Source organism: Streptomyces endocoffeicus, from assembly GCF_016741935.1.
Lineage (GTDB): Bacteria > Actinomycetota > Actinomycetes > Streptomycetales > Streptomycetaceae > Streptomyces > Streptomyces endocoffeicus.
Window position 1 is genome coordinate 1 of the sequence record NZ_JAERRG010000007.1, and the last position, 112,498, is coordinate 112,498.

Sequence of the window (112,498 nt, forward strand, 5' to 3'; positions counted from 1 at the left end):
CCCGCCCGCCGGGCCGGGGGTGCGGCTGGACGCGGGCGTGGAGTCCGGCAGCGTCATCGGCCCCGCCTGGGACTCGCTGCTGGCCAAGCTGATCATCACCGGCGCCACCCGCACCCAGGCCCTGGAGCGCGCGGCCCGCGCCCTGGCCGAGTTCCAGGTCGAGGGCATGGCCACCGCGATCCCCTTCCACCAGGCGGTCGTGACGGACCCGGCCTTCACCAGCGAACCGTTCACCATCCACACCCGCTGGATCGAAACCGAGTTCAACAACACCATCACCCCCTTCACCCCAGCCGGAGCGGACGAGGCGGAAGAGCCCACCGGCCGCGAGACGGTCGTCGTCGAGGTCGGCGGCAAGCGGCTTGAGGTCTCGCTGCCCGCCTCCCTGGGCGTGGCCACCGCCCCCGTGGGCGGCTCGAAGAAGCCGAAGCGCAAGGCGGTCAAGAAGTCCGGCTCCGCCGCCTCCGGCGACGCCCTGGCCTCCCCGATGCAGGGCACCATCGTCAAGGTCGCCGTCAACGAGGGCGACACGGTGGCCGAGGGCGATCTCATCGTGGTCCTGGAGGCCATGAAGATGGAGCAGCCCCTCAACGCCCACCGCGCGGGCACGGTCAAGGGCCTGGCCGCCGAGGTCGGCGCGTCCCTCACCTCGGGCGCGGTCATCTGCGAGATCAAGGACTGACGCGGAGATCGAGGACTGACGGGAAGATCGAGAACTGACGGGGAGGTCGAGGGCTGACCGCCCCACCACATGCCCCATGACGGCGGGCCCCGACCGGAATGTCCGGCCGGGGCCCGCCGTCGTCGCGTACGGCCCGCTCAGCGGCCGTGCACCACGTCCTGCGGGAAGGTCAGCTGACCGTTCATCCACCGCAGGGCCGTGGGAAGTTCCCGGCGCCAGGTGCGGAAGTTGTGGCTGCCCCGGTCCAGGATGATCGACTGCGCGCTCATCGGCGGCCGGACCGCGGCCAGGAACTCGCGGGTGGCGCCGTAGTCGGACTCGCCCCGGCGGCTGGAGGCCACCAGCACCGACACCTGCGGCTGGGGCAGATGACGCAGCCGCCACAGCACATCGTGCTCCCGCTTCCTGCGCTCGCCCGCCGGGCCCCGGCCGAAGAGGTCGCCGGTGGTGGGGTCGTTGACCACGCGGTAGTCGGGCGACAGGGCGGCGGCCGCGCTGTAGACGCTGGGATGACGCAGGGTCAGCTGAAGGGCGCAGGTGCCACCAGACGAATAGCCCAGCACACCCCAGGCACTCGGATCATGGCCGATCCGGTAGTGCGCCCGCAGCGCCTCCGGCAGGTCCCGGGCGAAGTAGGTCTCGGCCTGGGGGCCGCCGGGGACGTCCACGCACTCGGTGTCGCGGGGCGGGGCGATGGTGGGCCGCACCATCACGATGACGGCCGGCTGCAGCGCCCCGGTGCGGATCAGCCCGCCCGCGGTCTGGGGCAGCCGCAGATGCTGGGCCAGCAGGAAGGATCCGCCGGGGTAGCCGCTGATCGCCACGATCACGGGGAAGCGCTGCCGGGCGTACTGGCGCTGGAAGTACTGCGGCGGCAGATAGACATACGCCGGGGTGGCCACCTGGCTGCGGCGGCCCAGGACCCGCACCGACTCGACCTTGCCCGCCTTGGCGGGCGGCCCGCTCGGCAGTCCGTGCACCGTGTTCAGCCCCTGCGGCGGGGCGGGCCGCACCAGACCGCCCGACTCCCCGACCGGCCCCGCGGCGCCGCCCTGCACATGGGACAGGGCCGCCGGTGCCGCATCGTCCTCGCCCAGCAGTTCGCCCCAGGACCCGTAGAACTGGAAGGTGCTGTTCACCGCGAGGGCCAGGGCGGCCACGATCGCGCACTGGGTCACGACGAGGGCGGCCAGCCGGCCCGCCCACGCCCGTACGCCCCGGCCCGCGAAGCGCGGCCACAGCCAGAGCGTCAGCCCCACGCACGCCATGGCGAGGGCGATCATCACATACTCGAGTGATCGACTGGTCAGTCCCATTGTTCTTCCACTCCGGCGCACCGCAACGCACGGTGCCGTCGCCCTGTTTGATGCCGCCTCCGTCGCCCGCGTTGCCTGGCCAGGGCGTGCCTCCGGTCACGAAATGGCATGCTTGACTCACGGGCAGGCACGGCAGGGAGGACCGCGATGGCGATCGAGACAGCCACGGCGCAGACGCCACCGCGCCCCATGCGCGCCGACGCGCGCCGCAACTACGAGCGGCTGCTGGCCGAGGCGCGCATGGCCTTCACCCAGCACGGTACCGACGCTTCGCTGGAGGACATCGCACGCCGCGCGGGCGTCGGCATCGGCACGCTCTATCGCCACTTCCCGAACCGCACCGCGCTGATGGGCGCGGTCTTCCAGGGCGAGATGTGCGCCCTGCTGGAGCGGTCGCGGGAGCTGGCCCAGGCGCCGCGGCCATGTCAGGCGCTGATCGACTGGCTGCGCGCCATCGTGGACCACGCGAGCACCTACCGCGGGCTCTCCCAGGCCCTGATGGCGTGCTCGAGCGACGAGACCTCGGAGCTGTCCCGCGGCTGCGGTCTGCCGCTGCGCGAGGCGGGCAGCGAACTGCTCGCCCGCGCCCAGCAGAGCGGTGCCGTACGGTCCGATGTGGTCATCGCCGATCTGATGCAGCTCACGAACGCGATCGCACTGGCCGTGGAGCAGTCGCCGGACGACCCGGAGTTGGCCGACCGGCTGCTGGCGCTGGCCTTCACGGGCCTCAAGGCCCGCTGACACCGGGGTCGCAACGCCCGCTGACACCGGGCGCTCAAGGCCCGCTGACACCGGGGGCTCGAGGTCCGCCGACCCCCGGTTCCCACGGCCCGCTGACACCGGGGTCGCAAGGCCAGCCGACCGCAAGATCCCACGGCCCGCTGACACCCGCGACGGCCAGTCGCTAGCGGCGGCGCGGCGCCAGGTCCGCCACCCGCCCCGGCTGCTGCTCCGCCAGCGGCACCGCGGTGCGCAGCTGGGCGGAGCCGGGCCCGCCCGGGGGGTGGGGGTGGTTGCGGCGCGGCCCCGGCAGCGGCAGGCCCTCCTCTCCGCCGCCACGGCCCTGCGACGGACCCAGCCGCCCCGACTGCCGTCCCGCCGAACCGCCGCCCTCGCCGCCCCCGGCCGGGCCGGACCCCGCGCCCGGCCCGGCCACGGCGATCTGAACCCCCTGGTCCGCGAGGGCCTGGAGCTCGGTCAGGGCACGGTCGTCATGGGCGGGCGGCTCATCGGTCACCAGCCGGGTGATCACATCGGTGGGCACCGTCTGGAACATGGTGTCGGAGCCCAGCTTCGTATGGTCGGCGAGCACGACCACCTCCGCCGCCGCCTGGACCAGCGCCCGGTCGACGCTGGCCGAGAGCATGTTGGAGGTGGACAGACCGCGCTCGGCGGTCAGCCCGCTGCCGGACAGGAAGGCGCGCGAGACCCGCAGCCCCTGGAGGGACTGCTCGGCGCCGCTGCCGACCAGGGCGTAGTTGGAGCCGCGCAGGGTGCCGCCGGTCATCACGACCTCGACCCGGTTGGCATGCGCCAACGCCTGCGCGACCAGCAGGGAATTGGTGACCACGGTCAGCCCGGGAACCCGCGCGAGCCGGCGGGCCAGCTCCTGCGTGGTGGTCCCGGCGCCGACGACGACGGCCTCGCCCTCCTCGACGAAACCGGCCGCGAGATCGGCGATGGCCGTCTTCTCCGCGGTCGCTAGATGGGATTTCTGCGGGAAGCCGGACTCCCTGGTGAATCCGCCCGGCAGCACCGCACCGCCGTGCCGGCGGTCGAGCAGTCCTTCTGCCTCCAGCGCCCGCACATCACGCCGGACGGTCACTTCGGAGGTCTGGACGACGCGGGCGAGCTCCCGGAGCGACACCGCTCCGTTCGCACGCACCATTTCAAGGATCAATTGGCGACGTTCTGCAGCGAACACGAAACTGACAGTAACGCCAACGACCGTCTGTTTTCAGCAGCTTGCACCAATTAGCAGAAGTTGTACATCTGTGAGGGCACGAAGTGCTATAAGGACCGGGTCTATGACTCTTCCTGAGTCTTCCGGGTGTGCAACTGCCGGGCCACCTCGGCGATCGAACCGGACAGCGACGGGTAGACCGTGAAGGCGTTGGCGATCTGCTCCACCGTCAGATTATTGTCCACGGCCAGCGAAATGGGGTGGATCAGCTCGCTCGCCCGCGGCGCGACCACCACACCGCCGACCACGATGCCGGTGCCCGGACGGCAGAAGATCTTCACGAAGCCGTCCCGGATGCCCTGCATCTTCGCCCGCGGATTGCGCAGCAGCGGCAGCTTCACCACCCGGGCGTCGATCTTCCCGCCGTCCACGTCCGCCTGCGAGTAGCCGACCGTGGCGATCTCGGGGTCGGTGAAGACGTTCGCCGAGACCGTCTTCAGGTTCAGCGGCGCCACCGCGTCCCCGAGGAAGTGGTACATCGCGATCCGGCCCTGCATCGCCGCCACCGACGCCAGCGCCAGCACACCGGTGCAGTCACCGGCCGCGTAGATCCCCGGCGCGCTGGTCCGGGACACCTTGTCGGTCAGGATGTGCCCCGACTCCGCCAGCTTGATCCCGGCCTCCTCCAGGCCGATGTCCGCCGTGTTCGGGATCGAGCCGACCGCCATCAGACAGTGGGTTCCGGAGATGACCCGCCCGTCCGAGAGCGTGACCTCCACCCGGTCCCCCACCCGCTTGGCGGCCTGCGCCCGGGACCGGGACATCACGTTCATCCCCCGGCGCCGGAAGACGTCCTCCAGCACCGCCGCCGCGTCCGGGTCCTCGCCCGGCAGCACCCGGTCCCGGCTGGAGACCAGCGTGACCTTCGACCCCAGCGCCTGGTAGGCACCCGCGAACTCCGCGCCCGTGACACCGGAACCGACCACGATCAGCTCCTGGGGGAGCTCGTCCAGGTCGTACACCTGCGTCCAGTTCAGGATCCGCTCGCCGTCCGGCTTCGCGTCCGGGATCTCCCTCGGGTGGGCGCCCGTCGCCAGCAGCACCGCGTCCGCCACCAGCGTCTGCTCACTGCCGTCCGCGGCCCGTACGATCACCCGCCGCGAGCCGTCCAGCGACTGCTGCGGCTCCACCCGCGCGCGGCCGCGCAGGACCCGGCCGCCGGCCCGGGTGACCGAGGCCGTGATGTCGTGCGACTGGGCGAGCGCGAGCCGCTTCACCCGGCGGTTGACCTTGCCCAGATCCACGCCGACCACCCGGGCCGCCTGCTCCAGCGGCGGGGTGTCGTCGGCGACGATGATCCCCAGCTCCTCGTAGGAGGAGTCGAAGGTCGTCATCACCTCTGCGGTGGCGATCAACGTCTTCGACGGCACACAGTCGGTGAGCACCGACGCCCCGCCCAGACCGTCGCAATCGACGACGGTCACCTCCGCGCCGAGCTGCGCGGCGACCAGCGCCGCCTCATAGCCGCCGGGTCCGCCACCAATGATCACGATCCGAGTCACATGCTCCATTGTCCCGCACCGGTTCGAATGCCTTCAGCCCGGGGGGTTTCGCGGGGGCGACCACCGTACGAAACCTCTCCCCGAACCTCCCGCCAAACCTCCCACCCCGAGGGCCGTTCCACCCCACTCCCGTACCCTCAGACCCATGTCGCTCTACGCCGCGTACGCCGGCAACCTCGACGCGCGGCTGATGTCCCGCCGCGCACCACACTCCCCGCTGCGCGGAACGGGCTGGCTGAACGGCTGGCGCCTCACCTTCGGCGGCGAGCAGATGGGCTGGGAAGGCGCCCTCCCCACGATCGTGGAGGCCCCGCGCTCCCAGGTCTTCGTCGCCCTCTACGACATCGCCCCCATGGACGAGGACTCCATGGACCGCTGGGAGGGCGTCGGCCTCGACATCTACCGCCGGATGCGGATCCGCGTCCACACCCTGGACGGCGACGAGGCCGCCTGGCTCTACGTCCTCAACGGCTACGAGGGCGGACTGCCCTCGGCTCGCTACCTGGGTGAGATCGCCGACGCGGCGGAGTCGGCGGGGGCGCCGCACGACTATGTGATGGAGCTGCGCAAGCGTCCCTGCTGAGTCCGGTGGGTCCGGTTGACCTGGTTTCCTGGTTTCCCGGTTGGCCCGGTTGGCCCGGACGCAACGCAACGCATGGGTCCGGCCGTGCGCCCGGCGGCAATGCAACGATCCGAACACCTCGGCGGACTCCGTCTACGCGCGTAGGCAGTTACCGGCTACCCTCGTGCGCGTGAACGCATCAGTTTCTTGGGACAATCAGGGCGACCCGCACGCCGCCGCCGACGCCGCCGCCACCCGCCTGCGCGAGCTGACCGGCGCGGATACCCACGACGTCGCGCTGGTGCTGGGCTCCGGCTGGGTCCCCGCCACCGACGCCCTCGGGGCGCCCGAGCACGAGTTCCCCGTCACCGAGCTGCCCGGCTTCCCGCCACCCGCCGTCGCGGGCCACGCGGGCCGGATCCGGTCGTACCGGATCAACGACAAGCGGGCGCTGGTCTTCCTCGGCCGTACGCACTACTACGAGGGGCGTGGTGTCGCCGCCGTCGCACACGGCGTACGCACCGCCGTCGCCGCGGGCTGCAAGACCATCATCCTCACCAACGGCTGCGGCGGCCTCCGCGAGGGCATGCGCCCCGGCCAGCCGGTACTGATCAGCGACCACATCAACCTCACGGCCACCTCACCGATCGTGGGCGCCAACTTCGTCGACCTCACCGACCTGTACTCGCCGCGGCTGCGCGCCCTGTGCCAGCAGGTCGACCCGACCCTGGAGGAGGGCGTCTACGCCCAGTTCCCCGGGCCGCACTACGAGACTCCGGCGGAGATCAACATGGCCCGCACGATAGGGGCCGACCTGGTGGGCATGTCCACGACCCTGGAGGCCATCGCGGCGCGCGAGGCGGGCGCGGAGGTTCTCGGGATCTCCCTGGTGACGAACCTCGCGGCCGGTATGACGGGCGAGCCCCTCAACCACGAGGAGGTCCTCCAGGCGGGCCGCGACTCCGCCTCCCGCATGGGCAGCCTGCTGTCCCAGGTCCTCGACCGCCTCTGACCCCCGGGAGCGGCGTCACGGCGCCCGGCGCGGGTACTCACCCCTTGGCTAACTGAACAGCGATGCGCGAGGTACGCGGGGCGGGCGCGGGTCCCGGGGTGCGGGGCCCCGGGCGGACCGGGGTGCGCGGGGCGGGCCGGGGTTGCCCAGGGTGCGCGGCCGGTTTCGTTGTGGGTACGGGGCGGGGCCCCGGCACCCACCACGGACCCGCCGTGCACCCCAGCGACCACCACCGCGCCCCGCAACCCATACGACCACCCCCCAGGAGGCCCCCATGGCCACGGAGCCCGATCTCATCGCACAGGCTCGCGCATGGCTTGCCGAGGATCCCGATCCAGAGACGCGGGACGAGCTCGGGAAACTGCTCCAGGACGATGCCGTCGACGCGATCGCCGAGCGGTTCTCCGGCACGTTGCAGTTCGGTACCGCCGGTCTCCGGGGTGAGCTCGGGGCCGGGCCCATGCGGATGAACCGCGCCGTCGTCATCCGCGCCGCCGCCGGGCTCGCCGCGTATCTGCGCACGCATCAGGCCCAGGACGGCCAGGACGACCAGGGCGGCCAGGGCGGCCAGGGCGGCCAGGACGATCGGCACGGTCAAGGGCTCGTCGTCGTCGGGTACGACGCCCGCTACAAGAGCGCCGAGTTCGCCCGCGACACCGCCGCCGTCATGACCGGCGCCGGTTTCCGCGCCGCCGTCCTGCCCCGCCCCCTCCCCACGCCCGTGCTCGCGTTCGCCATCCGCCACCTCGGCGCGATCGCCGGAGTCGAGGTCACCGCGAGCCACAACCCGCCCCGCGACAACGGCTACAAGGTCTACCTCGGCGACGGCTCCCAGATCGTGCCGCCCGCCGACGCCGAGATCGCCGCCGAGATCGAGGCGATCCGCAGCCTGGACGATGTGCCCCGGCCCGAGGCCGGCTGGGAGACGCTGAACGACGACGTCCTGGAGGCGTACCTCGCGCGGACCGACGCCGTTCTCACCCAGGGTTCGCCCCGGAACGCCCGTGTCGTCTACACCCCGCTGCACGGCGTCGGCCGCGAGACCCTCACCGCCGCGTTCGCCCGTGCCGGGTTCCCCGAGCCCGCGGTCGTGCCCGAGCAGGCCGAGCCCGACCCGGCGTTCCCGACCGTCGCGTTCCCCAACCCGGAGGAGCCGGGGGCGATGGACCTGGCCTTCGCCACGGCCCGCAGGGTCGCGCCGGACATCATCATCGCCAACGACCCGGACGCCGACCGCTGCGCCGTCGCCATCCCCGCGATCACGAATCCCACGGCCCCCACGGACGCCGCGAGCTGGCGGATGCTGCGCGGGGACGAGGTCGGCGCGCTCCTCGCCACCCACCTCGTCCACAAGCGCGCCCGTGGTGCCTTCGCGACCACGATCGTCTCCTCGTCGCTCCTGTCCCGGATCGCGGACGACGCGGGGCTGCCGTACGCCGAGACGCTGACCGGCTTCAAGTGGCTGGCCCGGGTGGACGGGCTGCGCTACGCGTACGAGGAGGCGCTCGGCTACTGCGTGGATCCGGACGGCGTACGCGACAAGGACGGCATCACGGCCGCGCTGCTCGTGGCCGAGCTGACGTCGGAGCTCAAGGAGCAGGGCCGCACCCTCGCCGATCTGCTGGACGACATCGCGGTGGCCCATGGCCTGCACGCCACCGACCAGCTGTCCGTCCGGGTCACCGACCTCTCCGTGATCGGCACCGCGATGAAGCGGCTGCGCGGACAGCCGCCCACCGAGCTCGCGGGGCTCGCCGTGACCTCGGCGGAGGACCTGACGCGGGGCACGGACACCCTGCCCCCGACGGACGGCCTGCGCTATCAGCTCGCCGGGAAGGGCAACGTCCGCGGCGCCCGTGTGGTCGTCCGGCCCAGCGGCACCGAGCCGAAGCTGAAGTGCTACCTGGAGGTGGTCGTCGACGTCCCCGCCGCCCACGCCCTCGCTCCGGCCCGCGCCACGGCGGACACCGTGCTGGCCGCGCTCAAGACGGACCTTTCGGTGGCGGCGGGAATCCAGCCCCCGGAATCCGCGACCGCGGACACGGGCGCGGACACGGACACGGGCGTATCGGCTGCCGAGCCCGTCGCCGTCGCCCACAGCGATCAGTGACCCACGGGCCCGGCGGGCCCCGGGGTCAGCCGATCGCCAGCATGACGCCCAACAGCACCGCGCCCGCCAGCGTCGGCGCGATCATCTCGAAGGCCCAGCGCACCTCCGGCGCCCCCTGGGCGCCCTCGCGCTGGGCGTTGAGTTCGGCCATCTCGCGCAGGTCGCCGATCGCCGCGTCGGAGGAGGCCCGGCGGTCCTCGTCGGACTTGCCGGCCGCGACATGGGCGGACGTCGTGCCGAAGGGGTCCTCGGAGGCCGCCCTGGCCTGTTGCCGGGCGGCCCGCTTGCGCTGGCGCAACGAGACCGGGATCGCCCACAGCTGGTACGTGGCCCCGCCCGCGAGCACCTCGCTGGTGTATCCGGCGCGCAGCCCGTCGACCGAGGCCCAGGGCAGCGTGATCGTACGGAACGGGTTGCGGACGAGCAGCCGGTCCTGCCCCGCGTAGACGGCCGGGCGCACCGTGAAGGCGATCACCACCGGCACCGCGAACAGCAGCCCGGCCAGCGCCAGCCACGGCGTCCGTCCCTCGCCCCGGATCATGGCGTCGATGCCCAGCCAGCCGCTGAGCCCGAGCAGCAGCACCCCGCCCGCGATACCGCTCGGGGAGCGGTAGATCCGGTCCGAGAAGGTCTCGGTCTCGGCATCGGAGGAATCGGGCGATGCGGAGCTGGAGGCAGCGGGGGTGGAGTCGTCGTCCGGGCTCGTCATGCGCCCGATTGTGCACCACACTCACGGGGCGGGGGGCGCCCAGGGGACGCCCGGGATCGCCCGCCCCCGGCCCCCGATCGATTCCGGGCCCGGGGGTGACATCCGACTACGCGCGTAGATATGCTCATCTGGTGACCATGCCCACCACAGTTCCCGCATACGGCAAAGAGGCCGCGGAGCGACTCGCGTCGATGGCGGACGTGACCGCCGACGACGGCGCACTGCGCCGCTTCCTGCACGGCCTGCCGGGCGTCGACGCGGTCGGCCTGCAGGCCCGTGCCGCGACCCTCGGCACCCGCTCGATCAAGACCACGGCGAAGGCGTACGCCATCGACCTGGCGATCTCGATGATCGACCTGACGACCCTCGAGGGTGCCGACACCCCGGGCAAGGTCCGGGCGCTCTGCGCCAAGGGGATCAACCCCGACCCCACCGACCGCACCGCCCCGAAGGTCGCGGCGATCTGCGTCTACGGCGACATGGTGGCCACCGCCAAGGAGGCCCTGACCGGCAGCGGCATCCAGGTGGCCGCCGTCGCCACCGCCTTCCCCTCCGGCCGGGCCTCGCTGCCGGTCAAGCTGGCCGACACCCGGGACGCGGTCGCCGCCGGGGCCGACGAGATCGACATGGTGATCGACCGCGGCGCCTTCCTCTCCGGCCGCTACCTCGACGTCTTCGAGGAGATCCGGCAGGTGAAGGAGGCCTGCGTCCGCGAGGACGGCAGCGGCACGGCGGCCCACCTCAAGGTCATCTTCGAGACCGGTGAGCTCCAGACGTACGACAACGTCCGCCGGGCCTCCTGGCTGGCGATGCTCGCGGGCGCGGACTTCATCAAGACCTCCACCGGCAAGGTGGCCGTCAACGCGACCCCGCCCGTCACCCTCGTCCTGCTGGAGGCGGTCCGCGACTTCCGCGCCGCCACGGGCGTACAGGTGGGCGTGAAGCCCGCGGGCGGCATCCGCACCACCAAGGACGCGATCAAGTACCTGGTGATGGTCAACGAGACGCTGGGCGACGAGTGGCTCTCCCCGGAGTGGTTCCGCTTCGGCGCCTCCAGCCTGCTCAACGATCTGCTCATGCAGCGCCAGAAGCTGAGCACCGGCCGGTACTCCGGTCCCGACTACGTGACGGTGGACTGATACCCCATGCCAGTTTTCGAGTACGCGCCCGCACCCGAGTCCCGCGCGGTCGTCGACATCGCCCCGTCCTACGGCCTGTTCATCGACGGGGAGTTCGCCGAGGCGGGCGACGGCAAGGTCTTCAAGACCCTCTCCCCCTCCTCCGAGGAGGCCCTCTCCGAGGTCGCCCAGGCAGGCGTCGAGGACGTGGACCGCGCCGTCAAGGCCGCCCGTAAGGCGTTCGAGACCTGGTCCGCGCTCCCCGGCTCCGAGCGCGCCAAGTACCTCTTCCGCATCGCGCGGATCATCCAGGAGCGCTCCCGCGAACTGGCCGTCCTGGAGTCGCTGGACAACGGCAAGCCGATCCGCGAATCGCGCGACGCCGATCTGCCCCTGGTCGCGGCCCACTTCTTCTACTACGCGGGCTGGGCCGACAAGCTGGCCCACGCAGGCTACGGTCCGGACCCCCGGCCCCTGGGCGTCGCCGGTCAGATCATCCCCTGGAACTTCCCCCTCCTGATGCTGGCCTGGAAGATCGCCCCGGCGCTCGCCTGCGGCAACACGGTGGTGTTGAAGCCCGCCGAGACCACGCCCCTGAGCGCCCTGTTCTTCGCGGACATCTGCCGCCAGGCGGGCCTGCCCAAGGGCGTGGTGAACATCGTCACCGGCGACGGCTCGACCGGCGCCGAGCTGGTCGCCCACCCAGGCATCGACAAGGTCGCCTTCACCGGCTCCACCGAGGTCGGCAAGGCCATCGCCCGTACGGTCGCCGGTACGAGGAAGAAGGTCACCCTCGAACTCGGGGGCAAGGCCGCGAACATCGTCTTCGACGACGCCCCCATCGACCAGGCGATCGAGGGCATCATCGGCGGCATCTTCTTCAACCAGGGCCATGTCTGCTGCGCGGGCTCCCGCCTCCTGGTCCAGGAGTCCGTCCAGGACGAGCTGCTCGACGCGCTCAAGCGCCGGATGAACACCCTGCGCGTCGGCGACCCGCTGGACAAGAACACCGACATCGGCGCCATCAACTCCGCCGAGCAGCTGGCCCGGATCCGCGCCCTGGCCGACGCGGGCGAGGCCGAGGGCGCCGAGCGCTGGGCCCCTCAGTGCGAACTGCCCAGCTCCGGCTACTGGTTCGCGCCCACCCTCTTCACCGGCGTCACCCAGGCCCACCGGATCGCCCGCGAGGAGATCTTCGGCCCGGTGCTCTCGGTGCTCACCTTCCGCACCCCCGAAGAGGCCGTGGCCAAGGCCAACAACACGCCGTACGGGCTGTCGGCGGGCATCTGGACGGAGAAGGGCTCGCGCATCCTGTGGATGGCGAACAAGCTCCGGGCGGGCGTGGTGTGGTCCAACACCTTCAACAAGTTCGACCCGGCCTCCCCGTTCGGCGGCTACAAGGAGTCCGGATATGGCCGCGAGGGCGGCCTGCACGGCCTGGAGGCATACCTCGATGTCTGACCGCAACGACCGACTCTCCGTGCTCAAGACCTACAAGCTGTTCGTCGGGGGCAAGTTCCCCCGGTCCGAGAGCGGGCGGGTGTACGAGGTGACCACAGCGACATCAGCCGCTGGCGCGGCGGGAAAGGGCACGTGGCTGGCCAACGCCCCGCTGGCCTCCCGCAAGGACGCCCGGGACGCGGTCGTCGCCGCGCGCAAGGCGTTCGGCGGCTGGTCGGGGGCCACCGCCTACAACCGGGGCCAGATCCTCTACCGCGTCGCCGAGATGCTGGAGGGCCGCCGCGACCAGTTCGCGCGGGAGGTCGGCGACGCGGAGGGGCTTGGCAAGTCCAAGGCCGCCGCCGTCGTGGACGCCGCGATCGACCGCTGGGTCTGGTACGCGGGCTGGTCCGACAAGACGGCCCAGATCGCCGGGTCCGCCAACCCCGTGGCCGGGCCGTACTTCAACCTCTCCGCCCCCGAGCCGACCGGCGTCGTCGCGCTCCTCGCGCCCCAGGACTCGTCGTTCCTGGGCCTGGTGTCGGTGATCGCCCCGGCGATCGTCACGGGCAACACGACGGTGGTCGCCGCCGCCGAGGGCGCCCCACTCCCCGCCCTCTCCCTGGCCGAGGTCCTGGCCACCTCCGACCTCCCCGGCGGCGTGGTCAACGTCCTGTCCGGCCGCACGGCGGAGATCGCCGCGCCCCTCGCCGCGCACCAGGACGTCAACGCGATCGACCTCGCGGGCGCGGACGCGGAGCTCGCGACCGAGCTGGAGAAGGCCGCGGCGGACAACCTCAAGCGCGTCCTGCGTCCACAGCCTGTGGATTGGGCCGCGGACCCCGGCACGGCCCGGCTGTTGGCCTTCCTGGAGACGAAGACCGTCTGGCACCCGATGGGCGTCTAGCCCGACGCGCCCCCGCACCGTCCGCACCCCGGACTTCGCGGGGGCTTTTTCGTCGCACATATTGTCAACAATTTCATCGACAGTTAGGTTGCGAGGAACCGCACGCCACGAAGGAACAGCCAATGATCATCGACTGCCATGGCCACTACACCACCGCGCCCCCGGCGCTGGAGGCATGGCGCACCCAGCAGATCAACGGACTCACCGACCCCGCCCGCGCCCCCTCCCGCACCGACCTCCGCATCGGCGACGACGAGCTGCGCCGGAGCATCGAGCCGAATCAGCTCCGGCTGATGGACGAGCGCGGCATCGACCTGACGGTCTTCTCGCCCCGGGCGTCCTTCATGGCCCACCACATCGGCGATCTCCACACCTCCGCCGAGTGGGCGGCGCTCTGCAACGAGCTCTGCTTCCGCGTCGGCGAGCTCTACCCGGAGCGCTTCGCCCCCGCCGCGATGCTCCCGCAGTCGCCGGGTGTCGATCCGGCCACCTGCGTGCCCGAACTCGTCCGCTGTGTGGAGGAGTACGGGGCCGTGGCGGTCAACCTCAACCCCGACCCCTCGGGCGGCCACTGGACGGCCCCGCCGCTGACCGACCGCTCGTGGTACCCGATCTACGAGAAGCTGGTGGAGTACGACGTTCCGGCGATGGTGCACGTGAGCACCAGCGTGAACCCCGCCTTCCACACCACCGGGGCGCACTACCTCAACGCCGATACGACGGTGTTCATGCAGCTCGTGCAGGGCGATCTGTTCGCCGACTTCCCCACCCTGCGGCTGATCATCCCGCATGGCGGCGGCGCCGTTCCGTATCACTGGGGCCGGTTCCGCGGACTGGCGATGGCCCTGGGCAAGCCGCCCCTGGAGGAGCATGTCCTGGGCAATGTCTTCTTCGACACCTGCGTCTACCACCAGCCCGGTATCGACCTGCTCTTCGACGTCATCCCGGCCCGGAACATCCTCTTCGCCTCGGAGATGATCGGCGCCGTCCGCGACATCGACCCCCGGACGGGCCGGCACTTCGACGACACCCGCCGCTACGCCGAGGCCGCCGGGCTCCCCGTGGACGAGTTGGCCGGCATCTTCGAACGCAATGCCCGCACCGTCTACCCCCGTCTGGACGCCCTGCTGACGAAGCAGAGCCGCTGAGATGACGCGCACGTCCGTCGATCCGCCCGGGTTCCCCCATGACCGCGGGGCCGCCCACCCGTCCAGAGGAGCCCTCATGAGCACGCTCTCCCCCAAGACCCCGGGCTGGCTGGACTGGCACCCCGATCCGTCCCGGCCCGTCTTCGCCCTGCCGCCGGGCACCGTCGACACCCACTGCCATGTCTTCGGCCCGCAGACCACGTTCCCCTTCGCGCCCGAGCGGAAGTACACGCCCTGCGACGGCGGCAAGGACGACCTCTTCGCCCTCCGCGACCACCTCGGGGTCGCCCGTAACGTGATCGTCCAGGCGACCTGTCACGGCGCGGACAACAGCGCCATGGTCGACGCCGTCCAGGCGTCCGGCGGCCGGGCGCGTGGTATCGCGACCGTACGCCCGGATGTCACCGACGCCGAGCTGCGCCGGCTGGACGCGGCGGGGGTGCGCGGGGTGCGGTTCACCTTCCTGAGGCGGCTCGCCGACGCCGCGCCCCAGGACGCGCTGGCCGCCGTCGCCCGGCGGATCGCCCCGCTCGGCTGGCATGTCGTCCTCTACTTCGAAAGCGCCGACCTGCCCGAGCTGGAACGTTTCTTCAGCTCCCTGCCCACCCCGCTCGTCGTGGACCACATGGGACGGCCGGACGTGACCGAACCGGCGGACGGGCCGGGCTTCACCCGCTTCCTGCGGTTCGCCGAACGCAATGACGTGTGGGTCAAGGTCACCTGCCCCGAACGCCTCAGCGTCACCGGGCCCCCGGCCCTGAACGCCGAGCCACACCCGTACCCGGATGTGGTGCCCTTCGCCCGCCGCGCGATCGAGGAGTTCCCCGACCGGGTGCTGTGGGGCACGGACTGGCCGCATCCCAACCTCACCGCCCATATGCCCGACGACGGGCTGCTGGCCGACTACGTGCCCCAGGTGGCGGTCACCGCCGAGCAGCGGCGGAAGCTGCTGGTCGACAACCCCATGCGGCTCTACTGGCCCGGCGAAGGCGCCTGACCTCGTTTCCCCGCGATACCGCCGAACCCCCCGCTCCGTCCCCCTCCCCGCCTCTTCGACAAGGGCCGCCCATGCAGCACTCCAACGCGGTGAACCGGCTGGACAGACTCCCCATCTCCCGGTTTCACAAGATCACCTTGCTGGCCGTCTCGTTCGCCTACTTCTTCGAGTTCGCGGACATCAACACCTTCGCCACCACCGCTCCCCAGCTCATCGACCTCTGGGGCATCACGGTCGACCAGATCGCCTACGTGACCTCGGTGTCGTTCATCGGCATGTTCATCGGCTCCGTGGCCGCGAGCACCCTCGCCGACCGCTGGGGCCGAAAGAAGGCGCTGATCCAGACCACCCTGTGTTTCGGGGTCTTCTCACTCGCCTCGGCCTTCTCCTGGGACGTCGTGTCGCTGGGCGTCTTCCGGGTGCTGACCTCGGCGGGGCTGTCCGCGATGACCGTCGTGGCGGTGATCTACGTCAACGAGATGTATCCGTCCGCCGTACGCGGCAAGTACCAGGCGTACGCCATCGTCATCGGCATCTGCGGCACCCCGGCCACCAACCTCATCGCCAGCGCCGTCGTACCGCTCAGCGACTGGTCCTGGCGGCTGGTCTATCTGTGGGGCTCGCTCGGCCTCCTCTTCGTCTTCTTCACCCGGCACCTCAAGGAGTCCCCCCGCTGGCACGAGAGCAGGGGCGAGTACGACGCGGCCGAGGCGGTCCTCGGCGAGATCGAGGCCCGGGTCGCCGCCGAGCAGGGCCCGCTCCCCGAGCCCGCGCCGCCGATCGACGAGACCCGCCCCGCCAAGGCCTCGCCCCGCCTCCTCCTGAAGAAGCGGTACCTCGGGCCGACCGCGCTGCTCACCGTCCTGTGGGTGACCCAGACCATCGGCTTCTTCGGCTACTCGAGCTGGGCGCCCACCCTGCTGGCCAAGGAGGGCTTCAGCGTCGAGAAGTCGGTCTTCTACGTGGCGCTCACCACCGTGGGCGCGCCGCTCGGCTCGTTCCTGGCCTCCCTGGTCACCGACCGGTTCGAACGCAAATGGTGTCTGGTGGCCTTCGGCGCGGTGATCGCGCTGTGCGGTCTGCTGTACGGGCTGACCTTCAACCCGGCCCTGATCGTGGTCTTCGGCTTCCTGGTGAACCTCTTCGAGCGCGGCTACACGGCCCTGGGGTACGCCTACTCCCCCGAGCTGTTCGACACCCGCGGCCGCTCGCTGGGAACGGGCGTCTCCTACGGGCTCGGGCGGCTCTCGAACGCCGCGGGGCCGCTGATCATCGCGGCCCTCTACCACGGCACCGGCTACCAGAGCGTCTTCTTCTTCATCGCGGGCACCTGGCTCCTGGGCGCCCTCGTCCTGGCGGTCTTCGGCCCCCGGACCCGCCCGGCCCGTACGGCGGCGGCGGAACGGCCACGCGCGGTCGTATGACGGCGGGACCGGGGTCACCTGGGCGGTCAAGTCGGCGGTCACGCGGGGGTCACGTGCGCGAAAGGATGCGTCACACTGGTGTTCCGTGACCAGCCAACCGCCTTCCGCCCGTGTCGTCCTGCTCTCCGGCCCCTCGGGTTCGGGCAAGTCCTCCCTCGCGACCCGCACCGGGCTGCCCGTGCTCAACCTCGACGACTTCTACAAGGAGGGCGGCGACCCGACGCTCCCCCAACTCCCCGACGGCGGGGGCGCCGACTGGGACTCGCCGCTGTCCTGGGACGCGGACGCGGCGGTCGCGGCCATCGAGGAGCTGTGCCGTACGTCCGGTACGACCGTGCCGCTGTACGACATCGCCACCAGCGCCCGCGTCGGCGAGGAGGCGCTGGACATCGGGCGGTCGCCGCTGTTCATCGCCGAGGGGATCTTCGCCGCCGACATCGTCGGGCGGTGTGCCGATCTCGGCGTGCTCGCGGACGCGATCTGTCTGCGCGGCCGCCCGTCCACCACGTTCCGGCGCAGGCTGCTGCGCGATCTGCGGGAGGGCCGTAAGCCCGCGCTCTACCTGCTGCGGCGCGGCTGGCGGCTGATGCGCGCGGAGCGCGGGATCGTGGCCCGGCAGACGGCACTGGGCGCGTACGCGTGCGGCAAGGACGTGGCGCTGGGCCGGATAGCGGCGGCGGGAGAGCGGATCCCCGCCTCCGGCCAGAAGGCGTCCGTATAGCCACGTAGCCAAACGCGGCCACGCAGGCACGCAGCGGCGCAGCCGCGCAGGCAAAAAGGTGCGAGGCCGGACATCCCCCCTCGGCTGTCCGGCCTCGCACCTGTTTCCCCCGTGCTCCCCCGATTTCTCCCTCCCATTTCCCCCGTATCCCCCGATTTTCCCCCGCCTTCGATCGTCCCCGCCGCCGTCAGGCGACCAGTTCGCCGAAGGACTCCTCCTCGTCACGGCCGAAGCTGAGGGCCTCGTCCTCGCGCAGCCGGCGCAGCGAGCGCCAGATGCTGCTCTTGACCGTTCCGACGCTGATCTTCAGGATGTCCGCGATTTCCGGATCCGTCCGGCCCTCGTAGTAGCGCAGCACCAGCATCGTGCGCTGCAGCTCGGGGAGCCGGGCCAGGGCCTGCCACAGCACGGTGCGCAGCTCGGTGCCGCGCATCGCGTCGTGGTCGCCGACCGTCTCCGGCAGCTCCTCCGTCGGGTACTCGTTGAGCTTGCGCCGACGCCAGGCGCTGATGTGCAGATTGGTCATGGTGCGGCGCAGATAGCCGCCGACCGCCGCCTTGTCACTGATCCGGTCCCAGGCCCGGTAGGTCGAGAACAGCGCGCTCTGCAGCAGGTCCTCGGCCTCGAAGCGGTCACCGGTCAGGTGGTAGGCGGTTGCGTACAGGGAGGCGCGGCGCTCCTGGACATAGGCGGTGAACTCCGCCTCCGACGTGGTGCGCCGCTCCCCCTCTGCCTCCCCGTACGAGCCACCCCCGTGGCCCCCCGGTCCCCCGTTTTCCCCCCCGAGGCCGTTACCGGCCTCCTCGTCCCCCGTGATCGCGTCAATGGCCACCATGTAAGGAGGCCGCTGACGCCCGGCGCCGCGAGCGCACCCCCGCCCGCTCACGGCACCGGACTTCTCATTGCCCCGTCCGGCGTCGTGGAGGCGCGTGCGAACTGCGCTGATGGTGGAGAAGTGCAGTGTGCTCATTTCGCGCCCCCCGTCGATGGAGCCTGGTCGGTCTGGCTTCTGGCTGCCCCGGCCGGTGGTGTTCCGCCCGGTGCACAGATGACTTTGCCGGGCCAGTTTCATGGGGGTGTCTGTCGACTGTCACAGGCTCGTCACAGGCGATCGGACCGATAAACCCCTGACGGTCGAACTACAGGCCCCTTGTAGGCCAGAATGACCAACGTGCCTTTCCTGTTGCTGATCGAGGACGACGACGCCATCCGCACGGCCCTCGAACTCTCGCTGTCTCGCCAGGGCCACCGTGTGGCGACCGCGGCGACGGGCGAGGACGGCCTGAAACTGCTGCGTGAGCAGCGGCCGGATCTGATCGTGCTCGATGTGATGCTGCCCGGGATCGACGGCTTCGAGGTCTGCCGCCGGATCCGCCGTACCGACCAGTTGCCGATCATCCTGCTGACCGCGCGCAGCGATGACATCGACGTCGTGGTCGGCCTGGAGTCCGGTGCCGACGACTACGTGGTCAAACCCGTCCAGGGCCGGGTGCTGGACGCCCGGATCCGCGCGGTGCTGCGGCGCGGCGAGCGGGAGGCCAATGACTCCGCGGCCTTCGGCAGTCTGCTGATCGACCGCGCGGCCATGACGGTCACCAAGAACGGCGAGGATCTCCAGCTCACCCCCACTGAGCTGCGGCTTCTGCTGGAGCTCAGCCGCCGTCCGGGGCAGGCGCTGTCCCGGCAGCAGCTGTTGCGGCTGGTGTGGGAGCACGACTACCTCGGCGACTCGCGGCTGGTCGACGCATGCGTACAGCGGCTGCGCGCGAAGGTGGAGGACGTGCCGTCGTCGCCGACGCTGATCCGTACGGTGCGCGGGGTCGGATACCGGCTGGACGCGCCACAGTGAGCGACGCACGTGCGGCCGCCGGGCCGCGGACGACCGCGAAACCCGCACCTTCGCCGCACGGGCGGAGAAGCGAACGGATCAGCGCAGTGAGTAATACGGTGTGCCGCACGCACGGGGGCGGAGAAGTACGGAATTGAGCGCAGTGAGCGACGAGCCCGGTCGGGCCCGGGGCTGGGCCGCGGGGCTCTTGCGGTGGTTCAGCCTCCGGCTGCGGCTGATGCTGGTCTTCGGCCTGGTGGCGCTGACCGCCGCCGTGTCCGCGTCCGCCATCGCGTACTGGCTGAACCGGGACGCGGTGCTGACCCGTACCCAGGACTCGGCGCTGGACGAGTTCCGCAAGGCCCTGAAGGACGACACCGACCCGCTGCCCTCCCTCCCCACCTGTTCCGAATTGCGGGAGGCGGCGGGCCGTATGGCGGACAACACCCAGAAGTACGAGGTGCTGCTGATCACCCGGACGAAGGACGCCGGAAGCTGCCCGGCGGCCTCGGACAAGGATCTGTTCACCCTCGATGTGGTGCCCTCCTCGCTGCGGCGCGCGGTGGACGAGAAGCGCCCGGTGGGCAAGGGGAACACCTCCCCGTACCACCTCTACTGGCAGCGGATCACGCTGGGCGGCACCCCGTACCTGGTCGGCGGGGCCAAGGTGAACGGCGGCGGGCCGACCGGCTACATGCTCAAGTCCCTCGACACCGAGCGTCAGGATCTGAACTCCCTGGCCTGGTCGCTGGGGATCGCCACCGGGCTCGCGCTGATCGGCGCCGCGCTGCTGGCGCAGGCCGCCGCGGCCACGGTGCTGCGGCCGGTGCAGCGGCTCGGGGAGGCGGCGCACCGGCTGGGCGAGGGGCATCTCGACACCCGGCTGCAGGTCTCCGGCTCCGATGAGCTGGCCAATCTCTCCCACACCTTCAACCGGGCCGCGGAGCGGCTGCAGAAGCGGGTGGCGGAGCTGTCCGCGCGGGAGGCGTCCAGCCGGCGCTTCGTCGCGGACATGTCACATGAGCTGCGGACCCCGCTCACCGCGATCACGGCCGTCACGGAGGTGCTGGAGGAGGAGGCCGACTCGCTCGACCCGATGATCGCTCCGGCGGTGCAGCTGGTGGTGAGCGAGACCCGGCGGCTGAACGACCTGGTGGAGAACCTGATGGAGGTGACCCGCTTCGACGCGGGCACGGCCCGGCTGGTGCTCGACGATGTCGATGTCGCCGACCAGGTGACGGCGTGCATCGACGCCCGCGCCTGGCTGGACGCGGTGGAGCTGGACGCGGCGCGCGGGATCGTGGCCCCGCTGGATCCCCGGCGGCTGGATGTGATCCTGGCGAATCTGATCGGGAACGCGCTCAAGCACGGCGGCTCGCCGGTGCGGGTCTCGGTGCGCACCGACGGCGATGAGCTGCTGATCAAGGTCCGGGACCACGGTCCGGGCATCCCCGAGGATGTGCTGCCGCATGTCTTCGACCGCTTCTACAAGGCGAGCGCGTCCCGCCCCCGCTCGGAGGGCAGCGGGCTCGGGCTGTCGATCGCGATGGAGAACGCGCATATCCACGGCGGCGACATCAGCGCCGCGAACTCGCCGGAGGGCGGCGCCGTCTTTACACTGCGGCTGCCGATGGACGCCTCCCGGATCGCCTCCGACGAGGCCGAGGACGAGCGCGACGGCTCCCCCGGGACCGAGCGCGACGACGGCGGCGCCAAGGACAAGGGCAAGGGCACAGGCAAGGGCCGGGACGAGGAGGGCAGGCCATGAGCGCGCGCTGGACCCGGTCGGCCGCCCTTCTGCTGACCGGCGCGGTCGCACTGCTGGCGGCCGGGTGCGGGATACGGGGCACCTCGGTGCCGGTGGACGCCGGGGCCGCGCCCTCGCGGGCGTCCTGCCGGGCGCCGGAGTCGGAGCGGGCCGCCGACGGGATGGGCCGGGTCTCCGTACGGATCTATCTGCTGTGCTCCTCGCGGATCCTGTCGGTGAGCCGGACCACCCGGCAGGGCGACGAGAAGACGGCCCGGGAGCCGGTGCGGGTCGCCCGCGCGCTGCTGGAGCAGCTGCGGCTGCCGCCGACGGCGGCCGAGGTGTCGGCCGGGTTCTCCACGGCGGTCGAGGACTGGGTGGAGATCTCCGGTCCGGCCAAGGGCGACCCGGACAGCGCGCTGCGGCTGAACCGGCCGCCGGAGGAGATCCAGTCCCTGGCGCTCGCCCAGATCGTCTGCACCTTCGCGGACACCACGGTGGCCGGCGACGACGGCAAGGTGGTGCTCGGCGGCCCGGACAGCCAGCGGGATCCGCTCAAGGCGTACCAGTGCACCGAGGAGATGCGCCGCAATCCGATGATCGCGGTCACCTCCGGGGTACTGGTGTCCTGATTCGTTACCTGTCGGTACCGCCCCGTCCCAGGTCGGCGACTTGTCGGTAACAAGGTGCTGACCAGCGGGGCGGGGGCGGAACCGCGACCCCCGCGTACGGCGTCCTGTTTTTTGTGCAGGGTGCTTTCGGCCGCAGGGCCGCCTTCCGCTACCGCGTCGCGGGCTTCGCGCTCCTCGTGGCCCATCTCTCGTTCGTCTGCTGGCTGACCCTGCGACCGGTGAACGTCCCCTGGGTGTCCGCGGCGACCCTCGAACCACTGGCCACCATCCGCGCCGATCTGGCACTCAGCCCCTGGTCGGCCGCCCGTTCCATCGGGGGCGGGCTGCTGCTGCTCGCGCCGCTCGGGGTGCTGCTACCGCTGGCCGGAGGCCGGGTGGAGGCGTATCCGCTGGCCTCGCTGATCCGTACGGCCTTCACGGGGGCGATGGTGGCCATGGGGTTCGCGCTGCTGCGCAGCGAGGTGACCGGGCAGATCATGAACGTGGACACGGTGCTGCTGAACACCGTCGGCGTCGCCCTCGCGCATGTGCTGGTGGTCCCCGCCGTACGGGCGGGGCTCCGCCGCCGGGCCGACCGGGGCCGGGTGGCCCCCCTCCCCCGGAACGACGGCGCCCAGGCCCCGACCCCGACGATTCCCAGGGTCGGGATCGCACCGTGGAGCGACGTCTCCTCCAGCTCGCGGACATAGCGTCGAGGACATCGGGAACCAGCTCTTCCCGAGCCCACCCGACGACGAGGAGTGCCCATCATGGCCGCACCGCTGGTCCGCCCCCGCCACGACAAGAAGATCGCCGGTGTCTGCGCCGGTCTCGCCCGGCGCTTCGGGACCACCCCGACGACGATGCGGGTGCTCTTCGTGGTCTCGTGTCTGCTGCCGGGGCCGCAGTGCCTGCTCTATCTCGCGCTGTGGTTCCTGCTTCCGGCGGAGGACGCCTACCGCGAGGCGTGGTGACCTTCTCGCGCCGACGCCGCGGCGTAACCGCGTACCCACCCATACGGAAATGGCCGGGCCGCACACCCCCTTCGGGATGTGCGACCCGGCCGTGTGCCCAGGCGGGGTCAGCCGAGCTTGACGAGGCCGAGGCTGCCCAGCGGGAGCTGGCTCAGCATGCCCTGGGCGGGCTTGGCCTGGGGGACGGCGGGCTTCGCCGCGGGCTGGCCGGCGGAGGGCTGCCCCGGGGCGGCGACACTGCCCGCGGAGCCACCGGGGACCGGCGCCGCGGACGCGGCGCTGCCTCCGGCGACGACGGCGGCGGCACCGAGGGCAATGACACCGAGAGTCTTGAGGGTTCCCTGCTTCATCAGAAATCTGTCCTTGAGACGGGGGGCTTGACCGATACGGAAACGTAGCCATGGATTTCGGCTGCCCGCAAACACCGAAAACGGCCTCCGTTACTCCGCCCAGGTCGTGTGCCGGATGCGCCCGGTCAGCTGCTCTTGGGGGCGGAATCCCTGGTCACAGCCGACGCGGAGGCCACATCGCGGAACAGCCATTCGGACTTCAACTCGGCGTATCCGGGCTTGATCACGTCACTGATCATCGCCAGACGTTCGTCAAAAGGAATGAAGGCCGATTTCATTGCATTGACCGTGAACCATTGCATGTCGTCGAGCGTGTAATGGAACGTTGATACAAGATGCTGGAATTCCCCGCTCATGCTCGTCCCGCTCATCAGACGATTATCCGTATTCACGGTGGCGCGGAAATGCAGCCGGCGGAGCAGCCCGATGGGGTGCTCGGCGTAGGAACTTGCGGCACCGGTCTGGAGGTTGGAGCTCGGGCACAGCTCCAGCGGGATGCGCTTGTCGCGGACGTACGAGGCGAGGCGGCCGAGGGTGAGGGAGCCGTCGTCCCCGACCTCGATGTCGTCGATGATGCGGACGCCGTGGCCCAGCCGGTCGGCGCCGCACCACTGGAGCGCCTGCCAGATGGAGGGCAGTCCGAACGCCTCACCCGCGTGGATCGTGAAGTGGTTGTTCTCCCGCTTCAGATACTCGAAGGCGTCCAGGTGGCGGGTGGGCGGGAAACCGGCCTCGGCGCCCGCGATGTCGAAGCCGACCACGCCCAGGTCGCGGTAGCGGTTGGCGAGTTCGGCGATCTCCAGGGCGCGGGCCGCGTGGCGCATCGCGGTCAGCAGCGCGCCGACGCGGATGCGGTGGCCGTTCTCCCAGGCCCGTCGCTCCCCCTCGCGGAAGCCCTCGTTGACCGCCTCGACGACCTGCTCCAGGGCCAGCCCGCCCTCCAGGTGCTGCTCGGGGGCGTAGCGGATCTCGGCGTAGACGACACCGTCCTCGGCGAGGTCCTCGGCGCATTCGGCGGCGACCCTGACGAGCGCGTCGCGGGTCTGCATCACACCGACGGTGTGGGAGAAGGTCTCCAGATAGCGCTCCAGCGACCCGGAGTCCGCCGCCTCGCGGAACCAGATGCCCAGCTTGTCGGGCTCGGTCTCCGGGAGCGCGTCGTACCCGGCCTCCCGCGCGAGGTCGACGATGGTGCCCGGGCGCAGCCCACCGTCGAGGTGGTCGTGCAGCAGCACCTTGGGGGCACGGCGGATCTGTTCGGGGGTGGGCTCATGGGTGTGCTCGCTCGTCATCTGGGCAGCGTAGCCCCTACGCGCGTAGAACGTGAGGGATAGATACGCAACAGTGACCCGCACGGGTAGTGGAGTACACCAATCCTTCTGCGATCGTTTCTGCCATGGCTCAGCAAGCGTTGCCCGAGCGGGGCGCACGGCTGGGGCGGCCGATGGGCGCGGCCGCCGCGCGAAGGACCGTACATGGTGTGGTGCTGCTGCTCCCCGAGGGGGAGCCCAGCGGGACCAGACGGCCGTCCAGACTCTCGGTGGCCGCCACGCTGCCGCTGGCCCGGCGGCTGGTCCGGGCGGGCCGGGAGGAGGGGCTGGCCGCCCATGTCGTCCACTACCGGTGCCGGGGCTGGAACGGGGCGGCCGCCGATGCCGCGTCCGATGCCACCTGGGCCGTGGAGGAGGTGGTGCGGCGCTACGGCGACGTACCGGTCTGCCTCGTGGGCCACGGCATGGGCGGGCGCGCCGCCCTCCGCGCCGCCGGGCACGAAGCCGTCACCTCGGTGGTGGCGCTGGCGCCCTGGCTTCCGGCGCCGGACGAGGTGCTCGAACCCGAGCCGGTGAAGCAGTTGGTGGGACGGCAGGTGCTGATCGCCCACGGCACGAACGACGAGCGCTCCGACCCCGAGCTGTCCTACCGGCTGGCGGAGCGGGCGAAGAAGGCCAACCGCGATGTGTGCCGCTTCGAGGTGCACACCGACGGGCACGGGCTGCATCAGCACCGCTCCGAGGTGCAGGCGCTGGCCGCGGACTTCCTCCTGGGCACCCTCTTCCACTCCGGCTTCTCCCGCCCGGTCGCCGACGCGCTGGCGGCTCCGCCGCCGCTCGGGCTGCGGATGCCGCTGGCGGCGGGCTTCGGGGCGAATCTGGGGCGCTGAGCGCTTGGTTGTGCGCGTCGGGGTTTTCGTTCGCTGCCGGGTGCGGCGCCGTCTCGCGCCTTCGGCGCCTTTGAGCAGCGGGGCAGGGTGTGGGGGGCGCCATGGGCGAAGGGGCCGTCCCGCCGGACAGTGGCGGGGCGGCCCCTTCGGGTTTCAGGGAGTCGGGCCGGGGCTAGGCCGGGACACCGCACAGGTCGCGCCGCGCTGCCTCCGCGCGGCGCTCGGCCACCGCCTTCCGCGTCGCGTACACCGTGATCGCCGCCGCGCCGCCGACCGCCACCAGGCCCATGGCGACCGTGCCGCCCCACCCGGCCGCGTGGAAGGCGAGCGCGCCCAGCGCACCGCCCAGGCTGCTGCCGATGTAGTACGACGCCTGGTAGAGCGCCGCGGCCTGGGCGCGTCCGGTCTTGGCCGTACGGCTCACCGCCGAGGACGCCGCCGCGTGGCCCGCGAAGAAGCCCGCGGTGATCAGCACCAGACCGGCCAGCACCGCCGGGATCGAGTTCAGCAGGGACAGCAGCAGCCCGGCGGCCGTCGTGGACACCGCCACGTACAGCGCGCCGCGCCGCCCGAGCCGGCCGACCAGCTTGCCGGTGGCGGCCGAGGAGACCGTGCCGACCAGGTAGATCAGGAAGATCGAGCCGATCAGGCTCTGCGAGAGCCCGAAGGGCTCGGCCACCAGGCGGTAGCCGATGACCGTGTAGACCCCGCCGAAGACCGTCATGAACAGCGCGCCGATCGCGTACAGCCGGCACAGCAGCGGATCGGAGAGATGCCCGGCGAGGGTGCGGGCCAGCGCCCGCGGGCTCACCGAGGCCGGGGTGAAGTGCCGGGCCTTGGGCAGCAGCATCCGGAAGGACGCCGCGCACAGCAGCGCCATCACGCCGACCGCGGCGAGCGCGGCCCGCCAGCCCCAGGCGTCCGCCACCCAGCCGGTGACGATCCGGCCGCTCATCCCGCCGACGCTGTTACCGGCCACGAACAGCCCGATCGTGCCGATCAGCGCCTTCGGGTGGACTTCCTCCGAGAGGTACGCCATCGCGGAGGCCGGGATCCCGGCCAGCGCCGCGCCCTGGACCGCGCGCAGCCCGATCAGCCAGCCCAGGTCCGGTGCGAAGGGCACCAGCAGGGCGAGGACGACCGCGACCGTGAGCGAGACGGTCATCATGGCGCGCCGGCCGAACCGCTCGGACAGCGCGCTCAGCGGCACCACCGCGAGCGCCAGGCCGAAGGTGGCCGCGGAGACGCTCCAGCTGGCCTGGTCCGCCTGGACCCGCAGATCGTCGGAGATCGCGGGCAGCAGCGCCTGGGTCGAGTAGAGCAGGGCGAAGGTGGCGAGTCCCGCGGTGAAGAGGGCGAGCCGCATCCGGAGGTAGCCGGGGTGGCCCGGGCTCATCCGCTCGGACTCGGGGGAATTCGGGTTCTGGTTCGAGGACGGCGAAGCGGAGGCGTCCACGCGGTGGTTCCCGGTGGACGCCCTCGTATCAGCAGGAGGCATGGTTCGACCGTACGTAACCACGGTTGATGCGTCCAATGCACGGAATGGCGATAATCAATCCACTGCCGCATGAGTAAAGGTCAGGGCCGCCCGTGTCACGCATCAGTTACGAAAACGACATTCCGGTGACAGCAGATGTCGAGGCGGAGTCCTGGGCCGCCGCGCTCACCCCGCGCCTCGCCCAGTTCGCCGCCGTCGCCCGCCATGAGCATGTGACCCGCGCCGCACAGGAGCTGGGGGTGCCGCAGTCCACGCTCAGCCGGGCGATGGTCCGGCTGGAGGAGGATCTGGGCGTGTCGCTCTTCGCCCGCCGGGGCCGTACGGTGGCGCTCACCCCGGCCGGACGGACCTTCCTGCGCTCGGTCGAACGGGCCCTCGCCGAGGTCGACCGCGCCGCCGAGTCCGTACGGGCCGACGCCGACCCCGCGGCGGGCCTGGTCTCGTTCGGCTTCCTGCACACGCTGGGGACCGAGACCGTGCCCGGTCTGATCCGGACCTTCCGGGTGGATCATCCGCGGGTGCGCTTCCAGCTGGTCCAGAACTACGGCGAGGCGATGATCGAGCGGATGCGCGCGGGCGGCCTCGACCTCTGTCTGACCTCCCCGGTGCCGGACGCCCCCGACCTGGTCGCCCGCCGCCTGGACGAACAGCGGCTGCGGCTGGTGGTCCCCGACGACCACCGGCTGGCCGGGCGCCGCCGGGTGCGGCTCGCCGAGGCCGCCTCGGAGCTGTTCGTCACCCTGGAACCGGGCTACGGACTGCGGCGCATCACGGACGCGCTGTGCACCGAGGCGGGCTTCACCCCGAGGATCGCCTTCGAGGGCGAGGAGGCGGAGACCCTCCGCGGCCTGGTCGCCGCCGGCCTCGGCGTGGCCCTCCTCCCACCCCCGGCGGTCCCCCGCCCCGGCGTGGCCGAACTGACCGTCACCGCCCCGCGCGCCGTCCGCGAGATCGGCGTGGCCTGGCTGGACGGCCACCCCGACACGCCCCCGGTGGCGGCCTTCAAGAGGTTCCTCCTGAGCCGCCGGGGCCAGCTGCTGACATAAGCGAGTCGCCGGTCAGGCGATGCGGTCCAGAACGATCGGGGTGGCGGCGTACTCCGTGTTCGCGGGGGCGTAGGCGATCGCGTCGGCCAGGGCTTCCAGGGCGTAGGGGAAGGCCGACGGAGTGTCGGTGTGGAGGGTGAGGAGGGGCTGGCCGGCGGTGATGTGGTCGCCCGGTTTGGCGTGGAGTTCTATGCCCGCGCCCGCCTGTACCGGGTCCTCCTTGCGGGCGCGGCCCGCGCCCAGGCGCCAGGCGGCGAGGCCCACCGCGTAGGCGTCGAGGCGGGTGAGGACGCCGGTCGACTCGGCGCGGAGGACGTGGTGTTCGCGGGCCACCGGGAGCGGGGCGTCCGGGTCGCCGCCCTGGGCGGCGATCATGCGGCGCCAGTGGTCCATCGCGGTGCCGTCGGCCAGGGCCTTGGTGGGGTCGGCGTCCTTCAGGCCCGCCGCGTCCAGCATCTCGCGGGCCAGGGCCAGGGTGAGCTCGACGACGTCGGCCGGGCCGCCGCCCGCCAGGACCTCCACGGACTCGCGGACCTCGAGGGCGTTGCCCGCCGTCAGGCCGAGCGGGGTGGACATGTCGGTGAGCAGGGCGGTCGTACGGACGCCGTGGTCGTTGCCGAGGCCGACCATCGTGGCGGCCAGCTCGCGCGCGGAGCCGATGTCCTTCATGAAGGCGCCGGAGCCCACCTTGACGTCCAGGACCAGGGAGCCGGTGCCCTCGGCGATCTTCTTGGACATGATCGAGGAGGCGATGAGCGGGATCGACTCGACCGTGCCGGTGACATCGCGCAGCGCGTACAGCTTCTTGTCGGCGCGGGCCAGCCCCTCGCCCGCCGCGCAGATCACCGAGCCGACGTCGCGGAGGACGGCCAGCATGTCGCCGTTGGTCAGCTGGGCGCGCCAGCCGGGGATGGACTCCAGCTTGTCCAGGGTGCCGCCGGTGTGGCCCAGGCCCCGGCCGGAGAGCTGCGGTACGGCGGCTCCGCAGGCGGCCACGAGGGGGGCGAGCGGCAGGGTGATCTTGTCGCCGACGCCGCCGGTGGAGTGCTTGTCGGAGGTCGGGCGCGGCAGGGAGGAGAAGTCCATCCGCTCACCGGACGCGATCATCGCGGCGGTCCAGCGGGCGATCTCGGCCCGGTCCATGCCGTTGAGGAAGATCGCCATCGCGAGCGCGGACATCTGCTCGTCCGCCACCTCGCCGCGCGTGTAGGCGTCGATGATCCAGTCGATCTGGGCGTCGGTGAGGCGGGTGCCGTCGCGCTTGGCGCGGATGACGGAGATGGCGTCCATGGGGGCTGTACGGGGCCTTTCGTGTTCAGGGGGCCGACCGGGCGGGCCGAGGCGGCGCGGGCCGGGACGGCGCGGGGCGAGGCGGCGCGGGGCGTCAGCCGCGGGCCGCGGCGCGGCGCAGATCGGCGGGGCCGAAGGCGTCCGGCAGGAGTTCGGCGAGCGGGCGGATGCCCGTGGCGGTGTCCATCTGGAGCTCCGGGCCGCCGTGCTCCCACAGCAGCTGACGGCAGCGGCCGCAGGGCATCAGCACGGTGCCCTCGAGGTCGCAGCAGGTGAAGGCGGTGAGACGGCCGCCGCCCGAGGCGACGAGGGAGGAGATCAGACCGCATTCGGCGCACAGCGCGACGCCGTACGCGGCGTTCTCCACATTGCAGCCGCTGACCGTGCGGCCGTCGTCGACGAGCGCGGCGGCGCCCACCGGGAAGCCGGAGTAGGGGGCGTAGGCCCGGGACATGGCGTCCCGGGCCTGTACCCGCAGCGACTCCCAGTCGGGGGCCGCGGCGGCGGAAGTGGTCATGTGCCCTGTCCCTTCCGGTAGGGCCTGTTGTTCGCCTTGGGCATCCGCAGCCGCTGTGAGGCGAGCCCCATGACCAGCAGGGTCACGATGTACGGCGTGGCGCTGACCAGGTCGTTGGGGACCGTGTCGGTCAGGGCGTACCACAGCAGCAGCGCGACGGCCGCGGCGCCGGACACCGCGCCCGCGACATAACTCTTGCGGACAATCCGCCAGGCCGCCAGCGCGGCGAGGCCGAGCGCGACCAGGAGCAGCAGGGCGTGCACAGTCGCCCCGCCGTTGCGCAGCTGGAGGGCGTCGGAGTAGCCGAAGAGACCGGCGCCCATCGCGAGCCCGCCCGGCCGCCAGTTGCCGAAGAGCATGGCGGCGAGGCCGATGTAGCCGCGGCCGCCGGTCTGGCCCTCGTTGTAGATGTGCGAGCGGACGAGGGCGAGGAAGACGCCGCCGAGCCCGGCGAGGCCGCCGGAGATCACCACCGCCGCGTACTTGTAGAGGTAGACGTTGACGCCGAGGGACTCGGCCGCCGTCGGGTTCTCACCGCAGGACCGCAGCCGCAGTCCGAACGAGGTACGCCACAGGGCGAAGAAGCTGCCCACGACCAGCAGGACGGAGACGACGGTCAGCGCCGAGATGTCGGTGACCAGGCCGCCGAGGATGCCCGCGACGTCCGAGACCAGGAACCAGTGGTGGTTCTCCAGGTCGGCGAGCCAGTCGGACAGTCCGGGGACGGTGAACGACTGGATGGGGTCGACCTGCGGGGAGTTCTTCGGGGAGCCTCCGATGTCGGCCAGCGGCTCGAACCAGCGCTTGGCCAGATAGGTGGTGGCGCCGAGGGCGAGGATGTTCATGGCCACACCGGAGATGATGTGGTCCACCCCGAAGGTGACGGTGGCCACCGCGTGGACCAGCCCGCCGAGCGCACCGCCGAGGACGCCCGCGAGCACCCCCACCCAGGGGTTGGACTGGTAGCCGGCCCAGGCGCCGAAGAAGGTGCCGAGGATCATCATGCCCTCGAGGCCGATGTTGACCACACCGGCCCGCTCGGACCACAGCCCGCCGAGGCCCGCGAGGCCGATCGGCACGGCCATGGAGAGCGCGGCGCCGATCTGCCCGGCGGAGGTGACGCGGTCGAAGTCCGCCTGCTGGGCGGCGTCGACGAGCGCCCGCAGCACCGACAGCGCGACCAGCGCCCCGGCGACGATCAGCAGCACCTTGCCGAGGGACATCCGGGAGGCGGGCCCGTTCCCCTTGCCCGGCGTGCTCGTGCTCTTGGTGGTGGTCACCGTGGCACTCATGCCGGTACCTCCTGCTTGTCCGTACCCTTGTCGGCCCTGGCCTGGGCGGCGAGCTCCGCGCCCACCCTCTGCTGCTGGCGCTTGAGCCCGTAGCGGCGCACCAGTTCGTACGCGATGACGACGCACAGGACGATCACGCCCTGCATCACACCGACGATCTCCTTGTCGTAGCCCTCGAACTCCAGGCGGTTGGCGCCGCGCTCGAGGAAGCCCCACAGCACGGCGGCCAGGCCGATGCCGACCGGGTTGTTGCGGCCGAGCAGCGCGATGGCGATACCGGTGAAGCCGATGCCGGTGGGGAAGTCGGAGGTGAACTGGTGGGTGTCGTTGAGCAGGGTCGGCATGCCGATCAGACCGGCCATCGCGCCCGAGAGCAGCATGCTGGTGAGCACCATGCGCTTGACGTTGACGCCGCTGGCCTGGGCGGCGGACTCGGAGCGGCCCACCGCGCGCAGATCGAAGCCGAACCGGGTGCGGCCGAGCAGGAACCAGAAGCCGACGCCCGCGAGCGCCGCGACGACGATGAAGCCCCAGATGGGGTCGAGGTCGCCGCCCGCCGGGAAGGTGAAGAAGTGGCTGGAGGACGGCAGCGGGTCGGTGGCCACGATGTTGGTCTGCTTGTCGAGGTCGGCCAGCCGCCCGTCCACCAGCAGATAGCTGATGACGATGGACGAGAGGGAGTTCAGCATGATGGTGCTGATCACCTCGCTGACGCCCCGGTAGACCTTCAGCAGACCGGCGATGGACGCCCACATCGCGCCGACGCCCATGCCGACCAGCAGGATCAGCGGGATCTGCACCAGCCCGGGGAGCTTCAGCGCCCCGCCGACGACGGCGGCGAAGAAGGCGGCGAGCCGGTACTGGCCGTCGACGCCGATGTTGAAGAGGTTCATCCGGAAGCCGATGGCCACCGCGAGCCCGGCCAGGTAGTACGTGGTCGCCTTGTTGAGGATGTAGACCTGGCTGTCGGCCTTCACGCCGTAGTCGAACATGATGCCGAAGGCGTTGAACGGCTCCTTGCCGGTCGCCAGCAGCACCAGCGCGGTCACCACGAACGCGGCGGCGAGCGCCAGCACCGGGGCCGCGACCGCGAGCAGCACCCGCTCCTTGTCCAGCTTCTTCATCGGTCCTCTCCCCCGGTCGCGGTTGCGGCCCCGGCCTCGGGGGCGGCCTCGGTCCCGTCGTCCGCCGGGCCCTCCAGATGGCCGGAGGCGGCGCCGGTCATGGCCGAGCCCAGCTCCTCCGGGGTGATCGTGGCGGGGTCGGCGTCGGCGACCAGCCGGCCGCGGTACATCACCCGCAGGGTGTCGGACAGGCCGATCAGCTCGTCCAGGTCGGCCGAGATCAGCAGCACGGCCAGGCCGTCCCGGCGCGCGGCGCGGATCTGGTCCCAGATCTGCGCCTGGGCGCCCACGTCCACACCCCGGGTGGGGTGCGCGGCGATCAGCAGCTTGGGGTGGTGGCTCATCTCCCGGCCGACGATCAGCTTCTGCTGGTTGCCGCCGGACAGCGAGGCCGCGGTGACCTCGATCCCCGGCGTACGCACGTCGTACTCGGCGACGATCCGCTCGGTGTCGCGCCGGGCGGCGGCCGGGTTCAGCAGTCCGGCCTTGCTGTTGGGCTCCTCGGTGACATGGCCGAGGATGCGGTTCTCCCACAGCGGCGCTTCCAGCAGCAGTCCGTGCCGGTGGCGGTCCTCGGGGATGTAGCCGATGCCGTCCTCGCGCCGCTTGCGGGTGGGCGCGTGGGAGATGTCGGCGCCGTCGAGGGTGATGGTGCCGGCGTCGGGGTCGCGCATGCCCATGATGGCCTCGACCAGTTCGGCCTGGCCGTTGCCCTCCACCCCGGCGATGCCGAGGACTTCGCCCTTGCGGATGGTGAAGTCGATGTCGTCCAGCACGGCCCGCTCGACCCCGTCCACATCGGTGGCGGTCAGCCGCAGCGCGTCCACGACGAGCATGTCGGTGTCGGTGACGGTGGATTCGCGGGTCTCGGGCGAGGGCAGCTCGCTGCCGACCATCAGCTCGGCCAGCTGCCGGGGGCTGGTCTCGGACGGCACGACGGAGGCGACCGTGGTGCCGCGCCGGATGACGGTGATGTCATCGGCCACGGACAGCACCTCGCCCAGCTTGTGCGAGATGAACAGCACCGTCAGGCCCTCGGACTTGAGCTCGCGGAGGTTGTCGAAGAGCGCGTCGACCTCCTGCGGGACGAGCACGGCGGTCGGCTCGTCGAGGATCAGCGTCCGGGCCCCCCGGTAGAGGACCTTGAGGATCTCCACGCGCTGACGGTCCGCCACGCCCAGGTCCTCGACGAGGACATCGGGGCGGACGCCAAGACCGTAGGCGTCGGAGATCTCCTTGATCCGGGCGCGCGCCTTACCGGCGATGCCGTGCAGCTTCTCGGCGCCGAGGACCACGTTCTCCAGCACGGTGAAGTTGTCGGCGAGCATGAAGTGCTGGTGCACCATGCCCACACCGCGGGATATGGCGTCCGCCGGGGAGTGCAGTTCCACCGTCTCGCCGTCGATCGCGATGGTGCCCTCGTCCGGGCGCTGCATCCCGTAGAGGATCTTCATCAGGGTCGACTTGCCCGCGCCGTTCTCGCCCACGAGGGCGTGCACGGTGCCGCGGCGCACGGTGATGTCGATGTCGTGGTTGGCGACGACTCCGGGGAACCGCTTGGTGATTCCGTGGAGTTCTACGGCGACGTCGGTGACGGCACCGGCGGGAGCGCCCTTGGGTGGGCTGGCGGCTTTGATGGCGCACTCCTGAGGGGCGGAGGGGGTGGGGCTGGCCGGGGGCCGGACCGGCCGGAGTACGCCACGGACCCGGGCGGACCCGGGGCGGATGCCCGGAGGGGCCGTGCGGGTCCGTGGCGCGAGGGGTCAGTCCTTGTAGGTGTCCTGGACCTTGATCTGACCGTCGATGATCTTCTTCTTGGCCGCCTCGATCTTCGGCTTGATGTCGTTGATGAAGCCGCCGGAGTAGGAGAGGGAGACGCCGCCGCGCTTGAGGTCGTAGGTCTGGACGCCGCTCTCGGGCTTCTTGTCCTTCACGACGCTCTTGATGAAGTCGTAGACCGAACCGTCCACGGTCTTGACCATGGAGGTCAGGATCGCGTTCTTGTACTGGGCCAGGCCCTTGTCGTAGTACTGGTCGCCGTCGACGCCGATCGACCAGGTGCCCTTCTTGCCCGCGGTCGCCTCGATGGCGCCCGCGCCGGAGCCGCCGGCCGCGGAGAAGATCACGTCGACCTTGTTGGAGAGCATGCCCTCGGCGATGTCCTTGCCGCGGTCCGGCATGCCGAAGCCCTTGGGCGAACCGACCTGCACCCACTGGACGTCCAGGGACGCCTTGGGGTTGGTGTCCTTCAGGCCCTGCTGGAAGCCGCCCGCGAACTTCTTGATCAGCGCGCTGTCGGTGCCGCCGATGAAACCGACCTTGTTGGACTTGGTCTTCAGCCCCGCCGCGACGCCGGCGAGGTAGGAGCCCTCGTGCTCGGCGGAGACCAGGCTGGCCACGTTCTTGGAGTCGACGACCGAGTCGACGATGGCGAAGTCGGTGTCCTTGTACTTCTTGGCGGCCTTGGTGAGCGAGGGGGTCCACGCGTAGCCGACGCCCACGACGGGGTTGTAGCCCGCCTCGGCGAGGCTCGCCAGCTTGTCGTAGCGGTCGGCGTCCGTGTCGCCGTCCTTCGCCGTCAGCTCCTTGCCCTTGACGTCGAAGTCCTTCAGGGCCTTGTCATAGCCCTTGGCGGCGGAGTCGTTGAAGGAGTGGTCGCCGCGGCCGCCCACGTCGTAGGCCAGACCGATACCGGCGTCCTTGCTTCCCTCTTCGGAACTGCTGCCACACGCGGTGACGGAGAATGCGAGAGCCGCGGTGGCAATGCCCGCGACCGCTATCGTGGATACCCGGCGCACGAGGGTCCCCTCTGATGATCTCGAAGCGCCCCTTGCGGCGCTGGCTCCGGCGCATCGTAACGCGCGTAGATGCCAGATAAAGGCCCCTTAGGAAGCCGTTATCGGATCGTCGCGAACCTCTCGTGTCCGCGAGGTCTACGCAACGTTTCGGGCGGGCGAAACGGCTGCGATTGCGCCCGGTACGTCCCAGTATGAGATCCACCGGACGTGCGGGCTCCGCCCGTGCGCCACGGCCGTGGCGCACGGGCGGAGCCGGGGTGGGCTTCGGCTGTCAGTCGAGGGGTGCGTCAGGCGAGCGGAGCCAGAGCCGCTGTCCGCCGGGGGACACGGTCAGCCCGAAGTCGCCGGAGTCCGGGCTGCCGTCGTTCACGTACGCCTTGTGCACGGCGGTGGCCTCGTCCCACAACTGACGTGGGCCGTACTGCCACACCTCCCCCTGGGTGACAGTGGCCGCCGACCCGTTCCGATCGTGGAGCCACATCTGATAGCTGCCGTCGGGCGTTCCGTCGGCCATGACCACGCCGGGCAGTTTCGCGCCCGCGTAGAGGGCGAAGCCGAGGTGGGCCATGGTCTCGGCGGGAAGCCCGCCGGTGCTGCCGCGCCGCCCGGTTCCGCTGTCCACCGGGGCGTCCGAGCGCGGGCGCTCCGAGCGCATCGGCATGAACCGGGCACCGCCGACGAACCGGCCGGAGGCCACCCCGTCGCCGCCGACGTCGAGCCGTACCAGCGTCCCGGACCAGAAGTCTCCTGCCAGCGGGGCGAGGATGCGCCCGCCCGGCTTGGTCTGCCGTACCCATGCGCAGGGAACGCGGCGCACCGAACAGGTCGCGATGATCCGGTCGTACGGCGCCCCGGACTCCCACCCCCGTGCGCCGTCGCCCCACACGACGTCGGGGCTGTATCCGGCGTCCTTGATGACCTTCGCGGCCTTCTCCGCCAGCACCGGATCGACCTCGACGGTGGTGACGTTCTGGCTCCCCAGGCGCGCGGCGAGCAGCGCGGCGTTCCAGCCGCTGCCGGTGCCGATCTCCAGCACGCGCTGCCCGTCGGCGACCTCCAGCGCGGTGAGCATGCGCGCCACCATCGTGGGCATGGAGTTGGACGAGGTCGCGATACCTGGGCCGGCACTCTGCCCGTCGTCCAGCTGCGTCACGATCGGCACATCCCGGTAGACAAGGTCCCACCAAGCCGCGCCCGTCGTCACGGGAACGCATGTGGACCGCTGCTCCCAGATGTCACCGGGGATGAAGCGGTGGCGCGGGACAGCGGCGAAGGCCGAGCGCCAGGCGTGCGGGAGTTCGCCGGACGCGGCCAGGGCGCCCAGGAGTGCCGTATGGCGTTGTCGCCAATTCTCGGTCACGTTCCCTCACTTCTGCCTCGGTGGCGGGGTGCCGTCCGGCGGAGGCGGCGGCGGGGGCGTCCACGGCTTGATCGGGGCGGGATCGCCCTTGTGCTTACTCTCGACAGTCACCGTTCTACCTCCTGAGTACGGGCGCCTGGGCGCCTGCGCGAAGGCCCACCCGGCTGGCGCATGCGGGCGGCGCGAAAGGCGAGCAGTCGGGACCGGGCGGCGGTCGAGTGCCGACGGTGCGTCATGCGAGCTCCTCCGCCCGCGCCTGCCGCGCAGCTTCCTCGTAGGCACGGAGCAGCCGCTCCCCGGTCTCGCACTCGGCGCCGGGCGTCCGGCAGGCCAGGCAACCCGCGGCGTGCTCGATGGCCGCGCGCCACGCCTCGTCGGCGAACGGGTCCTCGGTCTGCTCGGCGGCCGTCATCGGGTCCTTCCCCGCTCAAGGGCGCGGCGCCTGGCGGCGGCCTGGGCGACGGCGTCGCGCGGGTAGTCCCGAGCGTGGGTGGGGCAGGCGTAGGCGGTCGTGCCGACCACACTGCCGCTGTGCTCGATGGCCACCGGGACCGGTTCGTCGGTGGGTAGCTGACATCGGTAGCACAGCTGTCGACCGTCCGGCGTCGGGCCGAGGATGTCGTCGAGGGCCTGGCGCAGGGCGCGGACCAGGTGATTGATGTCGGTCAGATACCGGTCCGGGCCGAGCGGGATCCGCCAGTACGTCCGGTGCTCGGCCCCCCAGGACGCGGGCGGTACGCCGAGGAGGGTGCCCTCGTCGGCGAGTTCGGTGAGGACGCGGACCTGGCGCATGCGCCAGCTGCGGGCGGTGGCGGTGTCGATGCCGATGAGCCAGTAGGTCTTGCCGTAGGTGTCGTCCTGGATGACGGCGCCGGATTGGTCACCGAGCAGCTCGAGGACGCGGTCGGCGACCGGGGTGGGTGCGGAGACGGCGTCCCACCATTTGCCCACCGGTAACGCCTCAACATCCTCGGTGTTCGGCGGTGTCCACGGCAGGATTCTGGTCGTCATGCTCGGCTCCATGCATGGTCTGTGTGCTGACCGTCACATCGTGCCGACGAGGCAAGGCCCCGATTTCCCTAAGGTAGGGACACCGGGGCCTTGACTTAGCGTGCCGAACTAGCTACACACCGCTCCACTGGGCGAACTCGCGCAGCGGCTCCGCCGCTCTCTGCCGCGCCCGCAGCAGGGTCCCCACGGTCTGGTGCACGTCGGGGTGGTACCGGGTCAACTGCGGCGCTTTCTCGCGGGCCTGCTCCAGCGAGGCGAGCGCATCGTCATGGCGCGCTGTCCACGCTTCCGCACTGGCCCGCCGGATCAGGAACCCGGCCACCCTGGTGGGCTGGTACGAGTCGGGCAGCCGCACATCTCCAGCGACGCGGACGGCGGTCTCGTAATCGTCCTGGAACATCGCGACGTCCAGCCGCCCCAGATTGACGTTCAGCTCCCCGAACGCCAGGGCGTACCGAGACCCGGGCGGCTCCTCCGCTGCGTCCGCCGCTGCTCCGGCTTCGGCCAGCGCCTCGGCCTGACCAAGCCAATCCCCGGCGGCAGCGTGGTCCTTCTGCACCGCGCTGAGCGCCGAGGCGCGCAGGAGCAAGGTGCCCCGCACGGCCATGGTTGCCGGGTCGCCGTCATCGTCCAGATCGCGCAGCGCACGCTTCATCAGGGCCACACCGCGGTCAGGCCGTGACGTCTCGGCGTGGGTGATGACGGCCCGCTCATACCGCTCAACAGCGACCTGGCGCGGGTCACCGGACTGGGGCGCCGCTACAGCCATGCGGGCCAAAGCGAGCCGGGCCAAGTCCATGTAGCCGAGCCGGTACGCGACGATCGCCGTAGTCCGCGCGATCTCAGCCTGGAGGTTGTGCGCTCGCTCCCGGTCCCTGCCTGGCACGGTGTACGTCTGTACGGCGAGAGCCGTATCGGTGATGAGTTCTGGCAGCGCCTCCGCCACCGGCCCGAACTTCCCCTGTGCGCGCTTCTTCGCAACGACCTTCGTGTCTTCCGCGATGTCGTCCAACGGCCGTAGCGGGAGATCGTCCTCGGGGGGAATGTCCCACGCGTCCAGGGCACTGCTGATCGGTGCGAGCAGCCGATCGAGCTGGTCCTTCTGGAGCATGTGGATGTACGGCTGCCCGTGCAGTACGGACAGGGTGACCCCGAGTGTGCGGGCGACCGCCGCCAGGACAGACGGGCTGGCGGGCTGCTCTCCGGTCTCAACTCGGGAGAGCTGGCTGGTGGAGACGTGGGCGCGTCGGCCCAGCTCAGCGAGGGAGAAGTCTCGGATGAGGCGGAATTCGCGGATGCGGGCGCCGATGTGCTTGTCGCTGGTCTCGGGCATACTGACTCCCAATTGCGTGCTGACACTCGCAATGTACCCCTGGTCGGCTCCAGTGGTACGGCCGATCGGCCCCCATTTCGGTGGGGGCCGTCGCGCTTCCTTGACGCGACGAATGCCCCCTCGCCCGGAGTCAGTGCAGGGCCTCGATGGCCTTCAGGATCAACGCCCGCGCCTCGGCCCCGTACACGGCCATGCCGCGCAATTGCTCGAACGCCTTCACGTACATAGCGATCTCCGACGGCTGGGTGACGTTCACCTCGGCGGAGAGCAACTCGACGGACACCAGCGTGTCGTCGTGCACGTCGAATGTCTCCTGCGGCCATAGAACCCGCTGGCACGTCGCGGCCGGAATGACGCCGAACGACACCTGCGGCAGGGCCCCGGCCGTCAGCAGGTAGCCCAACTGGGCAACCATGGCGTCCGCGTTGCCGAGCTGGTAGTGCAGCACGGCCTCTTCGATGAGGAATACGTACCGGTGCCCCGGCTCGTGGATGACCTGCGACCGCTCCAAGCGGGCGGCCGCAGCCTCCGCCCCGTCGTCGGGGACCTCGAGGAACCGGGCGTTCATCGACAGCAGCGCTCTCGCGTAGCCGTCCGTCTGCAACAGGCCGGGGACCAGGACTGGCGAATAGACGCGCAGCAGTTCCGTGGACCGGTACAGCTGGGTGTAGCTGTCCTGGAGCTTGGCCAGACCGGTGCGCACGCGGCACCGCCACTCACGGTACTCGGTGGACGGTTGGGGCATGTCCTCTCCCTGTGTCGTCGTACGCCGATGTGCACCAACCTCGCCCGGCGGGGCCAGCTTTCGAGTGGGCGAGGGGGCTCTTGTCGTACCTGAGGTCAGTGCAGTGCCTCGATGGCCTTCAGGATCAATGCCCGCGCCTCGGCCCCATATACGGCCATGCCGCGCAGTTGCTCGAAAGCCTTCACGTACAGGGCGACCTCGGAGGGTTGGTTGATCCGCACCCTGGCGGACACCATCTCAACGGACACGAGTTTGTCGTCATACACGTGGAAGGTCTCGCGTGGCCACTGGGAACGCAGGCGTGCGGCTGCCGGGATGATGCCCAGGGACACCGTGGGGATCGCACCGGCAGTGAGAAGGTAGCCGAGCTGCGCTGCCATCGCGTCGATGTCGGCGATCTGGCAGCGCAGGACGGACTCTTCGATGAGTAGGGCAAAGCGGCGGCCGGGGTCGTGGATGACTCGCGAGCGGTCGACCCGTGCACGCGCGGCTTCGGTGCTGTCGTCAGCAGGGAGTTCGCGGAAACGGGCTGTCGCACTGAGAACGCTGGTCGCGTAGCCCTCGGTCTGCAGGAGGCCGGGGACGAGCGTGGACGAGTACACGCGGAAATGGTTCGTGGTGCGGAAGAGCTTGCCGGTGTTCTCCTGGAGCTTTGTCAGGCCCCTGCGGATCTGGTGGCGCCACTCCCTGTACATCGACTCGGCGTTCACCGATTGCACGATGATGTCCTGCGCCTGAGACTGTGCTCCGATGGCAGCGCACCACTGGCGAATGTCGTTGGCCGTGGGGCCGGTGATCGCATTCTCGATACGGGACGTCTTGGAGTGGTGCCAGCCGCACCGGCTTGCCAACTCGGTGATCGTCAGTCCTGCCTCTTTGCGGAGGTCGCGCAGCCGTCCGGCGACGGCCTCGCGAGCGGCCTGGGCAGAGGAGGATGGGGAGACGGGCATGAGCTGGCTTACCGGTGCTTTCTACTACTACTGGTGTATCTCGTACTGCTCGTGCGGGACGGCCCTGGCCCATACCTCGTCGAACGCGGCGGCGCACAGTTTGGCGGCGGCGGGATCGTCTGAGAGATCCTGACCCGCCGACCCGCCGTCGCCAGTGAAGTGATTCCACCGAATGATGCGGCTGTCGAAGAGCCAGAAGTCATTGCCGGGCAGGGCGATGTCGGACGCCCGGCGGCGTGGGAGCCAGCGCACCTGTTCGCCTGCCGCGATGTTGGTGAAGGTGCCGGAGTGCTCGAAGCGGATGTATTCGCTGACCGGCTCAGACACGATCCGCGCGCGGCGAACGACGACGCCGCGGGCAACGGTGTCCTGGATCAGGTCCAGCCACGGCCGCCACCAAGATGCCCGGTCTGCCAGGTCATGGCGGAAACCCTGGCGCCATGCCTCGAACTGCTGCCGTTCACTGTCGACCGAGTAGACGTCGCGCATCTCCAGGTGCACGGCAGAGCGCGTGCAGCCTGCCATCAGTTCAGTGAACTTCGGGGCGCTCGACGGCATCGCAAGCCTCCCTGATCATGTGCACCATCCTGGCCGGGATCCGGATCACAGCCTCGCGCGCCGGGATCCCCTTCGCGTGACCGGGGACATCGAACCCCGCACATTCGGCTTGGAGTTCTGGGCTCGGCTTCCATCCCTGTAAGACGAGTTCGTGCTTCTCCTGGTCAACCCAAACCGTTGGGCTCTCGTCGTCGCCGGTGTTCGGGTCGATCCCGATGAACAGTAGCGCCATGGCTGCCTCCCTCGACGTGGCGTGCAGATTTCTGCAATAGCGTCACTTCCACGAAGCGCGGGGTCAAGAGTGCGAACCCGCCAACGTGCCTCTACAGAGGGGTGTGCTGCACAGATCTGCACACTGCTGGTATCGACGGTGTCCACACTTCTAGCGTCGGCATGTACGACGAAACCCGGGCGAGGCGGCGGAGCCTCCCGGGGCGCGGCCAACGCCACGAGGAGCGCCAGCATGGCCACTTCCACCACCCGTCCGCCGACCAGCGAAGAGCGGCACCAACGCCCCCTCGACATCCAGACGATGCGCGCCAGCACGCGCCGTGTGCTCGCCGAGGACGCCGAACTTCCCTCCATGGAGGAGATGGAGACGCTCACCTTCCGGCTGCGCGGGCACATCATCGCCGCCGTCCCCGCAGTCGAGCAGATGACCCACAGCCTCTCCGAGGACGACACCCGGCGCGCCTGCGCACGCGCCTGCGCACGCGCCTGCATCGGCGAGGCCCGCATGCGGATGCGCCTTGAACCCGGCGCCACGCTGTCCGCCCGGATCGCGCACGCCCAGCGGCTCGCCCGCTCCATCAACGCCCTGTGTGACCACTACGAGAACCTCGGCGGGAGCTGACCGTGCCATCCCGCATCGGGTGGCAGTGGCGCGACGAGGGCAGCAGCTACGCCTACGGGCAGAGGCTCCGCGAGGAGTGGCGCGCGGCCCTCGAACACGCAGCGGGCTGCCTGGCCTGCCGGACGCCCGGTGCCCTCTGCTCGGAGGGCGGGCGGCTGTTGCGCGCCTACGAGCGGGCCATGCGACAGGCCCGGTCAGGGGGTGCCGGATGAGGCACCGCCGATCGTCCCTCGCGGTGCGGGCCGGGCTGCTCGCCTTCCGCGTCGCCCGGATGGGCCTGCTGGTCTGTGTGGTCCCCGCGCTGCTGGTGCTCGCGGTCTACCTCTGCTTCGCGAGCACCCAGACCCCATAGACCGGGTGGGTCGCTGGTGTTTCCGGGCCCCGTACCGGCACGCATCCCACCGGCGGCCCGCCCCCAAGACCCCTGCCGGTCGGCACGCGCCGACCCGACAACCGACAAGGCAGGGACGAAGGGACTCCGGTACCGGCCTGCACCGCCGGGCCCGGAGTCCCGTCCAGCAAGGCTCGCCCCGCCTCCCGCTTGCAGGCCAGTGGCCGGGTCGAGCACCGCGCAAACGCGCGGGGACGCCCCTGCGCGAGTGAACTCAGGAGGCCCCATGCGATTACAGCGCGCCGTCATCCGCCACGACCCGGAGGACGGCGACACCATGCCGGACACGGACGCCCCGACCCCAGGCGGCCAGACGCCCGGCGACTCCGACGACGGACGCCAGTACGCGAGGTAGCCCGCGTCCGACGGCACAGGCAAACAGCGGCCCACCCGGAAGGCGGGCCGCTCCCACCACGCAGGAGGTCCCCCGGATGACCGCACCACTCCCGCCCATGCCGAGCCACTGGCACTGCTACCGCTGGACCGGAGAGCGCCGCACGTACGACGACGAGTCCGCCCGGCGGCCACCGCACCTCGTCGTAGAGGACATCCCGCCCCAGGAGTGGCAGCGGATCGCGGCGGCCAGCCCCGCCTTCATGGCAAGCGACGTGCCCCCGCTGGAGGTACCGCACTGGCTGCTCCGCCCGGCCAGAATGATCAAGGCCACATTCGAGGCGCCGGACAAGGCCGCTGCCTGGTACAGACACCAGATCAGCGAGTTGAGCCCGTCCTTCCTCACCGACCACGACAAGGCCCCCTCCCGGCAGGCCGAGTGGTTCGCGATGGTGGACGACCGGCTCAGCTGGGGCGGGGATGTCGTCGGCGGCTGGTATCTCCGAGGCACCGGGTTCGCCTCGATCCAGGTCGTCGCATGCAGCACGAACCGCATCCGCCCCACGATCCCCTGCCCGATGGGCCGCAAAGCCGGTTCGGCGGCAGGCGGAGGCTCGGCGTTCCCGGCGAGGCCGGCGGTGCCGACAGCCGGGTGACGGACGCCCCCGCCGGGCTTACGCGTTCCGGTCCAGCAGCACGGCGGCCGTGAACAGCTCCACGCCCACCGCGATCGCGCCCTCGTCCACATCGAAGTCGCCCGCGTGGAGGTCGCGGCGGGTGGTGTCGCCGACCTTGCGGACGCCGAGGCGGGCCATCGCGCCGGGCACCCGCTCCAGGTACCAGGAGAAGTCCTCGCCGCCCAGGGACTGCTCGGTGCCCTCGACCGCGTCCGCGCCCCGGCGGGCGATCATGGCGTCGCGCAGCAGCTCGGCGGAGCTCGCCTCGTTGACCACCGGCGGGACCCCGCGGATGTAGTTGATCTCCGACTTGGCGCGGTGCAGGGTGGCGATCTCGTCCACCGCGGCATGGACCAGGTCGGGCGCCTCCCGCCAGGCGGGCAGGTCCAGGCAGCGGACCGTGGCGGACAGCTCGGCGTGCTGCGGGATCACGTTGCAGGCGTGGCCCGACTCCACCCGGCCCCAGGTGACGGCCAGGCCCGAGCGGGCATCCACCCGGCGGGCCAGCAGCGCGGGCACCTCGGTGATCACCTTGGCGACGGCGGTCACCAGGTCGGTGGTCAGATGGGGGCGCGCGGTGTGGCCGCCCGGCCCGTCCAGCGAGACCTCCAGCCGGTCGCAGGCCGAGGTGATCGGGCCGACCCGCAGCCCGATCCGGCCGACCTCGACCTTCGGGTCGCAGTGCAGCGCCAGGATCCGGCCGACGCCGTCCAGCACGCCCGCCTCGATCGCGTCGGCCGCGCCGCCGGGCAGCACCTCCTCGGCGGGCTGGAACAGCAGCCGCACCGGGCGCGCCAGCCGTCCCTCGCGGGCCAGCCCGGCGAGGACCAGACCGGCGCCGAGCACCACGGTGGTGTGCACATCGTGGCCGCAGGCGTGGGCACGGTCGGCGACGGTCGAGCGGTAGTCGACCGTCTTGGTGTCCGGGATGGGCAGTCCGTCGATGTCCGCGCGCAGCGCCAGCAGGGGCGCTACGCCATCGCGCGGGCCGATGTCACAGATGAGACCGGTGCCGGAGGGCAGCACCCGCGGCTCGAGTCCCGCCTGCTCCAGCCGCGCCTTGATCGCGGCGGTGGTGCGGAACTCGCAGTTGCCGAGCTCGGGGTGCATGTGCAAGTCGCGCCGGAAGGCGATGAGTTCGGCACGCAGCTCGTCGGGGAGCGTGCCGGGCAGCGCGGACGCGTCGGCGGGTGTGACATCGGTCGCATCGAGGGACATCAATTGCTTCACCTGAAGAAGCGTAGAACGCCAGGTGGGTCCACCGAATGTCGATCAACAAATTTTCAATCTGTTCGGGTACGCAAAAGTACCCGCCCCACTGCATGATCTTCCTAGTCAGGGGGTATAACAGCGAATTTCCCGGTCGGCCGCGGGTGAGATGTGCCACACGGCCGTACGGGCGACGAGCTCAGAACGTGAGACGCCTACAGGACGCCGCGACCGGCTCGGAACGCCGGGCGGCCGGTCTCAGGACGCCGCGACCGGTGCCGCGGGCGGTCCCGGGTTCGCCGGCGGGGCCGCCTCCCGTTGCGGGGCGGCATCCCGCTTCGGAGCCGCGTCACGCTGCGGGACCGAGTCCCTGGGCGGGGCCGCGTCCCTCGGCGGGGGCGACCCCGCCTGCGGCCCCGAGCCCAGTCGGCGCACATCGCGCGCCGTCCCGGTGACCCCGGACAGGAAGCCCTGGGCGCGCGGGGAGGCGTCCCTGGTCAGCCAGGCGGGGTCCACATCGCAGACCGCGACCTGGACGCCGGTGCCCACGAGCGCGAGCGGCAGGGTGTGCACCACGGTCGACGGGAAGCTCACGATCGTGTGGCCGATGGGGCCGCGGCGGGCTATCAGCTCGAGCGGCAGATCGGGCCGTACGATCTCCAGACCCACCTCGGCCGAGACCCGGTGCAGCTTCTCGGCGCTCTCCCGGCGGTGGGCGAAATAGCGGGTGGCGCCATGGGCGCGGGCCAGCGAGCCGACCGCTTCCAGATAGCGCTCCAGGTCCACCACGCCCGTCTCGACCAGGGACGTACCCACCAGGTCGGTGCCCCCGGTGAGCCGGGGCGGGCCGAACCTGGCGCGGGTCCAGGCGAAGTCGTTGGCGGTGATGGTGACCCCGGCGGGCGGCTCCACCGGCATCGAGCTGAAGACCTCGACCCGGCGCTTGGCGCCCGGGGTGAGCCGGCGGCGCGCGGTGGCGGAGACCGGCGCGAACACCATGTCGCGCGGCCCCTTGCTGCCGCGCCGGTGCCAGCGCACCAGGGGCTCCCCCTTGGCCAGCTGGGAGATGAACTCCATGGTGGCCGTGCCGTCGTCCACCACGACCAGGTCCTTGGCCCGGGTGAGGGTCAGCAGCAGCTGGACATAGCGGGAGAACGGATCGCCTATCACGATCCGCCCGGCCCGGCGCAGCGGTCCGCGCAGCCCGCCGATGGTCTTGATCGGCGCGCCGGCCCCGCCGCGCGCGTCCTCCCAGCGCACGGCGAAGCCCTCGTCCCGCGCCAGCTCGGCCATCCGGCGCAGCTGGCCGCGGGTCATCGGATCGTGCGGGGAGAGCACCACCACGGTGAGGTCCTGGGGCGCCGTGGCCTCGGGGCCCCCGGCGCGCTGGGCGTCGGCCCGCTGGGCGTCGGCGCGCTGGACGTCGGCGCGCTGGACGTCGGCGCGCTGGGCGTCGGCGCGCCGGGCGTCGGCGTACGCCCACTCCAGCACGTTCAGCAGCTGAACCGGGCTCTCGACAAAAGCAAGCGTGGCCGGAGAGGCAGCGGCCGGAGAGGCAGAGGGGGCAGCGGAGACCATCGCACCGTCCAAAGGCAGGGCCCGGAAGCGGCGGGCAGCCCCCGATGAGTCAGGGGTGCCCGCCGCTTCCGGGCAAGGGCCGGGCTCACCGGCCGGTGGATTCACGGCAGAGTGCCTCAGACCGCGGCGGGCTCGCGGTCGGCGGACTCGGACTCGGCGACGACGCCCGCGACACGGCGGAGCTTCTTCATCGGGCCGAGCTCGCTCTCGTAGACCTTCTTGACGCCGTCACCGAGGGACTCCTGGATGATGCGGATGTCCCGCACCAGCCGGGTCAGGCCCTGCGGCTCGACCGAGGCGGCCTGGTCCGAGCCCCACATGGCGCGGTCGAGGGTGATGTGACGCTCGACGAACGCGGCACCGAGCGCCACGGCGGCCAGGGTGGTCTGCAGACCGGTCTCGTGGCCGGAGTAGCCGATCGGCACGTTGGGGTACTCGGCCTGCAGCGTGTTGATCACGCGCAGGTTGAGCTCCTCGGCCTTGGCCGGGTACGTGGAGGTGGCGTGGCACAGCAGGATGTTGTCGCTGCCCAGCACCTCCACCGCGTGGCGGATCTGCTTGGGGGTGGACATGCCCGTCGACAGGATGATCGTGCGGCCGGTCGCCCGCAGGGCACGCAGCAGCTCGTCGTCGGTCAGCGAGGCGGAGGCCACCTTGTGCGCCGGGACGTCGAACTTCTCCAGGAAGGCGACGGCCTCGGTGTCCCACGGGGAGGCGAACCAGTCGATGCCGCGCTTGGCACAGTGCTCGGAGATGGCGCGGTACTCGTCCTCGCCGAACTCCACGCGGTGGCGGTAGTCGATGTAGGTCATCCGGCCCCAGGGGGTGTCACGCTCGATGTCCCACTGGTCGCGGGGGGTGCAGATCTCCGGGGTTCGCTTCTGGAACTTGACCGCGTCACAGCCGGCCTCGGCGGCGGCGTCGATCAGCTTGAACGCGTTCTCCAGGTCGCCGTTGTGGTTGATGCCGATCTCACCGGTGACATAGACCGGGTGGCCGGGTCCGGCGGTCTTGGCGCCGAGGGTGCGGAGGCGAGAGTTGGAGCTCACTTAAGACAGTTCCTTTCCGAGAATCCACGAGGCGATCTCGCGGATCGCGCCGTCACCTCCGGGGGTGGAGGTGACCGCACGTGCAGCGCCGCGCACGACGTCGTGCGCACCTGCGACCGCCACGGGCCAGCCGACGAGGCCGAAGCACGGGAGGTCGTTGACGTCGTTGCCGACGTAGAGCACGCGCTCCGGCGCGATGCCCTGCTCCTCGCACCACTGCTTCAGTGCGAGATCTTTTCGGTCGATGCCGTGGAGCACGGGGACCTGGAGCTTGCGGGCCCGTGCGGCGACGACCGGGTTCTTTTCCGTGGACAGGATCAGCAGCGCCAGCTCAGCACGGCGCAGGGCGGCGATCCCGAGCCCGTCGCCGCGGTGCACGGCCACGAGTTCGCGTCCATCGGAGTCGACGAGCACCCTGTCGTCGGTCTGGGTGCCGTCGAAGTCGAGTACCACCGCGTCGATGTCGTCGCGGGTGGGGAGCGCGCCCGGCCGCTCGGCGTCGAACAGCGGGGCGAGCGCGCGGGCGCGGGCCAGATCGTGCGGATCGTCGATCTCCAGCACCCGGGCGGGGTCGGTGCGCACCAGGTCGGTGCGGCCGAAGAAGCGGTGCCCGGCCTTGCGGAAGCCGCGCGCGTCCATCGCGTAGGCGGCGCCGGTCTCCAGGAAGTCCTGGGGGCGGTCCTGGCGGCGCGGGCGGTACGACTTGTCGTGGTTGACCCCGTCGCCGCCGTCCTCTTCCGGGTTCTCGCCCTCGCGCCAGACGAAGCCGTGGAAGGGGGCGACGGTCAGGGCGGTGTCGGCGCCCTTCTCGGCGACCGCCGCGGCCACCCCGTCGATGTCCTCACTGATGATGAAGGGGCTGGTGCACTGCACCAGGAGCACCACGTCCACGGTGGTGCCGTGCGACGCCTCGTAGGCGTCCATCGCGTGGATCACCGCCGCCTCGCTGGTGGCGGTGTCCCCCGCGATGTCGGTGGGCCGCTGGATGACCACCGCGCCGGCACCGCGCGCCGCGGCCGCTATGCCGGTGTCGTCGGTGGAGACGACCACGTCCGTCACCAGGCGGCTCGCCCGGCACTCCATGACCGCGCGGGCGACCAGCGGCACGCCGCCGACGGCGGCGAGGTTCTTCGCGGGGACGCCCTTCGACCCGCCACGGGCGGGGATCACGGCGAGCACACACGGGCTCGAGGCGGTCATGGCGGCTCCTTCAGGGGTTGCGGAGGTGATCGAGGCCGTCCCGGCCTCCTCTTGGTTCGCGCCCACGTCTTGGTTCGCGCCCACGTCGCCGCTCACAGCTCCCCCATCCGCCGGATGACGGGAGCCACGCGCTGGACGCCATGGCGATAGGCGCCGCGGGCCGCTTCCCGCATCGTGTTGCGCACCACCCGCCGCAACGCGGAGACCTGCGCCTCGTCCTCGGCGGAGGCCCCGGGGCGGGGTGAGCCGTCCGGCTCGAAGCCGTACCGGGCGAGCCGGCCGGGCAGATAGCCGGGTGCGGTGACGGGGGTGTAGAAGGGGGCGAGCGGCGGCAGGGCCGGTGCGGCGGCCAGCTCGGCCACCCGCTCCCGCGCGACGTCGAACCAGGTCTCGTACGGCCCGTCGGCGGCCACACCCTGGCGGCTGAGCCACTCGGCGTCCGGCTCGGGCAGGTGCCCGGCGTCCAGCTGGTCCCAGGAGGCCAGACAGCCGGAGCCGAGGAAGTGGTGGTTGCCGAGCGTCTCGCGCACCCCGAGGTCGGTGAGCACGGCGGTCGGTATCGAGCGGTGCAGCGACTCCAGGGCGGCCGTGGAGCTGACCGTGACCAGCAGGTCGGCGGTGTCCAGGACCTCGCCCATGTTTCCGTAGGCGAGCCGGAAGTTGGCGGGCAGATCGTCGCCGAACTTCGCGATCAGCTTCTGGTACGGAAGCTCCTCGATATGCGTGGTGTGCTCGCCCGGCTTGGAGCGCAGCTTGACCACGACCTCGCGGTCCGGGTGGCGGCGCGCGTGCTCCACCGCGCGGCGCAGCAGATAGGTGCGGTCGGCGCGGTTGTCCGGGACGGACGGCTGGACGGCGAAGACGACCGTGCCGCCGGGGTACTTCCGGCCCAGCCGCGCCTTCTCGTCGTAGCGGTCGCCGCCGAGGAAGGGCAGCGCGCACTCCACGACGCTCTCCGCGTCGGCGCCGACGCCCTGGTAGACGTCGCGGAAGCGCTCGGCGTCATGCCGGGAGTTGGCCAGCACCACATCGGCGCCGTGGCGCAGCAGCAGCCCGTCGGCGAGCTTCTCGTAGACGACACCGACATAGCCGGTGACGACCACGGGGCGGCGGTCGGCGCCCTCCCAGGCGTGGCGCAGTCCGTGCAGCATGGCCTGGACGGCGCCGCCGACCAGCGAGAGGACGATCACGTCGTAGCGCTCACGGTCCACCGCCCGTACGAATTCCACGCCCGTGACCTCGCGCATCGCGTCGGCGCGCACCCCGACCTCGGTCAGCTGCCGGGCGGTCGGCGTGGCGCGGCCGCGCAGCAGGAAGCCGTCGAGGCGACGTTCCGAGGCAGAACCCGACCCATCCGGTACGAGGCGATGCGCGGTGAGCGCGCCCCATTTCCACCGGGTGTCGGAGTCGGCGAGCACGGCGACTCGCACAGGGGATTTGGTACGTGAGGACACGTCGCAGACGCTAGGAAGCGTTGTCGATTCACGGCCCAACGCAAGAGCAACAAAGGGTTAACAGAACGTCGACGATTGGAGAATCGGCTGGCTGGAGCGGCGGGTTAACCGTTCCGACGTCCTTCGTTCACCTTTACGTACACCCTAGGTCAAGACGAATGCCGACCGGACACCTAGCCTCACCCGCGTGGTTAAGCTCTCCGTCATCGTGCCGTTCTACAACGTGCAGACCTATGCCCCCGACACGCTCAGAAGTCTGCGCGCGAACGCGCGCGAGGACTTCGAATTCATTCTCGTCGACGACTGTGCCACCGACGGGACCCCGGAGATCCTGGAGCGTGCAGAACGCGACCTTCCGGGGGCCGTCTACGTACGGCATGAGAAGAACGGTGGGCTGGCCACCGCGCGGAACACCGGCCTGGACAACGCCAGGGGGGAGTACCTCGCCTTCCTCGACGGCGACGACTGGCTGGCCCCCGGCTACTACGCCGAACTGCTCGCGGCGATCGAGGACTTGGGGTGCGACTTCGTCCGCACCGACCATGTCCAGTGCACCGCCCGCGCGCGCTCCATCACCCGGGTGCCGCACGGTCGCCGCGATGAGGTGATGAACCCGCGGGACGTGATCCTCCCGGCCGACCGCTCCACCTCCGTGGACTACCCCTACGCCTGGGCGGGCATGTACCACCGCCGCCTGGTCGACGAGGGGCTGCTGCACTTCACCCACGGGCTGCGCACCGCCGAGGACCGGCCCTGGATCTGGCGGCTGCACCGCGAGGCCCGCAGCTTCGCCGTCCTCGGGCTGGCCGGGGTGTTCTACCGGCGCGGGGTCTCCTCCTCGCTCACCCAGATCGGCGATGTGCGGCAGCTGGACTTCATTCGCGCATTCGACCAGGTGATCGAGGAAACCGCACGGGACCGCGACGCCGACGCCCTGCTGCCGAAGGCCGTCCGCACCTATTGCGCGATCATTTCCCACCACCTCGGCAACATCGAGAGATTCGAACCACAAGTGGCACGCAAACTCCGTTCCATGTCGGCGGCGGCGATGAAACGCATGCCCCAGGACGTATTGAAGGACGCACTGGATTCCATGGACTACGAGCGCGCCGCACGACTGCGGCGAGTCAAGCGCCGGTCCGCGGGGGCGGAGGTGGCGGCCTGATGTCCGCCTACAAGCCCCTGGCGGAGCGCAAGCGCACCCAGATCTTCCTCGTCTCGACCCTCTACGGGGCGGCGACCCTCGCGGCGGCGATCGACGCGGGCAGCGTCGGCCCGGCCGACCGCCGGCTGCTGCTGATCAGCAACAACGCCGCGACGCCGGAGACCACCCCGCCGGTGGACGAGATGCCCGGTTTCGAGCGGCTGCGCGGCCGCTTCGACCGGGTGCTGTCCTGGAACGAGACGATCTCGCCGTTCCACCCCGGCGGCTGGGCCCCGCGCGTCGACGACGCCCCGCTGTGGGAGCGCCATCTGCGGCTGCTGTGGAACCTCGGCGACGACAAGGTCGAGCTGATCCTGGAGTCCATCCAGGTCAACCCGGCGATGGCGGTCGCCAACGTGTTCCAGGGCGCGCCTATCGACGTCTACGCGGACGGGCTGATGAGCTACGGCCCGACCCGCAACAAGCTGGACCCGCTGATCGGCACCCGCATCCGCCGGCTGCTCCACCTCGACCTGGTACCCGGACTGCGGCCGCTGCTGCTGACCGAGTTCGGCGTCGAGCCGGAGATCCTGCCGACCGAGGTGTTCACCAAGGTGCTCAGCGAGGTGGCCGAGGCCGCCCCGCGCGGCGTCGCCTCCGCCAGCGAGCGGATCGCGGTCGGCAACGGCCCGGCGCTGCTGCTCGGCCAGTACCTGTCCGCGCTGGACATCCTCTCCCCGCAGGAAGAGGAAGAGCTGCATCTGCGGATGCTGCGCGGCGCCGTGGCGCTGGGCCACCGCACCGTCGTCTTCAAGCCGCACCCCACCGCCCCGGCCCGCTGGTCGCGGATGCTGGAGAAGAAGGCCGCCGAACTGGGCGCGGAGCTGACCGTCATGGACACCCCGGTCCTCGCCGAGGTGCTCTACCAGCGGATGAGCCCGGCCCTGGTCATCGGCTGCTTCTCCACCGCGCTGCTCACCGCCGACGTCTTCTACGGGCTGCCGGTGGCCCGGATCGGCACCGACACGCTGCTGGAGCGGCTCACCCCGTACCAGAACAGCAACCGCGTGCCGGTGACGATCGTGGACGCGCTGCTGCCCGACCTCGAGAACCACAAGGCGGTGGCCGCCGCCCAGCCGGTGGACGAACGGGCGGGCAAGCGGCTCACCGGGCTCGTCGCCGCGGTCGGCTTCTGCATGCAGGCCAAGATCTACCCGGATCTGCGGCCCGCGGCCGAGCGCTATCTGGCCGCCCACCTGGACAACAACACATGGCGCTACTTCAAGAAGCGCCGGCTGACCGCGCTCGCCCTGCCCGGGGCGGTGCCCTCGCAGCTGGCGTTCATCCCGCGCAATGAGACGGTGCGCAAGGTGGCGCGCCGGGCCCGGGCCCTGAAGCGGGCCGCCCTCAAGCGGACGGTCACCGGATGAGCGCGCCGCCGACCCCCGACGCCGGGCCGATATCCGACTCGGACGCCGGGCCGATATCCGACGGGGACACCGGGCCGATATCCGGCGCGGACACCGGGCCGATATCCCCCGCGGACACCGGGCCGATATCCCCCGCGGCGGCGACGGCTCCCACGCCGACGCCGACGCGCGCCCCCGACATCGCCCTGGAGCGATCCGCCGAGCGCACCGCCAAGGCGGCGGCGCGCGGCGGAGGACGTCCTCGACGCGGCGGTCCGGTGCGGCTGCGGGCGCTGGACGGACTGCGCCTGCTCGCCGCGCTCATGGTGGCCGCGTACCACTACGGCGGCCGCGACGGCGAGATAACCCAGGCGTGGGGCTCCTCGCCCCGCGCCCAGTTCCCCACCCTCTCCAGCTACTTCGCCTACGGCTGTCTGGGCGTTCAGATCTTCTTCGTCATCAGCGGCTTCGTCATCTGCATGAGCGGATGGGGACGGCCGCTGCGCTCGTTCTTCGCCTCGCGCGTCTCCCGCCTGTACCCCGCCTACTGGGTCGCGATCATCCTGGTGACCGGCGTCTTCGCACTGCCCTGGGTCGCCTACAAGGCGGTGTCGCCCAGCGACGCGCTGGTCAACCTCACCATGCTGCAGCAGCCGCTCGGGGTGGACCGGGTGCTCGGCGTGTGCTGGACGCTGTGGGCGGAGCTGCGCTTCTACGCCCTCTTCGCGCTGTTCGTGGTGCTCCCGGGCGCGACCCGGCACCGCGTGGTGCTCTTCTGCGCCGTCTGGACGCTGGGCTCGGCGTTCGCCGAGGCGTCGGACCTGCCGCTGCTGAAGGTGGTCCTGATGCCGGAGTACTCCTCGTACTTCATCGGCGGCATGGGCATCTATCTGCTCCACCGCTTCGGCCATGACGCCCTGGCCTGGGGCATCATCGGGATCAGCTTCCTGATCGGCCAGCACTACGCGATCCGCGAGCTGTGGCACCCGGCCAACATCGACGCCTTCTCCTACCGGTCGGCCACCGGCATCATCGCCGTGGTCGCCTTCGGCTATGTGGCGGTCACGCTGATCGCGCTGGGCAAGCTGAACTGGGCCAACTGGCGCTGGCTGACCGTGGCGGGCGCCCTGACCTACCCGTTCTACCTGGTCCATGAGCATCTGGGCTGGGTGGTCGTCTGGGTGCTCCACCAGAAGCTGGGCGTCCCCTCCTACGGGACGTTCGCCCTGACCGTGCTGGTGATGCTGGGCCTCGCCTGGTTGCTCTACCGGTTCATCGAGCAGCGGTTCACCCCGATGATCAAGCGCTCGCTGAGCACGGCCCGGTTGTAGGGGATCGACGCGCTGCGCTGTCAGGGGCTCCCCTCGCCTTTTCGCGTCTTTCGCGGCGAGGGGAGCCCTACGCGTTCCGCTGGGACAGCACCTCATGGATCACATGGCGGGCGTTGGCCGCCATCGCCGGATTCGTCTCGCGGTAGTACGGCAGCTGGATGAGCGCCATGCTCAGGGCCCAGCCCCGGCCCCGCGCCCAGGTGGCGTCGTCCACGCCGAGCGCGGCGCGGAAGTCCCCCCGCACCGACGCCGGGAGCAGATTCCAGGCCGGGATCAGATCGCAGGCGGGATCGCCCACCCCGGCGGTCCCGAAGTCGATGACCGCGCTCAGCCGCCCGTCCGCGACCAGCAGATTGCCCGGCATCAGATCCGAGTGCACCCACACCGGCGGCCCGTCCCACCCGGGCGCCGCCAGCGCCTCCTCCCACGCCGCGGTGGCCGCGACGGTGTCGACCGTGCCCGCAGTGCCCGCAGTGCCCGCAGTGCCCGCTGGTCCGCGCAACAGGCCGATCGCGGTACGGGTCTCCTCGTCCACCTCCCACAGCGGTCCGCCCCGGTACGCGGGCGGGCCGTCCGCGGGCTCGATCGCGCGCAGCGCGACGATGAACTCCACGAGGTCGGCGGCGAGTGCCCCGGGCCAGGCGACCCGCCCCTCCCGCGGGTTCTCCCCGTCCAGCCAGCGGTGCACCGTCCATGGCCAGGGAAAGCCGTCGCCCGGCGCGCCCTTGCCGAGCACCGCGGGGATGGCGACCGGCAGCGCGGGGGCAAGCCGGGGCAGCCAGTGGTGCTCCCGCTCCACGTCCCCGGCGCCGCCCGCGATCCTCGGCAGCCGAACGGCGAGGTCGTCGCCGAGCCGGAACAGGGCGTTGACGGTGCCCGATGAGGCGAACCGTTCGATGGGCAGCTCCGCCCATCGGGGGAACTGCGCGGCGAGCAGCCGCCGTACGAGGGCCGCGTCGATGGGCCGTTCGTCGGCATGCATCGTGCTCGCGCTCATCGGTGCCCTCCTGCGTGAGTCGTGTCGGACACCACTACGCGTCAGGGGAGGGCTTGGCGGCAACCGAATTTGCGCCCGGCGGGCGTTAGGAGGTGTCCGGGGCGTCCGGGGCGTCCGGGGCGTCCGGGGCGTCCGGGGCGTCCGGGGCGTCCGGCAGATCGTGACGCCTGCGGCGGGCTGTTCCCCAACCCCGCCCCTTCCCGAAACCGGGGCTCCGCCCCAGACCCCGGCGTCCTGACCGGTGGGCTGATCGCGGCCGACGGCCGGCTCGTCGACCCCGAGGCCGGGGGCGGAGCGACCCTGGAGCGCCCCGGGGCTCCGCCCCAGCCCCCGGCCGGGCAACCAGGATGTGCGCGACCATCCGCCACGCCCGCGTACCAACCGCGACCAGCCCGCCGGTGCAGGTACTCACGGCGCGACGGTCGACTCGTCAACCCCCCGGACGCTCGGTAGCGGGGCGAACCCCGGAGCGACAGCCGACTCGTCAACCCCCGGGGTCGGGGAGCCATCCAGCCCCTCCGGCGTTTGAGGAGCGGGGGCGGGGGCGGAGCCCCGGTTTCGGGAAGGGGCGGGGAGGGGAAAGAATCCGCCGGACACCCCCTCGCCCCGTCCCGGCTCAGAGCCAGCAGGGGGCGTCGGCGCCCAGGCGACCGGGGGGACGGGCCCAGTCCAGCGGGCCGTCCGGGGTGGCGATCGGCGAGCGAGCGTGGTGCAGCGTTCCCAGTTCGGAGGCGGTTTCGGCCAGCCAGGGCGCCGGATCATGCGCGGGGCCGTCCACCGGGGCGGCCGGAGCGATGCCGTGGGTCAGCCAGGACGCGGTGCCCGCGAGGGAGAGCCGCAGATGGCGTCCGCCGCCGGTCTCCTGGCGCTCGGTCAGCGCCCGTAGTACGGCTGCCGCCAGCAGATAGCCGGTGCCGTGGTCGAGCGCCTGGGCGGGCAACGCACCGGGGCGATCGTCGGTGTCCGCCTCGATCGCGGCGATGCCGGTGGCCGCCTGGACCAGGCTGTCGAAACCGCGCCGCTCGGCCCAGGGCCCGGACCAGCCCCATGCGCACAACTGGGCCACGACCAGCCCGGGGTGGCGCTCCAGCAGGGCGTCCGGGGCGAGCCCGAAGCGGTCGAGCGCACCGGGGCGGTAGCCGGTGACCAGCACATCGGCGTCGGCGAGCAGCGCCTCGAAGGTCCGGCGGCCCTCGGGCGCGGCGAGGTCGAGTGCGGCGGAGCGCTTGCCGAAGCCAGTGTCGGCGTGGGCGTCCGGGTCCTCGGGCAGCCGGGGGGAGTCGATACGCAGCACGTCGGCGCCGACCAGGGCCAGGGTGCGGGTGGCCACCGGCCCGGCGATGACCCGGGTCAGATCGAGCACGCGCACGCCGCTCGCGGGCAGCACGCCACTCGCGTGCACCCCGCCGTACGCGGACACCCCGCCGCTCGCGGACAGCCTTTCGCTCGCGGACAACCCTTCGCTCGCGAGCCCAGCACTCACGGGCAACGCCCCGCCCGCGGACAACCCTTCGCCCGCGGGCCCCGCACTCACGGGCAACGCCCCGCTCGCGGACAACCCGCCGTTCACACGCTGGGGCGCTTCCCGGAGGCGGCGCGGGGCGGCCTCCCCGACCTGCCGGGACTCGATCAACGGCAGTGCGCCCAACGGGATCTCGCTCTCGCCGGGCTCCGCCACGGCCACGGCCAAACCGCCCGCCGCGTAGACGGTCTCCTGGATCGCGCGGGCGGGGCGGGCCGCGAGCGCCTCCCCCAGCTCGTCCGGCCCGGTGTCGCCGGGCAGGCCGAGGGCGGTGAGCAGCCGGGCGCGGTGGTGCGGGTAGTTGGCGTGCGTACGGACCCACCCGTCGGCGGCGCGCCAGAAGCCGGACAGCGGGGCGAAGTTGGTGGGCTTCCGGCCGTCGATCCGCAGGTGCCGTTCGCTGACGAACGCGGTGGCGACGGCACCCTCGTCGACCCGTACCGCCGGAACGGCCCCGCCGGAGCGCCGCGCGCCCAGTTCGGCGGCGGCCAGCGAGCACACGCCGACGGTGGCGCGGGCCAGCTCGGCCACGGGCAGCCGGGCGGGCAGTCCGCCGTTCACCGGGCGGTACGTCACCTGCTCCAGCAGCGCGGGGTCGCCGCCGAGGGCGGCCCAGGCGTGGGCGGTGGCCGCGTCCCGCGTGTCCCGTGGTGGTGTGTCGCTCCTCGTCATGCGCTCATTGTGCGCCGGGGCGCCTGAGCGCTCTGCGGCGAGGCCCGCCGAGTGCCCACCGAGGGCCCGCCGAGTGCCCCGCCCCCTCCTCCTGGTCGGGGACGGAGAGGGCGGGCCGTGCGAGGTGGGTGGCGAGCCGGTTCGGCGCCCGCCCTATGCGGGGCTCGCCCTATGCGGGGCCCGCGCTATGCAGGGCTTGCCCTATGCGGCGCCCGCCTGCCGGTAGAGGCCGAGGGCCTCGTTGCCCAGCGTCGGGTGGTATTCGTTCGTGCCCGCGCTGACGCTGATGTTGCCGATCAGATAGCCCGCGCCGCCGGAGAAGTCGGCGAGGAAGCCGCCGCCGCTCGACCCTCCGGTCTGGACGCAGTCGATGCCCCACATCGTGGAGCCCGGGCGGCCCGCGTCGGCGAACTCATTGCCCTCGCAGTGGTTCAGCCGCTCGCCGTTGCCCTCGGCGGCGGAGCCTCCGTAGCCGAAGGAGTGGACGTGGCGGCCGGTCTGCGAGTTGAAGGCGATGCCCTGGGCGCCCACGGTGTCGGCCAGGGTGCGGCCGTTCAGCGTGTTCATCACGGCGTAGGCGTAGTCCCAGTTGGCGTTCCCCCGGGTGGAGACGTACTGGCCGTCCCAGAAGAGGCGGCGGGCGGCGAAGGTACCGTAGGGGCGGTTGCCATTGTTGTAGCCGGGGATGAAGACCCAGTTGCGGTAGCCGGTGCCGGTGGCCGCGTCCACGGTGCAGTGGCCGGCGGTGAGCACGACGGACTTGTTGTCGCTGTTGGCGACGGTAGCGGAGCAGGCGAAGGTGCCGCCGGAGGCGTTCTGGAAGAAGACCTTGCCCGCCGTGGTGCTGATCAGGCCGCCGCCGGTCCAGGCGGTGGGGGACGTGGCCCGGGGCGCGGGCGCGGAGACGGGGGCGGTGGGGCCCGGGAGCGGGGGCACGGTCACCCGCTCCCCCGTGGTGGGCGCCGGGTCCGCGAGCGTTGCGCTGCGGGCGGCGGGCAGGGCGGTGACGTCCTGGGCGGTGCGCAGCCGTTCCGCCGTCCAGAAGCGGACGGCGGCGCGCTGCTCCTCGGTGGAGACGGAGGTTCCCTGGGCAGGGTGGGACGGGGCGGGGGTGGCGGCGTGGGCGGCGGTTCCGGCGGTCCAGCTGAGGGTGGCGAGGGTGAGGGCGCTGAATAAGGTGGCGACACGTCTCATGCGGTCGGCTCCAAGTCCGTTGGAGGTGCCCGAGAGCGCCGGACAACGTTGTCTGACGCTTTGTCGCCGGTAGGGTGCCACGACTGGTCCAGACCTGCCATGAGGCCGGACGTCACAATTAGGGATCCCCCTAGCGCATGTGCGACGCGCCTTACGGGGTGCCCGGCGGGCCTTTCCCCTCCCCGCCCCTTCCCGCAACCGGGGGCCGAAGCCCCAGCTTCGGACGCGTCCTAACGCGGGGCCGCCGGGGCCAGGGTCGCCTCGATGCCCGCCACGATGGCGCGCAACCCCTCCTCGAAGCGCGCCTCGTAGTCCTGGAACAGGTCCGAACTCACCGCCGCCGCCAGCGGATACCCCTCGGCGGCCATGCGCTCCTCGCGCTCCTCGACGTCGTAACCCGGGGCTCGCTCCCCCGGCCGGGGCTCGACCGACTGCTCCTCGATCACGAAGCCGAGCGTGAAGCTGTACGCGATGAACGAGGCGCGGGCGGCGGCGCTCGGGGTGAAGCCCGCCGTGACGAAGGTGCGCAGGTGGTCCTCCTGCGGCCCGGCGTGGTCGGTGCCGGTGAACCGGCTGCCGCTGAAGACCTTCGCGCCGTCGCGGTAGCCGAGCAGCGCCCGGCGCAGGGCGCGGTGGACGTGGACGAGCCGCTCCTGCCAGGTGACATCGCCGAGGTCGCCGTACGCCTCGAACATGCGCCGGTACATGGCGGTGCTCATCGCGTCGAGCAGCGCCTGCTTGTTCTTGAAGTGCCAGTACAGGGCGGGGGCCTGGACGTTCAGCTCCTTGGCGATGCGGCGCAGGGTCAGCCCGTCGAGACCCACGTCGTTCAGCAACCGCAGGGCGGTGTCCACCACGAGGGTCTGGTCGAGTCGCGTCGTCGCCATCCGGTCATTCTCCCCGCTCATGAGGGGTTCCTTGACAACTTAACACCGTTAAGGGCACGCTCTCGAGCATGGAACTTAACAACGTTAAGGACGTACTGAAGGACGTACTGAAGGACGTACTGAAGGACGTACTGAAGGACGTACTGATCGTCGGAGCCGGTCCGTCCGGCCTCACCCTTGCCATCGACCTGGCCCGGCGCGGGGTGCGGGCCCGGGTCGTCGAGCGCGGCGAGGCGCTGTTCCCGGGCTCACGCGGCAAGGGGCTCCAGCCCCGCACCCAGGAGGTCTTCGACGACCTCGGGGTCAGCGACGCCGTACGGAAGGCCGGCGGCCCGTACCCGCCGATGCTGGGATGGCGGGACGGGCAGCCGCTCGGGACGTTCCAGATGATCGAGCGCACCGATCCGGCGCCGGACCGGCCGTACCACGAGATCTGGATGCTGCCGCAGTGGCGGACGGTGGAGATCCTTTACGCGCGCCTCCGGGAGCTGGGCGGCGGCGTCGAGTTCGGCACCGAGCTCACCGGCTTGGAGCAGGACGCGGAAGGCGTCACCGCACACCTCTCGTACGCCGACGGCTCGGCGGGGACCGCACGCGCCGCGTACCTCGTGGCGGCCGACGGCGGCCGCAGCACCGTCCGGAAGCGGCTCGGCATCGGCATGACGGGCGAGACGGTCGACCCGGCCCCAACGCTGATCGCGGACGCGGTGATCGACGGCGACGCGGTGATCGACGGCGCGGAGCGCGGCCTGGGCCGCGACCACTGGCACGTATGGCAGCACGCGAAGGGCGGTGCCATCGCGCTGTGCCCGCTCCCCGGGACCGACCTGTTCCAGGTCGCCGCGCAGTACGACGCCCCGGACGCGGTCCCCGACACCTCCCCCGAGGCCGTCCGCCAACTGATCGCCGACCGCACCCACCTCGCCGCCTCCGATGTGCGCGAGGTGCGGTGGGCCTCGACGTTCACCCCACGCGCGGCGATGGCCGACCGCTTCCGCGCGGACCGGGTCTTCCTGATCGGCGACGCCGCCCACATCCACTCCCCGGCGGGCGGCCAGGGCCTCAACACGAGCGTCCAGGACGCGTACAACCTGGGCTGGAAGCTCGGGCAGGTGCTGCGGCACGGCGCGGACCCGGCCCTGCTCGACAGCTACGAGGCCGAACGCCTGCCGATCGCGGCGGGGGTCCTCGGCATCAGCACCCGCATCCACCGAGCGCACCGCTCGGGCGACACGGAGGGACGGCGCCGCACGAGCGAGGTCCACCAGCTGGGCCTGTCCTACCGGGAGGGCCCGCTGGCGGTGGACGAACGGGACGAGCACCACCGAAACCAGTTGGGTGCCGGTGACCGCGCCCCGGACGCGCCGTGCGCCCTGCCCGACGGAACGCCCGTCCGGCTCTTCGACGTCCTGCGCGGCCCGCACTTCACCCTGCTGATCCTCGGCGACGCGGCACCGCCCGCGCCGGACGCCGACTTCGGGGGCCTGGCTCCGACGCTGGGGGCGGCCGGATGCGTGCGCACGATCAGGGCGGGCGGCCCGGCCCCCGACCTCCTGGACCCGGACGACCACCTCACCACCGCCTACGGCCCCGCCCCGGCCCTCTTCCTCATCCGTCCGGACGGCTACGTCTGCTGGGCAGCGGACGGCGCCCGGGTACGCCCCCTGCTCACGCGCTGAGCGAGCCCAGGGTTGGTCCCGCTGGCGGATCTTTCCCCTCCCCGCCCCTTCCCATAACCAGGGGCTCCGCCCCTGGACCCCTGGGCCGACGAGCCGACCGTCGCTCGCGATCAGCTCACCGGCCGGGGCGCTGACCGCGTCACCTGCGACGCGGCCGGGGTCTGGGGCGGAGCCCCAGTTGAGGGAAGGGGCGGGTAGGGGAACAGGTCGCCGTAGGCGGCACGGCACGACGGGCACCGCCCGGCCTACGCGAAGTCCAGCAGGACCTTGCAGGACTGGCTGCGGTCGGCGGCCAAGGCGAACGCCTCCGCCGCCTCCTCCACCGGCCGGACCCCACTGATCAGCGCGTCGAACGACGGCTCAGCCGCCAGCAGCCGCAGCGCGTCGTCGAACTCGGCGTGGAAGCGCAACGCGCCCCGCAGCTCGATCTCCCGGGCGACCAGTACGTTCCCGGCGAACGGGCTCTGCCCGGGGGGCAGCATGCCGAGTTGGACGACGACCCCGCCGCGCCGCACCCTCCGCAGGCAGGTGTCGAGTCCGGCGGCCACGCCGGATGCCTCGATGGCGACGTCCATCTCGTCCGAGGGCCAGTTGGGGTCGTCCGGGTCGTCGGCCCGTACGCACGCGGTCGCTCCGGCCGCCGCCGCGAACTCCAGGGCGCGCGGGAGCAGATCGGTCGCCGTGATGGTCGCCGCGCCCGCCGCGCGGGCTGCCGCGATGGTGAGGCAGCCGATCGGACCGGCGCCGGTGACCAGCACATGACGGCCCTTTACGGCGCCCGCCCGCCGCACCGCGTGCAGCGCGACGGACAGCGGTTCGGCGAGCGCGGCCCGGCGCGGGTCCAGTCCGTCGGGCAGGGCGCGCAGTTGCGCCGCCGGGACGGTGACGCGGGAGGCGAAGCCGCCCTGGACGTGGGGGAAGCGCGCGGCGCTGCCGAGGTAGCGGGTGTCGCGGCAGACGTTGGCGCGGCCGTCGGCGCACTCGGGGCACACCTCGCACGGCGTGGCCGGGTGCACGGCGACCGGGGTGCCGACCGCGGGCCCGGTCGCGCCCTCGCCGTACGCCACCACCGTGCCCACGACCTCGTGCCCCAGCACCATCGGCTCCTGGAGCCGGAAGTCGCCCACCCCACCGTGCCGGTGGTAGTGGAGATCCGATCCGCAGATCCCCCCGTAGCGGATCGCCACGAGCGCCTGCCGCGGCGCCGGTTCCGGCTCCGGGAGTTCCTCGACCCGCAAATCACCCTGCCCGTGGATCACACAGCCCAGTACCATCCGCCCAGCCTCCTCAAGCTCACCTGGTGTCCCGTCGTTCACAACACGCTCGTCATGCCGCCGTCTACGTACAGCACCTGTCCGCTCACGAAGTCCGCCGCCGGGGACGCGAGATACAGCAGCGCCCCGATCAGGTCCTCGGTGCGGCCCCAGCGCCCGGCCGGGGTCCGCCCGCGTACCCAGGCGCTGAATTCCTCGTCCTCGACCAGCGGCCGGGTCAGCTCGGTCTCGATGTAGCCGGGGCCGAGCCCGTTGACCTGGATTCCGTACCGTCCCCAGTCCGCGCACATGCCCTTGGTGAGCATCTTCAGCGCGCCCTTGGTCGCCGAGTAGGGCGCGATGCCGGGGCGGACCACCTCGCTCTGGAGGGAGCAGATGTTGACGATCTTGCCGTGGCCGCGTGCGGTCATCCGCCGGGCGGCCTCCCGGCCCACCAGGAAGGCGCTGGTGAGGTTGGTGTCCAGGATCTGCCGCCAGGCTTCGTCGGTGAACTCCAGCAGCGGCGCCCGGTTCTGCATTCCGGCGTTGTTGACCAGGATGTCGATCGGGCCCACCCGCTCCTCGACATCGGCGATGCCGGCGGCGACGGCCGGGCCGTCGGTGACGTCGAACGCGGCGGTGTGCACCTCCGCGCGCCCCGCACTCCTCTCAGCCCCTGCAGCCCCTGCAGCCCCCGCGCCCCCCACGACCTCGGGCCCGACGCCGCCGGGCCCAACGCCACCGAGTTCGGCGGCGGCGAGTTCGGCGGCGGCCTTCTCCAGGGCCTGCGGATCGCGCCCGTTGAGCACCACCGTGCAGCCGGCCTCCACGAGCCCCCTCGCGAGGGCGTGGCCGATGCCCCGGCTGGAGCCGGTGATCAGCGCGGTGCGGCCCGCGATGTCGAAGAGCGGATGTGTCGTCATGGCGTGGGTACCTCTCCGGTTCTCAAGTCACTCCCGTTCTCAAGTCACTCCGGTTCTCAAGTCACCAGTTCCTAGATCACCAGTGACAGCAGCAGGACGAAGACGAGCCCGACGACGGAGATGATCGTCTCCATCACCGACCAGGTCCGCACGGTCTGCCCGACGCTCATCCCGAAGTACTCCTTGACCAGCCAGAATCCCGCGTCGTTGACATGGCTGAAGAAGAGCGACCCGGCGCCGATGGACAGCACCAGCAGCGCCACATGCGTGCTGGACATATCGGCGGCGAGCGGTGTCATGAGCCCGGCGGCCGAGATCGTGGCCACCGTCGCCGAGCCGGTGGCGAGCCGGATGGCGACCGCGATCAGCCAGGCGAGGAGCAGCGCGGAGACGTTCCAGTCCTCCGAGATATCCATGATCATCTTGCCGACGCCGATGTCGATGAGGGTCTGCTTGAAGCCGCCGCCCGCGGCGACGATCAGCAGCATCCCGGCGATCGGGGCCAGCGAGTGCTCAACGGTGGAGGAGATCCGGTCCCGGGTGAAGCCCGCGGGGCGGCCCAGCGTGAACATGCCCACGAGCACCGCCGCCAGCAGCGCGATCAGGGGGGTGCCGATGACGTCGGCGACCCGCTGGACGCCGTCCTCCGGGTCGTCCACGACGATGTCGACCAGCGCCTTGATCAGCATCAGCACGACCGGCAGCAGCACGGTGAACACGGTGACGCCGAACCCGGGGCGCCGCTCCAGCTCCTCCGACGGGCGCGTGGGCATCAGCCGGTCCGGCGGGGTGACGTCGACCCAGCGGGCGGCGACGCGCGAGAAGACCGGGCCCGCGATGATCGCGGTGGGGACGGCGATGAGGACGCCGAGCGCCAGGGTGATCCCCAGGTCGGCGTGGACCGCGTCGATCGCGGCGAGCGGGCCGGGGTGCGGCGGCACCAGACCGTGCATCACGGACAGACCGGCGAGCGCCGGGATGCCGATCCGCATCAGGGAGAAGTTGCCGCGCTTGGCGACCAGCAGCACCACCGGGATCATCAGCACCATGCCGACCTCGAAGAAGAGCGGCAGCCCGATGATCCCCGCGATCAGCACCATGGCCCAGGGCATCGTCTTGTTGTTCGCCCTGGCGAGGATCGTGTCGACGATCTGGTCGGCGCCGCCGGAGTCGGCGAGCAGCTTGCCCAGGATCGCGCCGAGGGCGATCAGCACGCCGACGCCCGCGACGGTCGATCCGAGACCGGCCGAGAAGCTGGTGATGACCTTGTCGAGCGGGGCTCCCGCGACGGCGCCGAGCGCCAGGGAGCCGATCGTCAGCGACAGAAACGCGTGCAGCTTGGTCTGGGTGATGAGCAGGACGAGAACGGCTATGCCGACGAGGACGGCTATGCCGAGCTGTGCGTGACCGGCCGACGTGATCGGGTCGACGGTGTCCGCTGCCAGCATCTCGGCGCTGAGTCTGGTCACGGCGGGTTTCCTAACGTGCGTTACTGGTGTTCGAGCCGCCGCAGTTCGGCGGCGGCCCACTCGGTGATGACCTCGGGTTCGGGGGAGATGTCCACGGCGACGCCGTACTCGTCCGGCTGGAGCGGTTCGAGCGTGGCGAGCTGCGAGTCGAGCAGGTCCCCGGAGAAGAAGTGGCCCTTGCGCTCCTTCATCCGCTCGGCGATCCGCTCGCGGTCGCCGGTCAGATGGAGGAAGACGATGCCGGGGGCGGCGGACCGCAGCCGGTCGCGGTACATCCGCTTGAGCGCGGAGCAGCTCACCACTCCCCCGCCCTCGGCGTGGTCGTGGGCCCAGGCGCCGATGGCGTCCAGCCAGGGGCGTCGGTCGTCGTCGTCCAGCGGGGTCCCGGCCGACATCTTGGCGATGTTGGCCGGCGGGTGGAAGTCGTCGGCCTCGGCGTACGGGACGCCGAGCTCCTCCGCCAGCAGAGGGCCGATCGTGGTCTTGCCCGTTCCGGACACTCCCATGACCACGACAACCTGGGGGGCGTGCATGTGTGTGAAACCTCGCTGTCTTCTTCGACCTCGGCGCCGCCGGACACTCAACCCCACAGATACGACGTATTCAAGAGTCCGTGACTTAAAAGTCATACTTATTTGTGGGACGGGTGGCCGCGTAGGCTGAGCGCATGGACGAACAGGGGCCCGAGGGCCGTGGCCAGAGGCCCAGGGACCAGGGGTCCAGGGGCCAGGGACCCAGGGGACAGGGGCTGCACGACCGCGTCCTGGAATCCCTGGGCCCCGCGATCACCGCGGGCGACTACCCGCCCGGCACGGTGCTGCGCACGGACGAACTGGAGCGGCGCTACGACGTCTCCCGCACGGTCGTCCGAGAGGCGGTGCGGGTCCTGGAGTCCATGCACCTGGTGGAGTCCCGCCGCCGGGTCGGCGTGACCGTACGCCCCACCGAGGAGTGGGACGTCTTCGACCCCCAGATCATCCGCTGGCGCCTGGCCGGACCCGACCGCCCCCGCCAGCTCCGCTCCCTCACCGCCCTGCGCTCGGCCATCGAGCCCGCGGCCGCCGGGCTGGCCGCCGAGCACGCCACGCCGGAGCAGTGCGCCGAACTCACCGAGCACGCGCTCAACATGGTGGCCACCTCGCGCGGCCAGCAGCTCCCCGCGTATCTGGTCCACGACGTGGCCTTCCACCGCGTGATCCTGCGCGCCTCGGGCAATGAGATGTTCGCCCGCCTCGGCGACGTCGTCGCGGAGGTCCTCACCGGCCGCACCCAGCACCGCGTCATGTTCAGCGACCCCGACCCGGAGGCGGTCACCCTCCACGTCCGGGTGGCCGAAGCGGTTCGCGCGGGCGACGCGGAGGCGGCGGAGCGCTATACGAAGGAGATCACCGTGGGCGCGCTGCGGGAGCTGGACATCCTGGCGCCCTGAGCCTGCGCTCCGCACCGGCCGCCGTCTGTTGAGTGCGGGTTTCGCTTCGCGCCTTCGGCGCCTTTGAGCAGCGGGGCAGGGGGTGGGGGCGCGGGCCGCGTCGCCGGGCGCCGGGGCTGTGGGGTGGGCGCCGGTGGCGGCTTCCGCACTCGGTGGCCCGGGGCGCTCCGGACTGCGAACGGCGGGGGTCCGGGTACCCCTTCCGAAAAATGCTTGATATGGCGCAACTAATACATCAAGCGTTTTCGGGAGGGGGGTACCCGGACCTCCTCCGGTACGGCGTCGACCTGAGCCCGCCCGGGTCAGATCTGGTTCTCACCCCCGTCGACGTAGAAGTTGGCGCCGAGGATGAAGCTGCTCTGCTCGGAGGCGAGGAACGCCACCAGCCCGGCGACCTCCTCCGGGCGCCCCATCCGGCCGATCGCGACGTTCGCGGCGAGGTGTGCCTTGAAGTCGGCCGCGTTGTCCTCGCCTGCGAGGGCCGTGATCGCCGGAGTGTCGATCGGGCCCGGCGAGATCGCGTTGACCCGGATGCCGCGCCCCTTGAGCTCGTTGGCCCAGGTCCGCGCGAAGGACCGGATCGCGGCCTTGGACGCCGCGTAGACGCCGAACGCCTCCGTGCCGTTGTCGGCGGCGGTGGAGGCGTTGAGGATCACCGAGGCGCCCTCGTTGAGCAGCGGCAGCGCCTTCTGCACGGTGAAGAGCTTGCCCCGCACATTGACGGCGAAGGTCCGGTCGAGGTGTTCCTCGGTGACCTCCTCCAGCGTGGCGAAGTCGGCGGTCGCGGCGTTCGCGAAGACCACGTCCAGACCCCGACCCCGGGCGCGGACCGCGTCGTAGAGCCGGTCCAGGTCGGCCAGGTTGGTGACGTCACCCGCCACCGCGGTGGCCCCCGCCGGGCCGATGGCCTCGACGGCCGCGTCCAGCTCGGCCTTCCGCCGGCCGGTGATGAACACATGCGCGCCCTCGGCCGCCAGCCGTACGGCGGTGGCCAAGCCGATCCCGGTGCCGCCGCCGGTGATGACGGCGGTCTTGCCCTCAAGCTGTCCCATGTCAATGACCTCCCCAAATTTCGGTACCGTTCGGTACTGAAATGGAGCGTAGCGCACTTCTGAACCGATCGGTACTGAAGAGGTATGCTCAACGGCATGAGCACGCGGCAGCAGGCACCGATCGGCCGACCGAGGGGTTTCGACACCGACGAGGCCCTCGAGCGCGCCATGCGGGTCTTCTGGGAGCAGGGCTACGAAGGCGCCAGCCTCACCGACCTGACCAGCGCCATGGGCATCACCCGCACCAGCATGTACGCGGCCTTCGGCAACAAGGAGGACCTGTTCCGCAAGGCCCTGGAGCGCTACTCGGAGGGCCCCGCCGCGTACGCGGACCGGGCCATGCGGGAACCCACCGCCCGGCAGGTGGCCACCTCGTTCCTCCACGGCTCCGTCCGGGCCAACACCCGCCCCGGCTGCCCCGCCGGATGCCTCGGCGTCCAGGGTTCCCTCGCCGCGGGCGACCCCGGACGCAGCGCCCGCGACGCCCTCATCGCCTGGCGCAACGAGGGCACGGCCCGCCTCCGCGACCGGTTCCGGCGGGCCGTCGACGAAGGCGACCTGCCACCGGACACCGATCCCGGAGTGCTCGCCCGCTACCTCATGACCGTGGCGAACGGCATGGCCGTCCAAGCGGCCAGCGGCGCCACCCAGGAGGAGCTGCAGCAGGTGGCCGACGTGGCGCTGCGCAACTGGCCGCCCGCGCAGGGGGCGTCCGACGGCTCGTGACGCCCGCGGGCGCCCGCGGCGGGCTGGTCGCTCCCGTTCCGGCCCCTCCCCGCGGCACCGATACGCGGCTCCGCCGCATGGCGGGGCTTCGCCCCGAACTCCGCCACTCCGCGTCTCAAGCGATGCGCGGGGTGAGGCGTTCGAAGGCGACCGGGAGGTGGTCCGGCCCGCGCAGGATGGCGTTTTCCCGGTACGGCGGCGGGTCGGCGACCAGGCGCGGTCCGTGGAGGCTGTGGACCAGGGCGGTGAGGGCTATCTGCGCCTCCGCCCGCGCCAGGGTGGCGCCGACGCAGTAGTGGATGCCGCCGCCGAAGCCGAGGTGGGCGTTGTCACGGCGGTCGGGGACGAAGCGGTCGGGGTCCTCGAAGCGGCGGGGGTCGCGGTTGCCCGCGGCGAGCATGAGGCGGATACGGGAGCCCTTGGGGATGGTGGTACCGGCGATGTCGATGTCGGCCAGGGCGCTGCGGCCGGACATCTGCACGGGCGGGTCGTAGCGCAGCACCTCCTCCACCAGCGTGGTGGCCAGGTCGGGATCGGTGCGCAGCCGGGCGAGGGCGTCGGGGTGACGCAGCAGGGCGAGGGTGCCGTTGGCGATCAGGTTGACGGTGGTTTCGTGACCGGCGATCAGCAGCAGGCCCAGGGTGACGCGCAGTTGCACCGGGTCCATCACCTCGTCGGGATCCTCGTGGCGCATCAGACCGGACAGCAAGTCATCGCCAGGGTCGGCGCGGCGCCGGGTGATGAGCCCTTCGAGGTAGTGGACCAACTCGTCGCGGGCCTGGTCCAGTTCGCGGAGCTCCTCTTCGGTCTGGGTGTCGATGGGGTCCAGGCCCCGGGTGAGCCGGCGGGCGAGGCTGCCGAAGAGGGGCTCGTCCTCGCGGGGCACGCCGAGCAGTTCGCAGATCACCGTGACCGGCAGCGGGTACGCCAGGTCGGCGACGACGTCGAGTTGGCCCGGCTGGTCGCCGGCGCGGGCGTCGAGGAGCCGGCTGACCAGCTCGCCGAGGTGGTCGCGCATGCCCATGATCCGGGGGATGAACTCCTGGGTGACCACGCGCCGGAGCTGGTCGTGGCGGGGCGGGTCCTGCAGAAGCAGGCTCCTGGCCTCCTTGGGGGTCTTGTTCAGCGGGTCGAGCCGGTCGGCGCTGCAGCGCGGGTCGTGCAGCAGCTGCCCGATCTCCCGGTGGCCGCTGACCAGCCAGGAGCCGTCGTCCGTACGGGCGACCGGATGGCGGCGCAGCTGGGCGTAGTACGGGTAGGGGTTGGGGCGGTTGTCGTACCGCAGGACCTGGGCGAACAGGTCGGTGGCCGAAAGCGCGGTGGATGCCGAAGGCGCGGTGGATGCCGAACGCGTGGCGGATGTCGTCATGAGAGCTCTCCGTTCACCGGTGTGCGGATGTCGTGGTCCGGGGCGCCGCCGGCATCACGGCCGGGGAACGCCGCGTCGACGGGCTCGAGGTGGGCCGGGCCGTCGGTGGCACCCAGCAGGGGCGGGAACGGTGCGCGGGCCTCGATGAGGGCCGCATAGCCGTCCAGTACGCGGGGGGAGTCGACCGCGACGGCGGCCACCAGCCTGCCCTTGAGGCCGTAGGCGGCGACGAACCGGCGCTGGTCGAGGGCGCCTTGGGCGACGACGACCTGGTCGGCGACGCCCGGCAGCCCGATGGACTTGAGGTAGCGGCCGAACTGGTGGGACCAGAACGCGGGCAGCGGCTGGTGGACGCGCCGCCCGCCCGGTCCGTGGGTGATGTTGTGCGCGGCGGTGCGCGCCTGGGCGACCGCGTTGTCCCAGTGGTCCAGGCGCAGCAGCTCCCCGGGGAAGAGGGGGTGCGGCCGGCGGGCGACGTCACCGGCGACGAACACCTCCCCGACCGGCCGCCCGTCGGTGGCCACGGCCCGGCAGCCGTCGTCGCTCACCACGCCGCGATGGTCGGCGGAGAGCCCGGAGCCGGTCAGCCACTCGGTGTTGGCCAGGGCGCCGGTGGCGACCACGGCCACCTCGGCGTCCACCGCCGTGCCGTCGGCCAGCACGGCCCGGCGCAACCGGCCGGACGGATCGCCCTCCAGGGCGTGGACCGTGGCGTTCGGCCGCAGGTCCACCCCCGCCTCGCGGTACCAGTCGGCGACGGCCCGGCCGATCACCCCGCCCAGCGCACTGGCCAGCGGCACCGCGCCGCGCTGGGTCACGGTCACCGCTATTCCCAACTCCCGGCAGGTGGAGGCGACTTCGCCACCGGTGAAGCCCGCCCCGATGACCAGCACCCGGGAGGGACCGGCCGCCAGCGCGCCGCGCAGCCGCTCGGCGTCCTCGCGGGTGCGCAGCGTGTGCACACCCTCCAGACCGCCCCCGGCCCGCCCGGGCCAGGGGCGCGCCCGGGTGCCGGTGGCGATCAGCAGCCGGTCGTACGCCACCCACCGGCCATCGGCCAGCTCCACCCGGTGGCCGGGCACATCCAGCCCGGTGGCGGGGGTGCCCAGCAGCCAGCGGGCGTCGATGTCGCGGACCCGGGGCAGCCCGATGTGGTCGGGGCTCAACCGCCCGGCGAGCACCGCCTTCGACAGCGGCGGCCGGTCGTACGGCTCATGGGGCTCGTCCCCGATCACGGTGAGCTCCCCGGTGAACCCCTCGTCGCGCAGGGCCTCGGCCGCGCGCAACCCGGCCAGCGAGGCGCCCACCACCACGATCCGCTCCGTGCGCGGCGACCGATCCGGGGGCTTGGGCGGAGCCCATCGGCTGATCGTTCCGCAACCGCGCAAAGAGCCGCTTGGCCCGCGCCTTGGCGGACGAAGGCTCCCCTCGTGCGAGCGGATGCGCACTTTACGTAGCGAGTCGGATACATTGCGTAAGTGATGATCGGAGCGGAGCCCGGGACATGTCGGGCCGCGGCCCGCTGGCCGTGGCTCGCTCTGGTGCTGGTCGCGCTGATCCATGTGGTGGCCTGCGCCCATGGCCCGCTGGCCGGGGGTTCCGGGCGGACGGACATCATCACCGTGACGGGCCTGGCTCCGCATGTCGTGTCACACGGCGCGTCCGAGCACGCCGCGAAGGAAGCGGAGAAAGCAGAGAAAGCGGACTCCTGCGGCGGACAGCATCACGGCCCCCAGCAGTGCGCCGGTTTCGACGAGCCGACGTGGGCGCAGGCGGGCCGGGGCAAGGAGCTGATGCCGCAGCAGGGGCCCCCGCACACCGAAGCGGTCGGGGGAGTGGCACCGGGGCGGGCTCCGCCGGTCCGGGAGGTCGAGGTCCCGCGGCCCGGTGGCGGGCAGCGGGCGGCGTTGCAGGTCTGGCGGAACTGACGGAGCCCCGCCGCGCCGCCGCGCGAGGCGTCCGCCTCGAGTGCCGGTGCGGCGACGAGCTGTGCCCTGCCCCCTCACCCTGTACACCGCCGTTTCGACGTGCGTCGACGGCGGTGGGAGAGCCGTCACCGATGAAACCTCACCCGCTGTCCTGTGCCCTCGACTCCGCGTCCGCTTCCCCCGCCCAGTTGCTCGCCGCCTCGGCGCGGTCGGCCGCCCATCCGTCCGCCCTGGTGGGCGACACGCCCGTGTTGTGGGTGGGTGAGCCGTTCACTCCCGCCGGACGCGGATTCTGGGCCAAGCTGGAAGGCCACAACCCGGGCGGTATCAAGGACCGCACTGCCCCGTACATGGTGGCCGCCGCCCGGGAACGCGAGGCGCTGCCGCCCGGTGCCCGGATCGTCGAGTCCACCTCCGGCACCCTCGGCCTCGGCCTGGCCCTGGCCGGCATCACCTACGGCCACCCCGTCTCGCTGGTCACCGACCCCGGGATGGAGGCCCAGGTCGCCGGGCTCCTACGGGCCTACGGGGTCGACGTCCACACGGTGACCACGCCGCATCCGGAGGGGGGCTGGCAACAGGCCCGCCGCGAAAGGGTCGCCGAACTGCTCGCCCGCCACCCGGACGCGTGGTGCCCCGACCAGTACCACAACCCGGACAACGTGGCCGCCTACCGGCCGCTCGCACACGAACTGGTCGCCCAGCTCGGCCGGATCGACACCCTCGTCGTCTCGGTCGGCACCGGCGGCCACTCCGCGGGCACCGGCCGCGTACTGCGCGCCTTCTTCCCCACGCTGCGGGTGGTCGGCGTGGACACCTGCGCCTCGACCATCTTCGGCCAGCCCGCCGGCACCCGGCTGATGCGTGGCCTGGGCTCGTCCATCTACCCGCGCAACGTCGCCTACGACATGTTCGACGAGGTCCACTGGGTCGCCGCCCCCGAGGCCGTATGGGCCGCCCGCACCCTGGCCCGCACCCGGTACGCCACCGGCGGGTGGAGCGTCGGCGCGGTCGCCCTGGTCGCCCGCTGGATCGCCCGCACGTCCCCCGCCGAGCAGCGCATCGCGGCCGTCTTCCCCGACGGCCCGCACCGTTACGTCTCGACCGTCTTCGACGACGACTACTGCCGCGCCCACCAACTCCTCGGCCACGAACCGCCCGACGACCCGGACGAGATCGCCGACCCCGCCCAGGCGGTGGTCACCCGCTGGACCCGCTGCCGCACCGTCACCCGCCCCCGCCCCCACCCCGGCAAGGGAGACCTGAGCCTGGCGGGAGCGGCCCGGTGAGGAGGATCCTGTCGCAGACCCGCTCATTCAGCCCGGCCGCGCGGCTGCTGATGGCGAACCAGTTCGCCATCAATCTGGCCTTCTACATGCTCATGCCCTACCTCGCCGCCCATCTCTCGGGAGGTCTGGGGCTGGCGGCATGGGCGGTCGGCCTGGTCCTCGGTGTGCGCAACCTGTCCCAGCAGGGCATGTTCCTCATCGGCGGCACCCTCGCCGACCGCCTCGGCTACAAGACCCCGATCCTGACCGGCTGCGTCCTGCGCACCGGAGGGTTCGCCCTGCTCGGCTGGGTCGACAGCCTCCCCGCCCTGATCGCGGCCTCAGCGGCGACCGGATTCGCCGGCGCCCTGTTCAACCCGGCCGTACGCGCCTATCTCGCCGCCGAAGCGGGCGAACGCCGGGTGGACGCGTTCGCCCTGTTCAACGTCTACTACCAGGCCGGCATGCTGCTCGGCCCACTGGTCGGACTCGCACTGCTGGCCGCCGACTTCCGCGCCGTGTGCACCACAGCCGCCGTCATCTTCGCGGCCCTGAGCGTGCTCCAGGCCCGCACCCTCCCCGCCCACCACGACACCGACGCCCACCCCCGGACAGCGGACGCTCACCGGACAGCGGACGCCCACCGGACAGCGGACGCCCACCGGACGGCAGGAGCTCACCGGACAGCGGCCGGGAACGCGGGCCCGCCAACCGTGTGGAAGCAGTGGCGGCGGGTCGTCTCCAACCAGCCGTTCCTGCTGTTCTCCGCGGCGATGACCGGCTCCTACGTGCTGACCTTCCAGGTCTACCTGGTGCTGCCGCTGGCCGCCGATGCCGCCCTCGGCGCGGACGGCACGAGAGCGACGAGCGGGCTGTTCGTCATCTCGGCCGCGGTGGCGGTGGCGGGGCAGCTGCGACTGACCGGCTGGGCCAAGCGGCGCTTCACTCCCCACCAGGCACTGGCCGCCGGGCTCGCCGCGATGGGCGCGGCGTTCGTGCCCCTGGCCCTCACCCCCGCCGGGTCCGCGATCGGGTCCCTGACGGCTCTCGCCGTATCCGTGGCCGTACTCGCCGCGGCCGGGGCAGTGGTCTACCCCTTCGAGATGGACACCGTCGTCGCACTGTCCGGGAACGAACTGGTCGCCACCCACTACGGCCTCTACAACACCGTCTCCGGCTTCGGCATCACCCTGGGCAACCTCGCCCTGGGCGCACTCTGGGACGCCGCCCACGCCGACGCCCCCTGGCTGGTGTGGGCCGCCCTCGCGGTGACCGGAGCCGCGTGCGCGACCGCGGTCACCGCACTCGCCCGGACCGGCCGCCTCCGCCCCCACCCCGTCCGGCCCGCTCCCGCCTGACCGCCCGTCCAGCGAGAGTCGATCACTTACCGGGATGTCCCGGACCTCACCCGCTCACCCCCGGCTGTGGGCCGGTGCCGGACACCTGGGGCCAGCGCTCGTACCACCGCTGGTCGGCCTCCAGCTGGGCGGCCAGCGAGATGAGTACGGGCTCGCTGTCGGCCGGGCCGAGGAACTGGGCGCCGAGCGGCAGTGTGCGGTGCTCGGGGTCGGCGAACCCGGCGGGCACGTTCATCGCGGGCCAGCCCAGCACGTTCCACGGCCAGGCGTACGGACACGACGCGATCATGGCCCGATCCGTACGCCACCCGGACAGACCGGCCATGGCCCCGATCCGCAGCGGCGGCGTGGCCGTCGTCGGGGAGAGGACCACGTCGAAGCGCTCGAAGATCGCCCCGACCTGGCGCCGCAGCGGCTCCTCGTACGACCGCGCCCACCGCAGCGCGGCGCCGCCCAGCAGGCGGCCGTTGCGGACGGCGCCGCGGGTGCGGATGTCCAGCAGCAGCGGATCGGGGACCCGGCCGGACCATTCGGTGAGCCCGGCCGTGGCGCGCGGCAGGAAGGAGAAGCCCACGAGCCCGTAGCGCGGCTCGGCCTCCACCACCTCGTGGCCGAGGGCCGCCAGCCGCTCGGCGAGCCGGACGACGGCGGCCCGCACCACCGGGTCCAGCCTCTTCGGCGTGCCGGTGAAGGCCGTCTTGAACGACAGGGCGATCCGCAGCCGCCCCGGGTCGCGGCCCACGGCGGACAGCACGTCCACCGGCTCGGGGCAGTGCAGATCCCCCTCGCGGTTGCCGGTCGCGGCATGCAGCAGGAGCGCCGCGTCGGCGACCGTACGGGCCAGCGGGCCGTTGCAGGTGATGCCGTTGAAGGCCTCGGCGTCCGGCCAGGTGGAGATCCGGCCGCGCTGCGGCTTGATGCCGATGAGATGCGTCCAGGCGGCGGGGATGCGGACCGAGCCCGCGCCGTCCGAGCCGAGCGCGGCGGGGACCAGCCCGGCGGCGACGGCGGCCGCGCCGCCGCCGGAGGAGCCGCCGGGGGTGTGCTCCGGGCTCCAGGGGTTGCGGGTGTCGCCGAAGGCGGGGCCCTCGGTGAACGGCCACTGGCCCAGCTCGGGGGTGTTGGTCTTGCCGACGATCACGGCCCCGGCCGCCTTCAGCCGCCGTACCGCCTCGCCGTCCTCGGCCTTGGCGGGGAAGTCGCCGCAACAGCCGAAGGCGGTGGGCTCGCCCGCCACGTCCGTGTCGTCCTTGACCGCGAGCGGGACACCGAGCAGCGGCAGCCGCTCCCCCGCCGCCAGCCGCCGGTCCGCCTCGGCGGCCTCGCGCAGGGCGGCCTCGGCGCGGATGCGGCGGAACGCGTTGAGCGTGGGCTGGGTCTCGGCGATGCGCTGGAGCGACTGCTCGACCAGCGCACGGGAGGTCACCTCGCCCCCGGCCAGGGCGCGGATCTGCTCGCCCAGACCCTTGGGAATGACGCTGGTCACCGTGGACCTCCTCGGGTGAGTTCGGCCACTCCCCCTTTACCCCAGGTGGCCGCTCTGCGCACCCTGGGCAACGGTGATGACCCTCTTCATCACATTCATCACGATCACATTCATCACGATCATCGCTGAGCACAGAGGACACCCGCATGACCGACATCGCGGCGCGCCGCACCGGCCTCCACGCCCGCACCGGAGGCCCCTCCGACGGCGAGGACCACCTGTTGGAGCAGCTGCTCGGCTGGTCGCTCGTCGTCGTCCTCGCCTTGCTCACCACGCAGCTGGGCCTGTTCTGAGTCACGCTCATCCGGTCCAGCGCACTGCACCGCACCGTATGCCATAGTGGACCGCATGACGTTCGACGCCCCAGCCTGGCTGGAATCCGCCACCATCGACCCCGCCGTACTCGCCCTGCGCCCCGACTACCGGGCGCTGCTCATCACCGCCGAGGGGCTGCGCCCCGGGCCCAGCGACGAGCTCAGCGAGCGGCTCCTGGCCGACGCCGAATCGGCGGCGCGGGAGCGGTTCGGGGACGGGCCGGTGGAGGAGCATCCGCATCTGGCCGCCTGGCGCGAGGCGTTCCGCGCCTTCGGCGCGAAGCCACAGCGCACCCGGCCCAGCGCGGAGGCCCTGCTGCGGCGGCTGTCCACCGGGCTGCCCCGGGTGGACCGGCTGACCGACATCTACAACGCGATCTCGGTCGGACATGTGATCCCGCTGGGCGGCGAGGACCTCGACCACTACGTGGGCGCGGCCCGGCTGGTGCGCGCCGAGGGCGACGAGACCTTCGAGACGACGGCCGGGGGCGAACCCGTGGTCGAGCACCCGGCGCCCGGCGAGGTGGTGTGGCGGGACGACGCGGGCGCCACCTGCCGCCGCTGGAACTGGCGCCAGTGCACCCGCACCCGCCTCACCCATGACACCACCCGGGCGATGTTCGTCCTGGACGCGCTGGGACCGATGGACGACATCGCGCTGAAGGCGGCCGGCGACCAGCTGATGGAGGCGCTGAGCGAGGCGAGTCCGGGGGTGCGGATCGCTTCGCGGCTGGTGGGTGGGGCGTAGCGCTGGGCGTAGCGCGCGGGGCGCCATCCTGGCCCGCTGGGGCGGCGCGGCCTGGGCTGCTGGGGCGGCGCGACTGCGGGGTGCCCGGCGGATCTTTCCCCTCCCCGCCCCTTCCCGTAACCAGGGGCTCCGCCCCTGGACCCCGGGTCGGCAAGCCGACCATCGCCACCGCGAACACCTGCACCAACTGGCCGAGCGCAGTCGGCACGCTAGTGCGGCCGATGAACGGAGCCTGGGGCGGAGCCCCGGTTTCGCTCCACCCCCGGACCCCGGGGCCGACCAGCCGACCGTCGCCGCCGCGAACGCGGGCGGCACGCCGACGCAGCGGACGTTCGCGCGCATCCGGGTCGTCCGGCCTGGGTCCGGGGCGGAGCCCCCACGCGGCGCAGCCGCATATCGTCAGGTGTCGGGGAGGGGCGGGGTGGGGGAGCAGCCCGCCGCAGGCGTCAGCGGGCTAGAACAGCGCCTGCTGGCCCGATGTCGGGGGTTCCTCCTCCCCGAACAGCTTTGGCGGAGTCGTGAGCAGCGGCGCGATCCGCCGCGAGCCGGGGCAGGAGATCAGCTCGTACGCGGAGCGCCGCCCCGGCGGGTCATGGCGGGCGAAGCGCCCGCCGACGACCGCGATCTCTCGGGTGCAGACCGGGCAGGTGCGGCGGGGTGACGACGACATGGGTCCAGTGTCACCCAGCCCGCCGACAACGGTCCCGCGCAACCGCTCGTACCGACGCCCCGACGCCCCGGCGCCCGCCGCCGAGCCGCCCACCGGCCCAGCCGTGGCGAACCGGCACCCCAGCAACCCGGCAACTCGGCAGCCCGGTAATCCGGCCACCCGGCCGCTCGCTCAGAACGCGTCCACCGGCTTGTACGCCCCCCACACCTCCCGCAGCGCGTCACAGACCTCGCCAACCGTGGCCCGCGCCGCGAGCGCGTCCTTCATCGGGTAGAGCACATTGGCCGTGCCCGGCTCGCTCTCGGCGGCCTTCCGCAGGGACGACAGCGCCGCCCCGACCGCCGACCGGTCGCGTTCCGCTCGCAGCCGGGCGAGCCGGTCGCGCTGCCGGGTCTCGATCTCCGGGTCCACCCGCAGCGGCTCGTACGGCGCCTCCTCCGCCAGCTGGAAGCGGTTGACTCCGACCACCACCCGTGTCCCCGCGTCCGTCTCCTGGGCGATCCGGTAGGCGTTCCGCTCGATCTCCTCCTTCTGGAAGTTCCGCTCGATGGCGGCCACCGCACCGCCCAGGTCCTCGACCCGCCGCATCAGGTCGACGGCGGCCTCCTCGACGGCGTCGGTCAGCGACTCGACGGCGTAGGAGCCCGCGAAGGGGTCCACGGTGGCCGTCACATCGGTCTCGTGCGCCAGCACCTGCTGGGTGCGCAGCGCCAGCCGGGCCGAGGTGTCGGTCGGGAGGGCGATGGCCTCGTCGAAGGCGTTGGTGTGCAGCGACTGGGTGCCGCCGAAGACGGCGGCCAGGCCCTGGACGGCCACCCGCACCAGGTTCACCTCGGGCTGCTGGGCGGTGAGTTGGACGCCCGCGGTCTGCGTGTGGAAGCGCAGCATCTGGGACTTCGGATCGCAGGCGCCGAACTCCTCCCGCATCACCCGCGCCCAGATCCGCCGTGCGGCCCGGAACTTGGCGACCTCCTCCAGCAGCGTGGTGCGGGAGACGAAGAAGAAGGAGAGGCGGGGGGCGAAGTCGTCGATGTCCATCCCCGCGGCGACGGCCGTACGGACGTACTCGATGCCGTCGGCGAGGGTGAAGGCGATCTCCTGCGCGGGCGAGGCCCCGGCCTCCGCCATGTGGTAGCCGGAGATCGAGATGGTGTTCCACTTGGGCAGCTCGGCCTTGCAGTACTTGAAGATGTCCGCGACCAGCCGCAGGGAGGGGGCGGGCGGAAAGATATAGGTGCCGCGGGCGATGTACTCCTTGAGGATGTCGTTCTGGACGGTGCCGGTCAGCCGGGCCCCGGACACGCCCTGCTCCTCGGCCACGAGTTGGTAGAGGAGGAGCAGCAGGGCCGCGGGCGCGTTGATGGTCATGGAGGTCGAGACCCGGTCCAGCGGAATGCCGCCCAGCAGCACCCGCATGTCCTCGACCGAGTCGATGGCCACGCCCACCCTGCCGACCTCGCCGTGCGCGAGGGGCGCGTCGGAGTCGTAGCCCATCTGGGTCGGCAGGTCGAAGGCCACCGACAGCCCGGTGGTGCCATGCTCGATCAACTGCCGGTAGCGGGCGTTGGACTCGGCGGCGGTGCCGAACCCCGCGTACTGCCGCATCGTCCAGGGACGGCCGGTGTACATCGTCGGATGGACCCCGCGCGTGAAGGGGTACTCCCCCGGCTCGCCCAGCCGCCCGGCCGGGTCCCAGCCGCTGAGCGCGCCGGGCCCGTACACCGGCTCGACGGGGAATCCCGACTCCGACTCGCGCGCCATGGGTCACGCCTCCTGATGGCTGATACCGGGTGTTCGCCCGGTACGGGGCCCTGTTCACAGCATGCGTCGATGTTCGCCCCACGGCAGCCCCGGGAAGCATTCAGAGCAAAAAGATCAGGGGAGGGGTTTCGGATGCACCGGACAGCGGTGGTCGGCACCGCGCTGGCCACGGCCACGGCGGCGGCACTGGTCGCCGGGTGCCGGCCGGGAGAGGCGACCGTGAACGGCCAGGGGCAGGAACGGCCCCAGGCCCGGACGAGTACGAGCGCGCCCGCGCGCGAGACGCCGCCCCGGCCGCGGCGCACGTACACCCACAAGGCCAAGCCCAAGCGGGTGGCGGCGCCCCCGCCGCGCACCACGGCCCCCGCCGTGCCGCGGCGCACCGCGCCGAGGGTGGCCCCGCCGGTGATCCCCTTCGGCAGCAGCGGGGACCGGGTGCGCGAGCTCCAGGCCCGGCTGCGCGCGCTCGGCCTCTTCCACCGGAACCCGACCGGGTACTTCGGCACGATCACGCAGGCGTCGGTCAGCGCGTACCAGCGGGGCCACGGCCTCACGGCCACCGGCTCGGTGAGCCGGCGCACCTGGACCTCACTGCGCTCGGCGACGAAGCCGCCCACCCGCGACGAGCTCTACCCGCCGACCACCCTTCCGCTGGCCAAGCCGGACCCCCGGTGCCTGACCGGCCGGGTGCTGTGCATCAGCAAGACCAGCCGCACCCTGGCCTGGATGGTGGGCGGCCGGGTGGTGTCGGCGATGGATGTGCGCTTCGGCTCGGAGTACACCCCGACCCGGGAGGGGCTGTTCCAGGTCAACTTCAAGAGCCGGGACCACGTCTCGACGATCTATCACACGCCGATGCCCTACGCGATGTTCTTCAGCGGCGGCCAGGCGGTGCACTACTCCTCGGACTTCGCCGCCCGCGGCTACAGCGGCGCCTCACACGGCTGTGTCAACGTCCGGGACAAGAAGAAGATCGCCGCGCTCTTCGGGAAGGTGAAGGCCGGCGACAAGGTCGTTGTCTACAAGTAGGACCGCGACCATCAATTGAGGAACCCCGACGGCGAGGACCCGGTCCGCGAGAGCGGCGCCGGTTCAGGCGCAAAAAGAGGGCGGCGCGGGCAGAGCCGGGGGAACGTGCTCTGCCCGCGCCGAATGCGCGGAGCCGTCGGTACGGGGGGAACCTCGGCTCCCGCGCGGCCGATGACCAGTCGGCCCGTTTCTTTCAGCGTCACCGCTGAAAAAAACGTCACACCTGGGTGCCGGAGTCTCAGCCGGCACCCGTTTCCGCGGTGGTCGTGGGGTCGTCCGAGGCGGGCGACTCCGTGGACTTCAGGGGATCAGCCGCGGTCGTGGGGTTGGTGGCGTCGGTCGGCGTGGTGGTGTCCGGCGGAGGGGGCGGCGGGGCTGTGTCGCCGTCCCCGCCACCTTTTCCCGGATCGCCGCCGGAGTCGCCACCGCTGTCCGAACCGGCACTGTCACCGGAGCCGGAACCGGAACCGGACCCGGAGCCGCCGTTGCCGTTGGAGCCGCTGCCGCCGCCGTTGCCGCTGTCCGTGCCGCCGCTGTCACCGCCGCTGCCGGTGCTCTCATCGCTGCGCGGGGTGTTGCCCGTACCGTCGTCGGCGAGGACCTGCGTGCAGTAGCCGTGGATCGCGGACGCGCCGCCCGCCGCCTTCGTCAGCTTCTTCAGCGACTTCTTGTCGAGTTCCGCGCCCACACCCGTTTCCGAGTCCAGATACCGGGGGCAGACGCTCAGGGCCCAGTGCGGCACGCCGGGCTGCCCCTGGGAGGAACCGTTCGACTTGCCGTTCTTGCCCTTGCCGTCGCCCTCCGGGTCGGAGGGAACCGTTCCGCCCTGAGCGCCGTTCGACCCCACATCGCTGGCATCGTTGTCGCCCGAACCGCTGGGATCAGGCGACGTCGTACCGCCGTCCTGGGAGATCTCCGGATGGGCGGAGTCCCCGCCGGAACCGCCGTTCGACATGCTCACCGAGGGGCCCGGCGTGTGGTCGCTCTGCCCGAACGGTGTCGGCAGTACCCCCGCGGCTGCCGCCACCGCGAATCCGCTGAGCGCACATCCGGCCACGACCGCGACCATGCCCGCGCGCAGCGGGCGCCGCAGCCGCGGCTGTCTCTCTCTGAACCGCCGGATCCGGTGCGGCCGCCGGGTCATGTCCATTTCGGCCACCCCGGCCACGGACCCCGCCTCGGCGTCGGCGGCGACCTCGACCCGGGCCGCCCGGAAGGCGGCCACGGCCGCCTCCTCACCGGGAAACGCGGACGCGTCGGAGGGGGCCGCCGTACGGCCCGCCCCGGCGGCGGCGCTGAGCACGGCCGCCAACCGTTCCGCATCGGCATATGACTGGTCGCCCCGGCCGTCGGGAGCTGCAGGCTGCTCCTCGACCGGTTCGCCGCGAAGCAACCGCTCCGCGGCACTGTCATCCAGCCAGCTGTAGCGGTGGTCTTCGGCCATCACATGTCCTTCTGCGTTGGCGCGCGTGAATCCGTCACACCAGCAGACTTCGCCACACCCGGCTTGGTTGCACCGCCGCCGTGTGACTCGCGTTGCCCTGGGACCGCGTCGAGCACCGAATCGCCCCCGGCCGCGGGGCCGATCAGATCGGCGAGCCGCCGCAGCCCCCGGTGGGCGGCGGTGCGCACCGCCCCGGGCCGCTTGCCCAGCACCGCGGCCGCGCTCTTGGCGTCGAGGCCGAGGACCACCCGGAGCACCACCGCCTCGGCCTGGTCCTGCGGCAGCTGGGAGATCAGCCCGAGCGCCTTGCCGGTGCCGATGGCCTCCATCGCCTCACCGGCCGTGTCCGCGTCGGACGGCCGGAACTCCAGCTCCGACTCATCGCCGCCGATGGCCGGGCGGCGGCCGCGCATCCGTATGTGGTCCAGCGCGCGATTGCGGGCTATCCGGGCCGCCCAGCCCCGGAAACGATCCGCGTCACCGCTAAACCGCTGCAGGTCACGGGCGATCTGCAGCCACGCTTCCGAGGTGATGTCCTCCGCGTCGCCATCACCGACCAGCGTGCGCACGTAGCCGAGGAGGCGAGGGTGCACGGACCGGTAGACGGTCCGGAAGGCGGTCTCGTCCCCTTCCTGCGCCGCGAGCACCGCGGCGGTCAGTTCCGCGTCGTCGCCCTGCACGCTCTCTTCCTGCCCCACTCGGAGAATCCGTGGTCCAGTCGATTCCGGCGTAACCCGCGGGCTAGCCCTGCCCGTAGGGCGGGTACTGCTGACCGGGCTGGCCGGGCGGCGGGGTCGGCGGCATCTGGGGGGCACCATACGGCGCGGAGCCGGGGGCCGGGGAGCCGTACGGGTTCGGCGACGGCATTCCGTACGGTGCCGGACCGGCCATCTGCGGGGGCAGCGAGGCCCGCTGCTCCTGCATCGCGGTGATCTGCCGGACCAGCAGCAGCGCCAGGACCGCCGCGGCCATGAAGATCACGATGGCGAACATGTCGAAGGCCAGGATGGAGTGCAGGCTCTCGATGTCGCTCTTCGCCTCCGAGGGAGTAGGGGAGTAGTCGTCGGCCTCCACCTTGCCCCGCAGCAGGTTGTACCGGACCCCGCCGACGGCGTTGGTGACCAGCGCCACGATCCAGGTGACCCACCAGCCGCCCAGCAGCCCGCGGCTGACGGCGTGCGGCCCCTGCGGGGAGCTGGCGCGCCAGATGTCGTTGGCGATCTGCTTGGGGAACCAGAGGTTGACCACCGGGGTGAACCACGAACCGGCCGCCCAGCCGCTGCTGAAGCGGTGCTGGCCGGGGGCGAAGACCTCGGCGTTCAGCCGCAGCCGCCGGAACCAGATCGCCCAGACCACGGCGATCGCGACGGTGAGCAGCGAGTAGATGACCTGGGCCGTGGTGAACATGTCGTCGGCGTCGTTCAGGTCGTCCTCGGTGATGGAGACCGACTTGCCCTCGACCGCGTCCAGCATGTCCCCGATCACGCTGTACTGGCCGGATCGCGCCACCAGGAGGAAGATGAGCGCGGGCAGCGCCAGCCCGAACAGCACGAGGAGCGTGGTGGAAAGCCCGCGCCGCAGATCGACCCCGCCGGTCGGCATGCCCATCGGCGGGGCGGCCGGGTAGCCGTAGCCGCCGGGCATCGGCGGCGCCTGCGGCGGGACGGACGGCTGCTGCGGCGGGACGTACGGCTGCTGCGGGGGGCCGGACGGCTGCTGCTGGAGCTGCTGCTGGTAGGTCCCGCATGCGGCACAGCGCCCGTCGGGGCCGACGGCGACAGCGCGGCAGTTCCCACACGGATACATGGTCTTTTGAGTCCCCCTGGGAACGTGACCGCTCCGGGCCACGCGAGAAAATAAGCCTCTGACCGCGCCCAGAGCGCGGACCTGCACGTTACGGGCATCCGACCGGTCCCGTCCAGAGCGGAACGAGCCCCGGACAACGGGGTGAAGTCCCCGGTTTCGTGCAAGGGGAGGTGTGACGTAATCGAGGCGTGCGACGCTGTAAGGGGTACGAGCCTGATCCAGGCTCTCCTGATCGACGGTCGGGGCCTCTCCTGTGGGGGGTGGCGGCCCCGACCGTCCTTCTTTTCTCCCTCTCGGAACGCTCCCGGGAACGCGTGCTCAGGCCCGGTGGCCGCCGCGCTCAGACCCCCAGCCGCTCCGCGAGCCGGGTGAAGCCGGACCAGCTCAGCGGCGGCTTCCCGGGGTCCCACACCCGCTGCGCCAGCGCCGCGAGCGGCAGCCGGATGCCCTGGGCCACCTGGGCGGGGGTCTGGGCCTCGGGGCGGTCGCCCCAGATCGCGAAGCGGGCGCCGAGGATCCGGTCGGGTCCGGTCAGGCTCTTGTCGGCGACGGGCGTGGAGCCGCGCAGTACCGCCGGGGACCAGTCCTCGTAGATGCCTTCCCCGGTCGGATAGGTGAAGCCGCCGGGCTGGCCGAGTACGTAGTAGAGGAAGGAGTCGTTGAGGTTGACCACCTTGCGGCCCTCCTTCAGATACTCCTGCGGCTGCCGTGCCGTCTCCTTCAGCCGTCCCGTCCAGTACTCGACCTCGATGTACTTCGCGGGCTGGACCACGCCGCCCGCGAAGAAGCCGTCGTTCCACGCCTTGGGCTGCTTGCCGAGCTGCCGCGCGAGCCGGGCCCGGTCGTTCAGCCAGCCGGTGACCAGATCCTGCACCCGGGCGCTGGGCCCGTACTTCCGCTTGGCGGCGGCCGCCAGCTTGGGGAACGACGCCTGGGGGTCCTTGACGGTCAGCGCGAGGTACTCATCGGCGCCCAGGTGCCACCAGCGGCCGGGGAAGAGCGGGGCGTACTCGCGCATCAGGTCATCGACGATGCGGGCCGCGGCCGGATTGGAGATGTCCACCGAGCCCTGGAAGGTGGTGCCGCCCGCGTTGCGCAGCTGGAGCTGCGGATGGGCCCGGATGACGGCGCCGAGGTGGCCCGGCGAGTCGATCTCGGGGATGACGGTGATGTGCAGCCGCTGCCCGAGCGCGACGATCTGCCGGACCTGGTCCTTGGTGAGGTGCGGGGACGAGACGATCTCGGGGTGGCTGGTGCTCTGGATGCGGAAGCCCTGATCGTCCGAGAAGTGCAGGGCCAGCTGATTGAGCTTGAGATCGGCCATCTCGCGCATCCGGGCCTCGATCCATCCGACCGGGTAGAACTTGCGCGCGATGTCCAGGTTGAGGCCGCGCTGGGCACGGCCGGGCCGGTCGTGGATCACGCCCTCGGGGAGCCGGCCGCCGGAGCGCAGGGCCTGTTTCACGGTGCGGGTGCCGTAGAAGACGCCCGCGTCGGCGGGGCCGGTGATCCGGGCGCGGCCGCCCGCGACCTTCAGGGTGTACGCCTCGGCGCCGCCGCTCTGTTCCGGGGCGAGGGCGAGGGAGAGGTCACCGCGGCGGGCGGGGCCGGAGGTGGTGCGCAGCCCCAGCTCCGCGGCGATCATGCGGGCCTCGTCGGCGAGCGGGCCCTTGAGGTCGGCCACCACCCGGCTGGTGTCGCCGGGCCGCCAGCCGGGGCCCGAGGCCGGGGTGAAGTCGCGGACGGAGGGGATGGTGCGGGGCGGCGCGGAGGTCGCCGTGGCGTGCGGCGGGACGGCCGAGGGGGACCGTGCCGAGGTGGCGGTCGTGGCGTGTGGGGAGGACCGCGCGGGCGAGGAGCGGGTGCCCGACGGGTGCTGCCCGCCTTCCGTCTGCTGACAGCCGAGGGTTGTCAGGACGAGCGCGCCGACGGCCCCCGCGACGACACCACGGACACAGGACGCCTTGGTGGCACGGACGCAGGACGCCTTGGTGGCTCTGAGCGGCAATCCCATGGCGGTGTACCTCCTCCTCGGACCCTCCCCGCTTCACGCGTTCGGCCGCTTGTGGCCGAAAAAAGCCCTGCGCCCCGAATGCCGTCCACCGCATGCGGTAAAACCTCCCCGTTCGGGTGATATCGCGTTCCCTCCGACGCACCCGCCTCCCCGCGTCGTTAGCGTGTACTGCTCACGCGCCCAGCCCATGTGTCCCACGCCTCCCCCGGGTCCGTCTCCCCCGGGCGTCCGTTCCCATGCGCGCCTCATGCGTGTGCGCGCCTCATGCGTGTCCGAGGAGTCCACGCTGTCCAGGTCCAGGTCCCGCGCCGCCGCCCCCCGCCTCGACCGGCTCAACACCGCCCCCGCCGACGCGGCCGAGGCCGCGCTCCTCTCCTGTTGCGGCAGCCGCCGCTGGGCCCGGCTGATCGCGGCCCACCGCCCGTACCCGGATCTGGAGGCGCTGCTGGCCGCCGGGGACGAGGCCAGCTATGACCTCACCCCCGCCGATCTGGACGAGGCGCTCGCGGACGAGTCGGTCGTCGGCCATGAGCTGCCGCCCGCCGACGGCCTGGGGTCGCCGGCCGCGCACACCGCGCTCCGGGCCGCCCACGACGCGTACGAGCGTCGGTTCGGTCACGTTTTCGTCATCTGTCTGGATGGTCTGCGGCCCGAGGAGCGGCTGGACCGGCTGCTGACCGGGATCCGGGACCGGCTGGGCAACGAGTGGGAGCGGGAGCGCGACAACACCGCCGAGGAGCTGCGGCGCATCGCCCGGGGCAGACTGGCCCGGCTGACCGGGAATCGGTCCCGTTCGCCGGAAGTGCCCGGTTTCCGGATCGCATGATCGCCCGTCCGTGCTTGATCGATCACACTTGAGCCCCCCGGAGGGTTCCTCCGACAACACGTCGGTACGATGGCCAGGGCCGGTGGACCGTACCCGGCCGGGCCCGACCGACCGTGAAGCCGGCAGGCCCCAATCCCGCTTCCGGAGGGTTTTTCCGTGCCGGCTGGAACGCTGTATCGCGGCCGGGAAGGTATGTGGTCCTGGGTGGCTCATCGAGTCACCGGCGTCCTCATCTTCTTCTTCCTGTTCGTACATGTGCTGGACACCTCGCTGGTCCGCGTCTCGCCCGAGGCGTACGACAACGTGGTCGCCACGTACAAGAATCCCGTCGTGAACCTGATGGAGTACGGCCTGGTGGCCGCCATCCTGTTTCACGCTCTCAACGGCCTTCGCGTCATCGCCGTCGACTTCTGGTCCAAGGGCGCGAGGTACCAGCGTCAGATGCTCTGGGGCGTCGTCGGTATCTGGGTCGTGCTGATGGCCGGTGCCTTCTACCCGATCCTCCAGCACACGCTGCGCGAACTGTTCGGGAGCTGACGCACATGTCCGCCGAGACCACCACCCCCGCGAGCGACGCGGTCAGCGCGTACGACGTGGATCATCCGGCTCCGGTCATCGAGCCGCCGCGGGCCCGCACCCGTAAGACGCCCAGGGCGACCCGGACGAACTTCGAGATGTACGGCTGGCTCTTCATGCGCCTGTCCGGCGTCCTGCTGGTCGTCCTGGTCCTGGGCCATCTGCTGATCCAGCTGGTGCTGGACGGCGGTGTCACCAAGATCGGCTTCGCCTTCGTGGCCGGCCGCTGGGCCTCGCCGTTCTGGCAGGCATGGGATCTGATCATGCTCTGGCTCGCCACGCTGCACGGCGCGAACGGCCTGCGCACGATCATCAACGACTACGCGGAGCGGGACAACACCCGCCTGTGGCTGAAGGCGCTGCTCTACACGGCGGCGGGATTCACCATCGTGCTCGGCACTCTGGTGATCTTCACCTTCGACCCGAACATCCGCTAGGCCCCGGGGCTGAGGTATCCACTCATGAAGATCCACAAGTACGACACCGTCATCGTCGGCGCCGGCGGGGCCGGAATGCGCGCGGCCATCGAGTCGACCAAGCGCAGCCGCACCGCGGTGCTCACCAAGCTCTACCCGACCCGGTCCCACACCGGCGCCGCGCAGGGCGGCATGGCCGCCGCCCTCGCCAACGTCGAGGAGGACAACTGGGAGTGGCACACCTTCGACACGATCAAGGGCGGTGACTACCTGGTCGACCAGGACGCCGCCGAGATCCTGGCGAAGGAGGCCATCGACTCGGTCCTGGACCTCGAGAAGATGGGCCTGCCGTTCAACCGGACCCCGAACGGCACCATCGACCAGCGCCGCTTCGGCGGCCACAGCCGGAACCACGGCGAGGCCCCGGTCCGCCGGTCCTGCTACGCCTCGGACCGCACCGGTCACATGATCCTCCAGACGCTGTACCAGAACTGCGTCAAGGAGGGCGTGGAGTTCTACAACGAGTTCTACGTCCTGGACCTCCTGATGACCGAGGTCGACGGGGTCAAGCGCACCGCCGGTGTGGTGGCGTACGAGCTGGCCACCGGCGAGCTGCACGTCTTCCAGGCGAAGGCCGTCGTCTTCGCCTCGGGCGGCTGCGGCAAGTTCTTCAAGGTGACCTCCAACGCCCACACCCTCACCGGTGACGGCCAGGCGGTCGCCTACCGGCGCGGGCTGCCGCTGGAGGACATGGAGTTCTTCCAGTTCCACCCGACCGGCATCTGGCGGATGGGCATCCTGCTGACGGAGGGCGCCCGCGGTGAGGGCGGCATCCTCCGCAACAAGGACGGCGAGCGCTTCATGGAGAAGTACGCGCCGGTCATGAAGGACCTCGCCTCGCGCGACGTGGTCTCGCGGTCGATCTACACCGAGATCCGCGAGGGCCGCGGCTGCGGCCCCGAGGGCGACCACGTCTACCTGGACCTCACCCACCTGCCGCCGGAGCAGCTCGACGCCAAGCTGCCCGACATCACCGAGTTCGCGCGGACCTACCTCGGCATCGAGCCGTACACGGACCCGATCCCGATCCAGCCCACCGCGCACTACACGATGGGCGGCATCCCGACCAACGTCCAGGGCGAGGTGCTGGCGGACAACGACACCGTCGTGCCCGGCCTGTACGCGGCCGGCGAGGTCGCCTGCGTCTCGGTGCACGGCGCCAACCGCCTGGGCACCAACTCGCTGCTCGACATCAACGTCTTCGGCCGCCGGGCGGGCATCGCCGCCGCGGAGTACTCGGCCACGGCCGACTTCGTCGAGCTTCCGGAGGACCCGTCCGCGTTCGTCCAGGCGCAGGTCGAGAACCTGCGGGACGCGACCGGCACCGAGCGGGTCACCGAGGTCCGCAAGGCGCTCCAGGAGACCATGGACAAGAACGTCATGGTCTTCCGCACCGAGCAGACGCTCAAGGAGGCCGTCGAGGAGATCGGCCACCTGCGCGAGCGCTTCAAGAACGTCAGCGTCCAGGACAAGGGCAAGCGGTTCAACACCGATCTGCTGGAGGCCATCGAGCTGGGCAACCTGCTCGACCTGGCCGAGGTCATGGCCATCTCCGCCCTGGCCCGCAAGGAGTCGCGCGGCGGTCACTACCGCGAGGACTACCCGAACCGCGACGACGTCAACTTCATGCGGCACACCATGGCGTACCGAGAGGTGGGCGCGGACGGCTCCGAGTCCATCCGCCTCGACTACAAGCCGGTCGTGCAGACCCGCTACCAGCCGATGGAGCGTAAGTACTGATGAGCACCCCCACGCTTGAGAAGTCCGACCAGGCCCCCGAGGCGGCCGACGCCACCGCCTCGCACCTGATCACCGTCACCTTCCGGATCCGGCGCTTCAACCCGGAGGTCTCGGACCAGGCGGTCTGGGAGGACTTCCAGATCGACATGGATCCGAAGGAGCGCGTCCTCGACGGCCTCCACAAGATCAAGTGGGAGCAGGACGGCACCCTGACCTTCCGCCGCTCCTGCGCCCACGGCATCTGCGGGTCCGACGCGATGCGGATCAACGGCCGCAACCGGCTGGCCTGCAAGACGCTGATCAAGGACATCAGCCCGGAGAAGCCCATCACGGTCGAGCCCATCAAGGGGCTCACGGTCCTCAAGGACCTGATCGTGGACATGGAGCCGTTCTTCCAGGCCTACCGCGATGTGATGCCCTTCCTGATCACGACGGGCAACGAGCCGACGCGTGAGCGGCTGCAGTCCGCGGCGGACCGCGAGCGGTTCGACGACACCACCAAGTGCATCCTGTGCGCCGCGTGCACCTCGTCGTGCCCGGTGTTCTGGAACGACGGCCAGTACTTCGGCCCGGCGGCGATCGTCAACGCGCACCGCTTCATCTTCGACTCGCGTGACGAGGGTGGTGAGCAGCGGCTGGAGATCCTGAACGACAAGGACGGCGTCTGGCGCTGCCGTACGACCTTCAACTGCACGGAGGCGTGCCCGCGGGGGATCGAGGTCACGAAGGCCATCCAGGAGGTGAAGCGCGCGCTGATCACGCGGCGCTTCTGAGTGGGCTTGCGAATGCGCTTTCGAGTGCGCCTCTGAGTGGGCTTCCGAATGCGCTTCTGAGTGCGCTTCTGAGTCACGAGGGCTGTGGCTCCCTAGGAGCTTGCGGGCGAGGGCCCCGCTTCCCGGGTTTCCGGGGGCGGGGCCTTCGTCGTTGCGAGCCACCGAGAGCTATACACCCTAGGTATACACATGGCGTATAGTCGTGTGCATGGCCACCGCCTACGTTCTCCCGATCAAGACCGCTGCCGCGCTCTTCCCGCTGCTGGCGCTCTTACTGTTACTGCCGACAGCCGTCACCCTGTACCGCCGTCACGGCGTGATGTCCCGAGGGCGGGCGCTGTCGCTGTACGGCTTCCTCTACTACTCGCTCACGGCCTTCTGCATGACGATCGTGCCGCTGCCGCAGCAGACCGCCGACATGTGCCGGCGGTTCGCGATGGTGGCCCATCCGCAGTGGATGCCCGGGAACACCTTCAGAGACATCTGGAAGGAAGCGGACCACAAGGTCGGGCTCAACGCGCTGGTCCTCCAGAACCCCGCCGTCGCCGGAACCGTCTTCAACCTGCTGCTGCTCCTGCCGCTCGGCATCTTCCTGCGCTATCACTTCCGGCGCTCGCTGCCCGCCGCCGCCGCGATCGGCTTCGCGGTCTCGCTGTCCTTCGAGCTGACGCAGTGGAGCGGGGTCTGGGGCCTCTACAACTGCCCGTACCGGCTCTTCGACGTGGACGACCTGATCGTCAACACGGCCGGGGCGATGACCGGTTGGCTGCTGGCCGGGCCGCTCGCGCGGATGCTGCCGACGCTGGAGACGCTGGACGGGCGGGCGCTGGCGGCGCGGCCGGTTCCAGTCGGGCGGCGGCTGACGGCACTGGTCGTGGATGTGGCCGGATATGTCGTCGCCTCGGTGTTCACCGCCGCCGTGCTGACCTACCAGGGCGGATCGGCCCCGACCTGGATGCCGGTGGGAATCTTCGTGGCCTGGTTCGTGCTGCTGCCCCTGGCGACCGGGGCGACCCCCGGAAAGCGGCTGTTGCTGCTGAAGCTGGTGGCGGACGACGGCGGCCCGCTGGTGGCCTGGCGGCTGACCCTGCGCGCGCTGCTGATCGGGGCGTTGGTGATGCCGTTCCTGGCGGGGCTGTTCCTGGCCGTGCTGACGCTGCTGAACGAGCCGTATCCGTCGGGCCTGTTCGCCACCGTCCGCGACTCGGGCACGCAGGGCGCGGCGGCGATTCTCCTGGCGCTGGGCCCCGCTCAACTGCTGGCGGTGCTGGTCGGGTTCACGCTGACGGCGGCGTGCGTACGGAAGACGCTGCGCCACCCGGACCGGCTGGCCCCGCACGACCGCATCTCGGGCATCCGCAACGCGACGCTGCCACACAGGCGGGCGGTGCGGGCGGCTGTACGGGCCGCTGAGCGACCTGCTGACCGGCCTGTTGACCGACTTGGTGCTTCGCCCGCCGACCGGCCCGCTCCGCCCGCTGACCGGCTTGGTGCTTCGCCCGCCGACCGGCCCGCTGCTCCGGACGCTGACCGGCCCGCTCCGGTCGAGGTGGCGCGGGCGGCCGAGGACGCACCGGCGGCCGCACCCGGCCGCCCGGTGGTCACCGTGACCACCACTGGTCCGCGCCTCCGGCTTTGACATCTGACCCATCCGCGCCGGACAGGCCGGGGCCCGCGCCGGGCAGGCTGAGGACGGGCCGGCGGCGAGCCGGGCGCGGGCGTTCAGGCGCGGGTCGAGGCGAGCTCCACGACGGTGACGTCCGGGGGCGCCCCGACCCGTACCGGCGGGCCCCAGGCGCCCGCGCCACGGGTCACATAGAGCTGGGTGTCGCCGTACCGCTCGAGCCCGGCGGCGGTCGGGTTGGCGAGCTCGGCCACATAGGTGCCGGGCCACAGCTGACCACCGTGGGTGTGGCCGGAGAGCTGAAGATCCACGCCCGCCTTCACCGCATCGTGGATCACCACCGGCTGATGGGCGAGCAGCACGGAGGCGCGTGAGCGGTCGCGGTCGCCGAGCGCCTTACCGAAGTCGGGACCGTGGCCCTCGCTCTCGCCCGCGACGTCGTTCACCCCGGCGAGATCGAAGCCGGGCAGCTCGGTGCGCTCGTTCTCCAGGGGCCGCAGGCCCAGCTCGCGGACGTGGTCCACCCACTCGGCGGCGCCCGAGTAGTACTCGTGGTTACCGGTGACGAAGTAGCTGCCGTGGCGGGCGCTCAGCCCGCGCAGCGGCTCGGCGGCCGGGCCGAGGTCGGCCACGCTGCCGTCCACGAGGTCGCCGACGACGGCGACGAGGTCGGGGTTGGTGCGGTTGACCGCCTCGACCACCCGCCGGGTGTGATCGCGGCCCAGGATCGGCCCGAGGTGGATATCGCTGACGACGGCGATCCGGAAGCCGTGCGCCCGGCGCGGCAGCTTGGCGAGCGGCACGGTGACCCGCTTGATCCGCGGCCCACGCAACACGGTGTACGTCCCGTACCCCACCGTCCCGGCCGCCACGGCAGTGGCCCCGACGGCGACGGCCCGCGCGACGAAGAGGCGACGAGAGGGCGCGGGGGCGGGGTCCACGGGATCCACGGCGTCCACGGGGTCCGCCGCGCCGCCCTTGGCGGCCGCCTGTGCGGTGGGCTTGGCGGCGTCGCCCTCGGCGACCTTGACCGCCCCGGCCACGCCGGGCCCCGCCACCCCAGCCGGGGCCTCGATGGCCCCGTCGGCGACGGCCTCGGCTTCACTCACCACAGCCGCGCCCAGGCCATCTCCGGCCGCCGCGCCCGCGCCGCCTTCGGCCGCCGAGCCCTCGCGGCCGCCCGTGCCGACGGCCGCCGGAGCGGGAGCGGGAGCGGGAGCGGCGGCGCCGCTGTCGTCGGCGAAGGCAGTCGGCAGCCCGCCTGACGGGCTGCCTGACGCCCCCGGGCCCTCGGTCGACCGCACAAGCAGGGGGCGTACCGCCTCGCCCGCCAGGAGGGCCAGGGTCAGGTACAGGAGGAGGGCGAGCCAGAGGTAGCCCGGCCAGGCGAGGGCGCGCTGGAGGAGGAAGGGCGCGCCCGCGCGGCCCGCGATCAGCGCGCCGACGCTGATCAGCGGCAGCGCGAAGGCCGCCGCCGTGCCCGTACGGCGCGCCCATCCCCCGCGCGCCGTCGTATCGCGGACGAGCCGCCGCCACACGTACCAGTGGACGCCGGTCAGCAGACCGACGACGACCAGTGCGATCAGGACGTAGAGCACGACCATCCCCGGTCCCCTCCCCTGGCGACTACGCGACTACCTGCCACGGCCGCCTGCCACAACTGCCTGGAACGGCTACTCGGAGGCGTCGTTCCGGCGCAGAGCGCGCACACCACGCAACCCGATCACCCCGATCGCCGTCCCCAAGAGAAACGAGGTGATCGCGAGCAGCAGATGCACCCAAAAGTACGCGGTGGGGTCGCCGGAGTCGTCGAAGGCGAGTCCGCTGGCGTCCTTCCACAAATTTTTGACAAAGGTGAACCAGATGACCCAGCTCCAGACCCCGAAGGCGAGCAGGAACCAGGACACGGGGCGGCTGAGCTTCATGGTCTCCAGTATGGGCAAGGCCTCCCATACCCCCACGCGGGGGTCTGCCGTCAATACATCGGCGCTGCTGTCGCTCTCCTCAGCGACGACAGGTACGTTCACCTCCGTGCCCACACCTTCCTTCACCAGCACTCACGTCCGACACAGCACCCGTAAGAGCACCGGCAAGAGCACCAGCAAGAGCACCGACAAGATCTCCGGCAAGGGCCGCACCCCCGCCCGCCGCGCCGTGGCCCCGCTGGCCGCCGCCGCCCTCCTGCTGTGCGGGCCGCTCGCCGCCACCCCGGCGCACGCCGCCGACCAGCCGGGCGGCTCCACCGACGCGGTCAAGCCGCCCGCGCACATGTCCACGGTGGGCGGGAAGCGGCTCGGCCGCCCCGACACCCAGGTGGACCCGAAGCCTGGCGCGCCCGCGCTGCCCAAGGGGCTCAGCGGGAAGTCGTGGCTGGTGGCCGACGCCGAGTCGGGCGATGTGCTCGCCTCGCACAACGCCCACTGGCAGCTGCCGCCCGCGTCCACGCTGAAGATGCTGTTCGCGGACACGCTGCTGCCGAAGATGCCGAAGACGAAGACCCACAAGGTGCAGCTGTCCGACCTGGAGGGGATGGGTGAGGGCAGCAGCCTGGTCGGGGTCAAGGAGAACTACACCTACTCGGTCCACGACCTGTGGCTCGGCGTCTTCCTGCGCTCGGGCAACGACGCGGTGCATGTGCTGGCGGCCATGAACGGCGGGGTCCCGGCGACCGTAAGGGAGATGCAGGCACACGCGAAGTACCTGAACGCCCGGGACACCCATGTGGTCACCCCGGACGGCTACGACGAGAAGGGCCAGGTCAGCAGCGCGTACGACCTGACCCTCTTCGCCCGCTCGGGGCTGCAGAAGGCGGATTTCCGGGAGTACTGCTCGACGGCGACCGCGCAGTTCCCCGGGACGTTCGAGAAGGACAAGAAGGGCAAGAAGACCCGCTCCAGCTTCGGCATCCAGAACACCAACCGGCTGCTGACCGGCCTCGGCGTTGACCCCTACAAGGGCATCGCCGGGGTCAAGAACGGCAACACCACGAACGCGGGCGCCACCTTCACCGGGGTCGCCCAGCGCGGCAACCGGGTGCTGCTGGTCACCGTCATGAATCCGCAGCAGAAGGAGATGAACGAGGTCTACAAGGAGACCGCGAAGCTCTTCGACTGGGGGTTCAAGGCGTCGGGCTCGGTGAACCCGGTCGGCACCCTCGTCCGGCCGGGCGCGGCGGGCGCGAACCACCCCTCGGCCGGTGACGAGGACGGCCATAAGCACGCCCAGGCGTCCGTCTCGGCGGACGACGGAAGCTCGGGCGGTATGTGGACCGCGGTGGGCATCACGGGCGGCTCCCTGGCGCTGCTGGGCGCGGTGGCCTTCGGGGTGCACCGCCGCTGGCCGCTCCCGGAGCTGGTGCGCCGCCGCTCACGCGACTGAACGAAGCCCTTACGGTCGCCGTGACCGCCTTACGGTCGCCCGCCGTGGCCACCTTACGGTCGCCGCCCGTTGTCACGCCGCCGCCGGCGGGCCCTCCGGCCCGCCAGCGCGGTGCTTTTCGATCTCCGGCTCAGGCGACCCGGACGGCTCGGACAGCCCGGCCGGCTCGGACAACTCGGACGGCTCCTCCGACTCCGACGGCTCCTCCGGCTCGGACGGCTGGGCCTTGTCCGCCTCGGCCGCCCATTCCGCCTCGTGCTCGGCCTGGGCGGCGGGCGGGGTGGCGGTCCAGGCGGCGCAGTACAGCGTGAGTTTCGCGGTGAAGTTGATCCACAGCAGCAGCGCGATGGGCACCCCGAACGCCCCGTACATGCTCTTGGCCGCCACGTCCTTCAGATAGCTGCTGAGCAGCAGCTTGAGCAGTTCGAAGCCGATCGCCCCGATGAGCGCGGCGACCGCGACCGTACGGCGGGGCGGCTCCACGCCGGGGAGCCAGGTCAGCACGTAGCACAGCAGCAGGAAGTCGGCGCCGACGGCGATGAGGAACGCGGCGATCCGCAGCAGCCAGCCGCCGACCCCGTTCTCGGGGATGCCGATCAGCCGGGCGACCCGGCCCACGGCGGTGGCGGCCAGGGCGGACACGGCGAACGAGACGAGCGCCACGCCGCCCAGCCCGATCAGCACGAACGCGTCCTTGACCTTGCGCACCAGCGGATTGCCGGGGTCCTCCGCCAGCTCCCATACGGCGCGCAGGCACTCGCGCAGCGAGCCCACCCAGCTGATGCCGGTGAACAGCAGCAGGGCGCCCGCGACGACCCCGATGGTGGCGGCGTTCTGGACGAGCGCGTTCAGGTCGAGCTGGCCGGAGATACCGGGGATCTGCTGGGCGAGCTTCTTCTGGAGCTGCGCCATCTGCGACTGGCTGAGCGTCGCCGCGCCGATCGCCGCCCCGACGGCGATGAGCGGGAAGAAGGCGATGAAGCTGGTGAACGTGATCGCGGCGGCGAGCCGGGTCCAGTGGACGCGGTCGAGCCGTTCGTACGTACGCCAGGCATGGGTACGCATCAGCCAGGCCAGGGCGGGGCCGACGACAGGCAGCCGGGTCAACGATTCCATGATCAGCAACTACCCTTCTGCGCGTTGTCATTCCTCGGCGCGCCGGGCGCGCGGTACGGATATCCGGGTTCCCCGGACCGGCGCTCCGCTCATCACTCTTTTCGGTGAGGGCGCGCATACGGACGCACGATCACTCCATATGCCATGGATCGTGGGGATAAGTTCCCTCCATGAAGGACGTCGTCGGTTCCCCGCAATCGCTGCTCGTCCTGGGCGGTACGTCCGAGATCGCCCTGGCGACCGTCCGCCGCCTGATCACCCGGCGCGCCCGTACGGTCTGGCTGGCCGGCCGTCCCTCGCCCGCCCTGGAGTCGACCGCGCGGCAGCTGCGGGACCTCGGTGCCGACACCCTTACGGTGCCCTTCGACGCGCTCGCCCCCGAGGCCCACGAGGTGACCCTGGGCAAGGTCTTCGCCGAGGACGACATCGACCTGGTGCTGCTGGCCTTCGGGGTCATGGGCGTCCAGGCTCGGGACGAGACCGATCCCCCGGCGGCGGTCCGGGTCGCCCAGACCAACTACACCGGCGCCGTCTCCGCGGCCCTGATCTGCGCCAACGCCATGCGCCGCCAGGGCCATGGCTCACTGGTGGTGCTCACCTCGGCCGCCGCCGGACGGGTCAGCCGCAGCGACTTCATCCACGCCTCCGCCAAGGCCGGGCTCGACGCGTTCGCCCAGGGGCTGGGGGACGCGCTGCGCGGCACGGGCGTCCATGTGATGGTCGTACGCCCCGGCTTCGTCCGTACGAAGCTCACGGCCGGGCTGCGGCCCGCGCCGCTGGCCACCTCGCCCCAGGCGGTCGCCGAGGCCATCGAGGAGGGGCTGCGGCGGCGCGCACCGGTCGTCTGGGCGCCGGGCGCGCTGCGGCTGATGACGGCGGCACGCCGCCTGCTGCCCCGCGCCGTCTCCCGCCCGAGCGGGCCCGCGTAGGGGCGCGCAGCGGTGTCGATGTGCGGCTCCGCCGCGTGGGCGCGGCCGGCCACGACGGGCCCGCGGATGACTGACGCACCAGAACCCCCACGGAGCGTTCCGGCGGAACGCTCAGTGAGAGGGTGCCGCCGGGCGCGAGAGATCCACCTGACGGGGCACCACGGGCGGCGCACCGCCCGGCTGTTCATCCGCCCCGAAGGGGTATTCGCGGTCCAGCTGCCAGACCCCGTCCGCCCCCTGCTCGTACAGCGCGAAGCCAGTGATCGTCCAGGCGGCCTCGTACTCCTCGAGCTCCGCGAACGCCCGGTCCATCGCCTCCTCGTCGATGCCGTGCGCGACCGTGACATGCGGGTGGTACGGGAACTGCAGCTCACGCGCGCACGGCCCGGACTCCGCCCGGATCCGCTCCTGGAGCGCCGCGCACTCCTCCGCGCCCTCGACGATCCTGACGAAGACCACCGGCGAGAGCGGCCGGAAGGTGCCGGTGCCCTCCAGCCGCATCGGGAACGGCCGCCCCTCGGCCGCGACCCGCGCCAGATGGTCCTCCACGGCGGGCAGCGCCGAGACGTCGACCTCGGTCGGCGGCAGAAGGGTGACATGCGTGGGGATGCCATGGGCGGCCGGGTCCCCGAAGCCCGCGCGCCGCTCCTGGAGGAAGCTGCCGTACGGCTCCGGGACCGCGATCGAAACGCCGAGCGTTACGGTCCCCACTGCGTTCTCCCTCCTGGCCCTCCCGGGCTGCTGGGTTCTGGCCGCTGCACCCGTGTCAGTGTGGCGGCTGCGCCGCCCTCGCGGCTAGATTCCTCGGTCCTTTGGCACACCCGTCCAAAGGCCCCCTGGTCAGGGGGCCGGACCGGTGTGTTCCGCTGTCCGCGCGTCCGTATGGGTACGTGCGCGGGGCGCGCCATGCTCACCGGGCGGTGCGCACGGCGCTCGGCGCGCCGCTCAGCGCGCCGCGGGCAGGAAGCCCACCTTGTCGTAGGTGGCGGCCAGCGTCTCGGCGGCGACGGCTCGGGCCTTGTCCGCGCCCTTGGCCAGGATTCCGTCCAACATCGCGGGGTCGCCCAGGTATTCCTGGGTCCGCTCGCGGAACGGGGTGACCCACTCGACCAGCACCTCGGAGAGGTCGGTCTTGAGCGCGCCGTAGCCCTTGCCCTCGTAACGGCGCTCCAACTCCGCGATGGCGGTGCCGGTCAGGGTGGAGTAGATGGTCAGCAGATTGCTGACGCCCGGCTTCTTCTCCTCGTCGAAGCGGATCTCCGTCTCGAGGTCGGTCACCGCGCTCTTGATCTTCTTCGCCGAGGCCTTGGGCTCGTCGAGGAGGCTGACGATGCCCTTCGGTGTGGACGCCGACTTGCTCATCTTGATCGTCGGGTCCTGGAGGTCGTAGATCTTCCCCGTCTCCTTGACGATGTACGGCTCGGGGACGGTGAAGATCTCGCCGAAGCGGCCGTTGAAGCGGTCGGCCAGATCGCGGGTGAGCTCGATGTGCTGGCGCTGGTCCTCGCCGACGGGGACGTGGTTGGCCTGGTAGAGCAGGATGTCCGCGACCTGGAGGATCGGGTACGTGAAGAGGCCGACGGTGGCCCGGTCGGCGCCGTGCTTGGCCGACTTGTCCTTGAACTGCGTCATCCGGGACGCCTCGCCGAAGCCGGTGAGACAGTTCATCACCCAGCCGAGCTGGGCGTGCTCGGGCACATGGCTCTGGATGAAGAGCGTGCAGCGGTCCGGGTCCAGACCGGAGGCGAGCAGTTGGGCCGCGGCGAGCCGGCTGTTGGCGCGCAGCTCCGCCGGATCCTGCGGCACGGTGATCGCGTGCAGGTCGACCACGGTGTAGAACGCGTCGTGGGTCTCCTGCAGCGCGACGTACTGCCGGATCGCGCCGAGGTAGTTGCCGAGGTGGAAGGAACCTGCGGTGGGCTGGATACCGGAGAGCGCACGGGGACGATCGAGGGCCATGGCACCCATTCTCTCAGGTGTGGAACCAGACTCCGTCCGCCGGTGTATGAGATGTGTGAGGACTGGTGAAGCACAGATCATCGCGCGGGTGCGGGCCGGCGACGCCGAGGCGTATGCCGAGCTGGTGCGGGCCCATGCGCCGATCGCGCACCGCACCGCCCGACTGCTCGGGGCGGGCGCGGATGCCGAGGATGTGGTGCAGGACGCCTTTGTGAAGGCGTATCTCGCGCTCGGGCGGTTCCAGAGCGAGGCGGCGTTCCGGCCCTGGCTGCTGCGGATCGTCGCCCATGAGACGAGTAACGCGGTGCGCTCGGCGCGCCGGAGGCGCACGGCGGCGGACCGGGAGGGGGCGCTGCTGGCCGGAGCCGAGCCGGTGATACCGGAGTCGGCCGATCCGGCGGCCGTGGCGCTGGCGGGCGAGCGGCGGGCGCGGCTGCTGGCCGCGCTGGAGGAGCTGAGCGAGCCGCAGCGGCGGGTGGTGATCTACCGCTATCTGCTGGATCTGGACGAGGGGGAGACCGCGGAGGCGCTGGGCTGGCCGCGCGGCACGGTGAAATCGCGGCTGAGCCGCGCCCTGAGACGGCTGGAGCGGCTGCTGGGGCCGCCGGAGACCTCGGAGACCTGGGAGACCTCGAAGACCTCCGAGACCTCGAAGACCGAGAGGGAGACGGCCGATGAGATGGAGTGGGGAGGCGCGGGAGATGGCCGAGGAAGGGCTGCCCGGAGAGCTGCGGGCGCTCGGGCGGGGGCCGGGGATATCGCCGTCCGGCGCACCGTCGCGGCACGGCGTGTCGCGAGCGGACGGCGTGGAGCCGGAGGACGGCGCGCCCCCGGGGGCAGCGGAGGGCGGCGCCCCGCCGGGGGGCGGGGAGACGCTGGTCGAGCGGGTGCTCGCCCGGATCGTGGGCCTGCCGGTTCCGGTGGCCGACGACGACCGGATCCTGGAGGAGCAGTGGTGGCGGCCGCTGCCCGGCCTGGAGGCCGGACAGGGCCCCGCGCCGGGGGTCAGCCGGTCGGCAGACCGGGCGCCGGGTAGGCCGCCATCAGCTCGGACACCTCGGCCCTGATCTTGGCGAGGGCGCCCTCGTCACCGCTCTTCGCGGCGGTCACCCCGCGGTCGATCCAGTCGGCCACGGCGGGCATGTGCTCGGTGGTCAGACCGCGCGAGGTGAGGGAGGGGGTGCCGATCCGGATGCCGGAGGGGTCGAAGGGCTTGCGCGGGTCGTACGGGACGGTGTTGTAGTTCACCACGATCCCGGCCTGGTCCAGGGCCTTGGCCGCGACCTTGCCCGGCACCTCCTTGGGCGTCAGGTCCATCAGGATCAGATGGTTGTCGGTGCCGCCGGAGACCAGGTCGAAGCCGCGGGCGAGCAGTGCCTCGGCGAGCGCCTTGGCGTTGGCGACCACGGACCGGGCGTAGTCATGGAAGGCGGGCTGGGCGGCCTCGTGCAGGGCCACCGCGATGGCGGCGGTGGTCTGGTTGTGCGGACCGCCCTGGAGCCCGGGGAAGACGGCCTTGTCGATGGCCTTGGCATGGGTCTCGCGCGACATCAGCATCGCGCCGCGCGGACCCCGGAGCGTCTTATGGGTGGTGGTGGAGATGACATCGGCGTACGGAACGGGCGAGGGATGGGCGCCGCCCGCGATCAGACCGGCGATATGCGCGATATCGGCCACGAGCACCGCGTCCACCTCGCGGGCGATCTCCGCGAAGGCGGCGAAGTCGATCGTGCGAGGCACCGCCGTGCCCCCGCAGAAGATCAGCTTGGGCCGCTCCTTGCGGGCCAGCTCACGCACCTGGTCGAAGTCGATCACGCCGGTGTCCTGCCGCACCCCGTACTGGACACCGCGGAACCAGGCGCCGGTGGCGGAGACGCCCCAGCCATGGGTGAGATGGCCGCCCATGGGCAGTGACATGCCCATCACGGTGTCACCGGGCCGGGCGAAGGCCAGATAGACCGCGAGGTTGGCGGGCGAGCCGGAGTAGGGCTGGACATTGGCGTGCTCGGCGCCGAAGACGGCCTTGGCCCGGTTGATCGCCAGGGTCTCCACCTGGTCGATGACCTGCTGCCCCTCGTAGTAGCGGCGGCCCGCGTAGCCCTCGCTGTACTTGTTCTGCAGCACCGTCCCGGAGGCCTCCAGGACGGCGGCGGAGACATAGTTCTCGCTCGGGATCAGGCGCAGGGTCTCGGACTGCAGCAGCTCCTCGGAGCCGATGAGGGAGGCGAGTTCGGGGTCGGCGGCGAGAAGGGCGGGATGGGACAGGGGCAGGCTCATCGAATCCTCCGGGGCGATCGGTGACGGTCCGGTCGTGTCCCGGGGTGCCCAGGCGGGCGGCACCTCGTGGCGCTGTGGCCGCGCATCGCTTCCTCGTGGTCGGTTCCACGCTCGGCTCGCCAGTCACGATGCGCACCCCCACTCTAGCTAGTGAGACAAGGAGGACAAGATGGGACCGGGACGCTCCGCGGAGCGGGCCATCGCCGCCGCCGAGGCCCATGGCGCGCACAACTACCATCCGCTGCCGGTCGTCGTCGCGTCCGCCGAAGGCGCCTGGATGACCGATGTCGCGGGCCGCCGCTATCTCGATCTGCTCGCCGGATACTCGGCGCTCAACTTCGGGCATCGCAACCGCCGGCTGATCGAGGCCGCCAAGGCCCAGCTGGACCGGGTCACCCTCACCTCCCGCGCCTTCCATCACGACCGCTTCGGCGCCTTCTGCTCCGAGCTGGCCGAGCTGTGCGGCATGGAGATGGTGCTGCCCATGAACACGGGGGCAGAGGCGATGGAGACGGCCGTCAAGACCGCCCGCAAATGGGGCTATCGGATCAAGGGCGTCCCGGACGGCCGGGCCAGGATCATCGCCGCCGCGAACAACTTCCACGGCCGGACGACCACCCTCATCAGCTTCTCCACCGATTCCGAGGCCCGTGCCGATCACGGCCCCTTCACCCCGGGGTTCTCGATCGTGCCGTACGGGGATCTGGCGGCGATGGCGGCGACGCTCGACGCCGCACCCGAGGAGACGGTCGCGGTGCTGCTGGAGCCGATCCAGGGCGAGGCGGGGGTGGTGGTGCCGCCGCCCGGCTATCTGACCGGGGTCCGGGAGCTGACCCGGGAGCGGAATGTGCTGTTCATCGCCGATGAGATCCAGTCGGGCCTCGGCCGCACCGGCACCACCTTCGCCTGTGAGCACGAGGGCGTGGTCCCCGATGTCTATGTGCTGGGCAAGGCGCTGGGCGGCGGGGTGGTGCCGGTGTCGGCGGTGGTGTCCTCCCGCGAGGTGCTGGGGGTGCACCGCCCCGGGGAGCACGGCTCCACCTTCGGCGGCAACCCGCTCGCCTGCGCGGTCGCCCTGGAGGTCATCGCGATGGTGCGGACCGGGGAGTTCCAGCGGCACTCGGCCACGCTGGGCGAGCGGCTCCACCGGGAGCTGGGGCTGCTGCGGGGAAAGGGCGTCCAGGAGGTGCGCGGCCGGGGGCTGTGGGCGGGGGTGGACATCGATCCGTCGCGGGGCACCGGGCGGCAGATCTCCGAGCGGCTGATGGACCGCGGCGTGCTGGTCAAGGACACCCATGGCGCCACGATCCGGATCGCCCCGCCCCTGGTGATCAGCGAGGAGGATCTGGCGTGGGGGCTGGACCAGCTGAGGACGGTGCTGGCCGAGTGATCCGGTATCGCCCAGAGAATGACCGGTCTCTCCCAGAGAGTGACCGGTCTCGCTCAGAGAATGACGTGCGGGATGAAGCGCGCGTACTCATCCGTCACCAGCCCCGCCGACTCGCGGATGCCGAGCCCCGCCGACTCGCCCTCGACCACCCAGGTGCCGAGCACCACACGGTTGCCGTCGAAGTCGGGCAGCGGCGCCAGTTCCTGGTAGCAGCACGGCTCGTCGCGTACGACGGGCTCCTCGCCCGGCGGATGCACGGTGACCCCCGCGCCCTCGCGGCCCAGCAGCGGTTTGGCCACATAGCCGGTGGTGCGGGCCAGTTCCCGGGGCCCGTCGAGGTAGGCGGGCAGCAGATGGGGGTGGTCCGGGAAGAGCTCCCACAACACGGCCAGCAGCGCCTTGTTGGACAGCAGCATCTTCCAGGCCGGTTCGATCCACAGGGTGGATCCGGTGCCACCCCCGTTGTCCAGCGTGTCCAGCACATGCGGACCGAACCGGTCGGTGGCCAGCCACTCCCAGGGATAGAGCTTGAAGCAGCTCCGGATGAAGCGGAACCGCTTGTCCACGAAGCGGCCCGACAGCCGTTCCCAGCCGATGTCCTCCATGGAGATCGCCTCGGTCCTCAGCCCGGCCTGCTCGGCCGTCTCCCGGAGGTAGGCCACCGTCATCAGGTCCTCGCCCAGCTCGTCCCCGGCCGAATGGGCGAAGTACAGGGGTGTCCCCGGCGGCAGCAGCGCCGCCTGGGTGCGCCAGGCGTCGACCAGCCGTTCATGGAGGGAGTTCCACTGGTCGGCGCCCGGGAAGCGGTCCTCCATCCAGAACCACTGGGCGCCGGCCGCCTCCACCAGCGAGGTGGGTGTGTCGGCGTTGTACTCCAGCAGCTTCGCCGGGCCCGACTCACCGTCGTAGCGCAGATCGAACCGGCCGTAGACGCTGGGCTGTTCGGCCCGGCGGTGCCAGGACTCGGCGATCAGCCCGGCCAGCCGCGGATCGTCGATGCCGAGGTCGGCGAAGCGGCCGGTCTCGACGATATGGGCGGCCGCCGCCAGCGACATCCGGTGCAGCTCCTCGACGACCTCCTCCAGCGCCTCGACCTCGGGCAGCGAGAAGGCGTAGTAGGCGCTCTCGTCCCAGTAGGGACGCAGCGAGCCGTCCGGGTAGCGGGTCAGCGGATAGATGACCCCCTGCTCCTCCACCGTGGACTGCCAGTCGGGGCGGGGGTCGATGGTGTGGCGCTTCATCGTCGGGCGGCCCGCTCAGCCGCCGCCGGAGCCCGAGCAGCCGAAGCCGCCCCGGTCGGCCGCCTTGCTCTTGTCGAAGGTGCCGTAGTCCGCCCAGCGGCCGCTGACGTCGGAGTCGTAGTACCACTCGCCGTCGACGCCCGATGTGCCGCGGCTCTTCTTGCCCTTGCCGCCCGTGGTGGACGAAGAGCCCTTGCAGGCGCTGGAGTCGACGACCCGATAGCCGTTCACCGCGTCATAGCTGTCCCGGTCCACACAGCGCTTGTCCGGTTCCGAACCACAGGAGGTGAGCGCCGCCGCCAGCGCGCCCATACCGCCCAGGATCACCGTGCTCGACCGCAGCCGCCGCGTCGTCTTCCGTTCCATCCCCGTCTCCCCGTCGCCCCGTCGCCCCGTTCCTCTCCCCCGGGCCGCCGTCCCGCCCGAGGCCCTCGGCTCCCCCGAGGCCATAACCGCCCACCTTAGCCTCGCGCTTTCGCGAAGCGCGCCACTCGCCGGAGGGCGGCGATGGCCGGCCGCTCGTCGTCGGCTCGTGTGACCAGTTGGTGCGGGGAGCCAGTCGGTGCGGGGAGTTCGCTGGGCGCTCGGCGGGTGCGGTGACCTGAGCGCTCGGCGTGTGACTTCGGGCAGCCGGAACGTGGGGCGTCAGGGCAGCACCCGGCACAGCGCCTCCAGCGCGCCCGTGAAGGCGTGGTCGGGCGGGGCGCCATAGGCGAAGACCAGCGCGTCCGGCGGCCCGTCCGGACCCGGTCCGGGCTCGTTCGGACCCGGTCCGGGCTCGTTCGGCTCCCGCTGCTCGCGGTAGCGGTAGCGGGACAGCCCCTCCAGGGCGAGGCTCTGCCAGGCCGCGCCCTGCACCACGGACCGCTCGGTACCGGGCGGCAGTTGGAGCACCGCGTGCAGCCCCGCCGCGATGCCCGTGACCCGCACCCGCGGGGCGCGTTCGGCGAGCGCCGCCACCAACTGGTCACGGCGCCGCCGATAGCGCATCCGCATGCCACGCACATGGCGGTCGTACGCCCCGGAGTCGATGAACTCCGCGAGCGTCAGCTGGTCCAGGGCGCCCGACTGCCACTCCCCGGTTGCCTTGAACGCCAGGACGTCGTCCAGCAGATGGTCCGGCACCACCATCCAGGCCAGCCGCAGCGCGGGCGCCAGGCTCTTGCTGGCGGTGCCCAGATAGACCACATGCTCGGGGTCGAGCCCCTGGAGCGCCCCGACCGGGTGACGGTCATAGCGGAACTCCCCGTCGTAGTCGTCTTCCAGGACCAGCCCGCCCACCCGCGACGCCCAGTCGACCACGGCGGCGCGCCGGTCGGGGTCCAGCGAAACCCCGGTGGGGAACTGATGCGCCGGGGTGAGCAGAACGGTCCGCAGCCCGGCCGACCGGTCCAGCTCCGCCGTCCGCGCGCCCCGCTGATCGACCGGCAGCGGCACGGTGCGCAGCCCGGCCCCGCGCATCACGTTCCAGTGGACGTCGAGCCCGTAGGACTCCACGCCCACCTCACGGTGACCGGCCTTCGCCCGCACCCTGCTGAGCAGGGCCAGCCCCTGGACGAACCCCGCGCAGACCACGATCCGTTCGGGCGCGGCCCGCACCCCGCGGGCGCGCGCCAGATAGTCGGCCAGGACCCGCCGCAGCTCGAGCCGTCCGGCGGGGTCGCCGTAGCCGAAGGCGTCGTTCGGCGCGGCGGTCAGGGCGCGCCGGGCCGCGGAGAGCCAGGCGGACCGGGGGAAGGCCGAGACATCGGGCTGACCGGCCCGCAGATCGTAGGCCGGCCGGGTGGCGGCCACGGCGGCGGGCGGGGGTGTGCGCGGCGGCGCGGGTTCGGGCGGCACGACGCGCCGGGCGACCCGGGTGCCCGAGCCCTGCCGGGCCGTAAGCCAGCCCTCTGCCACCAGCTCCCCATAGGCGTCGGCCACGGTGTTCCGGGCGACGCCGAGGTCGGCGGCGAGGGAGCGGGAGGAGGGCAGCCGGGTGCCCGGGGCGAGCCGCCCGCCGCGGACGGCGTCGCGCAGAGCGCGGATGAGCGCGTCCTTCACCCCGGTCCCGCCGCCCCGCGGCAGATCCAGATGGAGATCCGCCCCCGGCCCGGCCGGACCGCCCGACCGCCGTCCGTACGCGGCAGCCCACTCCCCGGAACCGGCCTGCTGTCCGGGGCCGTCCGCCCGCTGTCCGGGGCCGCCTGTCCGCTGTCCGGGTTCACCCCTCGGAGTGGCCCATGAATCCGCCATGGAAATGGACCATACCCCTGGGCCGCCCGGCCTCTAGCGTGGAGGACATGACGACCGGAACTTCCCACGCACACGGCCCCCGGATGCAGTTCGCCAAGGCCGCCCCCGAGGTCTACAAGGCCATGGTCACCCTGGACGCGGCCGCCAGAAAGGGCGTCGACCCGACCCTGGCCGAGCTGGTCAAGGTCCGTGCCTCACAGCTCAACCACTGCGCCTTCTGCCTCGACATGCACACCAAGGACGCCCGCGCGGCGGGCGAGTCCGAGGAGCGCATCTACCTGCTCAACGCCTGGGAGGAGGCCGGCAACCTCTACACCGAGAAGGAGCAGGCCGCCCTCGCCCTGACCGAGGCCGTCACCGTCCTGACCGACGGCTTCGTCCCGGACGAGGTCTACGAGCACGCCGCCAAACACTTCGAGGAGCGGGAGCTGGCTCAGCTCATCGCCCTGATCTTCACCATCAACGCCTGGAACCGCATCGGCGTGACCACCCGCATGGCCCCCGGCGCCTACAAGCCGAACATGTGACCATCCACCCCCGTTCGTCGTTATCGACGACGGGGGACCGTTATCCGACATCGGAGTCATCGCGTAACGCATGATGGTGACAGGCCCCCGCATGGCAGTACGGCACGAAGGCAACACAGCCAGAAGGGGGACCCGCCAATGGGAGGTCTCGTGATGACGGCGCCACTGCCCGACCAAGAGTTCGAAACTCTGCTCGAGATCCATGCCCGGCTTGAGTTGCCGGAGGGGAAGCGAGCGGAACTCATCGGGGGGGAGATCGTCATCTCACCGACGCCCACGATTTTCCACAACGAGATTTACGCGCGGTTGCAGCGATGGCTCAACCAGGGAGTTCCGGAGGACTGGTTCGTCACCAACACCACGACGGTATTCTTGCCCGCCACCGAAGAGCGATACATCCCTGACCTGGTCGTTTACAAATCCGGCGCCACAAGCAGTCCCGACGACTGGCAGCTCAACGCTGATCACGTCCTGCTCGTCGCCGAGATCACCTCGCCTTCTACCCGGGACCGCGATCTCACAGCCAAGGTCAAGGGCTACGCGCACTCCAACGTGCCGGTCTATTTGCTCGTAGATCCGCACGACGGCGACGGGAGCACGACCGTGTACTCGCATCCCGACGGGAAGGGCCTCTACCGCGATGAGCACCGAGCAATGTTCGGGGAGAAACTGACGCTCCCCGAACCGCTCGACCTCAGCCTGGATACAGCCCTCTTCCCGAAGAAGTAGCTACGGCGCCCTGGGCTGCCCCGCCACTCCTCCAGTGGCTCAGGGCAGCCACTTCTTCCAGACGTCCGGATGCGCCTCGACCCACTTCTTCGCGGCGTCCTGCGCCGACATCCCCTTCGAGGCGATCAACTCGGACACCTCGTTCTGGTTCTCCTTGGTCCAGTGGAACTTCTTCAGGAATGCCGCCGCCTTGCCGCCCTCCTTCGAGAAGTCCGCGTTCAGATACTTCTGCAGCGGTGTGGTCGGGTAGGCGCAGTCGATGGACTCGGGGTCCTTGGTGCCCTCAGCAGCGCACTTGTCCGTGTACTTGGGCAGTTTGACCTCGACCATCGGCACCTGGTTGAACAGCCACTGCGGCTCGTACCAGTACGACAGAAACGGCTTCTCCGCCTTGGCGAACTGCTTGATCTGGGTGATCTGCGCCGCCTCCGAACCCGAGAAGACGATCTGGTAGTTCAACTTCAGGTTCTTCACCAGCGCCTTGTCATTGGTGACATACGACGGTGAGCCGTCCAGCAGCTGACCCTTGCCGCCGCTCTCCGCGGTCTTGAAGGTCTTCGCGTACTTGTTGAGGTTCTTCCAGTTCAGGACGTCCGGATGTTTCTCGGCGAAGTACTTCGGCACCCACCAGCCGATATGGCCGGTGACGCCGAGCCCGCCGCCCGGCACGATCAGCTTCTTGTCCTTGACGTAGCGCTGCTCCTGCTCGGGGTGGCCCCAGTCCTCCAGGATCGCGTCCACCCGGCCCTGGCTGAGCGCGTCCCACGCCGGAATCTCGTCCACCTGGACGGTGTCGACGCGATAGCCCAGTTCGTGCTCCAGCAGATACTGGGCGACCGCGACATTGGACTGGGCGCCGACCCACGACTGGACGGAGAGCGTGACGCTCTTCGCCCCGCCCACATTGGCGTACGGCGAGGACTGCTTGGTCATGTCCGCCGCGCCGCAGCCGGTCGCGGTGAGCAGGGCCGTGACCCCGGTGGCGGCCATCAGCAGCCGCCGGCGTCGATACGTACGGGCCGTAGCCATCTCAGGCCCCCTTCTTCTCGCGGCGCGAGGTCGGCTGGGTCACCCGGTCGAGCATCAGCCCCAGGCAGACGATCGCCGCGCCGGCGACCAGACCGGTCGCCAGATCGCCCTGCGCCAGGCCGAACAGCACGTCGTAGCCGAGCGCGCCCGAACCGACCAGACCGCCGATGACGACCACGGCCAGCACCAGCACCACGCCCTGGTTGACGGCCAGCAGCAGCGCCGGGCGGGCCAGCGGCAACTGGACCTGGAGCAACTGCTGCCCCTGGGTGGCACCGAGGGAGCGCGCCGACTCCAGCGCCGCCGGGTCGACGTTCCGCAGCCCCTGGGTGGTGATGCGGATGACGGCGGGCAGCGCGTAGACGATGGCCGCGGCCGCCGCCGGGGCGCGGCCGACACCGAACAGCGCGACCACGGGGATCAGGTACACGAACTGCGGCATGGTCTGGAACATGTCCAGCACCGGTCGCATCATCCGCTCCAGCCGGGTGCTGCGGGCGGCCCAGATACCGATCGCGAAGCCGAGGACCAGCGTGACGAAGACGGCCGCCAGCACCTGGGAGAGGGTGTCCATGGAGGGCTCCCACACCCCGAGCACACCGATCGCGGCCATGGCGGCGGTGGCGGTCAGCGCGGTGGCCCAGGTGCCGATCAGCCAGGCCAGCGCCGCGACGATCAGCAGCACCGCGTACCACGGGAGGCCCTGCAGCCCGTCACGCAGCGGGTCGAGGATCCACTTGACGTAGTCCGCGGCCCATTCGGCGGTGCCGCCGACGACGGGCACTCCGGTGTAGAGGTGGTCGACCATCCACTCCTTGAACTGGTTGACGGGCTCCTCGATGGCGACGGTCCAGCCGGTCGGCCAGGTCTGGGAACCGATCAGCCGTCCGACGACGGTGATCACCGCGGTGATCGCCGCGACCCCCGCCCACGCGGGCCAGCCGCGCAGCAGCCGGGGCCCGCCCTCGGCCGGGGGCTGGCCGAGCTGCTCGCCCGCCGCCCCGATGGTGCGGTCCATCACGATGGCGAGGAGCACGATCGGGAGTCCCGCGGCGAGCGCCTTGCCGACGTCCACGCTGGACAACGCCTGGTAGACGCGGTCACCGAGACCACCGCCGCCGATCACGGACGCGATCACGGCCATGGACAGCGCCATCATGATCGTCTGGTTGACGCCCAGCAGCAGCTCCTTGCGGGCCAGCGGCAGCCGGGCGGACAGCAGCCGCTGCCGCCAGGTGGCACCCAGCGAGGTCACGGCCTCCAGCACCCCGGCGTCCGCGCCGCGCAGGCCAAGGGCGGTGAGCCGGGCCATGGGCGGAGCCGCGTAGATCACGGTGGCCAGCACCGCGCCGGGCACGCCGTTGCCGAAGATCATCACAACGGGCAGCAGATACGCGAACGCGGGCAGCACCTGCATGGTGTCGAGCACCGGCCTTTGCACCCGGAACGCCCATTCCGAGAGGCCACCGGCCAGCCCCAGCAGTCCGCCGATGACGACGGAGGCGGTGACGGCGATGACCATCAGCGCGAGCGTCTGCATCGTCGGCACCCACATGCCCAGCAGTCCGCAGACGGCGAAGGACACCAGGGTCGTCACCGCGATCCGCACCCCGGCGACCCGCCAGGCGAGCAAGGTCAGCCCGGCGGTGACACCGGCCCAGCCGAGGGCGAGCAGGGCGACGTAGACGGCGCGGACGCCAATGATGATGACGTTGCTGATGTGGCCGAAGAAGTAGAGGAAGATCCAGTGGCTGTCACGGTTGTCGAGGATCCAGTCGCTGGCATCGCCGAGCGGTCCGGACACATCGACGGTCAGCGCGTGCGGCCAGCTGCCGCTCGCCCACTTGGCGTGCGCGAGGGGCACGAGCACGGCGGCGATCACCACGAGCACCGCCAGCTTGCGCGCGGCGCGGCTGTGCACGACGGCGCTCAGCAGGGACGGGCGCGGCGCGGCCACCGCCGTCCCGGTGGTGGCCGGTTCGGTGCCGGGGTCGGTGGAGGGACGGGTGGCGGTGGCACTCACACGCGCCCCCCGGTACGGCCCGGCGGAGAGAGGGTCGAGGTGGGGCTCATGCCGCGGCCACCTCCTTGCCGTCCAGGCCCGCGACGACGCTCAGCAGACAGGCGTGGTCGACGACGCCCAGGCAGCGGCCGCCGTCCACGACGCGCGCGGGGCCGCCGGTACGGGCCACGGCCTCGATCGCGTCGGCGACCGTGGTGCTCGGGGCCAGCGCGGGCCCGCCGTCCTGCTCGTCGGAGTTCGCGGGGCGCATGGCGCGGCGCACGGTCAGCACCTGCTCGCGCGGCACATCGCGGACGAAGTCCCGTACGTAGTCGTCCGCCGGGGAGCCGACGATCTCCTCCGGGGTGCCCAGCTGCACGATCCCGCCGTCGCGCATCAGCATGATGCGGTCACCGAGGCGCAGCGCCTCGCTGAGGTCATGGGTGATGAAGACCATCGTCCGGCCCTCCTCGTGGTGCAGCCGGATGACCTCCTCCTGCATATCGCGGCGGATCAGCGGGTCGAGCGCGCTGAACGGCTCGTCGAAGAGCAGCACCTCGGGGTCGACGGCGAGCGCCCGGGCCAGGCCCACGCGCTGCTGCTGACCGCCGGAGAGCTGGCCGGGGCGGCGGCGCTCGAGACCGGTGAGGCCGACCTTCTCCACCACCTCGGCGGCCTTGGCCCGGCGCTCGGCCTTGCCCATGCCCTGGATCTCCAGCCCGTAGGCCACGTTGTCGAGGACGGAGCGGTGCGGCAGCAGCCCGAAGTGCTGGAAGACCATGGCGGCGCGGTGCCGGCGCAGATCGCGCAGCCGGGCCTTGTCCATGGCCAGGACGTCCTCGCCGTCGATCTTCAGAGTGCCGGAGGTGGGCTCTATCAGCCGGGTCAGGCAGCGGACGAGGGTGGACTTGCCGGAGCCGGACAGCCCCATGACCACGAACACCTCGCCCGGCTGGACGTCGAAGGAGACCTCGCGGACGGCGGCGGTGCAGCCGGTGCGGGCACGCAGCTCACCGGCGGACAGCTCGGCCTCGGCGGAGCCGGGGATCCGGTCGGCCTTGGGACCGAAGACCTTCCACAGGTCGCGGACCGAGAACACCGGGGTGCGCTCGCCGCTCTCGGGGATGCTGGGGGTGTCGGGCGTCTCGGGGACCACGGTCGTAGCCATCACGCCTCACCTCCCGGCGCAAGCGTGGCGGCTCGGTCATCGGGCCTGTGCCGGTCCCGATCGCGCTCCTCGAACAGCAGCTCAGCGCACTTCTCGCCCACCATCAGGACTCCGATCATCGGGTTCACGGCCGGCATCGTCGGGAAGACGGACGCGTCGGCGATACGGACGCCGCTCAGGCCCCGGATCCGCAGATCGGGGCCGACCACGGCGAGTTCGTCCGACGTGGCACCCATACGACAGGTGCCCGCCGGGTGGTACACGGTGTGCGCGACCTTGCGGGCGTACTCGCTGATCTCCTCGTCCGAGGTGATCTCCGGGCCCGGGCACACCTCGCGCTTGAGCCAGCTCGCCAGCGGTTCGGTCTTGGCGATCTCACGCGCGACACGAATGCCGTCGACCAGCGTGCGGCCGTCGTAGTCCTCCTCGTCCGTGAAGTACCGGAAGTCGAGGGCGGGCTTGACGGACGGGTCGGCGCTGGTGAGGTAGAGCCGGCCGCGGCTGCGCGGCTTGGGGATGTTGGGGGTCATCGACACGCCGTGCTCGGGCTTTTCGTAGCCCAGCCGCTCCGGATTGTCGGTGAACGGGATCTGATAGAAGTGGAACATCAGGTCCGGGCCCCGGGATTCGGGGTCCCGCCGGATGAACAGCCCCGCGTCGGAGTCCATCGCGGAGTTGTCCGGAATCGGGCCGTCCGTCTCCCACACGATGACCGACTCGGGGTGGTCGAGCAGATTCTCGCCGACACCCGGCAGATCGTGGACGGCGGGAATGCCCAGCGTCTCCAGATCGTCCTTGGGCCCGATACCGGAGTGCATCAGCAGCCGCGGGGTGTCCACGGCGCCCGCGCAGACCAGGACCTCGGTCTCGGCCCGGACCAGGATCTCCTCGCCGTCCTTGGTGCGCACATGCACGCCGGTGACCCGGCCGGTGTCGTCCAGCTCCAGCTTGTACGCCCAGGTCTCCAGCATCAGATGGAGGTTGGGCCGGTCCAGGAACGGATGCAGATAGGCGACGGACGCCGAGGAACGCTTGTTGTTCTCCGGGTGGTACGCGAGGTCGAAGAAGCCGACGCCCTCGTGGAACGGCTTCTTGTTGAACCCCTCGACCCGATCCACCCCGGCGGCGGCCTGGGCGGCGTCGACGAAGTCCCGTGCGATCGCGTTCCGGTCCTTCTCGTCCACCGGGACGATGTTGTTGCGCAGCCGCTGGAAGTACGGGTCCATGGACTCCGCGTCCCAGCCCTCGGCGCCGGCCTCGGCCCACTCGTCCCAGTCACCGGGCAGCGGCTTGAAGGAGATCAGGGTGTTGTGCGAGGAGCACCCTCCGAGCACCCGCGCCCGGCTGTGCCGGATATGCGAATTTCCGCGTGGCTGCTCGGTGGTGGGGTAGTCGTAGTCCAAGTCGCCGCCGAGCAGGCCGAGCCAGCGGCGCAGGGTGAGCACATCGGGCCGGTCGACATCCGACGGTCCGCCCTCGATGACGGCGACACGGATGTCCGGGTCCTCGGTGAGCCGGGAAGCGATCACCGATCCTGCGGTGCCGCCACCGATCACGACGTAGTCGTATGCGACAGGTACGGACATGTGGGGTTACTCCTCGCGGTCTTACCCAAACGGCTCGCGCCGGTGCGGGCCGGGGGCTGCTGCCGCCCCTGGGGGTGGGGGTGTTGCCGGGTGCCTTACGTGCCTACGGACTCCTCGCCGCCGGCCGCCGCGATCGGACGCGGCCGGGTCCGGGCCCCGGGGGACGAGTCCGGGCCCGGCCGTGCCCCGGGCGGGGCCGGCGGCGGGCGGTCAGCCGGCGAACCAGCGCACCGGGCTCGGCCGCAGGTTCTCGTAGACGTGCTTGGTCTCGCGGTATTCGTCAAGGCCCGCGGGACCGAGCTCACGCCCGACCCCGGACTTGCCGAAACCGCCCCATTCGGCCTGCGGAAGGTAGGGGTGGTAGTCGTTGATCCACACGGTGCCGTGCCGCAGCCGGGCGGCGACGCGCCGCGCCCGGGCGGTGTCGGTGGACCAGACGGCGCCGGCCAGTCCGTACTCCGTGTCATTGGCGAGTGTGACTGCCTCG

General features: G+C 71.6%; 105 protein-coding genes, 2 pseudogenes and 1 riboswitch (1 of these 108 cut by a window edge). Of the genes and pseudogenes, 48 read left to right on the forward strand and 59 right to left on the reverse strand.

What is annotated here, in order from left to right:
- The coding region (locus JK364_RS18640; RefSeq protein WP_201852256.1) for a biotin/lipoyl-containing protein at positions 1-682 on the forward strand (682 nt) is incomplete at its 5' end.
- 137 nt (positions 683-819) lie between these two features.
- On the opposite strand, the gene JK364_RS18645 is transcribed toward JK364_RS18640, so the two are convergent.
- Positions 820-1,998: an alpha/beta hydrolase gene (locus JK364_RS18645; protein ID WP_201852257.1), complete on the reverse strand. Its 1,179-nt coding sequence runs from the start codon at positions 1,996-1,998 to the stop codon at positions 820-822.
- A gap of 147 nt (positions 1,999-2,145) precedes the next feature.
- On the opposite strand from JK364_RS18645, the gene JK364_RS18650 reads away from it, so the two are divergent.
- Positions 2,146-2,739: a TetR/AcrR family transcriptional regulator gene (locus JK364_RS18650; protein WP_201852258.1), complete on the forward strand. Its 594-nt coding sequence runs from the start codon at positions 2,146-2,148 to the stop codon at positions 2,737-2,739.
- A gap of 163 nt (positions 2,740-2,902) precedes the next feature.
- On the opposite strand, the gene JK364_RS18655 is transcribed toward JK364_RS18650, so the two are convergent.
- Together JK364_RS18655 and JK364_RS18660 are read right to left on the reverse strand one after the other, a co-directional pair.
- Complete coding sequence (locus JK364_RS18655; protein WP_230992169.1) at positions 2,903-3,886, reverse strand: DeoR/GlpR family DNA-binding transcription regulator; 984 nt, start codon at positions 3,884-3,886, stop codon at positions 2,903-2,905.
- Between the two features lie 137 nt (positions 3,887-4,023).
- Positions 4,024-5,472: an NAD(P)H-quinone dehydrogenase gene (locus tag JK364_RS18660; protein ID WP_201852260.1), complete on the reverse strand. Its 1,449-nt coding sequence runs from the start codon at positions 5,470-5,472 to the stop codon at positions 4,024-4,026.
- Between the two features lie 136 nt (positions 5,473-5,608).
- On the opposite strand from JK364_RS18660, the gene JK364_RS18665 reads away from it, so the two are divergent.
- From JK364_RS18665 to JK364_RS18675, 3 genes are all read left to right on the forward strand, one after another.
- Positions 5,609-6,046, forward strand: a complete 438-nt coding sequence (locus tag JK364_RS18665) for a gamma-glutamylcyclotransferase family protein (protein ID WP_020870716.1) — start codon at positions 5,609-5,611, stop codon at positions 6,044-6,046.
- 169 nt (positions 6,047-6,215) lie between these two features.
- The gene (locus tag JK364_RS18670; RefSeq protein WP_201852261.1) at positions 6,216-7,037 is read left to right on the forward strand and encodes a purine-nucleoside phosphorylase; all 822 of its coding nucleotides are present in this window, start codon (positions 6,216-6,218) and stop codon (positions 7,035-7,037) included.
- Between the two features lie 274 nt (positions 7,038-7,311).
- The gene (locus JK364_RS18675; RefSeq protein WP_230992170.1) at positions 7,312-9,147 is read left to right on the forward strand and encodes a phospho-sugar mutase; all 1,836 of its coding nucleotides are present in this window, start codon (positions 7,312-7,314) and stop codon (positions 9,145-9,147) included.
- A 25-nt stretch (positions 9,148-9,172) separates the two neighbouring features.
- Here JK364_RS18675 and JK364_RS18680 read toward each other — a convergent pair whose 3' ends face one another.
- Positions 9,173-9,856 carry a PH domain-containing protein gene (locus JK364_RS18680; protein ID WP_201852262.1) on the reverse strand — a complete coding sequence of 228 codons (684 nt, stop codon included), beginning with the start codon at positions 9,854-9,856 and terminating at the stop codon, positions 9,173-9,175.
- Between the two features lie 137 nt (positions 9,857-9,993).
- Here JK364_RS18680 and deoC point away from each other — a divergent pair, with 137 nt between their 5' ends.
- The 7 genes from deoC (at position 9,994) to JK364_RS18715 (ending at position 17,611) form a co-directional block, all read left to right on the forward strand.
- Positions 9,994-10,995 (forward strand): deoxyribose-phosphate aldolase, encoded by a 1,002-nt coding sequence (gene deoC / locus JK364_RS18685; protein WP_201852560.1) that lies wholly within the window; start codon positions 9,994-9,996, stop codon positions 10,993-10,995.
- 6 nt (positions 10,996-11,001) lie between these two features.
- The gene (locus JK364_RS18690) at positions 11,002-12,435 is read left to right on the forward strand and encodes an aldehyde dehydrogenase family protein (RefSeq protein WP_201852263.1); all 1,434 of its coding nucleotides are present in this window, start codon (positions 11,002-11,004) and stop codon (positions 12,433-12,435) included.
- Positions 12,428-13,321: an aldehyde dehydrogenase family protein gene (locus JK364_RS18695; RefSeq protein ID WP_201852264.1), complete on the forward strand. Its 894-nt coding sequence runs from the start codon at positions 12,428-12,430 to the stop codon at positions 13,319-13,321. Before JK364_RS18690 ends, JK364_RS18695 begins: the two co-directional genes overlap by 8 nt.
- Positions 13,322-13,443: 122 nt before the next feature.
- On the forward strand, positions 13,444-14,469 hold the full coding sequence (locus JK364_RS18700; RefSeq protein ID WP_201852265.1) for an amidohydrolase family protein: 1,026 nt from the start codon (positions 13,444-13,446) through the stop codon (positions 14,467-14,469).
- A 76-nt stretch (positions 14,470-14,545) separates the two neighbouring features.
- Positions 14,546-15,466, forward strand: a complete 921-nt coding sequence (locus JK364_RS18705) for an amidohydrolase family protein (protein WP_201852266.1) — start codon at positions 14,546-14,548, stop codon at positions 15,464-15,466.
- A 71-nt stretch (positions 15,467-15,537) separates the two neighbouring features.
- Complete coding sequence (locus JK364_RS18710) at positions 15,538-16,890, forward strand: MFS transporter (RefSeq protein WP_201852267.1); 1,353 nt, start codon at positions 15,538-15,540, stop codon at positions 16,888-16,890.
- 85 nt (positions 16,891-16,975) lie between these two features.
- The gene (locus tag JK364_RS18715) at positions 16,976-17,611 is read left to right on the forward strand and encodes a nucleoside/nucleotide kinase family protein (RefSeq protein ID WP_201852268.1); all 636 of its coding nucleotides are present in this window, start codon (positions 16,976-16,978) and stop codon (positions 17,609-17,611) included.
- A 187-nt stretch (positions 17,612-17,798) separates the two neighbouring features.
- Here the strand turns inward: JK364_RS18715 and JK364_RS18720 are convergent, their stop codons facing one another.
- The gene (locus JK364_RS18720) at positions 17,799-18,581 is read right to left on the reverse strand and encodes a SigE family RNA polymerase sigma factor (RefSeq protein ID WP_201852269.1); all 783 of its coding nucleotides are present in this window, start codon (positions 18,579-18,581) and stop codon (positions 17,799-17,801) included.
- Between the two features lie 201 nt (positions 18,582-18,782).
- On the opposite strand from JK364_RS18720, the gene afsQ1 reads away from it, so the two are divergent.
- The 5 genes from afsQ1 to JK364_RS18745 all read left to right on the forward strand — a co-directional run bounded on the left by afsQ1 (position 18,783) and on the right by JK364_RS18745 (position 22,771).
- Positions 18,783-19,460, forward strand: a complete 678-nt coding sequence (gene afsQ1 / locus JK364_RS18725) for a two-component system response regulator AfsQ1 (RefSeq protein WP_201852270.1) — start codon at positions 18,783-18,785, stop codon at positions 19,458-19,460.
- 217 nt (positions 19,461-19,677) lie between these two features.
- Positions 19,678-21,207 carry an ATP-binding protein gene (locus tag JK364_RS18730; protein WP_230992219.1) on the forward strand — a complete coding sequence of 510 codons (1,530 nt, stop codon included), beginning with the start codon at positions 19,678-19,680 and terminating at the stop codon, positions 21,205-21,207.
- Complete coding sequence (locus JK364_RS18735) at positions 21,204-21,818, forward strand: hypothetical protein (RefSeq protein WP_201852271.1); 615 nt, start codon at positions 21,204-21,206, stop codon at positions 21,816-21,818. The genes JK364_RS18730 and JK364_RS18735 overlap by 4 nt, the downstream gene beginning before the upstream one ends.
- Positions 21,819-21,931: 113 nt before the next feature.
- The gene (locus JK364_RS18740) at positions 21,932-22,507 is read left to right on the forward strand and encodes a VanZ family protein (RefSeq protein ID WP_201852272.1); all 576 of its coding nucleotides are present in this window, start codon (positions 21,932-21,934) and stop codon (positions 22,505-22,507) included.
- 60 nt (positions 22,508-22,567) lie between these two features.
- The gene (locus JK364_RS18745; protein WP_201852273.1) at positions 22,568-22,771 is read left to right on the forward strand and encodes a PspC domain-containing protein; all 204 of its coding nucleotides are present in this window, start codon (positions 22,568-22,570) and stop codon (positions 22,769-22,771) included.
- A 107-nt stretch (positions 22,772-22,878) separates the two neighbouring features.
- Here JK364_RS18745 and JK364_RS18750 read toward each other — a convergent pair whose 3' ends face one another.
- Both JK364_RS18750 and JK364_RS18755 read right to left on the reverse strand, forming a co-directional pair.
- Positions 22,879-23,121 (reverse strand): ATP-binding protein, encoded by a 243-nt coding sequence (locus JK364_RS18750; RefSeq protein ID WP_201852274.1) that lies wholly within the window; start codon positions 23,119-23,121, stop codon positions 22,879-22,881.
- A 125-nt stretch (positions 23,122-23,246) separates the two neighbouring features.
- Positions 23,247-24,413, reverse strand: coding sequence for an adenosine deaminase (locus tag JK364_RS18755; protein WP_201852275.1), 1,167 nt, complete (start codon positions 24,411-24,413; stop codon positions 23,247-23,249).
- Positions 24,414-24,517: 104 nt separating this feature from the next.
- Between JK364_RS18755 and JK364_RS18760 the strand changes: the two genes are divergently transcribed.
- The gene (locus JK364_RS18760; RefSeq protein ID WP_201852276.1) at positions 24,518-25,282 is read left to right on the forward strand and encodes an alpha/beta hydrolase; all 765 of its coding nucleotides are present in this window, start codon (positions 24,518-24,520) and stop codon (positions 25,280-25,282) included.
- A gap of 172 nt (positions 25,283-25,454) precedes the next feature.
- Here the strand turns inward: JK364_RS18760 and JK364_RS18765 are convergent, their stop codons facing one another.
- The gene (locus JK364_RS18765; protein WP_201852277.1) at positions 25,455-26,780 is read right to left on the reverse strand and encodes an MFS transporter; all 1,326 of its coding nucleotides are present in this window, start codon (positions 26,778-26,780) and stop codon (positions 25,455-25,457) included.
- A gap of 92 nt (positions 26,781-26,872) precedes the next feature.
- Here JK364_RS18765 and JK364_RS18770 point away from each other — a divergent pair, with 92 nt between their 5' ends.
- A complete protein-coding gene (locus tag JK364_RS18770) occupies positions 26,873-27,826 on the forward strand; it encodes a LysR family transcriptional regulator (protein WP_201852278.1) in 954 nt (317 codons plus the stop codon).
- A 12-nt stretch (positions 27,827-27,838) separates the two neighbouring features.
- On the opposite strand, the gene JK364_RS18775 is transcribed toward JK364_RS18770, so the two are convergent.
- The 14 genes and pseudogenes from JK364_RS18775 to JK364_RS18840 all read right to left on the reverse strand — a co-directional run bounded on the left by JK364_RS18775 (position 27,839) and on the right by JK364_RS18840 (position 41,036).
- Complete coding sequence (locus tag JK364_RS18775) at positions 27,839-29,116, reverse strand: thymidine phosphorylase (RefSeq protein WP_201852279.1); 1,278 nt, start codon at positions 29,114-29,116, stop codon at positions 27,839-27,841.
- 94 nt (positions 29,117-29,210) lie between these two features.
- Positions 29,211-29,633 (reverse strand): cytidine deaminase, encoded by a 423-nt coding sequence (locus JK364_RS18780; protein WP_201852280.1) that lies wholly within the window; start codon positions 29,631-29,633, stop codon positions 29,211-29,213.
- Complete coding sequence (locus JK364_RS18785) at positions 29,630-30,925, reverse strand: ABC transporter permease (protein WP_201852281.1); 1,296 nt, start codon at positions 30,923-30,925, stop codon at positions 29,630-29,632. Before JK364_RS18785 ends, JK364_RS18780 begins: the two co-directional genes overlap by 4 nt.
- A complete protein-coding gene (locus tag JK364_RS18790; protein WP_201852282.1) occupies positions 30,922-32,049 on the reverse strand; it encodes an ABC transporter permease in 1,128 nt (375 codons plus the stop codon). The genes JK364_RS18785 and JK364_RS18790 overlap by 4 nt, the downstream gene beginning before the upstream one ends.
- Positions 32,046-33,686, reverse strand: coding sequence for an ABC transporter ATP-binding protein (locus JK364_RS18795; RefSeq protein ID WP_201852562.1), 1,641 nt, complete (start codon positions 33,684-33,686; stop codon positions 32,046-32,048). The genes JK364_RS18790 and JK364_RS18795 overlap by 4 nt, the downstream gene beginning before the upstream one ends.
- 126 nt (positions 33,687-33,812) lie before the next feature.
- The gene (locus tag JK364_RS18800) at positions 33,813-34,847 is read right to left on the reverse strand and encodes a BMP family lipoprotein (protein WP_201852283.1); all 1,035 of its coding nucleotides are present in this window, start codon (positions 34,845-34,847) and stop codon (positions 33,813-33,815) included.
- Between the two features lie 271 nt (positions 34,848-35,118).
- Positions 35,119-36,207, reverse strand: coding sequence for a methyltransferase domain-containing protein (locus tag JK364_RS18805; protein ID WP_201852284.1), 1,089 nt, complete (start codon positions 36,205-36,207; stop codon positions 35,119-35,121).
- 232 nt (positions 36,208-36,439) lie between these two features.
- A complete protein-coding gene (locus JK364_RS18810) occupies positions 36,440-36,619 on the reverse strand; it encodes a hypothetical protein (RefSeq protein ID WP_201852285.1) in 180 nt (59 codons plus the stop codon).
- Complete coding sequence (locus JK364_RS18815; RefSeq protein ID WP_230992172.1) at positions 36,616-37,218, reverse strand: hypothetical protein; 603 nt, start codon at positions 37,216-37,218, stop codon at positions 36,616-36,618. Before JK364_RS18815 ends, JK364_RS18810 begins: the two co-directional genes overlap by 4 nt.
- Positions 37,219-37,330: 112 nt before the next feature.
- The gene (locus JK364_RS18820) at positions 37,331-38,551 is read right to left on the reverse strand and encodes a helix-turn-helix domain-containing protein (RefSeq protein ID WP_201852287.1); all 1,221 of its coding nucleotides are present in this window, start codon (positions 38,549-38,551) and stop codon (positions 37,331-37,333) included.
- 130 nt (positions 38,552-38,681) lie between these two features.
- Positions 38,682-39,275: pseudogene (locus tag JK364_RS18825) on the reverse strand (DUF5753 domain-containing protein); the annotation flags it as partial.
- 116 nt (positions 39,276-39,391) lie between these two features.
- On the reverse strand, positions 39,392-40,246 hold the full coding sequence (locus JK364_RS18830) for a helix-turn-helix domain-containing protein (RefSeq protein WP_201852288.1): 855 nt from the start codon (positions 40,244-40,246) through the stop codon (positions 39,392-39,394).
- A 27-nt stretch (positions 40,247-40,273) separates the two neighbouring features.
- Positions 40,274-40,804, reverse strand: a complete 531-nt coding sequence (locus tag JK364_RS18835) for a DUF6879 family protein (RefSeq protein ID WP_201852289.1) — start codon at positions 40,802-40,804, stop codon at positions 40,274-40,276.
- Complete coding sequence (locus JK364_RS18840; RefSeq protein WP_201852290.1) at positions 40,776-41,036, reverse strand: hypothetical protein; 261 nt, start codon at positions 41,034-41,036, stop codon at positions 40,776-40,778. Before JK364_RS18840 ends, JK364_RS18835 begins: the two co-directional genes overlap by 29 nt.
- A 231-nt stretch (positions 41,037-41,267) precedes the next feature.
- Here JK364_RS18840 and JK364_RS18845 point away from each other — a divergent pair, with 231 nt between their 5' ends.
- From JK364_RS18845 to JK364_RS18860, 5 genes are all read left to right on the forward strand, one after another.
- Positions 41,268-41,657, forward strand: coding sequence for a DUF6415 family natural product biosynthesis protein (locus tag JK364_RS18845; protein ID WP_201852291.1), 390 nt, complete (start codon positions 41,268-41,270; stop codon positions 41,655-41,657).
- Positions 41,658-41,659: 2 nt separating this feature from the next.
- A complete protein-coding gene (locus JK364_RS18850) occupies positions 41,660-41,869 on the forward strand; it encodes a hypothetical protein (protein WP_230992173.1) in 210 nt (69 codons plus the stop codon).
- On the forward strand, positions 41,866-42,009 hold the full coding sequence (locus JK364_RS18855; protein WP_201852292.1) for a hypothetical protein: 144 nt from the start codon (positions 41,866-41,868) through the stop codon (positions 42,007-42,009). Before JK364_RS18850 ends, JK364_RS18855 begins: the two co-directional genes overlap by 4 nt.
- Positions 42,010-42,274: 265 nt before the next feature.
- On the forward strand, positions 42,275-42,403 hold the full coding sequence (locus JK364_RS57025; RefSeq protein WP_269146267.1) for a hypothetical protein: 129 nt from the start codon (positions 42,275-42,277) through the stop codon (positions 42,401-42,403).
- A 76-nt stretch (positions 42,404-42,479) separates the two neighbouring features.
- On the forward strand, positions 42,480-43,037 hold the full coding sequence (locus tag JK364_RS18860; protein WP_201852293.1) for a hypothetical protein: 558 nt from the start codon (positions 42,480-42,482) through the stop codon (positions 43,035-43,037).
- A gap of 18 nt (positions 43,038-43,055) precedes the next feature.
- On the opposite strand, the gene JK364_RS18865 is transcribed toward JK364_RS18860, so the two are convergent.
- The 5 genes from JK364_RS18865 to JK364_RS18885 form a co-directional block, all read right to left on the reverse strand.
- Entirely contained in the window at positions 43,056-44,276 is a 1,221-nt protein-coding gene (locus JK364_RS18865; RefSeq protein ID WP_201852564.1) for an amidohydrolase, read from the reverse strand.
- Positions 44,277-44,525: 249 nt separating this feature from the next.
- A complete protein-coding gene (locus tag JK364_RS18870; RefSeq protein ID WP_201852294.1) occupies positions 44,526-45,845 on the reverse strand; it encodes a hypothetical protein in 1,320 nt (439 codons plus the stop codon).
- 116 nt (positions 45,846-45,961) lie between these two features.
- Positions 45,962-46,894: an N-acetylneuraminate synthase family protein gene (locus JK364_RS18875; protein ID WP_201852295.1), complete on the reverse strand. Its 933-nt coding sequence runs from the start codon at positions 46,892-46,894 to the stop codon at positions 45,962-45,964.
- Positions 46,895-48,094: an acylneuraminate cytidylyltransferase gene (locus JK364_RS18880; RefSeq protein ID WP_201852296.1), complete on the reverse strand. Its 1,200-nt coding sequence runs from the start codon at positions 48,092-48,094 to the stop codon at positions 46,895-46,897.
- Between the two features lie 92 nt (positions 48,095-48,186).
- Entirely contained in the window at positions 48,187-49,548 is a 1,362-nt protein-coding gene (locus JK364_RS18885; protein WP_372461959.1) for a DUF6716 putative glycosyltransferase, read from the reverse strand.
- Between the two features lie 187 nt (positions 49,549-49,735).
- On the opposite strand from JK364_RS18885, the gene JK364_RS18890 reads away from it, so the two are divergent.
- From JK364_RS18890 to JK364_RS18900, 3 genes are read left to right on the forward strand one after another with little or no spacing between them, the layout of a single operon-like run.
- A complete protein-coding gene (locus tag JK364_RS18890; protein ID WP_201852297.1) occupies positions 49,736-50,713 on the forward strand; it encodes a glycosyltransferase family 2 protein in 978 nt (325 codons plus the stop codon).
- Positions 50,713-52,122, forward strand: coding sequence for a polysialyltransferase family glycosyltransferase (locus JK364_RS18895; RefSeq protein WP_201852298.1), 1,410 nt, complete (start codon positions 50,713-50,715; stop codon positions 52,120-52,122). The genes JK364_RS18890 and JK364_RS18895 overlap by 1 nt, the downstream gene beginning before the upstream one ends.
- Complete coding sequence (locus tag JK364_RS18900) at positions 52,119-53,432, forward strand: acyltransferase family protein (RefSeq protein ID WP_230992175.1); 1,314 nt, start codon at positions 52,119-52,121, stop codon at positions 53,430-53,432. Before JK364_RS18895 ends, JK364_RS18900 begins: the two co-directional genes overlap by 4 nt.
- A 67-nt stretch (positions 53,433-53,499) precedes the next feature.
- Here the strand turns inward: JK364_RS18900 and JK364_RS18905 are convergent, their stop codons facing one another.
- The 4 genes from JK364_RS18905 to JK364_RS18920 all read right to left on the reverse strand — a co-directional run bounded on the left by JK364_RS18905 (position 53,500) and on the right by JK364_RS18920 (position 58,725).
- Entirely contained in the window at positions 53,500-54,429 is a 930-nt protein-coding gene (locus tag JK364_RS18905) for an aminoglycoside phosphotransferase family protein (RefSeq protein ID WP_201852299.1), read from the reverse strand.
- A gap of 616 nt (positions 54,430-55,045) precedes the next feature.
- Entirely contained in the window at positions 55,046-56,623 is a 1,578-nt protein-coding gene (locus JK364_RS18910; protein ID WP_201852300.1) for a CoA transferase, read from the reverse strand.
- A 201-nt stretch (positions 56,624-56,824) separates the two neighbouring features.
- Positions 56,825-57,817, reverse strand: coding sequence for a hypothetical protein (locus tag JK364_RS18915; protein ID WP_201852301.1), 993 nt, complete (start codon positions 57,815-57,817; stop codon positions 56,825-56,827).
- 230 nt (positions 57,818-58,047) lie between these two features.
- A complete protein-coding gene (locus tag JK364_RS18920) occupies positions 58,048-58,725 on the reverse strand; it encodes a TetR/AcrR family transcriptional regulator C-terminal domain-containing protein (protein ID WP_372461960.1) in 678 nt (225 codons plus the stop codon).
- Positions 58,726-58,772: 47 nt separating this feature from the next.
- Between JK364_RS18920 and JK364_RS18925 the strand changes: the two genes are divergently transcribed.
- Positions 58,773-60,383 carry an FAD-dependent oxidoreductase gene (locus tag JK364_RS18925; RefSeq protein WP_201852302.1) on the forward strand — a complete coding sequence of 537 codons (1,611 nt, stop codon included), beginning with the start codon at positions 58,773-58,775 and terminating at the stop codon, positions 60,381-60,383.
- A gap of 245 nt (positions 60,384-60,628) precedes the next feature.
- On the opposite strand, the gene JK364_RS18930 is transcribed toward JK364_RS18925, so the two are convergent.
- The 4 genes from JK364_RS18930 to JK364_RS18945 form a co-directional block, all read right to left on the reverse strand.
- Complete coding sequence (locus tag JK364_RS18930; protein WP_201852303.1) at positions 60,629-61,657, reverse strand: L-idonate 5-dehydrogenase; 1,029 nt, start codon at positions 61,655-61,657, stop codon at positions 60,629-60,631.
- A 38-nt stretch (positions 61,658-61,695) separates the two neighbouring features.
- Positions 61,696-62,559 (reverse strand): SDR family oxidoreductase, encoded by an 864-nt coding sequence (locus JK364_RS18935; RefSeq protein WP_201852304.1) that lies wholly within the window; start codon positions 62,557-62,559, stop codon positions 61,696-61,698.
- A 71-nt stretch (positions 62,560-62,630) separates the two neighbouring features.
- Positions 62,631-64,028, reverse strand: a complete 1,398-nt coding sequence (locus tag JK364_RS18940; RefSeq protein WP_201852305.1) for a GntT/GntP/DsdX family permease — start codon at positions 64,026-64,028, stop codon at positions 62,631-62,633.
- Positions 64,029-64,048: 20 nt separating this feature from the next.
- Positions 64,049-64,561, reverse strand: coding sequence for a gluconokinase (locus JK364_RS18945; protein WP_201852306.1), 513 nt, complete (start codon positions 64,559-64,561; stop codon positions 64,049-64,051).
- A gap of 134 nt (positions 64,562-64,695) precedes the next feature.
- Between JK364_RS18945 and JK364_RS18950 the strand changes: the two genes are divergently transcribed.
- Positions 64,696-65,457 carry a FadR/GntR family transcriptional regulator gene (locus tag JK364_RS18950; protein WP_230992176.1) on the forward strand — a complete coding sequence of 254 codons (762 nt, stop codon included), beginning with the start codon at positions 64,696-64,698 and terminating at the stop codon, positions 65,455-65,457.
- A 302-nt stretch (positions 65,458-65,759) separates the two neighbouring features.
- Here the strand turns inward: JK364_RS18950 and JK364_RS18955 are convergent, their stop codons facing one another.
- Positions 65,760-66,509 carry an SDR family NAD(P)-dependent oxidoreductase gene (locus tag JK364_RS18955; protein ID WP_201852307.1) on the reverse strand — a complete coding sequence of 250 codons (750 nt, stop codon included), beginning with the start codon at positions 66,507-66,509 and terminating at the stop codon, positions 65,760-65,762.
- Positions 66,510-66,605: 96 nt separating this feature from the next.
- Between JK364_RS18955 and JK364_RS18960 the strand changes: the two genes are divergently transcribed.
- Positions 66,606-67,235, forward strand: a complete 630-nt coding sequence (locus JK364_RS18960; protein ID WP_201852308.1) for a TetR/AcrR family transcriptional regulator — start codon at positions 66,606-66,608, stop codon at positions 67,233-67,235.
- Between the two features lie 115 nt (positions 67,236-67,350).
- Here JK364_RS18960 and JK364_RS18965 read toward each other — a convergent pair whose 3' ends face one another.
- Together JK364_RS18965 and JK364_RS18970 are read right to left on the reverse strand one after the other, a co-directional pair.
- The gene (locus JK364_RS18965; protein WP_201852309.1) at positions 67,351-68,604 is read right to left on the reverse strand and encodes a cytochrome P450; all 1,254 of its coding nucleotides are present in this window, start codon (positions 68,602-68,604) and stop codon (positions 67,351-67,353) included.
- The gene (locus tag JK364_RS18970; protein WP_307841325.1) at positions 68,601-69,917 is read right to left on the reverse strand and encodes an NAD(P)/FAD-dependent oxidoreductase; all 1,317 of its coding nucleotides are present in this window, start codon (positions 69,915-69,917) and stop codon (positions 68,601-68,603) included. Before JK364_RS18970 ends, JK364_RS18965 begins: the two co-directional genes overlap by 4 nt.
- 165 nt (positions 69,918-70,082) lie before the next feature.
- Between JK364_RS18970 and JK364_RS18975 the strand changes: the two genes are divergently transcribed.
- From JK364_RS18975 to JK364_RS18985, 3 genes are all read left to right on the forward strand, one after another.
- Entirely contained in the window at positions 70,083-70,532 is a 450-nt protein-coding gene (locus tag JK364_RS18975) for a hypothetical protein (RefSeq protein WP_201852603.1), read from the forward strand.
- A gap of 131 nt (positions 70,533-70,663) precedes the next feature.
- On the forward strand, positions 70,664-71,821 hold the full coding sequence (locus JK364_RS18980; RefSeq protein ID WP_201852311.1) for a PLP-dependent cysteine synthase family protein: 1,158 nt from the start codon (positions 70,664-70,666) through the stop codon (positions 71,819-71,821).
- A complete protein-coding gene (locus tag JK364_RS18985; RefSeq protein ID WP_201852312.1) occupies positions 71,818-73,158 on the forward strand; it encodes an MFS transporter in 1,341 nt (446 codons plus the stop codon). The genes JK364_RS18980 and JK364_RS18985 overlap by 4 nt, the downstream gene beginning before the upstream one ends.
- 46 nt (positions 73,159-73,204) lie before the next feature.
- Here the strand turns inward: JK364_RS18985 and JK364_RS18990 are convergent, their stop codons facing one another.
- On the reverse strand, positions 73,205-74,644 hold the full coding sequence (locus JK364_RS18990) for an amidase (protein ID WP_201852313.1): 1,440 nt from the start codon (positions 74,642-74,644) through the stop codon (positions 73,205-73,207).
- Between the two features lie 146 nt (positions 74,645-74,790).
- Between JK364_RS18990 and JK364_RS18995 the strand changes: the two genes are divergently transcribed.
- On the forward strand, positions 74,791-74,937 hold the full coding sequence (locus tag JK364_RS18995) for an SCO1431 family membrane protein (protein WP_201852314.1): 147 nt from the start codon (positions 74,791-74,793) through the stop codon (positions 74,935-74,937).
- A gap of 55 nt (positions 74,938-74,992) precedes the next feature.
- Positions 74,993-75,706, forward strand: a complete 714-nt coding sequence (locus JK364_RS19000) for a B3/B4 domain-containing protein (protein ID WP_201852315.1) — start codon at positions 74,993-74,995, stop codon at positions 75,704-75,706.
- A gap of 454 nt (positions 75,707-76,160) precedes the next feature.
- On the opposite strand, the gene JK364_RS19005 is transcribed toward JK364_RS19000, so the two are convergent.
- Entirely contained in the window at positions 76,161-76,376 is a 216-nt protein-coding gene (locus JK364_RS19005; RefSeq protein ID WP_020870653.1) for a hypothetical protein, read from the reverse strand.
- A gap of 171 nt (positions 76,377-76,547) precedes the next feature.
- On the reverse strand, positions 76,548-78,137 hold the full coding sequence (locus JK364_RS19010; RefSeq protein ID WP_201852316.1) for an acyl-CoA mutase large subunit family protein: 1,590 nt from the start codon (positions 78,135-78,137) through the stop codon (positions 76,548-76,550).
- 132 nt (positions 78,138-78,269) lie between these two features.
- Between JK364_RS19010 and JK364_RS19015 the strand changes: the two genes are divergently transcribed.
- Positions 78,270-79,166 carry a L,D-transpeptidase family protein gene (locus JK364_RS19015; protein ID WP_230992177.1) on the forward strand — a complete coding sequence of 299 codons (897 nt, stop codon included), beginning with the start codon at positions 78,270-78,272 and terminating at the stop codon, positions 79,164-79,166.
- A 238-nt stretch (positions 79,167-79,404) separates the two neighbouring features.
- On the opposite strand, the gene JK364_RS19020 is transcribed toward JK364_RS19015, so the two are convergent.
- The 4 genes from JK364_RS19020 to JK364_RS19035 all read right to left on the reverse strand — a co-directional run bounded on the left by JK364_RS19020 (position 79,405) and on the right by JK364_RS19035 (position 84,430).
- Positions 79,405-80,610, reverse strand: a complete 1,206-nt coding sequence (locus JK364_RS19020; RefSeq protein WP_201852317.1) for a hypothetical protein — start codon at positions 80,608-80,610, stop codon at positions 79,405-79,407.
- Positions 80,610-81,290, reverse strand: a complete 681-nt coding sequence (locus tag JK364_RS19025) for an RNA polymerase sigma factor (protein ID WP_201852570.1) — start codon at positions 81,288-81,290, stop codon at positions 80,610-80,612. Before JK364_RS19025 ends, JK364_RS19020 begins: the two co-directional genes overlap by 1 nt.
- Before the next feature lie 61 nt (positions 81,291-81,351).
- Positions 81,352-82,416 (reverse strand): DUF4328 domain-containing protein, encoded by a 1,065-nt coding sequence (locus JK364_RS19030; RefSeq protein ID WP_201852318.1) that lies wholly within the window; start codon positions 82,414-82,416, stop codon positions 81,352-81,354.
- A gap of 340 nt (positions 82,417-82,756) precedes the next feature.
- Complete coding sequence (locus JK364_RS19035; RefSeq protein WP_201852319.1) at positions 82,757-84,430, reverse strand: beta-N-acetylhexosaminidase; 1,674 nt, start codon at positions 84,428-84,430, stop codon at positions 82,757-82,759.
- Positions 84,431-84,677: 247 nt separating this feature from the next.
- On the opposite strand from JK364_RS19035, the gene JK364_RS19040 reads away from it, so the two are divergent.
- The 6 genes from JK364_RS19040 to JK364_RS19065 all read left to right on the forward strand — a co-directional run bounded on the left by JK364_RS19040 (position 84,678) and on the right by JK364_RS19065 (position 90,460).
- The gene (locus tag JK364_RS19040) at positions 84,678-85,256 is read left to right on the forward strand and encodes a 2-oxo-4-hydroxy-4-carboxy-5-ureidoimidazoline decarboxylase (protein WP_230992178.1); all 579 of its coding nucleotides are present in this window, start codon (positions 84,678-84,680) and stop codon (positions 85,254-85,256) included.
- A 156-nt stretch (positions 85,257-85,412) separates the two neighbouring features.
- Positions 85,413-85,793, forward strand: a complete 381-nt coding sequence (sdhC, locus tag JK364_RS19045; protein ID WP_014061379.1) for a succinate dehydrogenase, cytochrome b556 subunit — start codon at positions 85,413-85,415, stop codon at positions 85,791-85,793.
- Between the two features lie 5 nt (positions 85,794-85,798).
- The gene (locus JK364_RS19050; protein ID WP_037953443.1) at positions 85,799-86,269 is read left to right on the forward strand and encodes a succinate dehydrogenase hydrophobic membrane anchor subunit; all 471 of its coding nucleotides are present in this window, start codon (positions 85,799-85,801) and stop codon (positions 86,267-86,269) included.
- A 24-nt stretch (positions 86,270-86,293) separates the two neighbouring features.
- Positions 86,294-88,048 (forward strand): succinate dehydrogenase flavoprotein subunit, encoded by a 1,755-nt coding sequence (gene sdhA, locus JK364_RS19055; RefSeq protein WP_201852320.1) that lies wholly within the window; start codon positions 86,294-86,296, stop codon positions 88,046-88,048.
- On the forward strand, positions 88,048-88,821 hold the full coding sequence (locus JK364_RS19060; RefSeq protein WP_201852321.1) for a succinate dehydrogenase iron-sulfur subunit: 774 nt from the start codon (positions 88,048-88,050) through the stop codon (positions 88,819-88,821). The genes sdhA and JK364_RS19060 overlap by 1 nt, the downstream gene beginning before the upstream one ends.
- 208 nt (positions 88,822-89,029) lie before the next feature.
- On the forward strand, positions 89,030-90,460 hold the full coding sequence (locus tag JK364_RS19065) for a VanZ family protein (protein ID WP_230992179.1): 1,431 nt from the start codon (positions 89,030-89,032) through the stop codon (positions 90,458-90,460).
- 83 nt (positions 90,461-90,543) lie between these two features.
- Here the strand turns inward: JK364_RS19065 and JK364_RS19070 are convergent, their stop codons facing one another.
- Positions 90,544-92,049, reverse strand: coding sequence for a metallophosphoesterase (locus JK364_RS19070; protein WP_201852322.1), 1,506 nt, complete (start codon positions 92,047-92,049; stop codon positions 90,544-90,546).
- A 69-nt stretch (positions 92,050-92,118) separates the two neighbouring features.
- The gene (locus JK364_RS55330; protein ID WP_037953585.1) at positions 92,119-92,370 is read right to left on the reverse strand and encodes an SCO4848 family membrane protein; all 252 of its coding nucleotides are present in this window, start codon (positions 92,368-92,370) and stop codon (positions 92,119-92,121) included.
- Between the two features lie 10 nt (positions 92,371-92,380).
- On the opposite strand from JK364_RS55330, the gene JK364_RS19075 reads away from it, so the two are divergent.
- Entirely contained in the window at positions 92,381-93,823 is a 1,443-nt protein-coding gene (locus JK364_RS19075) for a D-alanyl-D-alanine carboxypeptidase family protein (RefSeq protein WP_504941797.1), read from the forward strand.
- A gap of 72 nt (positions 93,824-93,895) precedes the next feature.
- Here the strand turns inward: JK364_RS19075 and JK364_RS19080 are convergent, their stop codons facing one another.
- Positions 93,896-94,939: a YihY/virulence factor BrkB family protein gene (locus JK364_RS19080; RefSeq protein ID WP_201852323.1), complete on the reverse strand. Its 1,044-nt coding sequence runs from the start codon at positions 94,937-94,939 to the stop codon at positions 93,896-93,898.
- 170 nt (positions 94,940-95,109) lie between these two features.
- On the opposite strand from JK364_RS19080, the gene dprE2 reads away from it, so the two are divergent.
- Positions 95,110-95,868: a decaprenylphospho-beta-D-erythro-pentofuranosid-2-ulose 2-reductase gene (dprE2, locus tag JK364_RS19085; protein ID WP_201852324.1), complete on the forward strand. Its 759-nt coding sequence runs from the start codon at positions 95,110-95,112 to the stop codon at positions 95,866-95,868.
- 111 nt (positions 95,869-95,979) lie between these two features.
- On the opposite strand, the gene JK364_RS19090 is transcribed toward dprE2, so the two are convergent.
- Positions 95,980-96,579, reverse strand: a complete 600-nt coding sequence (locus tag JK364_RS19090) for a 2'-5' RNA ligase family protein (protein ID WP_201852325.1) — start codon at positions 96,577-96,579, stop codon at positions 95,980-95,982.
- 234 nt (positions 96,580-96,813) lie between these two features.
- A complete protein-coding gene (trpS, locus tag JK364_RS19095) occupies positions 96,814-97,827 on the reverse strand; it encodes a tryptophan--tRNA ligase (protein ID WP_201852326.1) in 1,014 nt (337 codons plus the stop codon).
- Between the two features lie 76 nt (positions 97,828-97,903).
- On the opposite strand from trpS, the pseudogene JK364_RS19100 reads away from it, so the two are divergent.
- Positions 97,904-98,428 (forward strand): annotated as a pseudogene (locus JK364_RS19100) (RNA polymerase sigma factor); the annotation flags it as partial.
- Between the two features lie 404 nt (positions 98,429-98,832).
- Here JK364_RS19100 and glyA read toward each other — a convergent pair.
- On the reverse strand, positions 98,833-100,104 hold the full coding sequence (glyA, locus tag JK364_RS19105) for a serine hydroxymethyltransferase (protein WP_201852327.1): 1,272 nt from the start codon (positions 100,102-100,104) through the stop codon (positions 98,833-98,835).
- 39 nt (positions 100,105-100,143) lie between these two features.
- A riboswitch (ZMP/ZTP riboswitch) is annotated at positions 100,144-100,241 on the reverse strand.
- 32 nt (positions 100,242-100,273) lie between these two features.
- On the opposite strand from glyA, the gene rocD reads away from it, so the two are divergent.
- Complete coding sequence (gene rocD, locus JK364_RS19110) at positions 100,274-101,494, forward strand: ornithine--oxo-acid transaminase (protein WP_201852328.1); 1,221 nt, start codon at positions 100,274-100,276, stop codon at positions 101,492-101,494.
- A gap of 53 nt (positions 101,495-101,547) precedes the next feature.
- Here the strand turns inward: rocD and JK364_RS19115 are convergent, their stop codons facing one another.
- From JK364_RS19115 to pdxR, 3 genes are all read right to left on the reverse strand, one after another.
- Positions 101,548-102,735, reverse strand: a complete 1,188-nt coding sequence (locus JK364_RS19115) for a glutathionylspermidine synthase family protein (protein WP_201852329.1) — start codon at positions 102,733-102,735, stop codon at positions 101,548-101,550.
- Positions 102,736-102,750: 15 nt separating this feature from the next.
- Positions 102,751-103,101 carry a hypothetical protein gene (locus tag JK364_RS19120; RefSeq protein ID WP_020870628.1) on the reverse strand — a complete coding sequence of 117 codons (351 nt, stop codon included), beginning with the start codon at positions 103,099-103,101 and terminating at the stop codon, positions 102,751-102,753.
- A gap of 279 nt (positions 103,102-103,380) precedes the next feature.
- Positions 103,381-104,970, reverse strand: a complete 1,590-nt coding sequence (gene pdxR / locus JK364_RS19125; RefSeq protein WP_201852330.1) for a MocR-like pyridoxine biosynthesis transcription factor PdxR — start codon at positions 104,968-104,970, stop codon at positions 103,381-103,383.
- A gap of 47 nt (positions 104,971-105,017) precedes the next feature.
- Here pdxR and JK364_RS19130 point away from each other — a divergent pair, with 47 nt between their 5' ends.
- A complete protein-coding gene (locus tag JK364_RS19130; RefSeq protein WP_201852331.1) occupies positions 105,018-105,497 on the forward strand; it encodes a carboxymuconolactone decarboxylase family protein in 480 nt (159 codons plus the stop codon).
- A gap of 153 nt (positions 105,498-105,650) precedes the next feature.
- On the forward strand, positions 105,651-106,226 hold the full coding sequence (locus JK364_RS19135; protein WP_201852332.1) for a Uma2 family endonuclease: 576 nt from the start codon (positions 105,651-105,653) through the stop codon (positions 106,224-106,226).
- Positions 106,227-106,265: 39 nt separating this feature from the next.
- Here JK364_RS19135 and JK364_RS19140 read toward each other — a convergent pair whose 3' ends face one another.
- The 5 genes from JK364_RS19140 to JK364_RS19160 form a co-directional block, all read right to left on the reverse strand.
- Positions 106,266-107,255, reverse strand: coding sequence for an ABC transporter substrate-binding protein (locus JK364_RS19140; RefSeq protein WP_230992181.1), 990 nt, complete (start codon positions 107,253-107,255; stop codon positions 106,266-106,268).
- Position 107,256: 1 nt separating this feature from the next.
- Positions 107,257-109,212: an ABC transporter permease gene (locus tag JK364_RS19145; RefSeq protein ID WP_201852574.1), complete on the reverse strand. Its 1,956-nt coding sequence runs from the start codon at positions 109,210-109,212 to the stop codon at positions 107,257-107,259.
- A gap of 112 nt (positions 109,213-109,324) precedes the next feature.
- Positions 109,325-110,425, reverse strand: a complete 1,101-nt coding sequence (locus tag JK364_RS19150) for a quaternary amine ABC transporter ATP-binding protein (RefSeq protein ID WP_201852333.1) — start codon at positions 110,423-110,425, stop codon at positions 109,325-109,327.
- Entirely contained in the window at positions 110,425-112,011 is a 1,587-nt protein-coding gene (locus JK364_RS19155) for a GMC family oxidoreductase (RefSeq protein WP_201852334.1), read from the reverse strand. The genes JK364_RS19150 and JK364_RS19155 overlap by 1 nt, the downstream gene beginning before the upstream one ends.
- Positions 112,012-112,221: 210 nt before the next feature.
- On the reverse strand, positions 112,222-112,498 hold the end of the coding sequence (locus JK364_RS19160; protein ID WP_201852335.1) for an aldehyde dehydrogenase family protein. 1,226 nt of this gene lie beyond the right edge of the window; 277 of the gene's 1,503 nt are visible here — the last part of the coding sequence; its start codon lies off the right edge, out of view; the stop codon is at positions 112,222-112,224.

Coding starts and splice junctions, on each gene's coding strand:
- JK364_RS18900 (WP_230992175.1), top strand. CDS start 52,119: ATGAGCGCGCCGCCGACCCCCGACGCCGGGCCGATATCCGACTCGGAC.
- JK364_RS19015 (WP_230992177.1), top strand. CDS start 78,270: ATGCACCGGACAGCGGTGGTCGGCACCGCGCTGGCCACGGCCACGGCG.
- JK364_RS18870 (WP_201852294.1), bottom strand. CDS start 45,845: ATGGTCTCCGCTGCCCCCTCTGCCTCTCCGGCCGCTGCCTCTCCGGCC.
- JK364_RS18930 (WP_201852303.1), bottom strand. CDS start 61,657: ATGGTACTGGGCTGTGTGATCCACGGGCAGGGTGATTTGCGGGTCGAG.
- JK364_RS18790 (WP_201852282.1), bottom strand. CDS start 32,049: ATGAAGAAGCTGGACAAGGAGCGGGTGCTGCTCGCGGTCGCGGCCCCG.
- JK364_RS19135 (WP_201852332.1), top strand. CDS start 105,651: ATGACGGCGCCACTGCCCGACCAAGAGTTCGAAACTCTGCTCGAGATC.
- JK364_RS18880 (WP_201852296.1), bottom strand. CDS start 48,094: ATGACCGCCTCGAGCCCGTGTGTGCTCGCCGTGATCCCCGCCCGTGGC.
- JK364_RS18835 (WP_201852289.1), bottom strand. CDS start 40,804: ATGCCGTCGAGCGCCCCGAAGTTCACTGAACTGATGGCAGGCTGCACG.
- trpS (WP_201852326.1), bottom strand. CDS start 97,827: ATGGCCCTCGATCGTCCCCGTGCGCTCTCCGGTATCCAGCCCACCGCA.
- JK364_RS18730 (WP_230992219.1), top strand. CDS start 19,678: ATGCTGGTCTTCGGCCTGGTGGCGCTGACCGCCGCCGTGTCCGCGTCC.
- JK364_RS18950 (WP_230992176.1), top strand. CDS start 64,696: ATGGACGAACAGGGGCCCGAGGGCCGTGGCCAGAGGCCCAGGGACCAG.
- JK364_RS18910 (WP_201852300.1), bottom strand. CDS start 56,623: ATGACGAGGAGCGACACACCACCACGGGACACGCGGGACGCGGCCACC.
- JK364_RS18785 (WP_201852281.1), bottom strand. CDS start 30,925: ATGAGTGCCACGGTGACCACCACCAAGAGCACGAGCACGCCGGGCAAG.
- JK364_RS19005 (WP_020870653.1), bottom strand. CDS start 76,376: ATGTCGTCGTCACCCCGCCGCACCTGCCCGGTCTGCACCCGAGAGATC.
- JK364_RS18700 (WP_201852265.1), top strand. CDS start 13,444: ATGATCATCGACTGCCATGGCCACTACACCACCGCGCCCCCGGCGCTG.
- JK364_RS19140 (WP_230992181.1), bottom strand. CDS start 107,255: ATGGCTACGGCCCGTACGTATCGACGCCGGCGGCTGCTGATGGCCGCC.
- pdxR (WP_201852330.1), bottom strand. CDS start 104,970: ATGGCGGATTCATGGGCCACTCCGAGGGGTGAACCCGGACAGCGGACA.
- JK364_RS18660 (WP_201852260.1), bottom strand. CDS start 5,472: ATGGAGCATGTGACTCGGATCGTGATCATTGGTGGCGGACCCGGCGGC.
- dprE2 (WP_201852324.1), top strand. CDS start 95,110: ATGAAGGACGTCGTCGGTTCCCCGCAATCGCTGCTCGTCCTGGGCGGT.
- JK364_RS19130 (WP_201852331.1), top strand. CDS start 105,018: ATGACGACCGGAACTTCCCACGCACACGGCCCCCGGATGCAGTTCGCC.
- JK364_RS19035 (WP_201852319.1), bottom strand. CDS start 84,430: ATGGGATTGCCGCTCAGAGCCACCAAGGCGTCCTGCGTCCGTGCCACC.
- JK364_RS18830 (WP_201852288.1), bottom strand. CDS start 40,246: ATGCCCGTCTCCCCATCCTCCTCTGCCCAGGCCGCTCGCGAGGCCGTC.
- JK364_RS18710 (WP_201852267.1), top strand. CDS start 15,538: ATGCAGCACTCCAACGCGGTGAACCGGCTGGACAGACTCCCCATCTCC.
- JK364_RS18645 (WP_201852257.1), bottom strand. CDS start 1,998: ATGGGACTGACCAGTCGATCACTCGAGTATGTGATGATCGCCCTCGCC.
- JK364_RS19075 (WP_504941797.1), top strand. CDS start 92,381: ATGGGCAAGGCCTCCCATACCCCCACGCGGGGGTCTGCCGTCAATACA.
- JK364_RS18980 (WP_201852311.1), top strand. CDS start 70,664: ATGAAACCTCACCCGCTGTCCTGTGCCCTCGACTCCGCGTCCGCTTCC.
- JK364_RS18750 (WP_201852274.1), bottom strand. CDS start 23,121: ATGAAGCAGGGAACCCTCAAGACTCTCGGTGTCATTGCCCTCGGTGCC.
- JK364_RS18745 (WP_201852273.1), top strand. CDS start 22,568: ATGGCCGCACCGCTGGTCCGCCCCCGCCACGACAAGAAGATCGCCGGT.
- JK364_RS18955 (WP_201852307.1), bottom strand. CDS start 66,509: ATGGGACAGCTTGAGGGCAAGACCGCCGTCATCACCGGCGGCGGCACC.
- JK364_RS18735 (WP_201852271.1), top strand. CDS start 21,204: ATGAGCGCGCGCTGGACCCGGTCGGCCGCCCTTCTGCTGACCGGCGCG.
- JK364_RS19050 (WP_037953443.1), top strand. CDS start 85,799: ATGTCCGCCGAGACCACCACCCCCGCGAGCGACGCGGTCAGCGCGTAC.
- JK364_RS19030 (WP_201852318.1), bottom strand. CDS start 82,416: ATGTATCCGTGTGGGAACTGCCGCGCTGTCGCCGTCGGCCCCGACGGG.
- JK364_RS18945 (WP_201852306.1), bottom strand. CDS start 64,561: ATGCACGCCCCCCAGGTTGTCGTGGTCATGGGAGTGTCCGGAACGGGC.
- JK364_RS18705 (WP_201852266.1), top strand. CDS start 14,546: ATGAGCACGCTCTCCCCCAAGACCCCGGGCTGGCTGGACTGGCACCCC.
- JK364_RS18860 (WP_201852293.1), top strand. CDS start 42,480: ATGACCGCACCACTCCCGCCCATGCCGAGCCACTGGCACTGCTACCGC.
- JK364_RS19150 (WP_201852333.1), bottom strand. CDS start 110,425: ATGGCTACGACCGTGGTCCCCGAGACGCCCGACACCCCCAGCATCCCC.
- JK364_RS18960 (WP_201852308.1), top strand. CDS start 66,606: ATGAGCACGCGGCAGCAGGCACCGATCGGCCGACCGAGGGGTTTCGAC.
- JK364_RS18895 (WP_201852298.1), top strand. CDS start 50,713: ATGTCCGCCTACAAGCCCCTGGCGGAGCGCAAGCGCACCCAGATCTTC.
- JK364_RS18775 (WP_201852279.1), bottom strand. CDS start 29,116: ATGGACGCCATCTCCGTCATCCGCGCCAAGCGCGACGGCACCCGCCTC.
- JK364_RS18905 (WP_201852299.1), bottom strand. CDS start 54,429: ATGAGCGCGAGCACGATGCATGCCGACGAACGGCCCATCGACGCGGCC.
- JK364_RS57025 (WP_269146267.1), top strand. CDS start 42,275: ATGCGATTACAGCGCGCCGTCATCCGCCACGACCCGGAGGACGGCGAC.
- JK364_RS18820 (WP_201852287.1), bottom strand. CDS start 38,551: ATGCCCGAGACCAGCGACAAGCACATCGGCGCCCGCATCCGCGAATTC.
- JK364_RS18675 (WP_230992170.1), top strand. CDS start 7,312: ATGGCCACGGAGCCCGATCTCATCGCACAGGCTCGCGCATGGCTTGCC.
- JK364_RS18690 (WP_201852263.1), top strand. CDS start 11,002: ATGCCAGTTTTCGAGTACGCGCCCGCACCCGAGTCCCGCGCGGTCGTC.
- JK364_RS18650 (WP_201852258.1), top strand. CDS start 2,146: ATGGCGATCGAGACAGCCACGGCGCAGACGCCACCGCGCCCCATGCGC.
- JK364_RS18920 (WP_372461960.1), bottom strand. CDS start 58,725: ATGAGCGGGGAGAATGACCGGATGGCGACGACGCGACTCGACCAGACC.
- JK364_RS18665 (WP_020870716.1), top strand. CDS start 5,609: ATGTCGCTCTACGCCGCGTACGCCGGCAACCTCGACGCGCGGCTGATG.
- JK364_RS19020 (WP_201852317.1), bottom strand. CDS start 80,610: ATGGCCGAAGACCACCGCTACAGCTGGCTGGATGACAGTGCCGCGGAG.
- JK364_RS19115 (WP_201852329.1), bottom strand. CDS start 102,735: ATGAAGCGCCACACCATCGACCCCCGCCCCGACTGGCAGTCCACGGTG.
- JK364_RS18925 (WP_201852302.1), top strand. CDS start 58,773: ATGGAACTTAACAACGTTAAGGACGTACTGAAGGACGTACTGAAGGAC.
- deoC (WP_201852560.1), top strand. CDS start 9,994: ATGCCCACCACAGTTCCCGCATACGGCAAAGAGGCCGCGGAGCGACTC.
- JK364_RS18765 (WP_201852277.1), bottom strand. CDS start 26,780: ATGCCTCCTGCTGATACGAGGGCGTCCACCGGGAACCACCGCGTGGAC.
- JK364_RS18760 (WP_201852276.1), top strand. CDS start 24,518: ATGGCTCAGCAAGCGTTGCCCGAGCGGGGCGCACGGCTGGGGCGGCCG.
- glyA (WP_201852327.1), bottom strand. CDS start 100,104: ATGAGCCTGCCCCTGTCCCATCCCGCCCTTCTCGCCGCCGACCCCGAA.
- JK364_RS19000 (WP_201852315.1), top strand. CDS start 74,993: ATGACGTTCGACGCCCCAGCCTGGCTGGAATCCGCCACCATCGACCCC.
- JK364_RS18655 (WP_230992169.1), bottom strand. CDS start 3,886: ATGGTGCGTGCGAACGGAGCGGTGTCGCTCCGGGAGCTCGCCCGCGTC.
- sdhA (WP_201852320.1), top strand. CDS start 86,294: ATGAAGATCCACAAGTACGACACCGTCATCGTCGGCGCCGGCGGGGCC.
- JK364_RS18815 (WP_230992172.1), bottom strand. CDS start 37,218: ATGACGACCAGAATCCTGCCGTGGACACCGCCGAACACCGAGGATGTT.
- JK364_RS18840 (WP_201852290.1), bottom strand. CDS start 41,036: ATGGCGCTACTGTTCATCGGGATCGACCCGAACACCGGCGACGACGAG.
- JK364_RS18845 (WP_201852291.1), top strand. CDS start 41,268: ATGGCCACTTCCACCACCCGTCCGCCGACCAGCGAAGAGCGGCACCAA.
- JK364_RS18695 (WP_201852264.1), top strand. CDS start 12,428: ATGTCTGACCGCAACGACCGACTCTCCGTGCTCAAGACCTACAAGCTG.
- JK364_RS18680 (WP_201852262.1), bottom strand. CDS start 9,856: ATGACGAGCCCGGACGACGACTCCACCCCCGCTGCCTCCAGCTCCGCA.
- JK364_RS18720 (WP_201852269.1), bottom strand. CDS start 18,581: ATGAGCACACTGCACTTCTCCACCATCAGCGCAGTTCGCACGCGCCTC.
- JK364_RS19040 (WP_230992178.1), top strand. CDS start 84,678: ATGCGTGTGCGCGCCTCATGCGTGTCCGAGGAGTCCACGCTGTCCAGG.
- rocD (WP_201852328.1), top strand. CDS start 100,274: ATGGGACCGGGACGCTCCGCGGAGCGGGCCATCGCCGCCGCCGAGGCC.
- JK364_RS18780 (WP_201852280.1), bottom strand. CDS start 29,633: ATGACCACTTCCGCCGCCGCGGCCCCCGACTGGGAGTCGCTGCGGGTA.
- JK364_RS18810 (WP_201852285.1), bottom strand. CDS start 36,619: ATGACGGCCGCCGAGCAGACCGAGGACCCGTTCGCCGACGAGGCGTGG.
- JK364_RS18935 (WP_201852304.1), bottom strand. CDS start 62,559: ATGACGACACATCCGCTCTTCGACATCGCGGGCCGCACCGCGCTGATC.
- JK364_RS18915 (WP_201852301.1), bottom strand. CDS start 57,817: ATGAGACGTGTCGCCACCTTATTCAGCGCCCTCACCCTCGCCACCCTC.
- JK364_RS19080 (WP_201852323.1), bottom strand. CDS start 94,939: ATGGAATCGTTGACCCGGCTGCCTGTCGTCGGCCCCGCCCTGGCCTGG.
- JK364_RS19060 (WP_201852321.1), top strand. CDS start 88,048: ATGAGCACCCCCACGCTTGAGAAGTCCGACCAGGCCCCCGAGGCGGCC.
- JK364_RS19120 (WP_020870628.1), bottom strand. CDS start 103,101: ATGGAACGGAAGACGACGCGGCGGCTGCGGTCGAGCACGGTGATCCTG.
- JK364_RS19065 (WP_230992179.1), top strand. CDS start 89,030: ATGGCCACCGCCTACGTTCTCCCGATCAAGACCGCTGCCGCGCTCTTC.
- JK364_RS19155 (WP_201852334.1), bottom strand. CDS start 112,011: ATGTCCGTACCTGTCGCATACGACTACGTCGTGATCGGTGGCGGCACC.
- JK364_RS19070 (WP_201852322.1), bottom strand. CDS start 92,049: ATGGTCGTGCTCTACGTCCTGATCGCACTGGTCGTCGTCGGTCTGCTG.
- JK364_RS55330 (WP_037953585.1), bottom strand. CDS start 92,370: ATGAAGCTCAGCCGCCCCGTGTCCTGGTTCCTGCTCGCCTTCGGGGTC.
- JK364_RS18865 (WP_201852564.1), bottom strand. CDS start 44,276: ATGTCCCTCGATGCGACCGATGTCACACCCGCCGACGCGTCCGCGCTG.
- JK364_RS18755 (WP_201852275.1), bottom strand. CDS start 24,413: ATGACGAGCGAGCACACCCATGAGCCCACCCCCGAACAGATCCGCCGT.
- JK364_RS19010 (WP_201852316.1), bottom strand. CDS start 78,137: ATGGCGCGCGAGTCGGAGTCGGGATTCCCCGTCGAGCCGGTGTACGGG.
- JK364_RS18995 (WP_201852314.1), top strand. CDS start 74,791: ATGACCGACATCGCGGCGCGCCGCACCGGCCTCCACGCCCGCACCGGA.
- JK364_RS18855 (WP_201852292.1), top strand. CDS start 41,866: ATGAGGCACCGCCGATCGTCCCTCGCGGTGCGGGCCGGGCTGCTCGCC.
- JK364_RS18965 (WP_201852309.1), bottom strand. CDS start 68,604: ATGACGACATCCGCCACGCGTTCGGCATCCACCGCGCCTTCGGCATCC.